We start from the raw sequence: 115,343 nt of genomic DNA, 5'->3' as shown, positions 1-115,343 counted from the left end.
TAATCGGTGAGGGCTTTTACGAGATCTGGATGACCTAATAGCGCTAAAGATAGGTTACTCACTGCCGTATGCCTAAAACCATGAAAGGTATGCTCTGCTACATTATCATCTACCGATATGTCTTTTAAAACTCGTTTGAGTAACTGCAACGGAACATGGTCATCAATAGGGCGCTGATCCGATGATAAGGTAAAGATAAATTTGTTTGAACTGTCGCCAATATTACTCTGCACAAAGTTAATAAAAAAATTCAGTTCATTAGGTTTGAGGAGGGCAAATAAGGGAACGCGGCGAATACTACTTTGAGTCTTGGTTGGACGATAGCTATTGGGCCTGATTACCACTGATGGTACAGCTGTTTTTAAGCCTTCGATGTCATTATACTTAAGTCCCAACAGCTCTTTTTTGCGCATGCCAGTACGATAGACTAAGATAAATAGAAGCGCGAACATCTCCTGCTCCAATATATCTACAGAATCCAATATCTGCGTAATAATGGAGTGATATGCTTGCGGTGATATCAGCTCGGCACGTACACGTCGACCATTTTTGGACTGTTGGAAGTTCACGGAGGGAAGGTTGTATTTGCTCTTGGCAAAGTTGTGCATACTCTTCAATAAATTGGCAGAGTATCCAGTGTCAGTATTGTTACGTACGACAGCTTTGTACTCTAAAATATCTTCATAAAGTTCCTCAAACTCTTCTTCTGACCAAATATCAAGCGGCTGCGCCGTTGTGAAATATAACCATTCATAGCCTATAGTTCTGATATATTTCAAAATAGATTCATTACTAGGCGACTTTGACTCCTTTCGATTTAGTAAACTTAGTACCCAATCTAATAAAATTTTTTCACTTAAGTCATCATATTGCTCATAGCGTTTTTGTACTCTTTCGATGAGGGTGTAAGTCGTTTGAACGATTTTTTTCTTATTCTGTTTTTCATTTATTTTGAAGTCTTTAGTAAGATTCATAATTAAATCTGACTTTCTAACCTCTATCTTTTTGCTAGAACTGCTAGGCGCCTCTTTTTGATTAATAGAGTTTTGGTTGATAGACAGTGTCAAGATATGTTCTAGATCATACGGCTCATCTTTATACTGATATTTTTGGTTTAAAAAATGCTTAAAGTCCTGTGTACTCAATCCAACAGTGTTATGTACACCTCGCAGCACCCCAACTGAAGCATGGTCAATATCAGCGCCATCGAGCCACTCCCAGTGATAACTGGCGTAATATAAAAACCTTGAAAAAGGAGGTGGCTTAATACCTAAAGGCCTGATCACGTCAGACAATGCCACGGTCAAGTATTGTTTTATCTTATTTTCTGACAGCTTGGCAATGATAGGTTCAATTTCTGCTTGAGTGCTGTTTTTATGGTAACGCATTAGCCAGCATTGACTGACTACATCTACGACGATTTGCTTAGTGTTATAAAGCGTGTCACTACCTTCTATGCGTTCGTTACCATAGCGTTTTTGCACAAAGCGTGGCGATACCACTATTCTTTCATTGATAAACGGCTGATACTCCTTAGTAAGTAGAGAATCAAGCCACCCTTGAAGCATCTGCACCTCATTAATGCCGCCATATACAATACCTGAGAATACCAACCAACTTAAGATTTGATCTTGGTTGTAATCACTTGTTTTATTCCAGTGATGTTGTACTGCGCGAATAGTTTTGACCAGTAACTTGCCATTTTTTACCCAATCTGCATTTATAATCAGTGGATTGGTTTTAATAGGTTGCGGCGCTGTTATCTTAGGGTAGTGATGCTCAGCAAGCATATAGTGCTGATTTTGATAGTCAATAAACTTACTGACAGTTTGCCATGTTTGTTTTAGTATTTTGGTTGACTCATTAGCTTTTGTAATCTTATCTTGAATGATAGCTTGAAACTCATCGAACCCTTGGTTAGATAAAGGTCGTAGCTGCTCATAAAAGTCACGGTGAAATCGACTTGACACTTGGCTTGGAGGTAACCATAACTCATCATAAAAGCTCGTTAGTGCAGGTACAGCAAAAAAGATAAGATCATCGGGCCAAAGCACTTGTTTGTAATGTTTATCAAAACACTTAATAAAATTAATATTACCAGGATAAGCCTTTTGCAAGGAATTCCACTCAGTCTGTAAGTCAGCTAGCAGGTGTAGTTCACGTACTCTAGCAGGGCTACTGTCTTTAACTACTGAAGAATAAGGCACGTAGCAATTTTTTCTGCCATTAAACTTTGCTAAATCATCGATGATTTTTGGTAAGCATAATTTATCTATTAGCATGGCCTACCTCTGTGGAGTTTATGCCAACATGATTTAGAAGAGGATAATTGTCGATTTTTATGTCGGTTAGTCCTAGCTGTTCAGCGATCTGCTCAAATATAGATGCAACACGCTTAATATCCGCTTTACTAGTTGATGAGAAGCGCCCCAATACTTCTTGACGGGCTTTTTCATGACCGATAACCGTGTTGATTAACGAGAGCTGAACGCCATGCCTTTCAAGTTGAGTACGCACAAAATGGCGTGTCCAATAGGGGTTGGCGTCAATGATTTCTTTAGTCATATGGTAGGCATCGCCGCGCTTTATATCTTTCAATATAAAGGTGCTCTCTGACAAAAGCTTTAATAATGCTTCATCGTTACCTAAGCGGATATCATCAATAGTTGCGCTAATATCATGTTTTGTTTGATGCTTAATCTGGTAGTCAATTAAATAATCTCTATAGTCTATTAGATGATGTATAAGAGTAGGACATAGTGGTATCAAACGGTCACTTTTTACTTTTTTAACTGGCTTATCGTTGATTTCCAGCCAACCCATATCAAGATCGATATTGTACACTTTACCAAGACCGTTATTCGGCCGTACTCCAGTTAAGAGGCAGAATACAAACCATACAAAAATACTGGTTCGATTGAAATGCTCATCATCATTTATACTTTGATCTGCCCAGATTTTCATCTCATTTATGATTGTATGAACAGTTTCGAGCTTAAGCGCGAACCCTGAGCCTACGGTATATTTATGCCAAGGGGTGATATAAGTTAAATCAAAACTACTTAAGCTGCTAAATACGCTTAGCGCTGATTTATAGTGAGCAATGATCATTTCACTGATGTGGCTGCTGTAGTACATGGCTGGAGCATGTGGCGCTGGCGTGCGGCAAATGATATCGGCAATGTGCTCATGACAATTAGGCGTATAACGAGAGAGTACGACATGTAGTGCGGTTTCTATGCGATTGATTGACAAGTACGGCAGTCCAAGACTGCTACGTAAGGTAGCAAGATAAGTCGTAATATCCTTCTTTTCCGGTAATTCACAAGCAAGCAAATTATCTATCAGCCACAACGGCAGTGGGATTTTGATAGTATCAGAATGATTTTCATAATCTTTCTTTGTTAAAGTTTGACTATTGGATCGCGTAGTAATGCCAAGGCTGTGTTTAATATAATACCTTTTACCCTCAAGATTAAAAATGCCAGGATGACCGATATATCCGGTTATCAGTAAAGACTTAACTGGCAGTCCGGTAATCATAGATAACAGTAAAATACCAGCGCAGTTTTTATGAGTCTCTGATTCTGTTAACGCGCTTGCATCTTGGTTGAGCGCCGCAAATAGCGCTTGGTAACCAGCAACACAGAGCAATCGCGTGTTAGAGTTGAGCGCGAGATTGCGCTGAGACATGTAGCTTTGCTGTAGCGATAAATCTATAGTTTGTAGCGGTATAGAGTTTTTGATTAATGGGTTTGGATATTCGCCATAGCTGACATAGGGGGCCTCATAGTGGTCAATACGCTCTTCAAAGCTCGTCCTTAACCCTTCATAGCTTTCAGTATTAGCTTCTAAAAATGCGAGATCTACGGTGGTAGCACTGTTTTCTATATCATCATGTGTGCTACCCCATGCATCATTATCGGGCATAGTATTCCAGTTATGGCTCGTTGCAGTAGAGTCTAAGGGAGATGTAGATGTATCATCTGCTAAGTTGATAGCTTTGATTTTAATGTTTTTAGGTGGCTTCTTACGTTGAGCTCTTGGTTTCTGTAATACATGCGCATTTTGATAGGCGGTTGCTATTTTTTCTATTTGGCTGAGTTTTGCTTTTGCATCAGATTTAGCCTTTTTTATTTTATCTTTATGCTTGGCTTTTTCATCAGAATTATCTTTTGTTACTTTTTTTTTCTTCAATATGAATAGATTGTTTATTATTTAACAAATCAAGTGCGCTTTTTTGTTGCTTCAATATACCATCGAATACTGATAATACAGGCTCTATATTTATCTCAGTTTGGGCGATACCAGGGAGTGTGTCCCATATCCAGGTGCGCCTAGGAGATGCTGAGAACTGTGCCATCTTAAATTGCATGAGTATAGTATCGGTATCGGTTTTTCTACCTTGAACTATAAGTAAAGCTGCGGTATGCATCGCTATGGACAACCAAACTAGCTGTTGCACTGATTGACCTAAATAATGCTGTTTGATGACGATATCCTGCATTAGGATAAGCAGCTGCATTATCAGTGGCTTTTGTGCCAAATCCGTCCGATTGATCTGCATGTACTGATCGGAAACTGGTCTATCTTGTAGTGTTTGCACAATATTTTCTAATAAATACTTAATCGCATTATCATTGCGCTCATAACTGTTATGTACTGCGATAACGATAGTAGAGATAGCCTCTACAACAGATTCGGGGTAAACAAACGCTTTATCACTCTTTAAGTAATCAATGGTCTTTGCAGACAGCCATTGTTCCTCAGTAGGTAAAATGTCACTATTTTGAGTCATAAAGATACTCCAGAGTAACGAGCATAATAGGTCGGCACAGTAATATTAATAAGCTCACAAAATTTAGTGACAGCAAAGATGTTTTTGCCAAATAACTGCTGATTCATCTGTTTATCTAAGATAGTTTTAAGTTGTCTATAAATGAGTTTGATATCTAGCTTCTTATTATGCTGAGCAATCGATGCAATAAGCTCATAAAAACAGAGATCAAAATTAAAATCATCCTTTAGGATATATCTCACAGATACTTCTTGTCTTAGTACATTAAAATCAACATGAGGGCTTTTGATTAGGTGAAAAAGCTCAAAATTGTTGACTATAAACTGTTTTTTGTTTTCTTCGATAAATAATGTAGGTCTAGTCAAAGCAGCGCTATACTCAACCGTCAAGGCTTCAGTAATAAGCGGTCTGATATGACAGGTATAAATATTAAACAGACCAAGGACGCCTTGGAAGACTAGCACCGTGTTTTTCTGTAGCTTGCCTATTGATAGTGACTTCATACTACACACCCCACTAAGATAATGATTTGATGACTTGGTCGTTATGCTCTGTATATTGACCTTCACTCCCACCTTACGATGAGTGGCTAATAATTAAAACCCACTTCGCTTAGGTTTATAGGAAAGTTAGAAAATACACGACAGTAGGTGACGCTTGTAAGTTTCTAAGTCACCTATGCGGTGATGAAGTGGATTTACCTTACTGTTAAGCGTTCCTGTTTTTTCTAAGTCACCTATGCGGTGATGAAGATTTTTTCATCGAGCATCACGGATGCCGTAACTTTCTAAGTCACCTATGCGGTGATGAAGAGCTTGGTATATCGTTGAAACTATCGTGATATTTTCTAAGTCACCTATGCGGTGATGAAGTGACCGCATGAATCAGCAAGACGACTGGCAGTTTTCTAAGTCACCTATGCGGTGATGAAGTACGTCAAATAAGGGCTAAAGACCGACATTTCTTTCTAAGTCACCTATGCGGTGATGAAGATAGCAACCAAGTACGGCTTGTTGTCTGAAATTTTCTAAGTCACCTATGCGGTGATGAAGTCGACAGCTTAAATACTTACGATTTCACTATTTTTCTAAGTCACCTATGCGGTGATGAAGAGACGCCTCTCTAAATCAAGAGACTTCAAATATTTCTAAGTCACCTATGCGGTGATGAAGAAGATAACGAGCACGTTTTTGTGTCGTCGCATTTTCTAAGTCACCTATGCGGTGATGAAGATAGAATGGTTATATATTTTCTAAATTTATACTTTCTAAGTCACCTATGCGGTGATGAAGCTAAGATATCGGTCTGCCATGCAGGGGCGTTATTTCTAAGTCACCTATGCGGTGATGAAGAATGGCATTAAGTCCGAGGTAATCGGTATTTTTTTCTAAGTCACCTATGCGGTGATGAAGAAGCAAAGCCATCTTCATAGCGGATTGCCAGTTTTCTAAGTCACCTATGCGGTGATGAAGCGCTATTGTTGCATGACCGCGCCCAACGTGCATTTCTAAGTCACCTATGCGGTGATGAAGTACGCATTACATATCCCAGTACGTAGGTGTAGTTTCTAAGTCACCTATGCGGTGATGAAGTGACGAGCAGATGTTTGAGGTGCTGCTGATTTTTTCTAAGTCACCTATGCGGTGATGAAGGATGAGACGCTGACGGTGACGACTGGCTGGATTTTCTAAGTCACCTATGCGGTGATGAAGATTTGTGATCCTTTGAGCTGCTTTTAAAATAATTTCTAAGTCACCTATGCGGTGATGAAGGGGCTAATTTTGCAGGGGCTGGCGTAATACAATTTCTAAGTCACCTATGCGGTGATGAAGTGCTGAAATGGGCATCGATGAGCTACGTGAGTTTTCTAAGTCACCTATGCGGTGATGAAGCATACTAGCAAAGTATCTATAAGCGGTGTTGTTTTCTAAGTCACCTATGCGGTGATGAAGTGACAGTATTAGGAAACTCACAATCTGACTACTTTCTAAGTCACCTATGCGGTGATGAAGCTAAATCACCCTGCCCCATGCCTTCTTTGGTTTTTCTAAGTCACCTATGCGGTGATGAAGGTTATATCTCTCATCATCGCTTTTATGTATGATTTCTAAGTCACCTATGCGGTGATGAAGATCCAGGGGGCATAACCACTGTTCACTCTAATTTTCTAAGTCACCTATGCGGTGATGAAGCAGGTGATTATCTGCCAGTAGCGCCTTACTACTTTCTAAGTCACCTATGCGGTGATGAAGATTAGTGGTGGCATTGGTGCAATCATGCTTAATTTCTAAGTCACCTATGCGGTGATGAAGATGAGGATGACTTGACAGGTTGGCTCATGACATTTCTAAGTCACCTATGCGGTGATGAAGGTTGAGGGTTCTTGTTGGGCTGGATAACTTGGTTTTCTAAGTCACCTATGCGGTGATGAAGTTAGCTCGTAAGTCGTCGCTGCGACCACAGTTTTTCTAAGTCACCTATGCGGTGATGAAGCCGCTGGTGTTGGTGGTACGATGACGGGTTACTTTCTAAGTCACCTATGCGGTGATGAAGCTCAAAGATAGGCTCAAAGCGAATGCGTTGTTTTTCTAAGTCACCTATGCGGTGATGAAGGTCACACTTATAAGGAAATAATCAATCTATTATTTCTAAGTCACCTATGCGGTGATGAAGAGGACAAGTACGGTAAAGACGTATCATCTTTTTTTCTAAGTCACCTATGCGGTGATGAAGTTTTGGTGAGCTGGACAATATCGGTTTTGATTTTTCTAAGTCACCTATGCGGTGATGAAGTGTTTCTTACAATGCCTGACGATATTGTTACGTTTCTAAGTCACCTATGCGGTGATGAAGGCAGATTTTGAGTTATTGCATCTACTTCAGTATTTCTAAGTCACCTATGCGGTGATGAAGCAGCAGGAACAGAAAACACCTGAGCAGTGGGATTTCTAAGTCACCTATGCGGTGATGAAGCTCAAACTTATTTTGCTGAGTCGCGTCATTAGTTTCTAAGTCACCTATGCGGTGATGAAGCTACTACATTGAGGATGTTGAACGTGGTCAGTTTTCTAAGTCACCTATGCGGTGATGAAGTACAATGAATGGGCTAAGAACCGCTTTACAGTTTTCTAAGTCACCTATGCGGTGATGAAGTTATAGGTTCAGCCATAGCATCAGCAGGTACATTTCTAAGTCACCTATGCGGTGATGAAGACACTTTCGTTTATCTTTCTCGGCATTATGGCTTTCTAAGTCACCTATGCGGTGATGAAGACAAAAGTGTTGAAGCTATGACTAACCTGAAATTTCTAAGTCACCTATGCGGTGATGAAGGGTTTTGTTGTGACTTCATACCGTGTTGATCATTTCTAAGTCACCTATGCGGTGATGAAGAGAGCGTGTAGAGATAGGGGGGGGATGAATAATTTTCTAAGTCACCTATGCGGTGATGAAGCTTGTGCTGGCATGAGTGGGTCTAACGGTACTTTTCTAAGTCACCTATGCGGTGATGAAGATTACACAGCAGGCGTTAAGATCTGGGAAGGTTTTCTAAGTCACCTATGCGGTGATGAAGGAGGCTAATCATGTTAAGCAATTTATCATGGATTTCTAAGTCACCTATGCGGTGATGAAGTTCCGCTAAACACAAATGCAGTGTAAGTATTTTTTCTAAGTCACCTATGCGGTGATGAAGGAGCTGAGAGCTGGTGACGAGACATTGAAAGTTTTCTAAGTCACCTATGCGGTGATGAAGTCGGTATCGTAAAGTATGGATAGCCAGTCATTTTTCTAAGTCACCTATGCGGTGATGAAGTTGTTGATGAGGTGATTGCTACTGCATTGGCTTTTCTAAGTCACCTATGCGGTGATGAAGGACTTACTGCAAGCGTCACGTGTGTTGATTACTTTCTAAGTCACCTATGCGGTGATGAAGCGCAAATTGCGCCTTCATACAAACGGGCTTGCGTTTCTAAGTCACCTATGCGGTGATGAAGATGGCTATTCAGCAGGCTGTTGCTAAAGCTATTTTCTAAGTCACCTATGCGGTGATGAAGGCTATCGCAGCACTTGCTGTCGAGACAGCGAATTTCTAAGTCACCTATGCGGTGATGAAGGTGCCTCGTATCAACTGGACTATCTGCTGATTTTTCTAAGTCACCTATGCGGTGATGAAGTAAATTGGATTAAGCCAGTGGCGGATGATGTTTTTCTAAGTCACCTATGCGGTGATGAAGCATTTAAAGCAACAATGTCATCAGGCTCGGTTTTTCTAAGTCACCTATGCGGTGATGAAGACCAATCTAAAATCATACATATAACTGAGACATTTCTAAGTCACCTATGCGGTGATGAAGACCATCACGTACTGGATGTAGACGGGAAACATTTTCTAAGTCACCTATGCGGTGATGAAGGCTATCAAGCGTCGGCTGCATCATCCGCTTTGTTTCTAAGTCACCTATGCGGTGATGAAGAGGACACAGAGCCGACCAGCCTTGAAATAGTTTTTCTAAGTCACCTATGCGGTGATGAAGTCTTCCGATACCGCATCACCGCTAATCACCACTTTCTAAGTCACCTATGCGGTGATGAAGTGCGTGACATAACGCCAATGCAACCGTAAGCTTTTCTAAGTCACCTATGCGGTGATGAAGGTAGGCTGCCTTGTCGTGTATCGCTTCGTCTATTTCTAAGTCACCTATGCGGTGATGAAGCATGACCGCGACCTCCGAAGCCGAGGGTCGTGTTTCTAAGTCACCTATGCGGTGATGAAGTTGAAATCAGTGAGGCTAATCCGATTTGTTCGTTTCTAAGTCACCTATGCGGTGATGAAGAAGACCACTTTCACCGCTATTTAAAGTAGCAATTTCTAAGTCACCTATGCGGTGATGAAGGATATTATTATGAGTACCGATAAGTTAATCAAATTTCTAAGTCACCTATGCGGTGATGAAGTCAATGATTAATAATTCGACCGTCTGTTAAACTTTCTAAGTCACCTATGCGGTGATGAAGTCATGAGACTTTCACGGCATTCAACAGTTAAATTTCTAAGTCACCTATGCGGTGATGAAGTGGCACCACTCGCAATAACCCTTACCGCGATGTTTCTAAGTCACCTATGCGGTGATGAAGGACAGCACCGGGGCGACCGGGCATATCGCTATTTCTAAGTCACCTATGCGGTGATGAAGCCCGACATAGTGCGCTAACACCATGACAGGGCTTTCTAAGTCACCTATGCGGTGATGAAGGTCAACTGCACTAACTAAGTGCGAATAATCAATTTCTAAGTCACCTATGCGGTGATGAAGTAGGCTTAGGAGCATAGATAGGATCTGGCTCATTTCTAAGTCACCTATGCGGTGATGAAGAAAGCGTCAGGGCAATCTAGTGATAAGAAATGTTTCTAAGTCACCTATGCGGTGATGAAGTGGAGCGTATTGGACGCGCAATGGTTCGGATTTTTCTAAGTCACCTATGCGGTGATGAAGACTGAATCAAGATCGCTGGTTAATTCTAAGCATTTCTAAGTCACCTATGCGGTGATGAAGAGAAATTATACCTCAAAAAATTCAGTTACGACAAGGCGTAGAGGGCAAAATACCCTATTTTACCCTCCATTTTTCACCTTATCGTAACTGATTGATTTCATTGTAAGTTTTTAAATAGTAAAAAAAAGGGTTTTTATGCTTAATTTTTGGGTAATTCGTCATTACCATTTAATTAGCTTACCAATGTGGAACGGTAACCGTGTCTTGCATACCATTTAAGCCATAAGTATTAAAGCTACCAGCTTGAGAGTTATCACAAGGCGACTGTAAAATGCTTAAACGGTAATTACTATTGTTGGTATGACTACGCATCTGAATGAATGGCAATGCCATCTCTTTTTTGCGTTTGGCGACAGTGACCATCGCCTCCTCATAACTGACTTTTAACTTATCTGCCAATGTCTGTGCTTGTATATCAATTGGTTTAAATCGGTAACGCTGCACACTGACATAACCAGTCGCTTTATCACCGACTTCTTTAATACCTTTAACATGCACATAATCTGACAGTCGTGACAGCCATTTATCCAGGTTTAGGGTGTCTAAGTTTTTTTGGTTTGGCGCAAAAAGGCGTAGTTTTAATCCCAACTTAGATGATTTCTCATTTTTATTATCGTAATGATAATCAGGGAAGCTGACACCTATGGAGTCGATACCGTGTTCATTTTTCAATGCCGCTAGAGCAATATGCAGCTGATTAAAGAGCTTACTCCAAATAAAGTAAGGCGCAATCTCGGGATCAGGGATGATAGTTATTTCTTGGTAATGGGTAAGGTTTAAAGTTGAATTACTCATACCTTACTCCTTGCCACTGGCACCAAACACACCGCCACGGATCAGCACACCCATTACATAATGTTGCTGCTCAACATCTGGTGCGTCACCTTTTAAAACCCAATTATCAAATAAGCTATAAAAATCCATCTTAGCTTTAGGCTGGCGGAATGCCGTGCCTAATGTCGTCACAGCACCGTAAGGCTCGATAGCAATAGGGAACTGGGCATCAGGATACCAAGTATCAATAGTACGAATTGCGTTGCTGACTTTCTGAGAGTGCATACCCGCATTGTCCTCAGAGCCTTTCTTATCACTAACGCGGTAAAGCACCTTACTCTTTTTACTGCCGGTATCGAGTATCAGTTCTTGTGAGGGGTAAACCTCTTGACCATAACCGATGATGGCTTGTGCTTCTACGTATAAAATAATGAACTCATCACCGTTTAGACCCGCTTTAATCCAATCAGCCACTTGTTTGATATGAGCATCATCACTATTAAAGTCTTTGAGACCATAAGCTTTTGCATCATCAATGGTAATAGTTTGTCCATTGCACTTAATGGTGACTTTAATACTTTCAGTGCCCACACGGTTGCGCCATAACCAACGCGCATTTAGCACGTTAATCGCATAGCGTCGTGCCAACTCATCGACACCCTGAGTGCTAATATAGTCAGTAACGACTTGCTCTAAAGCTTGTTGATAGTCTTGGTCGTTACAGACGTTAGGTTTGCCAGTAAAAGGCAGAACTTTGAGACTGAAGCGTGCGACTAAAGTATCGTTATTTTCATCTAATGATGCTGAATCTACTTTTTGTAAGTTGGCTTTTTCAGTCTCAGCATCTAATTTGGCAGGGTCATTGGTAATAGCGTTTTTTAAGCGATTACTAATCGTACCACGAACGGATTTTTCTTTAATAACCACAGGGGAGGGCGAAGCTGCTGCTTGACTATCGGTCTGCCACAGATAGGCGTCTGATACGTCTAAGTTACGCTCAAAAGCGAGTACGGATGCAGTTTTTAGGGCTGATTTTGACATAATGTTCTCCATGAGAATAAAAAATTAAATTGCATTTGTTATAAAACTGGATAGTTTTAAAAATTAAAAATAAGTTTAAAGATCTTGCTGCTGAGTGACTAGATAAACAGAGTCATCGGCATCGTAGCGATAACGCCAAAACGCATTGGCAATATCATGCTCACCACCGATGCGATTTAAACGCTGCGGATAAACCCATTTTCCAAGGCTATAAATGGCTTCGACATACTGGCTAGAATATTCAGGGTTACGCACGTTTTGCATGATGCCTGCTTCATAACAGTCGGACATACCTTGGTAACCTATAGGCATGGGCACAAGCCAACCGTGACCACTTTTACGCGACATAGTTGACCATTTGGTCTCGCCATTAGGCTTAGTTTCAGGAATTTGATACAGCGCACAAACGTCTATCAAGGCATCTAAAGGCGTTGCATCTGGATTGTCTTTTTGTACCTCATTTATAATTTGAGCAAACTCATCTTGTGCGTCCATCAGTACAAAAGCAGGCAACAGCTGTGGTATGACGGCACTAATGTCACTACTATCAAAAAACTGTACTGGCTCAAATCGAGCTAGTCCATGCACACTGCCACCAGCCATACGTTGTTGCTGAATCCACTGCTTTGTTTTTTGTATGGCAGACGCTTGCTGCTCAGCCGTTAAGTTAGTGTCTGCCAGTACTTCAACTACAAAGCTCATGACTAAGCGGCATTTGCCTTCCTCAATAATAGATGCTGTTTTGCCGTCCTTTTTGATAGGGTTGCGTGTTTGATTAAAAGTGTAATTGTTATAAGTGTTAGGGCGATACATTTGCGGCTGACAGTCATGGCAAGCTAGCAACACACCGCCTAGTGAAACACTTGATAATTGCTCATCATCCGCCATCTTGCGTGACATCGCATGAAAGCTACCTAAGAATCCAGTAATAGCTGGGAAACCATAAGTCAGTGGACTTGAGATAGTATTTGCCCCATCAATAATGACCTTCTTAAATAGCAAATAGCCAACTACGCCAATATCGTTATCATCGTCTATACGGCTCATAAAAATACTCCTTTGCCTGCGCGCTCATAGCGTTTTTGCATATCTTCAATCTCACGCTCCCAGTCTAAATGTTCCCCGTCGCCAAAGTCACTGGCAATTTCCTTAAACTCGGCTTGCATCAAAGTATTAAGCCAACGGGCAAAACGATGAACGATTTGACTATGCCAAGCATCATCTTGTTCACGCTCTGCTTTAAATTCTTCTTCACCCTCTAAATCAGCACGTTTTGGATCAAGCCAAAGCTTTTCTGTGCGATCAAGATCATAGTCTTTTGACCAGCCTGCTGGCATGGAGCTGCGGATATCTTCTGCGGCTGCAAATATCTGATAAAGCACTTCATCGATAGCAAGTTTACGCGCATCTCTAACATCGACGATATTACGAGTGTCTTTGATAGATTTAAAAATACTTTGAATCTCTTTACGCGCGTTATATTCCATACTGGTGCCAAAAATACTATTGGCAAATTTGGATAGTTTAAACGCACGCTCTTGCTTGATGATGGGTGGAAGCGAAGACAAAAGGTAGTTGCGACCACCTTGTTTACTCATGAGTAAGCTGACATTTTGAGGTTTTGTGCCGCCAAGCTGAAGCGTTGCTAAATTGTTTAAAGTGACATAAGGCCGCTGTTCAGCGGTTTTTTTAAAACGGTTATCGCGAGCAGCTTTATTTTCTTCAGAAAATTTAAGGTTATTAATGCGTTGATAAACTTCATGAGTAAGCACAGAGGGATAAAGTGGAATCACATTTATATAATCAAGCGCTTCAATATCCGTGCTTTCATAAGCGTTAGTCACCCATAGCGTTTGCTTATTACGCTCATGAGTTATAGGAGTGGTAATAATATTTTGTAGCGCCTTTTTAAAAGCCTGTTGATAAGTCTTTGCCAAAGCTTGGTCGCCTGCAAGCGTAGCAATAAAGTCAGCATTATCCGCTAGAATAAGGTCGCGTATTTTAGTCGTCTCATCCACCTCAAAATCAAAAAAGGCTGCAAGGGGCAGTGCAGCGGCATTTCCATTAGCATCGATATAGCTGCTGTCTATCGAATGCGTACCTACGATAGTCTGCGGTAAGTGAGTATCTAAGTTAAAGCTAACATTATCGCCTTTGGCATCAGGATGCACGCCTTTTGATATATGCGTGCCGAAGTTCAATTGGGTTGCCATACGCGTTGCAGCATCTGGAATCCAAGTGGCGACACTATATTTTTCTTGGGCGTCAGCTAAAGTAGCTTTCAATTCTGTAATTTTGTCAAAATCATTACTTTCTATTGCTTTAGCGAGCTGTTTTTGCTCAGTATCCGTTTTTTTATCGTACTGGCTAATAAGGAATGCTTTGACAACACTGCTTGCTAGCTCTGGGGATATATCAGTCAAGATTAGCTCCTTTTATAATGCACAAAAGTTTTTTATTTACAATAGTAAAGCATATAATGATTAACAAGTAAACCATGTTATAACTAGTATTATAAAATTAAATATATTGGTTATATTTATAAAAGACGCTCTGTTATAATTTGATTGCACCGCTTAGGTGGCTTAGAAAATGTTATAACTGGTATTACCTTTCACCACCGCTTAGGTGGCTTCTATCAGAAGCACGGTTAACGCCGTGCTTTTTTATGCCAATGATTTTAATAAGCTCAAGCCTATCCACGCACAAATCCAAAAAACTCATGAAACGTCCAGCCGCTACTATTGCTAGACTTGATGCTATCAAGCGATACCGATGAATAAGTAATCGCTAATGAGCGCATGCTTTTATCAGAATGTGAGAGTTGTAAATCTTGTAAGACATCATTTAGTGAAGTAATCAACCAAGGCTTTATTTGTACATGCTCAAAACTAAAGGCTAGTGGTTGAATGGTTTTATTCTGAGGGGTAGATTTGGCTAAGCCTTTTTCGAAGACATCCTCGCTATAGTACGCATCAAAGCCAGTGGTTGGTTGATCGATATCTTCGTCATCGCTGACCATTCGCGGAATTAATAACCAATCATCTTGCGGCGTTCCTGCCCGAAAAGGACTGATTTGCTGCAAATGTGTATGGGTGCGATTAGCCGTAGCCTTGCTATCCCAATAGGCATTAACGTAGTTAAGCTTGGGGCTATTTAATAAATGCTGCATAACGTGATGTTCAAGGTCGCTTAACGTCTCTATTGTTTTACTTTCAGAAGATAAAATTCTAGGTCTGGCATCAACGTGCGCTAACTGCTCTTGAGTCATTAATTCATTCAAATCGTAGCTTGGCGGCTTGAATAACGCGGTCTCAAATCCTGGATAAGTGAAAATAGGTCGCTGACCATTTGGATGTTTGAAGTAACGGATATTGTATTGCAACAATAAAATATTAGGTGTGTTAGCAACCTTATTAGGCCGATGACGCCAAACACGCCCAGCCAGCTGAATAATAGAGCGCATAGAAGAAGGTTCGACTATCGCCCAATCATAATCATGATCGCGTCCGACCTCGGCGACAGGAGTAGCGAGTACTATAAAAATATGATTTTTAGTAGGATAATTGGTAATGGCTTGTTTAATTTCAGGATGATTAAGCACGCTAACTTTATTGTCGCTACGATCTAGGATTCTATCGAGCTTATTTTCTAAAGCATTACGTAGTAGTAATAGCTGCTTAGCGTGATAGCACACCACATGTATTACCGTATCATCTGGCACAGTGATGCTATCTGCTTTAAAAAGCTGCATGGCAATATTAGTAATGTTGTTAATGTTAGCAACGCGTACCAGTCCGATACTCACTTGTGCGTTTACAACAGAGTTTTTCTTATCCGAATTAGTCAGCACTTCATGATGCTTATCATGCAAATTGACAGCCGCATCGACTATCGTTTGTGCTAAAGCGCTATAAAACTGTGTGGCTTTATCCTGAGTATATAATACTGAAAACGGCAGTATTTCTACTTGACGTCTAACAGGCTGCTTGGCTAAATAGCTGGCACGTTTATCGCAAAATTGTTTATGCTTGTCTTGGAATTCATCCATATCAGCACATTGCTCAGACATCATCGCTTTAGGTTGTTCATCGAACCATGCACAGACCACTCTAGGCATTGATTTGTTTTGGCTTTGGTTAAACAGTTTCCGACCTTCCATGTAAGCTTCAAATAACCCTGTTACTAAATCAGGGGTCAAAGTGGCAGAAGATAGCAGTACTCGTGTGCCAAATAGTCCAGCAAGATGCACGAGTCGAGAAAGCGCAGGCAAGTCCGCTTGGTCAAAATCGTCAGGCTCATCAAGTATCAAGTCACTACTAAGTAATCGCAGAATTGGTGCTATATATTTACCGCCACGTTTGCATTCGCTGGCTTGAATAATATGGTCAACAGTACAGGTCACAATAGGCGCAAAGATAAGATCGCGCGCTTTTGAGCTGGCAATAACGGTATCAAGATTAAGCGCTTCATAATCTTGATAATCAATATCGCTATCGACTATTTCATCTATTAAATCCTCACTAGATTCACTGCCGAATGTCTGTGATTCATTATCAGGCTCTTTATCATTTGCATGCTCACCGATGATCTCGGTAATGTCATTAGTCTTATTATCGTAGGCCAGCTCAAACAGTTTTTTATTGGCGCTGCCACCGACAAGTATTGCTAATTGATCACCCTTTAATTTCAAGTCCTTACGAAAGCTAAGTCCTGTCTGTAAAGTTAGAATCCGCAGACCTAAGGCAATAGTAAAACGTGCGCCCTTTTTTGGGTCAGCTAAAGCGTACATAATGCGAGCATTACCAATCGTTTTGCCTGCACCTGTTGATGCCATATTTACCCCAAAAAATCCATGTTCGCGTGTGGATTCTTGCAAGCCGTAGCACATCTTAAACGCTTGATTCTGCCATTTGAAACGCTCTATGCCAGTAGGTTTGGCTAGAGGATCATGATTACGTAGCGTCGGCATTTCATTAGCAATAATAGGTAGCGCTCGGCAGAAATGAGCTGTGAAAGTAGCTACACCTAGTAAATGCTCTTCAAGTGATTGTTTAACTGTGGGTATGTTAGCAGTACGATCCGTATTAGCCGCTAGTTTTTTAAATTGGCTGTTGACGGTTATACAGCGCGAGTCGTTTTCTTTGAGACTAGAATAATTGTGATCGCCTACCATTAAGCATAGACGTGATAAGTGTAGTAAAAATGGATCGCTGATAGATTTGTGAGATTCAACAGCTTGTTGGCTAATCTGAAGGAGGGTAGAATCGTTCAGCGCTTTTTTAGACCAGCGTCTAATATTTTTTTGCCAAGCAGAACTATTAATAACTAAGTGCTCGAATTGCCAAAAGCTTTTAAGTTGAGCTTGGGTCATCTCATCTAGCGATTTAGGATTTTTTACCCAATAATCAAAAGGTATTAAGTGACCATAAAACTGCTGTAAGTTTCGCTTATAAAGCGAGGTTTCTTTAGGCTGCTGCATACGCTGAATGGCAGTAGAGGAATGAAATACTTTATCAGCTGGTGGCAGGCGGTGATGAGTGACAATCAGCCAGGCGACCCATTGAGCTAGCGGTGGCATTGGTTCTATATCTACAGTGTTTTGATTAGCTATAGAGATCAGTTTCTCTATATCATTGACCTCTAACCATTTGTCCAGATGCATTAATCGATCAAGCCATGCCTCATCTGTGTTGCAATCTTTAATGATTAGCTCAAAAAGCTTTAGTGATATCCACTCATGACGATAAGAGTCACCTTGTTTACTGCCTTTTATAAGTTTATTTTGAAAGCCAATGGTTGATTTACCGATATCATGAAGTAGCGCAGCAATCGTAGCGATAATTTGAATACTACTGGCGTAACTCCAGTCATTTTCCCATTCGCTATGTAGAATGTTTCGTTTGGTTCGATTAACTGGCACCACGCCAATCTCATTAAACTTACGCTTATTACCCACAACCCATACCAGCTCCGTCAGCTGGCGCGTCTTATTACGATGACAGCTTACTGCCGTTGACTTGGTCGCTGATTTGCGCAGCAGTTTCTTGACAGTCGTAAGACCATCTTCGGTAATTGCCGTTTGCCAAACATTATCCCCGATACGATTGGCGAACGCGTCTAGAATACGCCGCGTGCGACTGAGCGACTTTTTTTCACATTGCGAAACAAAGGTGACAATCATCTACACGCTCCAGTCTTTAGTCATAGCAATCTGCTTAACCACTTCAAACTGATAGTCGAGTGCTTTGTGTTTAGTGAACATATTCAGGCACTCTTGCCGAAACTCTTGCTCGCTTAGGTTCTCGCTTGCACAGATAAAGGCAAGAGGTAGCACCAGTGCATCTTTAATAATATCAGCGATATCAAATACCAATGCCCCGCGCCGAGTCTTGCCATGCATTACTGCAAAGCCATGCGGAATGCCGAGCGTCCATGCCGTCGTTGCGCCAAGTCCGTATGCGAGATAATTGCCGTGATTCAAGAAGCCATTGGCCTTATCGATACCTTCATGCTCACGGGTAAAGCCGTCATAGCCGGTATTCTTGGCAGCTAGTTTATAGAGGTTTTTGGTTAACCTTGCTTCAAGCTGCAATAAATGCATGACCTCCATTTGCTGGTTTATCTGACGGACATTGTTTTCGATTAAGTCTCTAATCTCATCACGGCTGCTATCAAAGCCATGGCGTTTCAGTTCACTATCTTTGCTCCAAATGGTTTGTAGATAGGCAAGGCGAGCATGTTGTAACAGTTTGGCTGCCGCTAAGCGTTTATCATCATCCCACCACCAACTCATCCAACCTTGAATATATTCCGTTGGGCGGTATTCACTTTGCGGGGTCATCCATTCAATGAAGATTTCACGCTCTGCGCCCATAAATAGTGGTGATCCGCCACCGCCACAGAAGCCAACTAACACCCCAGCCTGTGACAATAACCGCATTGCCGCTTGAGTGATCGAAGTCCCTGTACCGAGTAGTAAGGATGTGGTATTAGCAATAGGAATGTTATAGAACAGATTGGCCTTGTCTTCTTCAGTGAGATAGAGGATGCGACCGTCTTTTTGCATGACACGGCAGTGTGATAAGTAGTAAATATTTGCACGTTTGGAATGTAGAATGGTTTTTAGGTCGGATGAATCAAAGCTGTTGTTAGTATAGGGGTTGGTTGATTTGGCCATAATAATTCCAGTAATATAAAACCATATTTAAGATAAGGTTTACTTTACTGGAATTATGTTTGCAAAACAATGGATAGCGTTTTCTCTGCGACATTGAATGTCGTCATAATTCAAAGATCAATAAAAAACCAGACAACCTAAATTATCTGGTGATTAGTAAAACACTTTATCTTGTTAAGTGCTTTAGTTGTCACGCCATAAGGCATGCTCACACACCTCACAACACCAACGCTCTTTTGAGCGCATAAAAGGAATGTCTGCAGGTGTTTCTAGAGGACAAACGTAACCACAGTACTCGCATCGCACATCATCTAAATAAGCAAAACACTCACCTATTGTTTGAAACAAGATATGAGAACTGATGTCGTACTTCTGACAAACTGATATTACGTGTGCAATATAATTACCTTGATTGTTGTATGCCCAGTAATCGCCACAGATATTTAAATCTCGTGTATTCTGCGTCATGCTAGGCTGAAGCTTAACACTCATAGTATTCTCCTCAGTACGCATAGCCAGGCTGCGGTAATAGCTCATAAAGCTCACCCTGAAGCTGCTGACACATATCATTAACCACATACCCAATATTCACGTCCAAGCGTTTCTGTACCCACACACGCATCGCCATATGATTATCAAAGTACGTTTTTACTTCTAAAAAGCGTGCTAGATTAGAACCAGGCTGAATACATAGATCATAAATCAATATGTTGGCGATAGTATTGGCATCCTTACTGACATAGCCGCTAGGTTTAAATGCCGCATACAATTTATCGTAATTAATGGATTTCATTGTGACGTCTCCTTGTCGGTAGATACTTGAGCAATCTGACTGCGATTGACCAGAGCCTCAAATGCACTGCCATCTTGGCGGGTCATATTTGGCACATAGCGGCTATAAGTATTGAATAGCATCTTGGTCGTAGAGTGTCCCATTTGACTGGCAATCCATTCAGGACTTTCGCCAGCAGCTAACCATAGTGTTGCTGCAGTATGACGAGTCTGATAAGCATTACGCTTCTTCAGACCCAGAATCTTAAGAGTAGGGTGCCAAACACGCTTATTCACGTTGTTATAGTCAAGTGGCTCACCGGTATGTGCACAAAATACATAATCAGAGCGTCCATAAGTAATAGTTTGCTGTTCTTTTAGAGCATCGTAGACCCAAGGTGACATTTGAATCGCACGGTAAGACTCTTGAGTTTTAGGAGGAACAATTTTGCCTTTAACATAAGCTTGTTTGATCACAATTTCACGTCGATTAAAGTCAATGTTCTCCCACGTCAACCCATCAATCTCACTCGTACGCATCCCTGTGAAAAAACGTACCAGATAATAATTGCGATAGTCTGCTCTCACACCATTGATAAACGTCCAAACCTCATTCAGTGTGAATGGTTGAATATCTGTTTTAGGCTCTTTGAGCGCATTGATATCGTAGTAGGGATTATCAAATTGATAGCGTTTAGCTGCTTCTTTTAGTATCATACCTAAAGGTACCATTATCGAATTGATGCGTGCCGCTGACAGATGTTTGTTAGCTTTTCCGTACGTTACTTTGGCGAGCGATGAACGGAAGGCTAATACATCTGTCTTTTTTATAAGATGAATGGGTTTAGTCCCAAACTTAGCAATCAAGTACATATCAATAATCTCCTTTATTTTGCGCTTATAAGTATCACGCCATTCAATTTCTTTTTCAGAAAACCATAATTTTGCAAACTGCTCAAAGGAAGGTGTATTAGTGTTGATACATTCCTTGCGATCGTTCAACGCTACCATTTCTGCCGCTTTATCACTTTTTGGAAAGTACTTAGCGTAGTTGAACAGTCCTAGAATGATTTCTGCTTCCATTTTCTCAATCACCTTATCAAGCTTCTTGCAATTCGCCGGCGTGTCTGTAAGGTTTGTCGTCTCCCGACAGCGTATACCCATATAATAAAAATCGACAAATAGCATATTGCTCCCTTTGCGCCTTCTGATACTAGCCATCCTATTTCTCCTTATTGTAGTGCCATGGCGTTGATGCTACCGGCAATGCCAGTGCGCATATCTTTTTCAATCTCTTCCCAAATGTACAAAATCTTACGACCACCGAACGGGCGTATATAATGAATGCCTTCGATAAGCACACTATCCTTGAGCTCATTACGGATAGTACGAGGGTTATATTTGATGAGCTCAGAAAGCTCTTGGGTAGTTAGGTAGGTATGTGACATAATAAATTCCTTGTAAGCCAATTAAATAACTAGGTTGTTTTATCGAGATAACAAATAATTCTATAAAAGTAATTTGTTATTCGATAGAAGTACTTTACTAGCTATCGTTAGTCGATGCAAGTACTTTTTTAGTCTATTAAGGAATTATTAATGATTTTATGTAATTTACCAGTGCTACTAGCTGAACGTCGTATGAAGGTGGCAGATCTAATAAGAATGACAGGAATTAGCAAGTCGACAGTGCACAAGATCTATAACGAACAGACTTCAAGAATAGATTTTGACACTATGGATAAAATTTGTGAGGCACTAGATATTGAAGTAGGTGATTTATTTACTTATGTACCTAACGACTCGCTAGATAAAGAGAAGTAAATTAATTTTAAAGTGGTTTTAGATAATCTAGGGTAGAGGTCGAAAGTGCTACTCTGAAAGAAAGGCAAAATAGAGAGCAGGCGCAACTTAGGCACAATTTAGGCACACACGTTTTTTGATGACGTTTGCGGAAAGTGAGAAAAGAGGGAATTTGCATCGACGTATAGTTTCCTTTTTCGCTACAGCCCATATATTACAGACAAAAAAAGCCCCAATCGTGAGATTGGGGCTTTCTAAATATTTGGTAGGCATAAGCAGACTCGAACTGCTGACCTCTACCATGTCAAGGTAGCGCTCTAACCAACTGAGCTATACGCCTATTTAGGTTGAGCATTTTAGCAAGTTTCTCAGACTTTGCAAGTGTTTTTTATCGTAATTCTAATTTATTATCATAATATTTGGTATTGAGGCTTATATTAAGAGTTTTAGAAGAATTTTTGTGTATATTTTCTAAATATTTAATTTAATTGGTGTAGTTTTTATTGTTAATAAGAGGGCGAACCTTAATGGATAAGGGCCTATAACTGGTATGATATCTCTCTAACTGAAGTGAGAGTCATAATAGTAATGACTCAAAGTAAGTCATGCTTAATAGCGTTGAATAGAAACGAGACATAGTCGGAGAATAACATGGGCTTATTGGTCGATGGACAGTGGCAGGACAAATGGTATGACACAGAAGCCAATGGTGGCCGCTTTCAACGTGAGAATGCCGGTTTTAGGAACTGGGTGACCGTGGATGGCAATGCAGGACCAACAGGTATTGAGGGTTTTAAAGCCGAAGCTGACCGTTATCATCTATATGTGTCGCTCGCGTGTCCTTGGGCGCATCGTGCTTTGATTTATCGTAAGCTCAAAGGTTTGGAGGATATGATTGCACTGTCTGTCGTTCATCCCTTCATGGGAGAGAATGGTTGGACGTTTGCAGCGGGAGAGGAGGTTATTGGCGATCCGAATATCCATGCAGACTATGCCTATGAACTCTATATCAAGGCCAAGCCAGATTATACAGGTCGCGTCACGGTACCTATTTTATGGGATAAGAAGACCAATACCATCGTTAGTAATGAGTCGTCAGAAATCATCCGTATGTTTAATTCAGCCTTTGATGATGTGGGCGCAGTAGCAGGTAACTTTGTGCCAGCCGAGTTATTAACAGAAATCGACGATATCAATACCTTTGTCTATTCTACGATAAATAATGGCGTGTATAAAACTGGATTTTCGACCACACAAGAGGCCTACGAAGAGGCAGTGGTTGAGTTGTTTGCAGCACTAGATACGCTTGAAGGGCGCTTAGCAACTCAGCGTTATTTGGTAGGCAGTACGATCACTGAGGCCGATTGGCGACTGTTTACCACTTTGGTACGTTTCGACGCCGTTTATGTTGGGCATTTTAAATGTAATCTGCGTCGTATTGTTGATTATCCAAACCTTTGGAGCTATCTGCGTGATTTGTATCAAGTCGAAGGTATCGCAGAGACGGTGAATATGGTTCACATCAAGCAGCATTACTACACCAGTCACGCCAGTATTAATCCCACTCGTATCGTCCCTGTCGGTCCTGTGATTGATTTTATGACAGCGCATGATCGTGAGCAGCTGTAGATACTCATAGTTAGTACACGCAATAAATCTTTTTGTTTTAATAGAATGTCAGCACAAAAAAAGCCCCAGCTACTCATAAGCGGTTGGGGCTTTTTTACGATATGAAAAGTAGCTAAATACTAAGCGTTGTTTAGCTGACGGGCTGCTTCTAGAGCAAAGTAAGTCAAGATACCATCAGCACCTGCACGGCGGAAACCAATCAAAGATTCCAAAATCACTGCATCACTGAGCCAGCCGTTTTGAATAGCAGCCATATGCATGGCATATTCGCCAGATACTTGATAGGCAAAGGTTGGCACGCCAAAAGTGTCTTTAACTTCACGAATCAAATCAAGATACGGCTGGCCAGGTTTAATCATGACCATATCAGCGCCTTCATTGATGTCCATGGCCACTTCATGCAAGGCTTCAGCACGATTGCCAAAGTCCATTTGATATTGCTTTTTGTGTCCACCCTTTAAGTTGCCAGCACTACCGACAGCATCACGGAACGGGCCGTAGTAAGCAGACGCATATTTGGCAGAGTAGGCCATGATAGCCGTATTGACAAAACCTTCGGCTTCGAACGCATCGCGCATGGCTTTGATACGTCCATCCATCATGTCACTAGGGGAAATGATATCAGCGCCAGCACGAGCATGTACGAGTGCCTGCTTGACCAATACTTCGATAGTCGCATCATTGATGACGTAACCGCTGTCATCGAGTAGACCATCTTGACCGTGTGAGGTATAAGGGTCTAGCGCCACATCAGTCATCACAACCATTTCTGGTACAGCGTCTTTGACCGCTTTTATCGTACGTGCAGTCAGGGCGTTTTCGTCATAAGCAGCTCTGCCGTCCGGTGTCTTTAGTGAGTTATCAATGACAGGGAAAATGTCGATGGTCGTGACACCCTCTGCTAATAATTCTTTGGCATGTTTAATCAGTAGGTCAATTGATAGACGCTCGACACCTGGCATACTAGCGATAGTTTCGCGTTGATTTTCACCTTCTAAAACAAAGACGGGTGCGATGAAATGCTTAGGATGTAGCTCCACTTCACGAATCATGGCACGTACATTATCGTTATAACGTAGGCGACGCAGGCGAGTGGCAGGGTATTGGCGATTAAAGGTATAAGTCATGATTTGTCCTCATTAGATTTTAGTCATTGTTATTTATCAGCTTGATTAAATAAGCTGTTTTGAAGCATATGTTTTTTTATATCACGGACATTAATAAGTGGATAAAAGTATGTGTAAGCTAATTTGTCTACTATAACTAAAAGCGCCTTACAAAAGCAAAAAGCCCTACCAAGTCGGTAGGGCTTTTTGTACTTATCGACTATCAATGTGAAGGAAATTACCTCACACTATTTATGAGTGTTTAAGGCTCAACGATCTGCGTGACCGGTACTTGCTCAACGCTGGTTTCGTTATACGTCGTCTGTTTGGTAACGACTCCTACGGCAGCATCTTTTTTGCCATCATTATTGACGTCAACGACAGCGGTCGGCTCAAAGGTAGCCGTTTCCGATGGTTGCGCTTGTTTAATGGCGTTTGCTTCTTGTGCAGAAGCAACTCGCGCTGAGCTAGCCGCATCGATAGCATTTGTCGCTTTTGCTTTATTGCTATTGGCAGGTAGATTCACTAGTTGCACTAAGTTTTTATGCGGTACAGGAATCGCCGTTGGTACATCCAGATTGGCACCGCCACCCAGCACTTGGTATAGCTCGACTTGGCTCACAATTTTTTGTAGCTCTAAATCCAAAATACCTTGCTGCGTTGAGAACAATGAACGCTGTGCATCTAACACATCTAGATAGTTGGCAATACCTGCTTTAAAGCGTGCATCTGCTATCTGGAATGTTTGTTCAAAGTTATCTTGTAGACGGTATTGTGCTTCGAGCTGCTCACCAAGTGTGGCTCGTGTCGCGAGTACGTCTGACACTTCACGGAATGCGGTTTGGATAGATTTCTCGTAGCCTGCGAGCGTTTGTTCACGCTCAATTTTAGCCACATCATAATTGGCGTCTAAGCGACCAGCGTCAAAGATAGGCACGCTAATGCTTGGACCAAACGACCAACCGACAGCGCCGCTTTTGAATAAGTCATCTAAACTGCCGCTACTAACCCCAATGCTACTGGCTAAGCTGATAGACGGGAAATAAGACGCGCGTGCCACTTCGATATTGGCACCAGCGGCTTTTAGGTTGTATTCTGCTTGCAGTACATCTGGGCGATAACGTAGCAACTCACTTGGTAAGCCTGCACTAAATATCTGCTGGCTAGTGATGTTGCTGACTGCTGGTGTTGGAATTAGATTGGTTGGAATCGGTCCACCCACCAAGAACTGCAAGGCGTTACGTGATTTTAAAATGCTACTTTGTGCCCGTAGGACAGCAAGTTTGGCATTTTCTAATGACGCACTGGCTTGCAAAGATGGCAGCTTCGGATCAATGCCTGCTTCAAAGCGTTTATCAGCGATAAACAGAGACTTTTCACGACTTTCAACCGTGGCTTCTGCCAGCTTTAACTGCGCCAAGCTATAGCTCAAGTTGGCATAGCTCTGAGCGATGTTACTAATCAAGCTGATTTGGGTCGAGTCTTTGGCCGCTGTAGTGGCTAAGAAATTCTGTAGCGCTTGATCTTTTAAGCTAGCAATTTTGCCCCAAAAGTCCAACTCGTAATTAGCCAACCCTAGGTTGACGTTATAACTACTATTGGGGTTTTTGTCGGTTCTATTTTGTGCTTGACGCGTGTATCCACCATTACCATTAATCGCTGGTAGATCATTAAGATCGGTAATTTGATACTGTGCGCGTGCTTTCTCGATTGCTAAACGAGCACTCTCAAAGTCTTTGTTGTTCTCTAGCCCTAAAGCAATCAAGCCCTTTAAACGTTCGTCACTATAAAAATTCTGCCAGCGTTGACCCGCAATACTTGCTTGATCAGCGCTACTAACTGTTTCTTTATCGAATGCCCCGTAGGTTTGTTCGATAGGGATATTTGGCTCAGCAAGCACAGGGCGCATATCTGCTTTTGGAATCGTGTTACAAGCAGCCATGCTCATCGCTAAAACGGTCAAGCCGATTAGGCGACCAGCATTTCTGCGCATATGTGAGCCCGCTGGTTGCGCAGTGATAGCAATATTTGCTACCGCTGCTGAGTTGGTGTTATATATTTTCTGAACACTCATTGTGTATTGTCTCCAAAGCTTGCAGGCTGATAATTCTCAGAAGGCGTTGGGTCTTGTGGGTCAGGCGTACCATGACCATCATCTTTATCATTTGGTTTATTATTCTCGTATTTGTACGGGAACATACTACGTACCCAAATATAAAACATGGGAATAAAGAAGATACCTAACAATGTCGCGGTCACGACGCCACCTAGTACACTAGTACCAATGGCATTTTGACTGCCTGAACCAGGACCTGTGGCGATAAATAATGGCACAACACCCAGTCCAAAGGCAAGCGAGGTCATGATAATCGGGCGCAAACGTTGACGCGCGGCTGTCATAACGGCTTCTCTCAGACTATAGCCTTCCTCTTGGTGCTCTTTTGCAAACTCAATAATTAAGATAGCATTTTTAGCGGATAGACCAACGACTGTGAGTAGACCTACCTGCAAATAAATATCGTTATTAAAGCCACGTAGCCAAGTAAAGATGACTGCACCTAATACCCCAAGTGGAATGACCAATAGCACAGAGAAGGGGATAGACCAGCTTTCATACAAGGCTGCTAGACATAAGAATACCACCAAGATTGAAAGCGCGTATAGCATTGGCGCTTGTGCACCTGACTTTTGCTCTTCAAGTGACATACCCGTCCACTCATAGCCCACACCTTCAGGCAGATTCTCCATCATTGCTTCCATCGAACTCATCGCTTCACCCGTACTTAGACCGGGTGCAGCACTACCTTGAATATTCATCGATGGTAAGCTGTTATAACGGGTCAGACGCGGTGAGCCAGATTGCCATTCGCTGCTAGAGAACGCATCAAATGAAATCATTTCACCTACATCGTTGCGTACATACCATTTAGCAATATCTTCAGGGTTAGTGCGGCTGCTTGGTTCACCTTGAACAAAGACGCGTTTAATACGCCCGCGATCGACGAAGTCATTAATATAACTTGAGCCCCAAGCGGTAGAAATAACGCTATTAATACTAGCAAGTGACAAGCCATAAGCAGCGGCCTGCTCTTGATTAATATTCACTTTTAACTGCGGTGCATCTTCTTGACCATTTGGACGAACGCCCGCGACTTTGTCGTTTTGCGCAGCCATGCCAAGCAGCATATTACGTGCTTCGAGTAGACCCTCATGTCCAAGGTTACCCGTGTCTTGAATCATTAAGTCAAAACCACTGGCGTTACCAAGTTCGGTTATGGCTGGCGGTACAATCGCAAATACTTGTGCTTCATTTAATTGGGTAAAGAAGTAACCCATGGCGCGATCAGCGACAGCCTGTGCAGTGTTTTCTTCACCAGGACGATCAGCCCAATCCGATAAACGTACAAAGGCCAGTCCCATATTCTGCCCTTGTCCTGCAAAACTAAAACCTGCGATAGTAAAGACTGAAGCGATATTATCGCCTTCTTGGGTACTGTAATAATCACTGACTTTATCGAGCACTTCTTGCGTTTCATCAAGCGTCGCACCAGCAGGTAACTGAACCAAGGTAAACATAATACCTTGATCTTCTTCTGGTAAGAACGAGCCGGGAATACGTAAGAATACCACTGCCATAATACCGATAATGGCAGCATAAAGAATTAAGTATAGCCACTTCAAGCGGAAACTTTTGCCAACTAAATTCTCGTAACTACGACTGACTTTATAAAACGAGCGGTTAAACCAACCAAAGAAGCCTTTTTGCTCTTCTGTATTGCCTTTGTCATGGCTCTTGCTACGCTTGAGTAAGGTCACACAAAGGGCAGGGGTAAAAATAAGCGCCACTAAGGCCGATAGCACCATACTGGTAATCAAGGTGATAGAGAACTGACGATAAATCACACCTGTTGAGCCACCGAAGAATGCCATCGGTACGAATACGGCAGATAGAATCAGCGCAATACCAATAACGATTTTACTAATCTCGCCCATTGATTGTACGGTAGCATCCTTAATAGAGATATCAGGATCTTCTTCCAAGATACGCTCAACGTTTTCGACGACGACGATCGCATCATCGACCAACAGACCGATGGATAGTACCATGGCAAACATGGTCAAGACGTTAATACTAAAACCAGCGATGTAAAGTACAGCGAAGGTGCCAAGTAGTACGACAGGTACGGCAAGAGTAGGAATGATAGTCGCACGCCAGTTCTGTAAGAAAACGAACATAACGATAAATACGAGAACAATTGCCTCAAGCAGTGTCATAACCACTTGTTCGATAGACAAGCGCACAAATGGTGTGGTGTCATAAGGGATAACGGATGTTAGACCTGCTGGGAAGTTTGCTTCCAGCTCTGCCATACGAGCACCAACGGCTTCACGAGTTTCCAGTGCGTTTGCACCACCCGCCAATGAAATACCAAGACCAGCTGCTTCTTTACCATTGTATAGCGACACTACGCCGTAGTCTGCACTACCAATCTCAACCTCTGCCACATCACCTAAACGCACTTTTGCGCCAGCGGTATCGGTTTTTAATAGAATGTTTTTAAATTCATCAGGCGTTTGTAGGTAGCTTTGAACCGTGACAGTCGCATTGATAACCTGTTGACTGGTATCAGCAGGTGCTTGACCTAGCTGACCGGCAGATACTTGGGCGTTTTGTGCACGTACTGCCTCAACCACATCCGCTGGTACCATGTTATAGCTACGTAAGCGCGCCGGATCTAACCAAATGCGCATGGCATAAGCAGAACCGAAAACTTGTACTTCACCAACACCTTCCACACGGCTTAACTGGTCAACAACGTTTGAGTTGACATAATCGGCGATATCCGCACGATCCATACTGCCATCTTCAGAGATAAAACCTTGCACCATTAAAAAGCTGCTAGAGGATTTATTAACGTTGACGCCTTGACGCTGTACCGACTCGGGTAGTGAGCTCATGGCGGCTTGGAGTTTGTTCTGTACCTGTACCTGTGCAGTATCAGAATCTGTACCATTTTCGAAAGTGAGCGTAATGGATGCAGCACCATTCGAGGAGCTCGATGACGACATATACATCAGACCATCAAGACCCTTCATGCGTTGCTCAATAATCTGAACGACTGAATCTTCAACCGTCTGAGCATTAGCACCAGGATAGCTTGCGCTGACTGAAATCGTCGGTGGTGCAATACGTGGATACTGCTCAATCGGTAAGTTAATGACCGATATCACCCCGATGAGCATGACTAAAATAGCCATAACCCATGCAAAAATAGGGCGATTAATAAAAAAACGTGACATAGTATATTCCTAGTCTTCCTATCTTTGAATGGAATTAGTTAGCGGTAGACTCTGCTGGTTTCTGAGCAGTGGCATCTTTGCTAGCTGGCTTATCCATCGCTTTAGCAGCTTGCGGCGGCGTCTGGGCATTAGGGGCACCTTCTTTAGCTGGTGCTGGGTTTGGATTCTCTAATGGCTTAACGACCACCTCTTGTTCAGGCTTAACTTTTGAGCCGCCGATAACAACTATCTTGTCCCCTGCTTGTAAGCCGTCAGTGACAACCCACTGGCCTTTATAAGTGCCATTAATAGTGACAGGACGTACTTGGATTTTATTATTTTCATCAACGATGTAAACTTGCGTCTCACTTTTTGGTGTACGCATTACGGCGCTTTGCGGTACCAATGCAGCATTGGTAATCACGCTTTGTGTCAAACGTGCCGTCACATACATACCAGGCAGCAAGATGTTATTGCTGTTTGGAAAAATAGCACGCAAGGTCACAGCGCCTGTTGATTCATCAACTTTTGCTTCAGATAAAGCAAGCTTGCCGCGTGCTGGGTAGACTGAGCCATCTTCTAATACCAACTCAACCGAATTCATACCCGGCTGTGCTTTGCCTTCAGCGATTTGCTGACGCAGTTTTAATAGCTCAGAGGAAGATTGACTGATATCAACATAGATAGGATCCAAGCGTGAGATAGTCACCAGCGGATCAGCCTGACCTGCGCTGACCAAAGTACCAGCGGTGACACTAGAGCGGTCAGTACGACCTGACAGCGGGGCACGTACGATGGTACGGTTAAGATCTAGGTTACTAGCATCTAAACCCGCTTGAGCAGTTTGAATGCCTGCTTTTGCACTTTCGATGCCTGCTTGTGTCTGTCCAACAGCGGCGGCCGCACTTTGTACCGCTGCTTGTGCAGTACGTACTTGTGTTTGTGCCTGCTCATACTGCTGCTTTGAGATGGCGTCGATACTGACCAAGCCTTGTAAGCGCTGTAAATCATTTTGCGCTTGTGCCAATGATGCCTGACGGCTGGCTAGCTCGGCTTTTGCATTGGCATTATTTGCTTGTGCTGTCTGGTAATTTGCTTGTGCTTGTTGCACTGCTGCCTGACCACTGGTGACAGAAGAAGCGTAGTTATCAGTATTGATACGATAAAGTGGCTGGCCTTTTTTGACGTTGCCGCCTTCACGGAACAATACTTCGTCAATAACGCCATTAACTTGTGGGCGGACGTCGGCAGTCTGATAAGCCGTAGTACGTCCAGAAAAAGTCTGTACTTGGGGTACAGTATCGAGCGTGACAGTCTGGACGTTAACAACCGCAGGCGGCATCTGCTGCTGTGCGGCATCTGCGCCAGCGGCGTCCTCGTTTTTGTCACAGCCAATCAGTACAGCTCCAGATAGTACAGATGCTATTACAAGCGCAAGAGTAGAGTGCTTCATCAATGTCCTCGGCAATAGGTATAAAATAAGTAATGACAGTATAAAAAGTTTATCAATAAATCTAAGCGTATTGAATATAAAAATGAGTGTTGATTCTAATGATCTTTACTTTCTCGGCTAAGTTTGTTCTTAATAATATGAATTTAGCCAAACATCACTATTAGAACCTCTAATAGCGATATAAGTATCAAATATCGGTTTAAGAATCTTAAGCATCAAAGCTGTAGCCAAACCACAACCTTGATTAGTAAAGTTAACGAGTAATTATAAACTATCGGGATAACCCCACAGTCAAGTAGTTGAGCGCAGGATTTATGGTTAGAAATCGTAATATCAGCTTTTGTGAATGCATTAAATGCTGTCATGGCAAGCGCCATCTTCATTAACAGCTAATGTACAGTCATACAACGGTCAATGAGAAATAATTGTAAACTTTTGTGAAAATAGCATATCCATATAGGCTGTAAGGTCTTTAACCAACGATAAATAAGGTTTGTCAACAAAACAAAAACTTTAGCAACTATTAACTGTGACCATTAACACAATTACTCATTAATGGTCTTTACCAACAGCTAATGGCTGCTAGCCGCAAGTATTGACAGCTGTTATGACGATACTGACTACAGCAAGCGTGCGCTAGCCAATTCAGTCAATTGATATAAGCCTGTGCGATAACGATTGTCAGGTAACGTACTCAGTGCTTGTTGCGCCAGCTTGGTTTCTTCCCAAGCCCGCTGCTTACAGTAATCTAATGATCCTGAGCGGCGCACTAACTCAATAAGTTGTTCAGCGTTCGGTGTCTTTCCAGTTTGTACAGCGACACGCAACTGCTCATAGCCTTCGGCATCGTTGTCTTTTAGCAGCTCAAGCGCTTTGATGGTCGGTAGGGTTGGCTTGCCTTCAGCAAGGTCGTCTCCTAGGTTTTTGCCCATTACCTCACTATCACCACTATAGTCGAGTACATCATCGATAATTTGAAAAGCATTGCCAAAGTGCTGACCAAAATCGCCTAAAGCCTGCATATGCTCTATTCTGTCTTGTAAAATTGCAGCGCCTTGAGTCGCCATCATAAACAGCCGCGAGGTTTTACCGTCAATAATGCGCAAGTAATCCTCTTCTGTCGCGGCAGGGTTGTGCTGATGCTGGAGCTGCAATACTTCGCCTTCAGCGATATCGCAGGTGCCATCTGAGAATACTTGCAACAGTGGCAGGCTTTGGAAGCCAACTAATAAATTAAAGGCGCGAGCAATCAGATAGTCACCGACTAGTACCGCGGTGGCATTATCCCAAGTGGCATTAGCAGTTGGCTTACCACGGCGCTGTCCTGACTCATCAATCACATCGTCATGAACCAAGGTCGCTGTATGCAGCATTTCAGTAATAGCGGCTAGATGCATGGCTTTTTCTGAGGGCTTGTCCTCAAACATGCGTGCACATAACAAGGTAATCAGCGGGCGCATTCGCTTACCACCAGCATTAATTACATGCTGTGAGACGCTCATTACCAGCTGAACTTTGGAATTAAGACTACCAAATACTTGCTTGTCCATAATCTCAAAATCATCCGCCACGATACTTTGGATATCAGCATAATTAGGCGTTGATTGAGTCATTGAATCTGTTTTATGTGAAGGGATGCTGGTCATAATAAATAGTCATATTAATAAGAATAAAGAGAATTTTTTATAGCCTTAGTTTTATAGATAGGTAAGGCATTATTTTCTATAATAGCATAGCTATGCCTTTAGATTGTGGGTTAAAACGTGCCTAAAACATCGCGCCTATCTTTCATATAAGATTTACTATATATAGAAATTGATATAAAAACTGTAAAAATTGGCTGAAACTTCATTAGAATTAATGGTCATTTATCGGCGATATCTAAGGTCCTTTAAGAGATGTATAAAAGGCTGTAAGTCGCTGATTATATAAGTTATAATAGCCGCTATTATTATATAGTGTTTTTTTGTTGGAGTAGCATCTTAGATGTGCTCCTAATCAGCAGTAGATATAATAAAAAGTGAGGTGGTTATTCGTGTAACTGCCTTACAAAAACCAGTCAAACAAGTGAGATAGACGGCTTGCTTTTATGAGCAAAAAGCCGTAAAATCTTGCCTTTAATTTTTCCCTGTCGTGTTCGTCGTAAAAGCGTTGGTATAACATCAGCCACGGCACACGGGTTAAACGGAGTCATACAATGTACGCAGTAATCAAAACTGGTGGTAAACAGCACCGTGTAGTTGTCGATGAGTTGCTTAAAGTTGAACTACTAAAAGCAGAAACTGGCGCAACAATTAAATTCGAAGATGTATTGATGATTGTTGACGGCGAAACTGTCAAAATCGGTCAGCCTATCGTTGAAGGTGCTAGCGTTGAAGTTGAAGTGGTTGAACATGGTCGCGGCGAAAAAATCCGTATCGTTAAGCACAACCGTCGTAAGCATTATCACAAAGAGCAAGGTCACCGCCAATGGTATACCTTGTTAAAAATCAAAGCTATTAATGCCTAATTATCCACTTAGCAATTACTGCTAAATAGTGCACTAAATGCTTAAGAGTTATCGCATCAGCGATAAGTCAAATTAACAAGGAGATTTTCCCATGGCACATAAGAAAGCTGCCGGTTCAAGCCGTAATGGTCGTGATTCAAACCCAAAAATGCTAGGCGTTAAAATCTTTGGTGGCCAAGCTATCACAGCTGGTAACATCATCGTTCGTCAACGTGGTACAGAATTCCACGCAGGCGAAGGCGTTGGCATGGGTCGTGATCATACTTTATTTGCACTGAATGACGGTGTGGTAAAGTTTGCGACCAAAGGTAAGTTCAACCGTCGTTATGTAATGGTTGAAAGCGCATAATTGCCCATCTAGGTTGTTTTAGTCAAAGACTAAAATAATCCGATGACTAAAAAGCCTCTATTACCGTTTGGTAGTAGGGGCTTTTTTTAGTTATTTTCGTAGTGGTTATGGATACTAAATTGGCTTTATGCTGATAAACAATATTAGTAAATAACGTTAGAAAATAATGAATAGTCAAAAAAATCACCATCCATGCGGTTTATTATTGTGTAGCCACTTATGATCACAATAATGGTCAAAAGAGTAGTTACAAGCGTGTATGGCAGCGGTAGTAAAGATTGCAAATCATGACTAGGCGTGTAATAAAAAAACTGGCACACTGTCGTCATGGTTTATTAGCAGCTATTTTATGGTGGCTAGATAAATATTTATGGAAAACAAAAATTTTAATAAGATGTCTTATTTTAAAGCGACAATTTTTAAGCGATTATGCATTTTTAGAGAGGATTTATGATGACTTTATTAACCAACAAAACAACTTTAAAACAAAAAATGATGAGCGGTGCTTTAGCTGGTGTATTAATGACATCGCTTGGTGTCGCAGCCCCGATGATGGTATTGACACAATCAGCTACTGCTGCACCAGCTGATAATTTGACCGCTGCCAAACGTTTAAACAAGCTGCTGACAAATACCAAAAGCATGACGGCTAACTTTAGCCAAACGACCAAAGGTGCCAACAGTGGTACTTTTACGGGTACGATGAGTGTACAACGCCCAAATAATTTCCGCTGGGAAACAAAGTCGCCATCACAGCAACTGATCGTCGCTAATGGTAACTCCATGTGGGTTTATGACAAGGATTTAGAACAAGCGACCAAGCAAAACGTTGACAGCCAAGTTGGTAATACACCAGCACTGCTGTTATCAGGCGACCCAAGCCAAATTGACAAGAATTTCAAAATTACCCAGCCATATGATAATAAAAATTACTATGTGCTGTACCCAAAATCAGACAGTGCCAGCTTTAAGAGTTTATCAATGAGTTTTAGCGGTGGTAAGCCAGTAATGATGGTACTAAATGATAGCCTTGGTCAAACTACTTCCATCAAATTCAGTAGTATCAAACTAAACCCAAGCATCAGTAGCAGTCAGTTTAAGTTTACGCCACCAAAAGGCGTTGATGTTATCAATCAATAATAGGCCGTTAGCAAGAGCCAATTATTAAAGATCAATTAAAGACTTTATTGATTAAATAAAAAAGACAGATCCTATGCGGTCTGTCTTTTTTTTGAATAAAGATTCTCTGGAGAATAATGCTAAATCTCTTCTATACTACGTTTTAATTGCTTAATGATTTTTAAAGGCTTCACGCTCTAAAGGCTTAAGACATCGCTTTGATGGCGCTGATATCTGGCATCGGTGGCAACTCGCTCAACTCACTCAGTCCAAATGCATCTAAAAATTGTGGCGTGGTCTGTAGCAATGCTGGGCGACCCAAGGTTTCTTTGTAACCTTTCTCTTCAATCCAGCCTTTATCAAATAGTTGACGCAGTATATTGCTTGATAGCGTCACACCGCGCACGTGCTCTATGTCGCTACGAGTCACTGGCTGCTTGTAAGCAATCACACTAAGCGTCTCAAGTAAGGCTTGGCTCAGGCGTTCTTGGCGCTGCGGGAAGACGCGTTGAATTAAAGCACTATAGTTATTCGCGACTTGCAGTCGATAACCGCTGGCAGTTTCGTGCAAGCTTAGCACGCCCATATCTAAGCGCTGTCTTAGTAGCGCCAAAACCTGTGTTAGCTCTTTAGCCGTTAAAGACAGGTGTTTTCTTAAGACAGTGGCGGTTAGGGGCGCTTCTGACGCATGTAATAGCACTTCGATATGCTTGCTTAAGTCTTCTAGATGCTGTCGCTGCTCGTCGGTCAATGACAGTAAAGCGGTAGATAATGAGGATGGTTTGTCATGATCTTGCTTGGTATTGTCAGTATCTGTCATTAGAAAGCGACTCTTTTTAAATGATGATGTGTATCGATATTTATAGGAATAGACAGGTGGATAATAACTATGCCAACCACTGTAACGTTAAGGGTTTAGTATGACGGTCTTCAGCATCATTATTGTCAGTAGTAGGATGACTTTTTAAATCAGTATTTACGATACCAACCAACTGTCGTTTTATCAGCTCTAGTATGGCGACGAAGCTGACAACCACACCTATTTTACCTTGTGTTTTATCTAGTAGCTCATAAAAAGAGTGCTCGCCATCCGTACTGAGCTGTCGGCTAATACTGGCAATACGATCAGCAAGAGGAACAGCATCGACTTTGATGGTATGCATTTGATAATCGGGCTGCAGTTGCATTTTAAATAGGCTGTCAATCAAAAGGTTTGGCGAATAGCTAGGTAATTCCGCATTCATGACGTCTTGACCGGGCATACTGACCATGGCCAAAAACACATCGCGCTCAAGACGCACCAGATTATCTAAGCGTTGACTTGCTACTTTGATTTGCGCATATTCTTCAAGGCGCTCAATCAGTTCTGCTTTTGGATCACGCTCATCGCTGGGAGTTTCAGGCTTGGGCAGCAACAGCTCGGTTTTAATGGCAATCAACGTGGACGCCATCAACAGATAATCGCCTGCCAATTCAAAATGCTCGGTATCTAATTCGCTGATGTAAGCCAAATACTGCTCCGTTATGGGTAGTATCGGCATTTGGGTCAGATCAACATTATTTTTTTTGACCAAATATAGCAAGAAATCTAATGGTCCGGCAAACTGCTCAAGCCAAATGGCAAAGGCTTGCGGCGGCACATAGAGATCTTCTGGTAGATGTTGTACGGATGTCTGGTAAATGCGCAAAGACATATCATTAATAAATGAGCCGTCTTGTGCGCGCTTAGTATCTAAAGAATCAGAGGCTTGAGGTAGAGTTAGAAGAAGAGCGGCTTTTGGTAAAGCCGCTTGTTCATTTTTTAGCTTAGTCTGCACGCTTAATATCCATCTTGGCTAACATAATCAAATGATTATTTAATTTTGGCAAGTGGACGGATACCAATCGCACGACGAGTCTTATCTAATTGCTTACGGCTATGACGACGGGCTTTTTCTGCACCCATTTGTAAGATTTCTTCTAGCTCTTTTGGGTTAGCCATAAGATGCTCATAACGCGCGCGGAAGGGTGCTATTTCCGTATTTATTTTCTCAAACAGGGCTTGCTTGGCATCGCCCCAGCCGATACCAGCGGCAAACTGCGCGCGCATATCAGCAATTTCTGTAGGAGTAGCAAAGGCTTTATAAATCTCAAAAATAGCCGAATCGTCAGGGTCTTTTGGCTCGGAAGGCAGTTGTGAGTTGGTCACAATTTTCATGATGGCTTTATGCATCTGTTTTTCGGCACTGACTTGCGGATTAGAATCACCAAATAGCGGAATGGTATTGCCATAGCTCTTGCTCATTTTGCGACCATCCAAACCCGTTAGTAATGGGATATCGTCATCTACAACGGCAGATGGTAAGGTAAAGAGCGTTTTATAGCGATGGTTAAAGGTACCAGCAATATCACGTGCCATTTCGACATGCTGAATTTGGTCGCGACCGACAGGTACATGTGTGGCATTAAACATCAAGATGTCTGCTGCCATGAGTACAGGGTAGCCAAACAACCCCATATTAATACCTTGATCAGGATCGACGTCTTCTTTTTTCATATTAATATCGACAGCTGCTTTGTAAGCATGAGCACGATTCATTAAACCTTTGGCACATGAGCAGTTCAAAATCCAAGCAAGCTCTGGTATTTCCGGCACATCTGATTGACGGTAAAAAGTGACGCGCTCAGGATCCAGACCACAGGCAAGCCAAGTCGCTGCAATGGCTTTGGTCGATTCATGAATAATAGCAGGATCATAACAGCCGATAATGCCATGGTAATCTGCTAAAAAAAAGAATGCTTCGTCATCACTGTTTTGGATAGACTGAATGGCTGGGCGAATCGCGCCAACGTAATTTCCTAAATGTAAGGTACCCGTCGGTTTGATGCCCGTCAAAATGCGCTTGGCTTGCGTTGAGTGATCAGGAGCTTGGTTGTCAGAACTTTGGTTATCAGAAATATGAGTGTTATTCATGGTAAATCCATTATTTGGTTCATCAAGGTTTTATTTATAAAAGTTTCGTTTTTCAATTTATTATAAATTCATTGTTATTTATATGTAGGTAATATAAAAAATATAAGCTGCAAAGTATAGCAAATTTTTTGGCGCTTTTTCGTAGCAATACACGCTTACTTATAGATGTCAGTACGACCATCAGGACCATTTTTGAAACGACGATGGAACCACATCCACTGAGTGGGATCAATACGAATCAATCCCTCTAGCAACTCATTGACTCGCGTCGCATCAGCCAATTCATCGTTACTTGGATAGTTTTGAATTTCTGGGGTAATCGTTAAATGATAGTGCGGGCGTTTGCCTTTGGGTAAACTATCTGGTGTCTGCCGGTAAGTATGCAGCGCCATTAATGCGGGTGGATGTGCCTTGTCACCCAATTTTGCCATGCGCCGTGATGCTGTAATAGTCGCTGCTGGCACACCAAAGAATGGTGCCATGACGCCTTGTTTTAGACCATAATCTTGGTCAGGTGAGTACCAAATCACGTGACCGGCTTTAATTGACTCAATAAAACTGCGCATGTCACGACTGGCTATTTGCTTGCTGAGAATACTGGCACGACCATTATAAACAAACCAATCAAGTAGCGCGTTATTCTGCGGACGATACATCCCATCCATCGGAAAAAATTGCGTACAGAGCATGCCGCCCAGATCAAGCATAGTATAATGAGCGCCCAGTAAAATGACAGGACGACCCTCATTCTGTGCATTGACAACGTGCTGTAATCCCGAAATTGAAACGGTACGAGTAAAAACATTTGGACGATACCAAGCACATAAAGTTTCAAACACACCAATGCATTGATTGACAAAGACTTGTTTTGCCATCAATTCGCGCTCGACGTCTGGCTTTTCTGGAAAAGCCAGTTTCAAATTGATAAGCGTATCACGCCGACGTGAGCCTACTATTTTATAGATAAATATGCCCAGCTGACGTCCCAGCCAAAACTGCCAACGTAGTGGCAAATATATGATGGGTAAGATCATTGCTGCCAATAGCCAAATGCCCCAATATTTAGGCAACAAAAACTGCCATTGAAAAGGCTTTTTTTCTATGGGTGCTGTGCGCTTATGATTTTGGGTAATCGTTGGCATGCCAGCAGGTATCGCTGGGGACTTAGCAGGCTGCTGCGTACTTGGCGGTGGCAGGCTGCTTTTGGTAGGTGGTTTGCTGGGGTCGTATTGTTCAGGCGCTTTCATAAAATTGTTACTAATAATGAAAAGTTATCATCATGATGGGGTAGTCAGCATTGCTTTGCAAGGTGAGTTACGCACAAAATCATGAGCAAATGCAAAAGTCATCAGCCATAAAAAAACCTTATAAGCTGCGGACAGCTTATAAGGTTTTGCAAATCTACTCTTTTCTTTAATATTATGACTGTCGCTCTGAGATAAAGACAACAGCCGTAAAAAGATAAGAGATAGCTTTGATTAACGTTTCGAGAATTGTGGACGTTTACGTGCTTTACGTAGACCCAATTTCTTACGTTCAACTTGACGTGAGTCACGAGTAACAAAGCCAGCTGCTTTTAGTGCAGGTTTGTTGGCTTCGTTTAGCTCAATCAATGCACGCGTGATGCCGTGACGGATTGCGCCAGCTTGACCACTAATACCGCCACCTTTTACAGTGATGTATAGGTCATAAGCAGTAGGTGAGTCAAGTAATTCTAGAGGCTGACGAACAACCATACGTGAAGTTTCACGGCTAAAATACTCATCAAGTGGCTTACCGTTAACAACGATGCTACCAGTACCTTTAGCTAAAAAGACACGAGCAGTAGACGTCTTGCGGCGACCAGTTCCGTAATTGCGTTCCATAAGTATATCCTTAGATGTCTAGTTCTTTAGGTTGCTGTGCAGTATGTGGATGTTCAGTACCCGCATATAGCTTCAGCTTCTTGATCATCGCATAGCCAAGAGGGCCCTTTGGAAGCATACCCTTAACTGCTTTGTGTAGAACATCTTCAGGCTTATGTGCAAGCAACTTACTGAAGTTGGTTTCCTTGATACCACCTGGGTAGCCACTGTGACGATAGTATTTTTTATCTTGCGCTTTTTTACCCGTTACCGTGATTTTATCAGCATTGATGACAACAATGAAGTCACCAGTGTCAACGTGCGGCGTAAAAGAAGGCTTATGCTTGCCACGTAAGCGACTAGCGATTTGAGTGGCTAAGCGACCAAGGGTTTTGCCGTCAGCATCTACGACATACCAGTCATGGGTCACTTCAGCTGGTTTTGCACTAAGTGTTTTCATGATAAAACCTTAAAATTAGAATTCGTTGAGAGTTTAGCTGGGAACGGGGCTCTCAAAAAACAGACTGCACATTATAAGCAGTAGTGCCTACGCTTGCAAGCTGCATTGGGGTTTATTTTCGCCTTATATACATTAAACTGCAGCGTTGGCCAGTTTTTAGCGGTTCTAAACATTTGTAAAATTTGTTAATGGCAGGCATTAACCCGACAATTATGACGATGATAAACGATAAAGTCCAGCAACAACTTGTCCAACCTTGGTCTGTTTCACACATTCAAAGCGGATTATTTGCTGAATAGTACCTGATTGGATATCTGGATTTTTATTAAGCGTCTCTTCCAGTTGTTTCAATTGGCTTTCTAAATCTTTATCTGCTTCTAGATAAATCAGTGTTGCACTATCAATTAACGACTGGGTAATCAGTGCTATTAAAATAGGTTGCCACAGATCTTGAGCATACGGTGGATCGATAAATACAATATTAAAAGGGCGCGGAACAATCTGCTCTTGCATCAATACTCTTTCTGCAGTGCCTTGGATAATTTGATGGGTATCAGTGCTCAGATGCAACTGTTCAGCACTTTGACGCAGCATATTACTTTGCGCAGGATTTATTTCGATAAAGGTTGCGTGCGCGGCACCACGAGACAGTGCTTCAAAACCTAAGACACCACTACCAGCACAGCTATCAAGCACATAAGCGCCATAAATATCAGCAAGTAGCCAGCTAAACAGCGTCTCTCGCAAGCGATCTGGGGTCGGACGTAGACCCTCTGCGTCAATAAAACGTACAACACGGCGTTTAAACTGACCACCAATGATCCGCACGTCGCCCGCAGCTATATTTTTGCTCTTATGATTGTTCCTATGCTCGCGGCTGCTTATAGATTTTTTCATAATATTTATATTTACCGTATCTCGTTTAGCGTACTTTTACTCAGAGGTCGTGGTGGCTGTGGCTGCTTCCACCTCTGCCTTTTCTTCTAGCGCTTTTTCTTCTTTTTCACGCTGGGCATCACGCATCAATTTTTCAAAAGCTTTTTGGCGCTTGATGACTTTTAGTTGATCAGCCGTTGGTGGCAAGATAGGGTCGTTTTTGCGCTGTAATATCCAGTAGTCAAATAGTGCGCGACCTATCGGTGCAGCGACTTTACTACCGCCACCGCCATTTTCGACCAATACGGCAAGCGCAATCTCAGGATTTTCTACGGGTGCAAAACCATTGAACCAAGCATGATCCCAATGGCGTTTGTCTATGGCAGATTTATCATAACGTTTGCCTTGCGCAATGGACTTGACTTGCGCAGTACCTGTTTTGCCCGCAATACGATAGCGCGGCGTATAAATCCCACGTCCGGTACCTGCCTTGACTGTATCTTCCATCGCATCATGCATACGTAACCAGTCAGAGGGTTTGCCATTGTAGTCAATTTTACCATCTGGTTTAGTGATTACGTTAACTTGTGCTGCACCATCGCTACTTTTTAGTAGATGCGGAGTAATGTGATAGCCTTTATTCGCTGTCATGGCGGTTGCATTGGCAATCTGTAATGGTGTGGCTAAGAAATAACCCTGCCCGATACTGACTGAGATGGTTTCACCCGGCAACCAGCCTTTACCATAGGTGTCTTTTTTCCATTTTGGTGATGGCATAATTCCTGATTTTTCATTGGGCAAATCAATGCCTGTCGGCTCACCAAATCCAAAGCGTGTCATCCAATCGTGTAGGCGCTGGATGCCCATCTCATAGGCCAATTTATAATAATAGGTATCCACCGACATCATAATTGATTTTTTAAGATCTACTGACCCGTGACCACCGCGCTTCCAGTCACGGAATCGATGTGAGTCTCCCGGTAAGCTAAAATAACCGGGATCATAGATAGTGGTTTCCCAATTACGCAGCCCATAATGAATGCCGCCTAAGCCTTCAAAAGGCTTAATAGTGGAGGCAGGAGGATACATTCCTTGTAGCGCACGATTATAGAGCGGCTGATCGAGATCTTCACGCAGATTGCCATAATCCTTAAAGGAGATGCCTGAGATAAAAGGGTTGGGGTCATAGCTTGGATTACTGACAAACGCCAATACATCACCATTTTTTGGATCGATTGCCACGATAGCGCCGCGACGACCGTCTAGCTGCTGCTGGGCGACTTGCTGTAAGCCATAATCTAAGCTCAGCGTAATGTCATTACCAGCTACGGGTGGTTTAGTGTCTAATTGACGCAAAATATTGCCAAGAGCATCGGTTTCTACCGACTGATAACCCGGTTGCCCTAGCAATATGTCCTCGTAATAATCTTCGATACCGATTTTACCGATAAGGTCAGTGCCAGCGTAGCGATCTTTGTCAATGCGTTTGGTTTCTTTATCATTGATACGCCCAACATAGCCGATGACGTGTGCAAATAGCTCGTCATAAGGATATGAACGTGTCAGCTTGCTTTGGATGGTTACACCGCGAAAAAAGGGTTTACGCTCACTAAACTGCGCCAATTGGGCATCGGTTAAGTCAATTTTAATGGTCACAGGATCGTTTTTGCTTTTACTCAGTCGCGCTAAAATATCGGTAATATTTTCATCTGTTAGCTCAAAAATAGGCGCAAGCAAATTTAGCGTACGCTCTGGATTTTCAACTTCATCAGGGCTTAACATGGCCGTAAATACGGGCTGGTTGTCTGCCAATATGATCCCATTGCGATCATAAATATAGCCGCGGCTGGGCGGTGCAGAGATCAGCTTAATACGGTTATTGTCTGCTTGCGTCGTATACTTATCGTGCGCATAGACTTGTAGGTAACCATAACGCACGATCAAGCCACTCAATCCAATGAATATCAGAATTCCAAGGATAATAATACGACTGGTGAAAACACGATTGACCTGTTCAGTATTGGGAGTTAGCGGTTTATTCATAGAAAGTAAGAGCCCAAACGGTCAGTGAGTCAATAAAAGAGAGTAAAAGGGCAGGGTCGTTCACCAAAGTGCGGCGAGCATAAAGGATAATAATAAGAATTTCAATTACATGGACTGAGATGAGTTGAAATAATAATCCCTCAATCTATATACAGCGATGTGCGGTCATACAATCACAAATTATAACAGAACAAATGAGCCGCCGCAGTACACCACCATTTATTTTGTGGCCGTTATTATCTAAAGCGCCTGTAGATGATATTAATATTATTGCTATCGAAAGTAATAGTAAAACGTGTCATCCCTAGTCACAACTTACCTAGGCTCGACGTGTGCTAATGAATGGCAAGTATGCTAAAATCAGGCGATTTATTTGATAATAATTATCATGGGCAGAGCGGCTTTTTGTTAAGCGTTCTAATTTGCTAATCCTCTTTAATTAGCGACGACAATTAACCTGTCAGGGGCAAGATAAGTCATGGATGCAACTTCATTGTGGCAGACAATAGCTGAACACCCAGAGTTTTTTGCCATGCTGACTATTCCGCCTGTGACTGCATTTGTCACATGGATACACGTGTGGATGGCGCTTAAAATGCTGTTCTATCCGATTAAGTTTCGGGGTATTCGTATTCCAAACTTCCCGTTTTTTGGGTTGCCGGGTATTGGCTGGCAAGGTATCGTCCCACGAAAGGCTGGCAAGATATCAGGCGTTATCGTGGATCAAACGCTGTCAAAGCTTGGCTCGCTTGATGAGTTTTTTCAGGCGATGGAGCCTGAGCAGATGGCGGTATTTATCACGGATACCGTGGACAAAAACCTTGAAGCATTGATTGATGAAATTATGCTGGACCATTCGCCAGCGCTGTGGGGTAATCTGCCTTATGCGTTGAAGCGCCGTATCTACGCTCAAGCGCATCAAGAGCTGCCCAATATCATGCAGTCTTTGGTGACTGACTTGACCCATAACGTCGAAGACTTGGTTGATATGCGCAAAATGATTGTTAACACGATGGAAAGTGATCGTCGTTTAATGGTCAATATGTTTTTGAAGGTTGGTCAAAAAGAGATCGATTTTATTTGGCATATCAGTGCTTTGATTGGTTTGGTCTTCGGTATTATCCAAATGTTTATATTTTTGGTGGTGCCGCAGCATTGGACAGTGCCGTTTTTTGCCGCGATTTGGGGTTTTCTTACCAATTGGATTGCTATTTGGATGGTGTTTAATCCTGTAGAGCCGCGATTTATTCCTTATGTGAAGTTTTTTGCTGTCCAGAGTCGCTTTCCCTTTATTAGACCGCAATTACCACATATCGCCCAGTATCGTTTGCAAGGCGGTTTTATGAAACGCCAAGAGGAAGTTTCTGAGGTTTTTGCTGAGATTGTCGTAAAAGATTTGGTGACGCTTGAGAACATCATGAATGAGATGATGTATGGTGACCGTGCTGCGCAAACGCGTGAGTTGATGAAGTCGCATTTATATAAAGTGCTAGAGTCGCCAGTGATTAGTACGACACTGCGCCTAGGCTTGGGTCGCCGCGAATATGGACAGCTAAAAAACACCATCATTGATAAGTCAATTGTTGCGACAATGGTGCCATTGCGAGATCCTGAGCTCAATGAAAGCCGTGCCAGTAAAATATTTGGGCTGTTTCGTGACCGTATTCGCGCGCTGACGCCAGATGAGTTTCAGAACTTATTACGTCCCGCTTTTCGTGAAGATGAAATGACATTAATCGTGTTGGGTGGTTTGACAGGGTTTTTAGCAGGCTGGTTGCATCTGGTCTTAGTGTTTTTTCCTGCGATTCAGTAATGACGCATTTTTTATGTCCTTTATACACATCGCATACAGAGTGGATACAGAAACGTGACAAGTTGACGCTAATGTACCTTGCTGTAAGCGCCCTCAGCTGCAATGGCTAATGGCGCTTTTATAATAAATGATACTAATAAAGACCAGCAGTATAAATACTCGTAGTAACGATTACTGGATACTTTCGAATATCCTAAAAAACCAATCCCTAAAATAAACAATGACCGTATTAAGGTAAACAAGGTTAGACCGTATGTTAATCACAGAATTGGGTTATTTTGCCTTGCTAGCCGCCTTTATATTGGCGATTTTGCAGGTGGTATTACCAACCGTCGGTATTATGCGTGACCACGTTGCGTGGCAGCGTTTGGCACCAAGTCTGGCGTGGGCACAATTTGCTGCCATGATCACATCATTTGCCGCGCTGATGGCAGGCTTTTATTACAATGACTTCAGCCTCGTCTATGTCACTCAGCATTCTAATACGCTGTTGCCTTGGTATTATAAGCTGTCGGCAACTTGGGGTGGTCATGAGGGTTCATTGCTGCTTTGGATGACCATCATGGCTACTTGGTGTGCGCTGGTCTCTTACTTTAGCCGTGGTTTGCCACTGTCTATGCGTGCGCGAGTGTTGGTAATTTTGGCCGGCGTGCAGATGATGATGCTAGCGATGCTGATTTTTACCTCGTCGCCATTTGATCGTACATTGCCAAACTTACCTGTTGATGGTGCGGATCTAAATCCTGTGCTACAAGATTTCGGTTTGATTATTCATCCACCGATGCTGTATATGGGCTATGTGGGTTTGGTCGTGCCGTTTGCCTTTTGTATGGCGGCATTGTGGGAAGGTCGTTTAGATGCAGTGTGGACACGCTGGTCGCGTCCGTGGGCATTGGCGGCTTGGGGCTTTTTGACCGTTGGTATCGCGCTTGGCTCATGGTGGGCCTATTACGAGCTTGGCTGGGGTGGTTGGTGGTTCTGGGATCCAGTAGAGAACGCTTCGTTGATGCCATGGCTGGCTGGTACAGCGCTGCTACATTCGCTTGCCGTCACAGAAAAACGTGGTGTCTTTAAAGCATGGACGATTATGCTGGCGATTTTTGCTTTTGCACTCAGTCTATTGGGCACCTTTCTCGTGCGTTCTGGCGTTATTACCTCGGTGCATTCATTTGCCGCTGACCCAACGCGTGGTCTGGTCATTCTAGTCATTCTCGGTGTGATCATCGGCGGTGGCTTGTTGATGTTTGCGGTACGTGGTTGGCGTTTAACGGTCGAAAGTCAGTATCAACTGATTTCGCGTGAGTCATTTTTAGTCATTAATAACGTTATTATTTTGATTTCGACTTTGGTTGTACTACTTGGCACGCTCTATCCTATCATTGCCGACTCCTTTAATTTAGGTCAGGTGTCTGTCGGCCCTCCTTACTTTAATGCACTGTTTGTACCGCTAACGTGGCTGATATTAGTGGCAATGGGTATGGGCTCGAACATTCGCTGGAAAAAAGACAGCCGTCCGCTATTGGGCGCTGGTATGGTCATTGCCGCCAGTAGTTTAGTGCTTGCCGCAGTTATCGCGTATTTTGTGAGCCCGTCTGCGATGCTTAATATTGGCGTTACCTTGGCGGTCAGTTTTTGGGTACTGCTATGGATGGTGGTTGATTTTAAAGACAAAACCAAAAACGCACCCAATTTTGTTAAAGGGTTACGCCAGTTACGTCTGAGCTATTGGGGTCAACAGACCGCTCATATCGGTGTCATTATTGCCGTCATCGGCGTCGCATTTACCAGTACGTTAAGTATTGAACGTGATGTCGCGCTTGGACCAAACGATAGTGTTCATGTTCAAGGCTATGACTTTACCGTTAAAGGCTTTCGTGAAGTCAAAGGCAGTAACTTTGATGCCACCCAAGCTGAGGTTGAAATCAGCAAAGATGGCCGTGCTGTGACTACGCTGTATCCTGAAAAACGTAATTACATCATTAGTATGATGCCAGTCACAGAAGCTGCGATTGATGCTAGCCTCATGCGTGATGTTTACGTGGCACTGGGCGAACCTATCGCCGAAGATAGCAACGAATGGGCAGTACGTATTTATGTGAAACCGCTTATCCGCTGGATATGGCTAGGCGCTCTGATTATGGCGTTTGGTGCAGTATTGAGTATTCTTGATCATCGCTATCGTATTAAGAAAACCAAGACACCTGCACAAATTGCGGCAAATAAAGCAGGCTTTACCACCGTCGCCGATTTGGATGCGTCAGCATTAAAGACAGGGGATAATTAATATGAGCACATCAAAGCAATCCCCTGAGCAAAATGCAAAGCAAGATAAGGTAGCTGGCACGAAAACCATGAATAAAAAGCAACTTAAGCTATGGTTTTTGATTCCACTGATCGTTTTCATTGGCTTAATCATCATGCTATATCTGCGTTTGGGTAAGCCGACGGATATCGTTACCAATACGGCACTTGAGCGCCCAGTGCCCGCTTTTGAGCTGCCTTTATTATCAGATACCAGTCGTATCATGACCAATGAGAATCTGCCTGATAAGCCCTTTTTGATGAACATTTGGGGCTCTTGGTGCCCAACTTGTATTATTGAGCATCCTTTTCTTATGCAATTAGAGGAGCGCGGTGTCAATCTGGTCGGGGTCAACTATAAAGATGATATTGGCGATGCACTAGGCTACTTAAACCGAGGTGGCGATCCGTTCTCGATGTCTATTCAGGATTTATCTGGTCAGTTTGCTTTGGACTTAGGCTTGACGGGTGCGCCTGAGACTTTCGTAGTCGATGGTAATGGTATTATTCGTCAGCACATCATTGGTGAGATCAATGAAAGCAACTGGCAAAGTCGTATTACGCCTTGCTTGATGGTGCTCAATGAAGCCAATAATAACAACGTCAGTCCAGATCCGACTCAGGTTGCGGAGGCGTGTAAATGATAGCCAATAAAATAACAGCCGTTACGTTAAAAGTCTCGAGCTTATTAATAGCTTGTCTAATAAGTATGGCAAGCTATGCTGCTATTGAGGTCTATGACTTTGATTCTGTGCAGCAAGAAGCCCAATATCGTGGTCTCATCGAAGAGCTGCGTTGCCCAAAATGTCAAAACCAAAATCTTGCAGGATCGGATGCGCCCATTGCTCAAGATCTAAAGCAAAAAACCTATGATTTGATAAAAGACGGTCGTAGTGATGGCGAGATTCGTGCTTATATGCAGGAACGTTATGGCGATTTCATCACTTATAAGCCGCCTGTCCGTCCATCAACGTGGATTTTGTGGTTTTTTCCACCACTATTACTCATCAGTTTACTCATAGGCTGGTTCTGGCAAAGCAAACGACGTCAGCTTGTCGCTAGTGGTGAAAGCGGGGTAACGGTCAATAGTACGGCTGCTGCTCTGTCTGCTGCTGAAAAAGCCGAGATTGATCGTCTGTTATCACGTGCTTCGAGCGATGACAAAAACGACCATGATATTACAAGCCTCAAGGACAAAAAATGACCATATTCTCTACTGTGGGCTTATTTATTGCTCTAAGCTTACTCATCGCCTTAATACTCGCTGTTATTACTATCATGCCTTGGCTGCGAGCATCACGCTCGCCAGAAAAGCCTATGGACAATCAGCTGTTGGATATCAACGTTGCTGTGTTCCGTGAGCGTCTAACAGAACTGAAAACAGATAAAGATAATGGCACTATCGATGACAGCCATTACCAGAACCAAAAACTGGAGCTTGAACGCCAGTTATTGGATGCTCAGCGTGAAGTCACACCGATGGTCGCGCCTGGTATCAAAAGTCGATTGATCATTACTGTCTGGGTGCCTGTCTTGGCAGCGATGGCCTATTTGATGGTCGGCGATCGTACGCCTGTGTTCGAGCTTTGGGCAGCTGAAGACAAAGTGGGTCAAGTGGCTGATGACTTATTAACGGGTAAGATTGATCAGCCGCCTGCTTGGGCGATTGAAGATGGTCAACAGCTGATTAGTGCCATGCAGACCAATGTCTATCGTCACGCTGATGATCCAGATCGCTGGATGCGTTTATCAGAATTATTCTTATCATTAGAAGCGACGGATTCCGCAATTGAAGCCTTGTCGCGTGCTTATCGTTTGTCACCAGACAATGAAGAGATTGCAACCACTTATGCACAGATTAGTTTCTTTGCCAATAAAGGCCAATTAGACGCTAATAGTCGCCGAGTGCTACAAGACGTGTTGGCTAAAAATCCAGAGCATGAGGGCGCGCAAATGCTTATGGCAATGGGTGAGGCACGGAGTAGTAATTTTGATCAAGCACAAGGCTGGATTAAGCGTCTACGTGACAGTATTGCAGCTAAACCTGGTGATCATACCAAAGCATTGGCGAGTCTAGATGAGCTAAGTGCTAATGTCACCGCTCAGCAACAGCAAGCCTCTGAAGGTGTTGAAGTGACTGTTACGATTAATGCTAGCCTGCTGCCGTTAGTTAAAGCCGACGATGTGTTGTTTGTCGCCATACGTGATGTCAATGGTGGACCACCATTTGCTGCCAAACGTTTGCCGATCAGTGTTATCAAGCAAGGTGAAGCCAGCATTAGCCTAAGCGATTTGGATGCCATGATGCCTGAACGTACTTTGAAATCGGCGAGAGCGGATAAAGTTCAGTTGGCTGTCATCGCTCGTATCAGCCATAGTGGTACTGCCAGTGCAGAGTCAGGGGATTTGTCAGGTAATCCAGTGGTGATTAGTGCGGAACAAAATCAGGTCAATGTTGAAATTAATCAACAAATTCCATAGTATTTATATCTGTTGTTGTCAGCACCTCTGATGTAAGCGCTGTTGTCCGATACAGCAGCGCGCAACAGCATTATATGAACAGATAAGTCATGACAACTTATCACTGCAAATAATGAAAATACTTGAGCTTTGCCAAGCCACAAGGTAAGGTAGCTTGGCAAACAACCAATCCCTGAGTTTTATTAGTCCCAAAATCCTATCTATTAAGGAGAATCGTGTAATGATGCGTATTATTTTGCTAGGTCCACCAGGCGCCGGTAAAGGTACCCAAGCCCAGTTTATTTCTAAAGAATATGATATCCCGCAGATCTCAACTGGCGATATGCTGCGTGCAGCGATCAAAGAAGGCAGCGAGCTTGGCAAAAAAGCCAAAGACATCATGAATGCTGGTGGTTTGGTTTCTGATGACCTCATTATTAACCTAGTGAAAGAACGTATCGCTAAGCCTGATTGTGCCAATGGTTGTATTTTGGATGGTTTTCCGCGTACGATTCCACAGGCTCAAGCACTTGCAGATGCTGACGTTGCTATCGATCATGTAATCGAAATCAGCGTGCCGGATGACGAGATTGTCAAGCGCTTATCTGGTCGTCGCCAACATCCTGGTTCAGGTCGCGTTTATCACGTTGATCACAATCCACCCAAGGTTGAGGGTATCGACGATGTGACAGGCGAAGCGCTAATCCAGCGTGAAGATGATAAAGAATCTACCATTCGTGATCGTCTAGCGACTTATCATGAGCAAACATCAGCGCTTGTTGGTTTTTATCAAGACAAGGCCAAAGAAGGTGCCGATGCCCCTAATTATGATAAGTTTGATGGCACGCAAGGCATCGATGAGGTTAAGCAACAAATTTTATCAGCGTTAAAAGGTTGATCATCGATTTCGAATAATTGATGACGCGATTGAAGACCCTGTTTATTAGCAGGGTTTTTTTATGTCTAATGGTTTTAACTGTATGTCTCACAATATTACTAAGCAGAACTCTCATTGCTCAACGATTCTATTGAGTAAGCGCTTAAACAGCATCCACAAAAAAGCCGCTCACTCCTAATGAGTAAACGGCTTTTTTATTAAAATATACTGTGAATAAAGCTAGCACATTTTTGCTTAAAACTTATGCATTACCTTCAGCATCAACTTGTGCTTGTTGCTGGCTTTGCGCGTAAGCTTGGTCAAAGTTGACAGGGGCTAGCAATAACTGCGGGAAGCTACCACGCGTTACGATGTCGCTGATGACTTCACGAGCATATGGGAACAAAACGTTCGGGCAGTATGCACCTAAGATTTGACCAATTTGGTCTTCTGGGATGTCTTTTAATAAGAAGATACCTGCTTGATGCACTTCAGCGATAAATGCCGCTTCTTCCGCATTTTTTGCTGTAACGCTCACCGTTAAGATGACTTGATAATGATCGTCATCGAGTTTTTCAGCATTGCTAGACAAATTGATATCAAGCTCTGGGTTCCACTCTTTGGTGAACACACTAGCGCCTGGGACTTCAAGTGACATGTCTTTTACGTAGATACGCTCTAGTGCTAATTGTGGTTGTGCTTGTTCTTCAGCCATGATAAATCCTCTAAAAGTTAATCAAATAGTTGGACAAACTGTCATTTTAATAAAAGTTCATTGTAATATAAATCGAGACAAAATCTGGATGTTTTTATTACTCTCTTTTATCTTTGCCGCTGTCTATCATTGCACAGGCAAAGACAGACAGCAACGAAAAGTAGCAGATTAACCTGCTAATAGCTCGTCAAGTTTGCCTTGTTGGTTCATTTGATTGAGCTCATCAAAACCACCGACAAAGGTCTCACCGACGAAAATTTGCGGTACAGTGCGATAGTTATTGGTTTTTTTCATTAATTCTTGACGCTCTTCGCGGCTCATATCGTGCATGCCAATTTCTTCGTAGTCAACGCCTTTAGTTTTTAAGAGTTGTTTGGCGTTTGAGCAATATGGGCAGATAGGCGTCGTATAAACTTTAACAGCGACAGTCATGGTAAATCCTTATTTATAAGTTTAGAAGGTAATCGTTTTATTATAAAAAGTATTATAAATAATTATTTAATAAAAATTCTTATAATCCGTTACCAGCAAGTAAATTGAAGATAGATTAGGTAATGCTCGTTATTAAAGTGGGGATGAGCAGAGCAAATTCAAGATGTTTGAGTATAAAAGCTCTGACGGTAGCATAAATGCCACAAACAAAAAAACACCTATCAATAAGGTGTCTTTTTTATTTGTGAATATTCAACGCGCCTCAATCATATATCAATTGATACGGGCTGAATATTTTTTAAACAGCAGTATAGCGGACTACTTATGTAAACTTGGTTTGGCTTTGCCTTTATTTTTAGGCTTTGCATCTTTTAACCCAACCAATGGCATGCCCGCTGCTTGCCAGCCGCCGATACCACCTTCTAAGCGATAAACACTGTCCTTGCCGATCATCTGAATCGCCGCGCCTGCTTGCACACCCATATCACAAATGATAATCACTGGCTGCTCAATTGCACGGATTTCTTCTAAGCGGTCTTTAAGCTCGGTGAACGGTATGTTACGGCTGCCTTGAATGTAACCAGTCTCAAACTTCTTTTTGGCACGAATATCGATTAGCTGCGCGTTTTGCGAGTTAACCATCATGCCTAAGGTATTGGGCGATATTTTTCTGCCACTACGTTTGTTTTCAATCGTAAAAAATAGCACGGCAAGTACGGCTAATATACCAAATAAAAACGGGTGGTTGCCCACAAATTCCAGCGCACGATCCAAACCATACCTCCAAAAAAATAAGTGTTCGGTTAAGCTGAGAAGACAGCCTAACGATACTGAACAAGGCGCTATTATACCGATTAGACCATCCATAGTAAACGGGCGATGGTCAACCGAGCGATTAACGATCTATAAGGCAGCGATTAATAAGGCGGATACCAATAATGCCAATATTAATAGGGCTTAGTATCTGCCTCTTCCCTTAGAGTAACGAGGTTTTCCACACGGCGCTGTAATACCACGCCGTCAGTAACCGCTTGCCATAATGCGCAGCCTTTGCTTTTGTGAGTATGACGACAATCACGGAACTGACAGTTGCCAGATAACGGTGCAAGCTCCACAAATCCTGAAATGATATCATCGGGTGTGAGATGCCAAATGCCGTACTCGCGGATACCTGGCGTATCGACGATACCGCCTTGGGTTAAGTCGGCTGGATTAAATGGTAATAAGCGACTGGTTGTGGTGGTGTGTTGACCAAGTTTTGAGTTATCAGAGATGATATTGACGCTTTGTGCCGACTCAGGTAGTAGGGCATTGATTAAGCTGCTTTTACCGACACCAGATTGCCCCGCAAAAATAACCAGTTTTTTATCGATATAACGTTTTAATTCATCCAGCCCTTCTTGCTCATCACTATCCGCGACGTTTTCAGGGCAATCGACTGAGGTGAGAACGCTCTCATAACCGAGAGAAGCATATTGTGCGAGTAACTCTTTGGTATCGACGCCGTTTTCTTCTGCCAATAGATCGGCTTTATTAAGCACCAACAGCGGCTTTACGCCAGCATGATGACAGACGACCAAATAACGATCGATGAGGGTTGGCGCGGCAGCAGGTAGCGGCGCAAATACAATCGCCAAAATATCGACATTGGCGGCGACAGGTTTAAGTTTATGGTAACGATCAGGACGCGAGACCAGAGAGGTACGCGGCTTGACCGATTCAATACGTCCAAAGCCAGTATTAGGATCAGCACTCCAGCGTACTTGGTCGCCAGCGGCTAGCATCGGTAAGTTAGTACGCACATGACAACGCCAAATATCGCCTAATGCCAGCTCTTGCCAAAACGGCTCAGGATCATCGGGTGCAATCTCTGGCTGCACGGGTATCACCGCAGGCAAGCTGGTCACTTGTACTTCCAACTGCTTGCCATAATGCGCCATGACCACGCCATCCATCAAACTGTCATCGATGCTGTCTTGACTTGCCAGCTGTTGTTTGTCGATGCGACGAATCTGTTGCTTAGTCAGTTTGCGTTGCCGAATTAATGCCATGGGTTTTGAACCTATTAAAAAAATATTGCTAAGTGTAGCGTGAAAGTTTGATAACATACAGCCTAAAGCGCCTGCTGCAGACAGAGATTTTGTAACGTTTTAAGGGTTATAAATCAGTAGATGCAACGTTTTGCTACAGTTTGCTACTTAGGCATGAACATTAACAGGCGATTTATCTAATTAATATTGCTCCAAAGTTGTTTTAAACTTTATTGACCATAGGATATTTTATGAGTACCGGTGACCACCCCAACAAGATTAAAATCAGAAACCAAGGCAAAAAAGGGCTGGTATGGATTGACCTAGAAATGACCGGGCTGGATACCTTGAATGACGAGATTATCGAGATTGCTACCGTTGTCACTGATGAAGATTTGAATGTCCTTGCCGAAGGGCCAGTGTTCGCTATAAAAGTATCGGATCAAACGTTAAATAAAATGGATGATTGGAATACCAAGCAGCATGGTCAGTCAGGATTGGTCGACCGTGTCCGCCGTAGTACCGTGACATTGGCAGAGGCCGAAGCTGAAACCATTAAGTTTCTCAATAAATGGGTCGATAGTGGTAAGTCGCCAATGTGTGGCAATTCCATCTGTCAAGATCGCCGCTTTATGGCGCGTCAAATGCCGGAATTAGAAAAATTCTTCCATTATCGCAATCTGGATGTGTCGTCAATTAAAGAGCTTTGTTTCCGCTGGCGTCCTGATATTCTCAGAAACTTTGAAAAAGGTGGCAGTCACTTAGCGTTAGATGACATTCGTGACTCTATTCGTGAGCTAAAGCATTATCGCCAACATTTCTTTAAACTAATACCGTAAAGTAAGGCTAATACTGTAATTTAAGAACTGAGCTATCAATAGTTTGACACTTAAATTCGCATCAATCATGCAGTATCATTTATATAAAAAAAGGTCTGTTGAATTATCAACAGACCTTTTTTATTGTTCAGAGGCGCTCAAAAAAACGACATTAAATGAGCGATTTAAACTCAACCAATCTAAATTCAGCATCATTATTACTAAAACTGTCATTTGAATGCTCGTCGCCTGTCACTGCGCCGACCACCGCACTGACTTTTGGCTGGCGAGTATCTTTATCTAACAATCGCCAATCACCTAAGACATAACGTTTTTTATCATGAGTCGCGTGATGAATAGCCGGACGATGGGTATGTCCGTGCAGTAAAGCATCGCTATTTGCTATGGCTTGCAGCACAGCATTATCATTGACATCCATGATACGTGCTGCTTTATTGGCATTATTCTGCTGGCTTTTTTGCCGCATTTTATCGGCGATAGCCAAGCGTTTTTCTAGTGATTTATTGAGCAAATACCACTGGGTTAACCGATTACGCATGATTTTGCGAAAAAACTGATATTTTTTATCATCAGTACACAAGGCATCACCGTGCTCTAGACGATAATTTTGCTGACCGACAGTCAAAGTATACGGCTCATAAATAAGCTCGCCACCAAATAGATTGCAGAATGGCTGACCTAACAAAAAATCGCGGTTGCCATGCATGACCAAAATCTCGCAGCCAGCTATGCGCAGTTTTTTTAATTTAACGATAAGCGGAGTGAGCCAATGACCTTGTCGTTCCTCGTCGGATAAAGACAAATAAAAATCATCACCGAGCCAAACTTCAAACCAATCACCTAAGATAAACAAGCGTTTGAGCGCAGGAAGAGCAAGGCAATCATCAAGCAGCGCCAAAAAAGCCTGCACTAAGGCAGGCTCTTCAGGCGATAAATGCAAATCGCTAATCAATACTTGCCGCACTTCATGAGGGCTGGTGGTAATTAGGTGGTCAAAACTTTGCATTTATCCTTATCCTCGTAATTTTAAACAGTAACGATTCATAAGCTTTTACAGACTCATCGCTACTGAGTAATAACTATTGAAGAATGATTACTGAGAGACAGTTATTTAGTAGCAGTTACTTAGTAATAATAGTCGCTGAATTGATAACAACTGGCTCTTTTGGTACATCAGCATGCATGCCGAAACGACCAGTTGGGACGCCACGCATTTTTTCGATGACGTCCATTCCGCTTGTTACTTTACCAAATACGGTATAACCCCAACCTTGCATGTTTTTGCCAGAATGGTTTAAGAAATCGTTGTCTTTTACGTTGACAAAAAATTGGCTAGTCGCTGAATGTGGATCTTGCGTACGCGCCATAGCAATCGTGCCAGCGTCGTTCTTTAGACCGTTGTCTGCTTCGTTTTCTACTGGCTTGTTGGTGGCTTTTTCATTCATGTCAGCGTCCATTCCACCGCCTTGAATCATAAAGCCGTCAATGATGCGATGGAAAATCGTGCCATCATAATGACCAGATTTTACATAGTTTAAAAAGTTTTCAACGGTTTTTGGTGCTTTTTCTTCATTGAGTTCGATAACGATCGCACCCATACTGGTGTCAAGTTCTACTACTGGTGGCATGTCTACCATAGGATATTCCTCTTTATTGCAGCGCCTAAAATGACGCTGTTAAGTGGTGGATGAAAAGTTGGTGGATAAAAAGTTATGGCTAGTCTAACGGCTTTTTTATCCCGTGTCATGTATCAGGCTGTTAATGCGTTTGCAAAAGCTGATAGAATAACGCAACTTTACCCATTTCTAAACGATTTTGATAAAAAGTCATCATAGCTTGGTGTTTATAACACACTGTTTTTATAACCCAAATTTTTGTAAATTGGCTTAAATTTAATGGCTGAGGCTTGTTTTACGATATCGTTTTACTTTATCAAATATTTTGAATTTTCCGTGAGGCGTGATGGCACGTCGCATGAATTGACCATTTGCGTTAGGAGCAATGCCCGATGAGTGAGCACTCAAGCAATAATGCACAAAAAGACGAACACAAAAACGACTTTATTCGTAATATTATTCGTGATGATGTTAATGCGCAAAGATACCAACAGATTGTCACTCGTTTCCCACCTGAGCCCAATGGTTACTTGCATTTAGGTCATGTTAAATCCATCTGTCTAAACTTTGGTGTGGCTGAGGAGTTTGGCGGTATCTGCAACCTGCGCTTTGATGACACCAATCCAACCGCAGAAAAGCAAGACTTCATTGATAACATCGAGAATGATGTAAAATGGCTGGGCTTTGAGTGGGCAGGAGAGGCGTACCATGCTTCAGGATATTTCGACCAACTTCATGCTTGGGCGATTCAGCTGATCAAGCAAGGCGATGCTTATGTAGATTTGCAATCGCCTGAGCAAATCAAAGAAAATCGTGGCTCATTTAATGAAGCAGGCACAGCGTCGCCACATCGTAATGCCAGTGTTGAAGAAAGTTTGCAACTCTTTGATGATATGAAAGAGGGCAAATATGCCGAAGGTAAAGCAGTGCTGCGCGCCAAGATTGATATGGCAAGCCCAAACATGAATATGCGTGACCCTGTCATCTATCGCGTCATGCATCAAGCGCATCACCAAACGGGTGATAAATGGTGCATTTATCCGATGTATGATTTTGCCCATCCGCTCTCTGATGCACTCGAAGGCATTACCCATTCATTGTGTACGCTGGAGTTTGAAGATCATCGTCCATTTTATGATTGGGTCATTGACAAAATTGGCTTTGATGTACCACCGCACCAGTATGAATTTAGCCGCTTAAATGTAGATCATACCTTGACTAGCAAGCGCAAACTTAAGCAGTTGGTTGACGAAAATATCGTTAGTGGTTGGGATGATCCGCGTATGCCGACGATCGCTGGCATGCGTCGCCGTGGTTATACACCAGAGGGTTTACGTGATTTCTGTGAGCGTGTTGGTGTAACTAAAGTAGACAGCGTCGTTGACTTTCGCTTATTAGAATTTAGTATTCGCCAATCATTAGAGACGACCACAGGTCGTGGTATGGCGGTACTTAAGCCATTAAAATTGACCATTACCAACTTTGCCGAAGCGGTCAGCAGTTGGGAGTCGCAAAAAGCGGACAGCGTCAATGCTCGCTTTGATGATGCTTCGCAAACCTTATGGCTGACGCAGCCAAATCATCCTAATGTCGATATGGGCGAGCGTGAGATTCCTTTCACTGAGACCATCTATATCGATCAAGGCGATTACGAAATTGAGCCGCCAGCAGGTTATAAGCGTCTATCACCAGAAAAGCCAGAAATTCGTCTGCGTAATACCTATGTATTGGCAGTGACTGAGCACATTACAGATGAAGCGGGCAATGTGGTCGAACTAAAAGCGACGATTGATCCGACGACATTGGGTCAAAATCCTGAAGGTCGTAAGGTTAAAGGCGTGATTCATTGGGTATCAGCTAGCCAAGGCATCCCAGCAACGGTGCGCATGTATGAGCAGTTATTTAGTGTCGAAGACCCAAGTGGCGTCGCTGACGTCCATCAAGCATTAAATCCTAACTCGTTGACTGAACTCAATGCCGTGGTGGAACCGTCATTGGTGAATGCGGACGCTGGTACACGCTTCCAGTTTGAGCGTGAAGGTTACTTTATCTCTGATAGCGAAGACCATAGCACTGACAAACCAGTCTTTAACCAAATCGTCAGCTTGCGTGACAGCTATAAGCCAGCTTAATTTATCACTATTAGCGGCATTAGCGCTTATTTGAAAAACTACTGAACAATAGTAGTTTGCAAGCTTGCCCATTTCTAGTACGCTAGGGATGGGCTTTTTTGTGCATGATTATAAAGTGATTGATCGTAAGACTTGAGGAAATAATAATGGCAAAATTTTTAAACAGCAGTGGCACGACTTACCATTTAGAAGAATTGATTAAAAGTGCATCTGATAGGTTGATTATCATCAGTCCCTATCTAAAGCTGAATGAGCGTATTAAAGAGTTGCTAGAAGATCGTAATCGTCTCAAAATTGATATTAGAATCGTTTATGGCAAGAATGATTTGCACCCTGAAGAAATAAACTGGCTCAAAAATCTGACTTTTATTCGTACCAGCTTTTGCAAAAACTTGCATGCAAAGTGTTATCTGAATGAAAACGAATGCATTATTACCAGTTTGAACCTTTATGAATTTAGCCAAGTCAATAATAATGAAATGGGCGTGCTGATTTATCGTAATGAAGATAGTAAGCTTTATGCCGATACTTATGAGGAGGCACAGCGCATTATTCGTATCAGCGATGAAGTGCGCATGTCGCTTGAAAAAGTGACCGAATCTGATGGTAGGACTGATAATACTGCTACTGCCAGTCATACAATACCCAGCAATAATGCTAATACAACGGTCGCACCTACTGCTACAGAAGCGGCAACGCCTAATTACTCTAAGTTAACGACGGCGAAGCTTGCCAAAGAGCTGGGTTTTAAGACACAAGAGTTAAATGATAAGTTGCTTGCAGCGGGATATTTACAAGAGCAAGAAGGTGAGCTTACATTAACAGATGCTGGGCGTGCAGCAGGTGGTACCAGTAAAAAAGGTAAATTCGGTGATTTTTGTTTGTGGGATTCTGGAATGGTGATTTGATTCATTCGTTAAGTCTATGCTAAGTTACCTAGTAATAAACAGAATAACCGCATTACAATCCTTCACAAGACAGTCATAACCAGTTTGCTAAGATAAAATAGAATTTTTGCTGACGTGCTTTGAGTTATTGTGTAATATCTGATAGGGCACGTTGATAATAATAGAGCACGCAAATATCTTTGGATATTAGTGCTCATCACTAACATAGCTAAGGAATTAAGCATGGCACATTTACGTTTAGGCGATACCGCACCGAATTTTGACGCTGCAACCACAGAGGGTAATATCAATTTCCACGATTGGGCAGGCGATAATTGGGTCGTTTTTTTCTCCCATCCAGCTGATTTTACGCCAGTATGTACTACTGAGCTTGGTCGTGCTGCGGCACTGAATGGCGAATTTCAAAAGCGTGGTGTTAAGCCAATCTGTATCTCTGTTGATGGTATCGATGACCATCATGCATGGGCAAAAGACATTGGTGAGACTCAAGGTACTGAGCTAAATTTTCCAATCATTGCTGATCCGAACAAAGAAGTCGCTGAGCTATACGACATGATGCATCCAAATGCAGATAGCACACATACGGTACGCAGTGTCTTCATTATTGATCCAAATAAAAAAATCCGCTTAACGCTGACTTATCCTGCGAGCTGTGGTCGTAATTTTGACGAGATTATCCGTGTCATTGATGCTCTGCAACTGTCTGATGAATATAATATTGCGACGCCAGTTGACTGGAAAGACGGTGATGATGTCATCATTCCACCAAGTGTCAAAAACGAAGATATCGCGGCTAAATACCCTAAAGGTTATACAGAAATTAAGCCTTATTTACGTACCACGCCTGCACCCAATAAATAAGTAGCATGATTGGATGAATGAAATGAAGCCTCATGACGTAACGTTGTGGGGCTTTTTGTTGTTTAGTCTCTGATCAAAAAAGCAAGCCTAATAAGGCTTTGCTATGATGAGCAGAGTAGGATATAACTGTTGTATAAAGGATGGTAAGTCTTTATCTATCATCAACAGCGTAACAACCATAATAAAACCAGATAGCGTTGAGTCGCTTTTGTCCAATCTTACAAGGAGTTTGCTATGAAAAAACTATACGTCACACGTACTGCACCCAATCCACGTAAAGCCCTTATTTTGTTAGCATCAAAAGGTATCGATGTCGATGATATGGATGATGTGGACGTGATTGACATTGATTTTGCTGCCAATGAGCAAATGTCAGACAAGTTCACCAAAATAAATCCAATGCAGACCGTGCCAGTTCTAACACTAGGGGATGGCACGGTACTCAATGATTCACAGGCTGTATGTGAGTATCTCGACCGTGTCTATGGTGAGCGCTCGGTGATGGGGAATGATGTAATACAACGTGCGCAAGTGTGCGCTATGCGCCGCATTGCTGAGTTTGAGGTATTATATAATTTTATGCTGGCTTTTCAACACAGCCATCCGTCCAAAGCCCAACGCGTTGAGCAAGTCCCAGAGTTTGTCGCGCCATCTGTTGCACGGGCTGTTAAAGCCCTTGCTTATTTTGAAAATATTTTAGAAGGTCGTGAGTATTTGGTCGGTGAACAATTAAGCTTTGCTGATATCGTCCTATATCTCGGTTTGGATTTTGGGAAAGTCCTTAACGTAAATCCGAATGAGCAGGGCGAAAATCTTGCGCGTTTTTATCAAATGATGAATGAGCGTTTCAGTATTAAAAATATGGCAAAAGCCAAAATTGCTCATACAAACGAGTAAGACTAGCGCGAAAAATTAAAAAGGTGACATCATTGATGGTCTTGAATAATTGATGAAATTTCCAATTATCTGAGACCATTGATTTTTTATGGTACTTTTAAATATTAAAATAGCAGTTACGATGAATCCATAAAAATAAACACTTTGTTACAACCATGGTAATCAACGGCGCTATAGTGGTGAATTGTGACGCTTTAATAAAGTGGATATCATCAGCCCCTTATTGTTAAATATTTAACCTGATTTTTTAAATACTTTGACTTAAAAAAGGGATAACCACAAGGTATGACTGCTATGACCTCATCTGTTAAAAAACGGCCAATTCGATTCACTTTACTACCAAGTTTGTTGGCACTAAGCTTGGTAATAAGTGCTTGCCAAGATGCTTCTTTACCCAATGAAAGTGACGTACAAGAAGGCAATCAGACAAGCGCTGATGCAACACACGATGATGGCATAGATATGAACGCTGATGCAGTAACGGATGAAACTCAGATGGATAAGATGAGCGATGAAGAGAAAATGATTGCCAATCTTTCACGTTATCGTTGGACATTGATGTCTGTAACGGATAAAGGCGCACAGCCATTAAATATGCTGACGGATATTAAAGACCAAGTGCGTTTGTCTTTTAATCAATACCAAGGTGAGAATACGTTAAGTTATAGCGTTGGCTGTAATACTATGAGCGCTGGCTACCAATTGCAAGGTCACACTTTGACTATTGAAGAGGGTATGAGTACGAAAATGTCTTGTGGCGAGCTTGATAAGGCTGAAAATAGTTTAAATCAGCTGATGCAAGGTGAAAGCCAGTTAACATTAGTGAAAGCTAACAGTGCCAAAGATGGCGACGCTAAAGACAACAATTCTCAGGATGATAGTCTCAAGAGTGATAAGCCAATATTAACCCAAGTGACCAGTGTCGGAGCAACGTTGATTTGGGAAGGCAGGCTTACCTCACAAGCCAAGTATAATAGTAAAGGTGAGACCGTATTCTGGGCAGTAAGCTCGAAAATGATACCTTGCACCGATAATGGCTCAGAGATGTGTCTACAAGTGAAACCCATTACCTATGATGAACAAGGTATTAAAACGAGCGAAGGCAAGTGGGCAGTCTTTACGGGTGAAATCGATGGCTATCAGCATGATGGCATGCACGATGAAGTATTACGTTTACAGCGTTACCCATTAGACAGTGACGATAGCAATAGTATAGAAGGCGAAGAATATGCTTATGTGTTGGATGCAGTGATTGAAAGTGCCGTCGCAGAGTAGTCGATTTAAGCCGTTGCATTTTTATAGTAAAGCGATTTTACAGTAAAACTATAGTATAAATAACTTAGACAGTTTGAAAAACACGCGGCATTTGAACGCGTGTTTTTTTATGCTTGTTTTATAAGCGTTCTTAACGCAAGTTCCCTAGATCTTCTTCTGTCAAACGCCAGCGACCTTTTTTCTTAGACGCACTGCGCCCACGCATGGCGCTGTTTAATATTAATTTATTCATGGAGTGGCTTGAATGCGCATGACAGATGGCGCAGGCAAGACCATCGGCGGCATCTTGCTGTGGCACGACATCCAAAGATAGTATGCGGCAGACCATCTCTTGCACTTGCTCTTTTGCCGCTGCACCATAACCGCAAACGGCTTGCTTAATCTGGCGAGCGGTATATTCCGATACTTCTAAATCTAGAGCAACCATGGCGGCAATAGCAGCACCTCGCGCTTGCCCAAGTTTCAACGCTGAGTCTGGATTTTCAGCCATAAACACTTGCTCAATAGCCGTATAGATAGGCTCATTAGCATATTTCAAATGATGCTGGGTAATACGGGTCAAGCCATTAAAAATTCGCTTTAGACGTTCAGGCATCTCTTTGGTGTCTGTACGAATAGTGCCTGCGTCTATATAGGTGAGCTTATCGCCTGTCTGTTGGACGATGCCATAACCGGTCATGCGCGAACCAGGATCAATTCCAATAATAATTGCCATAATATTCCATCTTGCTTACATTTTATTTTCAATCCTATATAAGTTGGATACGGTGTCAGACTCGCTCAGCCTACTACTCGTAGTGCTTTTGCTCATCTTCCTTGTATCCAAATTATATTGTACCGACTATATGGCTTAAAAATCAGCCTTAAGTTTGATAGTATAGCAATCAATCCCCATATACATCATATGTTAGCCATCTTAATTTGCATGGCGCTCAATTTATTGGTTTTTATTTTATAGGACGACACTTTATGGGTCAGATAGTTGGTATTGCCATTGTTTGGTTTATTATCGAAATGCTACTTTGGTATTTGCTTGCTCAGTTTATGAGTGGTTGGTGGGTATTTATGTGGTTTATTATCGCCGCAGTCATCGGTATCTCCCTCTTGCGTAAAGGGATGGCTGCCCTCAATCCAATGGCACAGCAGATGAAAGCAGGTGGCATGATGAACCCATCAATGCGTCCGCAAGAATCAACCATGATGAAAAGTGTGGCCATGGCAGCGGCTGGTATTTTGCTACTCATTCCAGGTGTGCTGAGCGATTTACTCGCATTATTGGTGATATTGCCACCCGTGCAAAAGAAGCTCAAAGACTTTGCTAATAATTATGTCATGAATAATCAGCAAAAAATGATGGAAATGATGGCCAAGCAAATGGGTGGACAGATGGGCGGCGGACAAAATCCGTTTGGTGGCATGGGCGGTCAAAACCCATTCGGCGGCGCAGGTGGTATGAATAATCAAAATCCATTCGGTCAACAACAAAACCCGTTTGGTGATGGGTTTAAACAGCATACAACGATTGATGGGACAGCAAAAACCATTCCCAAGGATGTGAAAAAAATCACCAAATCTGCTAATGATGAATAGTTAAATTAATAGGCAAGCATAAGAAAAGCCCCTTTCATCAATGATAAAAGGGGCTTTTTAATGGTTATTACTAAGTCTTTATGAAATGGTAGATTATAAGTAAACCTATCAAATATTATTAGAATAATAATTAACCGAATAGAACAACCGAAGTGCCGCTGTAAGATGGTGACCCATGAACCGTGAAGTTCAGGGCGGATGCGTCACTGCCTCTGCAGGTTTCCTGATACACCGCAAGCGGTGCAGGCATACACAATGAAGCAGTAGGTACCACATCCTGGTAAAGCATTATCGGCTCAGGGAATAAACATCTACTAGCCAACACTTCAGAATATAATTATCTTAACGAATGGTTTGAATGATTGCAAGTATGATTTACAGATTGATACGTAGATTTAGAGAGTGGCATTATTGCTATTAAGTTTTAACCGCCTTTTCTACTGTATAAATGTGCTTTAAATAAGTATGCTTTAACGCTTAAGGGTGGGCGTAAAATGACGATTTTTCAGCTATTTTAAGATGTGTGTTAATATAGAGGGCTTTAAACATCCTAATATAGCATTATAGGCGTTCATTCACTTGAGGAGCGGTAATCCATGACCAATACCCAGCAACAATCAGCATTTATCGATGATAATCAGGCTCAGCTCAATAGTAAGCAGGATGGCGATCAAAATAAAAAAGTGCCGCATGTCTTAATGATATTAGATGGTTTTGGGCATCGTGAAGACGATAATGATAATGCGATTGCTGCCGCCAATATGCCAAATTTGGATAGGATTTATCAGCAATATCCGCATGGATTGATATCTGCTTCTGGAGAAGATGTTGGTTTGCCAGATGGGCAGTTTGGCAATTCAGAAGTTGGGCACATGAACTTAGGTGCGGGTCGCGTTCTGTATCAAGATTCGACTCGTATCTCAAGTGAAGTAGCCAATCGTGAGTTTTATAAAAACGAAGCCTTAGTCAAGGCGGTAAAAGCCGCGAACGAGTTGGGTGGTAACGTCCATATCATGGGTTTGCTGTCAGATGGTGGTGTGCATTCGCATCAAGATCACATCGAAGCGATGTGCCACTCGGCGTTAGTGCACGGCGCCAAAAATGTCTTTGTTCATTGTTTTTTAGACGGACGCGACACCCCACCTAAATCGGCGGATAAGTATATTAATCGTCTGCGGGACCATATCAATAAGCTTAATGCTCATTATGAAGGCGGCCGCGTACAGATTGCCAGTATCATTGGGCGCTATTATGCAATGGATCGTGATAATCGCTGGGATCGCGTCCAAAAAGCCTATGAGCTTATCACTGAAGGTAAAGCCGATCGTCTGTCTACGCGTGCAGATGGCGCAGTGCAAGCTGCTTATAAGGCACGCGAGACCGATGAGTTTATCAATCCAACGGTAGTCATTGGCCGTGATGAAGTGCCATATACCGTTGATGACAATGACGCGCTTATCTTTATGAACTTCCGTGCTGACCGTGCCCGTGAGCTGGCGCAAGCTTTTGTCTTGCCAGATCATGAGTTTTCAGGGTTTGCCCGCAATAAGCAGCCAAAACTTGCGGCATTTGTGATGCTGACCAAATATTCTGACGTTTTAGCAGACAATCCCAAAACTAGCGTTGCTTATTATCCCACGTCGTTGACCAATACACTTGGCGAATATTTGCAAGACAATGGTAAAACTCAGCTGCGTATCGCTGAAACTGAAAAATACGCGCATGTGACGTTTTTCTTTAGCGGTGGTCGTGAAGAAGAGTATGAGGGCGAGACACGTATTCTCGTACCCTCTCCAGATGTGGCGACTTATGATCTGAAACCAGAGATGAGTGCGCCTGAAGTGACCGATAAATTAGTGGCTGCCATTGAATCAGGCAAATATGACGTGTTAATTGTCAACTATGCCAATGGTGATATGGTCGGGCATACAGGGATTTTTGATGCGGCCGTAAAAGCAGTAGAGGCACTAGATGTCTGTGTTGGCCGTATTGAGTCAGCAGTACGCGCTGCTGGCGGTGATATGCTTATCACAGCAGATCATGGCAACTGTGAGCAGATGCAAGATTACGAAAGCGGTCAAGTACATACTCAACATACCACTGAACATGTGCCACTCATTTACGTGGGTGAGAAAAACTTACAAGTACGTAGTCGTGGTAAGTTGAGCGATGTCGCACCGACTATTTTGGCGCTGATGGATATTGAGCAGCCTGCTGAAATGACGGGCGAAAGCTTACTGGTTCCAGCGGTGTAAGTCAGGCATTTAATACTATTATATTGACAACTTACTAGCGTTGTTAGAAGTAATAGAAAGGGGAGAGATATTTATTGTCTCTCTTTTTTTTGATCTGTTTTTTAAGAGATATTTGATTGACTTTATTTGTCTTTAAATGTTTGGATAGTGAGAAAAATAAGGGCAAGCATGATATTTCGCCTGCTAAAAAAAATTGACACCGCTACTCATCATTTGATGAAATCATATCAGTTATCGTGAATGTTACTTGCAATACTCTCCTAGTCTTAGACTGGCTCTTGATGCTATCTTATGAGATAAATATTCATCCATATATCTATAAAAATAATTCTATTATTAAACGAGTTCTCTTATGCGTTCTATTTATTTTATGCGCTTACCAGTGACGAAGCGATTGGGCAAACAAGCAATGAAGGTATTCACTGCGCCGACTATTTTTAAACCTGCATTGATGATAGGTCTGCTTGGGCTCAGCACTACCAGTATGTACGCACAAGCAGCGAGGTCACCAGCTAATGCGACCATCAATAATCCCACCGCCAGTCTACAACTGATTAGCTTAAATGCTGATGAGATAGCCACAGAAGATGACACTAATAATTTATCAGATGTCGCTGATATGCTTGAGTCGGCCGACCAAGTTGACGATTCGATAGACAGTGTCGCAGATGAGAGTGCCTTGACCGACGATACGAACGAGATCGATGTCAGTATTCCACCTGAGGTTGCGCAAGTATCATTGAATGCCATTTCTCCAGAAACGCTCAAGACGTTTGTTGCGGTAGTGGATTTGGTACGCCGTGAATATGTGGATGCGGTCAATGATGAAGAGCTGTTCAATAATGCGTTGAGTGGTATGTTGACTAAGCTAGATAGTCATGCTGAATTTTTAGATGCTGAGGCTTATGAAAATCTGCGTGCTTTTACCGAAGGTGATGTGGGTGACGTCGGTATTAAAGTCAATTATCAGCCTACAGATGGCTATTGGGTGATTACAGAGGTTATTGATGCATCGCCTGCAGATAAAAAGGGCATTGCGGTTGGCGATTATTTACATCAAGTCGGTGATTTCAAGCTTGATGAAGATAAAGAAAGTAACGATATCGAGCAACTTTTGACAGGGATTGCGGGTACGCAAGTAGATGTTGTCACCTCAAAAGCTGGTCGCCGCAAACATACCACGAACTTGCAGCGTAATAACAGCCACCCTCAAACGGTCGAGGCAAGTCTCATTGACGGTATCGCTGTTATTAAGTTGCCTGCCTTTCAAAATAATAGTCGTGAAAAACTCTTGGAAGGCTTGATAGATCTAGACGCACCTATCACAGGTATCTTGCTAGATATGCGTGATAATCCAGGCGGGGTGCTAACGTCGGCGGTGAGCGTAGCCAGTTTGTTTATGAGCGACACTGATGTGGTACAAGTAAAGGGTCGTCAAAGTGATACGCGTACGCTATCCACTCAAGGGCTGGCGATACTTGAATCATTGCCAGTGGTGGTGTTGCAAAATCGCTATTCGGCGTCAGCGGCAGAGGTGCTGGCCAGTAGCTTACAAGCACAAAAACGTGCCACAATCGTTGGTGAAGTCAGCTATGGTAAAGGGTCGGTACAGTCGGTCATCCCACTGAATGATGAGCAGGCTGTTAAACTAACCGTCGCCAACTACATGACAGCGTCAGGCAATAAAATCGATGGAGTCGGGGTAGAGCCTGATATGACCTTGTCAGGAAGTGAAAGTACATGGGAGCAGCAAGCGCTTGCTTTACTAAAAACAAAAGCACTTGATTCGGGCATTCGTTTTGTCCGAAAACCTACCAAAGTCGATCAAGCAGTGGCAGGCAATAGGGTTCAGTAAGGCTCGCTTAAAGATAGGCTATCGCGATATATCAACGTTAAAATATCATCATTTATCGTTATTCAAAAATGGCGAATGCTATGGCTCAAATTGATCCTCAGCTATCTCTAGTTTTTTCATGCGATAGCGTAACGAGCGAAAAGTGGTGCCTAGTAGTTCAGCTGCTTGCGTTTTATTCCAAGCCGTTTGTTTTAGCGCGGTAATAATCAACTGTTTTTCTTGTTCTTGTAAATAGTGTTCTAACCCTTGAGAGGGTAACTGACCATCCTTTAATTTGCTTAGAATTGCTTTTTCATCACTTTCTTGCAGAATAGATCGATTGGTGACAGATTCTTCGTGATTGTGACGGGCTGTATGGTTTGAGCTTTTTGTATGGTTGCTTTCTGAACGCTGTATCATAGAAGGGTAGTGCTGAGCGTTAGTACGATAAGGGTGCAAGTTGGTCGTCACTTGCTTGACCTGTGGCGCTATTGTCTCATCCATAGATTGAATGACTTTTTCTCTATTTTCTATCGATTGAGCGACCATTTGATGGTTTGTTTGACGCTCAGAATATTGAGTATTATTGACAACCGCTGGCTCACTCTTCTGATCTTGAGAGACTGCGCGGTGATGGGTTATATCAATATCAGGCAAACCTAAGTGGCTGATGTCAATGTGCGGTGTCTCTGCTAGGGTTACTGCACGTTCAAGGACGTTACGCAGTTCACGAACATTGCCCGCAAAGTTATGATCTTGCAAACGTTCGCATGCCTCAACAGTGAGTATCGGTGGGTTCTCTAACTGCCATTCATCAGCAATTAATGCTAAAAAGTGCTTGGCTAATACAGGGATGTCATCACGACGTGCATTGAGCGTCGGTAGTTTTAACTCAATCACATTGATACGGTAGTACAAATCTTGTCGAAACGCACCGTCTTGCACCAATTGGTCTAAGTTTTTGTGGGTGGCGGACAAGATACGAATATCTACGGGAACCTCTGTGGTATCACCAATGGCTCTCACTGTTTTTTCTTGAATGGCGCGCAGTAGTTTTACCTGCATGGCTAAAGGCAAATCAGCCACTTCGTCTAAAAATAACGTGCCGCCATTAGCTTGCTGAAACAGCCCTTGCTTGTCAGCGACAGCTCCTGTAAAGCTGCCTTTTTTATGACCAAAGAACTCTGACTCCATCAGCTCTGATGGTATCGCCCCACAGTTTACTGGTACAAAGCTACCATCACGGCGTGGGCTTAAATCATGAATCAATCGGGCAACCACTTCTTTACCAGTACCCGAAGCGCCTGACAAAAATACAGGTGCTTGTGAGCGTGCCAATTTTAAAATAGTGTTTTTCAGTGGGTGCATCACTGCAGAATCACCAATGAGTCTACTGTCCAGCAGTTTTTGTTCAGGTGAGCATTCGGCTGTGGCTTTTGCTTCATTGTCTTGATGAATAACTTTTAAAGCATTTTCCACCAGTTGACGTAGGCGCGGTAACTCAAGAGGTTTATTCACAAAGTCAAAAGCACCAAGCTTCAATGCTTCAATGGCAAGATCCATACTGCCGTGAGCAGTAATCACGGCAATGGGCGTACTAGAGCTATTACTGATTTCTTTTACCAACTCTAGTCCTGACCCATCAGGCAGCTTTAAATCAGTCAGGCAAAAATCGTAATCATTGTCTTGCCAGTATGATCTTGCTTGCGACAGAGTATATGCTACATCACTTTTAATGCCCATTTTGGTCAAAGTAATTTGCATCAATCGGCACAGATCCACTTCGTCATCAACGACTAGCGCGGTTGTTGTCATACATCATCTCATCGTATTCAATAGCTATAAAATGGTAAAAACCAAGAGGCCTTAATGGCAAAGTATTCTATGTAATGTTAATACTTGGTAACGTTAATATTTATAAAATAGTGGTATTAACATTATGTTCAGTTTTATTTACATAAGTATCAGCGCCAATAGCAGGTGCTATCAAGCGAAAACAGGTTTTCTCATGTTCAGGAATATAAAGCAAACGAGTTTGGTTGGCCTCACAAAAAGCTTGTGATAGATACAGTCCCAAGCCTGTCCCTGCTTGATCTGTCGTAAAAAATGGATTAAACAAATGTTCTAAGTCTTTGGTGCTAACCCCGCGACCAGCATCCAAGATATCAATTATAACATCGTTATCCGCACAATAAATCTCGATTTCCACATAGGCATGAGGGTGGGCGTAGCTACTGTAGCGCAAACCATTGTTAATTAAATTGATTAAGACTTGCTCTAGTTGATGCGTGTCGAATGATATGGTCGGTTGTGTTTTTACATGTAGAAAAACATCGTGTCCTTGAAAGTAGTTCTCTAAAAATGTTGGCATCCAGTCTGCCAATATAATCGCCTGCTGGTTTGCGGTTTGCTGGCGCGACAGTTTTAGTACATCTTCGATAATACGATTCACACGTTTTGTTTGTGAAAATATTATTTGATAAAGCTCATGATTCGCTACCATATCATCACTTGAGATAGGCGGCGTTATCGTATTATCTGCCGTATCGACTTCTAGATTGGCTTCTATAACATCTTCCATTAATAATTGGCTGGCTTGTGATATCGCTGCCAAAGGATTCCTTATTTCATGGGCGATGCTCGCCGTCAATTGCCCTAAAGAAGCCAGTTTCAATTGTTGGGCGCTGGCTTGCTCGCGGCGTAAATCCTCTAACATTATCAATTTACTGTCATCTTTCAATGGAATGATTTGTACGCGCAGTTTACCGAATATGGAAGCGTTTGCGACTGCAGGCAAATCATAAATAAAGGTGCGTGATTGGCCTGCCGCTACTGACAAACAGGCTTTAAATAGCTGCGTGTGTTGTTGACCAAGCTGCTGCTGAAAGTTAGATAAGAGTGCACTGCGAGTATTGTTCCGAGTATCTTTTGTATCAATAGAGGTGTTGTGCAATGATGCGGAAGGGGTGTGCGAAAGGCTAAGTAATTGGTGAGCGGCAAGGTTTGCTAAAACGATATGCTGTTTATCGATGACGATGACACCATTAACCATTTGCGTGATGACTTCTTGGTTGATGACGTTTAATCGTTCAACTTCTTTAGCGTGACTCGCTGCTACTTTCTCAAGTTGTACCAAACGCTGTGAGATGGACCAGCTCAAACCACCAACCGCCAAAAAGCTGGCTGACATGAGCAATGCGTCCCCTAAATTTGCTAAGCTCATGCTATTGGCAATGGCATAAAAGAATTGCTGATAAATGACAAAAATAATAGCGAGTAGGGTAATAATTAAGGCTTGTGAGCCGTGTAGCAACATAAAACTCGCTGCGACGACCACCATATATAGCATGGTCAACTGTAAATCAGGCGCACCCGCTGTATATAGTAATAAGCTTAATATAATGACGTCTAATACTAAACCAAAGGCCAACTGCCGCCGCATTTGCTGATTAACGACATAAAACAAGCCAAGTAAAATAAGGCTAAGCAGGAAATAAAAGCTGAGCGTTGTTTGTTGTAAAAAGCTTGGTAGAGAGAGGCTGTTGTCAGAGTGAGCGGTGATATACACCATCAGTAGAGAAAACAGACTAACAGCAAAGCGGTAACTGCTATAAATAAGCCCCAACCTGCGCAATTGAGGTGGAGATAGCGTGTCATCACGATGCAAATAGTGAGTAACAGCAGAGACGATATTAGTAGCAGGCTTCATAGGTTGACCGCAATAAGGGAACAGTTGCTAGGGTGTATCTTCATTTTAAAATAGAGATAAAATGAGATAAATTACAATCAAACAAGGAAGATATCGCCATTAATATCAGGATATTTGAAGATACTTGATAAAATTTAGCCATTTTCAGCCCATGTAGATGTCCATCAATTGAATTAAGGACACGCCCTAATGAGTTATGGCTGAATTAGACCATGACGAATGGCCAAATGTGTTAACTTCACATCGCTATCAACCCCAACTTTTTCATAAATACGATAGCGGTAAGTGTTGATGGTTTTGACACTCACAAATAGTTGGTCAGCGATTTGCTGCGGGCTTTGACAGTTAACGACCATCATTGCCACCTGTTTTTCGCGATCACTCAGTAAGTCAAAAGGTGAGTTGGCATTATCTGACAGCAAAACATCAGCCAGTTGCTCAGCGACATCTTGGCTAAAATAACGACCACCTTGATAGATTTTTTTGACAGCGCGAATCATCTCATCGAGCGGCGTGCCTTTAGTGATGTAACCGTTGACCCCCGCTTTGATAAGCATCGAAGGGTAAGGCTGCGCTGACATACTGCTGACGGCCAATATTTTGATACCCATATCCAGCTGAATTAAGCGTTTGGTTGCTTCAAGCCCACCAATATTAGGCATATTAACATCAAGCAAAACCACATCAGGGCGCAATTGTTTGGCCAATTTGATGGCCATGTCACCGCTGTCCGCTTCACCGATTACTTCGATATCGATACTATCTGACAACATGCGGCTAATACCCATTCTCACCAAATCATGATCATCTACTACCAGTACTTTAATCATAACGATACTCTTTGTTGTTTGTCAGAATGAAGGTTTTTATTGACGCTAAATGACAAAAAATAAAATCATTAGAGTCGTTTTTTTAGTTTTTGAAAAAAATAAAATATTGCTAATCTTTTAGATAGATACCATTGTTTAATATAACAAAAAACGAATAATTACAGTGTTCAAAGTTAAGATATATTGCTGCAATGTGAGTCAATGTTTCTGTAATATAAAGTGGTTGTAGTAAAATTTGAATTACACCAAAATAAATTATTAAATCAGCTTGATACATTAAACTTAAATGCAAACCATGATACACTAAAAATACAAAAACTCTATACGAGTACTTATAAACCCATTCATAAACGCTACGTACGTTGTTGCTATTGGTTAGTATGTAACTGATTCTCTAATTAACAGCATCGTGACAGCAGGAGGCATAATGAAGCAACTACCATTAACCAAACAGCAATTAATCGCTGCTATGATTTCATTGAGTTTGGGCAGTGTTGCACAAGCGGCACTTACTATTAATGGTAGCGCCGACACTAGCTCTAGTGCTCGCATGAGTTGGGGCGGTGCCGATAGTTTGTCTGAAGCACGCAATATCATGTACAAATCCAAAGGTTCAGCTATCAAGAAAGTTGATAGTGGCAATGGTACGACCAGTATCACCAACGCCAATAGCTTCGGTAGTAATAACAGTTACAATAGCAGTAACAGTTATAATACAACGTATCGTGGCTCATTTGGCAGCAGTAACATGATACCAATCAGCACTGATTCGCGTAGTGTTGCGGTCATCGATGCTGAAACGGGCGAATCTATTTATGAAAAAGATGCTGACATTGCGCGCCCAATGGCCAGTATCTCTAAAGTGATGACGGCCATGGTCGTATTGGACGCCGGTCTCGATATGCGTGAAGAGCTCACACTCGATCCAGAAGATTTCGTCGGCCCTAAGCGTGCCAGCTCTAACCTTAAATCAGGCGATCGTTTGAATCGTGCTGAGATGTTGCTGATGGCATTGATGAAATCAGAAAATCCAGCAGCAAAGAGCTTAGCGCGTAATTATCCAGGTGGCTATACTGCCTTTATACGTGCCATGAATCGTAAGGCTCAAGATCTGGGTATGACCACGGCTTTCTTTGGTGATCCAACGGGTCTTGATAAGCGCAACGTCGCTTCATCAAACGACTTGGTTAAAATGGTTCGTGCGGCGGGTAACTATGACGTGATTCGCCGTTTCTCGACCACTAAGAGCTATGACTTTTATGTGTCTAACTACTCAAGTGGTAACCGTACTTATAAAGCCAATAACACCAGTAGCTTGGTTCGTGCCGGTGATTATCCAATTGGTATCTCGAAAACAGGTTTCATCAATGAAGCTGGTCGTTGTGTAGTCATGGAAACGCGTGTAAATAACCGCCCAGCAATTATCGTTATCTTAGGAGCGAACAGCTCAGCCACACGTTGGGGTGATGCCAAAAATATTCTAAACAGTCTAGCGACACGCCGCACGGTATAACTTTACTGTTTTAGCATTTATAAAAAAGGCTGTTATTCGATATAACAGCCTTTTTATTGTGTTGAATTTAAAGTGTGTCTTTAATTTAATCAATGGACTTCTACATGGGCTAAAAATTTATCTCATTTTTATCTCCATTTTTAAAATGAGGACACACTCTAGGAAAAATAACATGACTCAAATATCGACTGTTATATCAGCGCCAAAGCTATATTTACTGACCAATGACGATGAGTTTGCGCTGCTGTATCGCAAATTAGAAGCAGCACTAGCAACAGGATTCATCGCGCTGTTACAAATTCGTCGCAAGCAGATATTGGCGCTACCTGATGGTGAGTCTCGTCTATACGAAGAGGCTAGACAAATAGTTGAGTTGGCGAAAGCGTACAACGTACCAGTCGTCATCAATGACAATATTAAATTGGCTGCCAAGCTCGGCGTTGGTGTGCATTTGGGTCAACAAGATGGCGAAGTTGCCGATGCTAAGCACGAACTACATGCCAACCAAATGATCGGACGCACTTGTCATGGCAAGATAGAACTGGTTGAAGCAGCAAAAAATGAGGGCGTAAGCTATGCCGCTATGGGTGCGATTTTTACCTCAAGTACAAAACCTAACGCCAATGTTATCTCGCGCCAGCAGCTTGTAGATGGCTGTCAGCAAAATATAGCGATATGTGTCATAGGTGGCTTGACGGCAGAAAATGTCACCGAACTCGCAGGTTTGCCCATTACTTACGTGGCGGTCGTTGGGGATATTATGGATTTACCTGTGGATCAAATCGCGATGCGCTGTAAACAATGGCAGCAGGCATTCTCTCAATGGAAAATGCCTACTTGATCACTAGAACTTTGATTTGGAATGGCTGTCTTAGAGTAAAATGAGTCGTTATTCAGCGTGTTCCATACATAGGGTAGCGTAAGGCAGTGCTTGTAAGCGCTGTTCTTCAATTTGCTTACCACAGACTTCACATTTACCATAAGTCCCATTTTCAATACGACTTAGCGCATTTTCGACATAGATCAAACTTTGACGGGCTTCAACCATCAAATTTGTACGCATGTCATTTTGACGATAAGAGATGGCTTGGTCTTCCCAATGCTCATTGAGGTCGTCTTGCGGGTTTTGGATATGATCTTCGATTCTATCGATACGAGTCTCATATTCTTCTTTAAGTGTTAGTAGGTTTTGTTTGGCAGCTTGAAGGTCGATACTCATTGGGTTCTCCTAATGGGTTATTTTTATTGTGGGTATTATTTATTATCAGTGCTAATAGCATCTTAAACAGCCTTATTACTAAGTGCCACCACGAAATGTTACTGATTTTTATTAAAATTTAGCCATTTGTTTTATTTTTATCCCCATTTTTAAAATAAGGACACGCCTGAGTAAAATTTAATAGTGCGTTCTTTATGAGCACTTGCTAGAAAACTGCTAGAATACACCGCCTCAAATTCTTGCTTGGTTACTTTTATAAAGCCACAGACAAGAGCAGCCGATTTAATAAATATTTTTAGCAATGAGTAAAAAGACAACCGATAGATTAACAAGAGATGATGCATAGGAGCAGGTAATGAATTTTTTGCGTATGAGTGAGCTGAGCTTAACGGATAAAGTGGTGTTGATTCGTGAAGATCTCAATGTGCCTATTAAAAACGGTAAAGTCGCCAGTGATGCACGCCTGCAAGCAAGTTTGCCTACGATTAAGATGGCGTTAGAAAAAGGCGCGGCCGTTATAGTTTGTTCACACTTAGGTCGTCCAACTGAAGGCAGTCCTGAATCGATATATTCGCTAGTACCAGTTGCTGAGTATTTAAGTGATAAATTAGCCACAGAGTTATCAAAGCCCGTTAGCTTAAACAATGACTACCTTACTAAAGGCGTGGCAATTAAAGCAGGCGAGGTCGTGCTATTAGAAAACGTACGCTTTAATCAGGGCGAAAAGAAAAACGATGCGAATTTAGCACAGAAATACGCTGATTTATGCGATGTATTCGTGATGGATGCATTTGGCACCGCACATCGTGCGCAGGCCTCAACAGAAGGCGTTACTCAAGCTATGCATCGAGCAGGAAAAAAAGCTTGTGCAGGACCTTTATTGGCGGCTGAGCTTGATGCGTTAAGCTTGGCACTTGAGACCCCAGCGCAGCCAATGTTGGCAATCGTTGGTGGTTCCAAGGTATCGACAAAGCTAGAAGTGCTGCACAGTTTGTCTGAATTATGCTTGCAGATAATCGTTGGTGGCGGTATTGCGAATACCTTCCTAGCCGCGCAAGGTCATAGCGTTGGTGCATCACTTTATGAAGCGAACTTGGTTGAGACAGCTCGTGACATTATGACTAAGACTGAGATTTTATTACCTGAATATGTTGTCGTTGCTGATAAAAATGAGATTGATTTTGCTGACTTCACGGGCTCATTACAACAAGCCACTGCGACCATCAAATCTGTCGATGCGATTGGCGAAAATGACATGATATTGGATATCGCTCCAGAAAGTGCTAAGCAATTAGCGGATGCTATTATCAACGCAAAAACCATTTTATGGAATGGTCCGGTCGGTGTCTTTGAAGTCGATGCTTTTGGTCAGGGCACACAAATCATAGCAAATGCCGTTAAAAACAGCGAAGGGTTTTCGATCGCTGGTGGTGGTGATACGCTTGCTGCAATTGATAAATATCAAGTGGCAGATGGCGTTAGCTACATGTCAACAGGTGGTGGCGCATTTTTAGAGTTTGTAGAAGGCAAAGTATTGCCTGCGGTTGCTGCTTTACAGATTGATGCGTAACGCTTTAACGATATTTAGCAGATGAGTAACATTAGCCGTACAATTTGGCCTCATCATCTCATGTACGCTGTATCAATAATATTTTGGCTACTATTCTTATCTTATTGTTTTAAGATAAATAAGAGTCAGTGGCCACTCATTATTATTAAGTAGTAATTATTTGTTTCTATACTGAAAATTATGATTGCATGTCTAATTTGCACTCTATAAAATAGCGCAAATCATGTATTTGACATGCTTTATTTATGAGGGATTTATTATGTTAAAACGCCATTTATTACTTGCTAGCGTACTTGCTGGTACTTTTGCAATCACTGCATGTAGCCAACAAACAGAAGAGAACGCCGAAGCTGCTGTTGAGTCTGCTGGTGATGATGTTGCTGCTAACGCTGATACTGCCGCTGCTGAAACAGAAGCCGCTGCTGCTGAAGCTGAAGTTGCTGCACAAAATGCTGGTACTGAAGTTGCCGAAGGCGCTGAAACTGCCGGTGTTGCTGCTACAGATGCACTAAAAAACACTGGTGAAGCAGTTGTGGTAGGCGCAAATGAAGCCGTTGCCAAAACTGCTGAAGTGGTTGCCGATGGCGCATCTGCTGTTGAGAATAAAGCCAGTGAAAACGCAGTAGAAGCAGAACAACAGTATTAATCATCAATACATAAGCAACTGAACCTAAGCCATTGAGCTACTAATTTATCGATTGATGAATAGCTTATTAAGCTGTTGGTTGCAGATATTGATTGCTGTATAAGCCCTCAAAATATTTAAAAAGCTTTGGTGATAGCCAAGGCTTTTTTGTATTTAAAATCACAATCTAGAGGTTAGGGTGTGTCCTCATTTTTAGCCCATTTAAATATCCATTGATTGAATTGAGGGTATGCCTTAGTCAGTCAAAAATATGGTGCACAAGGTTTATCCGTTTTTTCAATTAGCTGCGTATCATATGGAACTTATCAAGTTCCTTTATAAAACTCGCTAGCATGCTGTTTTATGAATCAAGCAAAGAAAGAAATAGTCGGTTAACCGCTACGAAGCGCTGGCAATTTTTGCTATAATCACGGCGTAATAATTACGATCAAAAAACACAAGTTTTTTGCTGGTCTGGCTATTATCAGGCTAGGGTTTTAGGGCAATTGTTGCAACATCGTATTTTTAAGAATGATTTCTTAATATCATATTCAAAATTTAATCAGAGAGCGTCTTATGGCTTTAATATCGTTACGTCAACTTCTAGATCATGCCGCCGAAAATAACTACGGTGTCCCTGCTTACAATGTCAATAATTTAGAGCAGATGCGTGCAATCATGATGGCCGCCGACGCCTGTGATTCTCCTGTTATCGTACAGGCTAGTGCTGGTGCACGCAGTTATGCGGGCTCTGCGTTTTTGCGTCATCTGATTATTGCTGCTATCGAAGAGTGGCCACATATTCCAGTCGTTATGCATCAAGATCATGGTATGTCACCAGCGATTTGCCAACGCTCAATTCAGCTTGGCTTCTCATCAGTAATGATGGACGGCTCGCTCGGTGAAGATGGTAAAACGCCAATGGATTATGATTACAATGCCAACGTGACTCGCGAAGTTGTCAAGATGGCACATGCGTGCGGTGTTTCAGTAGAAGGTGAAATTGGTTGCTTAGGTAGCCTTGAGACTGGTATGGCTGGTGAAGAAGACGGCTCTGGCGCAGAAGGCGTATTAGATCACGAGCAGCTATTGACCAGTGCTGATGAAGCAGAGCAGTTCGTTAAAGACACCAACGTCGATGCGTTAGCCATTGCTATCGGTACCAGTCATGGTGCGTATAAATTCACCCGTCCACCGACAGGCGACATTCTATCGATTGAACGCGTAAAAGAGATTCATGCCCGTATTCCTAACACGCATTTGGTCATGCATGGCTCGTCATCAGTGCCGCAAGAGTGGCTAAAAGTCATCAATGAAAATGGTGGCAACATCGGTGAGACTTATGGTGTACCGGTTGAGCAAATCGTTGAAGCAATTAAGCATGGTGTGCGTAAAGTAAATATCGATACCGATTTACGTTTGGCATCAACGGGCGCTATTCGTAAATTCCTTGCAGAAAACCCTAGCGAATTTGACCCACGTAAATACTTTAAAGCGTCTATGGTTGCGATGTCAGATATCTGTACCAATCGTTTCGAAGCCTTTGGTTCTGCGGGTCAGGCACATAAAATTCGTCCAATTAGCCTTGAAGGTATGGTCGATTTTTATAAATAAGCGTGTCGGTGAGATATGCTTATTTAATAGCATTTATCATTAAATAGCAGCTCAGTTCATTTTTTATAATAGCTCTAATAGAGGTAGTGGATTATGATTGGATTGATTAGTGGTAAAGTGCAGTATTTGATGGCACCGACTGCCTGTGTCATGACTACCTCTGGTGTCGGCTACGATATAGAGCTGCCGCTACCGTCATTTTGCCAGTTGCGTCTCAATGAGCAGGCGAGCATTTGGACGCACTTTCATGTGCGCGAAGATGCGCAGCTGCTTTATGGCTTTATCGATCGCAAAGAGCGTGACGTCTTTCGTCAATTGATCAAGATCAATGGCGTTGGCGCAAAAATGGCGTTAGCAATGCTATCTGCGATGTCAGCTGCTGAGCTAAAGATGCATGTCGAGCAAGAGTCAGAGACGGCATTAACCCGTATTCCCGGTATCGGTAAAAAAACAGCGCAGCGCTTATTGATTGAGCTAAAAGATAAGCTGAAAAATATCGAAGTCGATAGCAGTCATTTAGAGTTTGCCATGCAACCTGCTGAGGTATCTCACGAGGGCAGCATCATCGCTGAGGTAGAAGGCGCGTTGATTAGCTTGGGCTATAAAGAAAGAGAGGCACAGCAAGCGATTAAAGCCGCTAAGAGTAATGGTAATACCTTTGCCGATACGCAAGGTTTACTAAAAGCCACATTGCAACAGTTGTCAGGATTTTGATTCATTCAGCTCACTACCATCAATAAGTATCAATAACTCTTAAACAGATAAGCGACATTCATTGTCGCTTATTTTCGTTTTAGGCTGTGCTTTATTTAGTAGCTGCTTTATGATGTTTTGCATGACTTATACGTAGCGTTTGGTTATGCTATTTATACCTATTCTTTAAAAATAATGATTTAATATAATGATAAAACCTATGATGCAAGATCGTTTGATTAATCCATTTGAAGGGGCAGGCGATGCGCCTGATTCTAATATTCGACCGGCATTACTGGCTGAATATATTGGTCAGCCAGTGGTGCGTGAGCAGATGGAGGTATTTATTGGCGCAGCGCGTGGTCGAGGTGAGGCATTAGATCATACTTTGATTTTTGGTCCGCCTGGTCTTGGAAAAACAACGCTTGCCAATATTATTGCTCGTGAAATGGGTGGTAACTTGCGTTCTACCTCAGGACCTGTGCTTGAACGCCCCGGTGATTTGGCAGCCATGTTGACCAATCTAGAAGAGGGTGATGTGCTCTTTATCGATGAAATTCATCGATTGAGTTCCGTTATTGAAGAAATACTTTATCCCGCCATGGAAGACTTTCAGCTGGATATTATGATTGGTGAAGGGCCTGCGGCACGCTCTATCAAGCTGGATTTACCGCCGTTTACCTTGGTTGCGGCAACCACGCGAGCAGGATTATTGACCTCACCACTGCGTGATCGTTTCGGCATCGTGCAGCGGCTCGAATTTTATAATATTGCTGACCTGACCACGATTGTGAGTCGTGCCGCCCGCTTGATGCGTGTACCGATGAGTGAAGATGGCGCGGTGGAGATTGCTCGTCGCGCGCGTGGTACTCCAAGGATTGCCAATCGTTTATTACGCCGTGTACGTGATTATGCTGAAGTGAGAGGCGACGGTAGCATCAATGGCGCGATTGCGGGCAGTGCGCTCGATATGCTGGCAGTTGATAGACGTGGTCTTGATCATTTGGACAGACGTTATATTGAGATATTGCACGAACGTTTTGATGGTGGTCCAGCTGGCGTTGAAGCGGTAGCAGCAGCAATGGCTGAAGATCGCGGTACGCTTGAGGATGTAATTGAGCCATATCTTATTCAGCAGGGCTACGTATTACGTACTGCACGTGGACGTGTACTGACCCAGATGGCGATTGACCAGATGTTATGAAATTAGCCTAAAAAATGCGCCTACGTTTAATACTCTAGTTAAACGTAGGCGTATTTTTTAGGCTTTGATCTCTTATAAGCACCATTCGACAGTTAAACAGCGGGTAAAGGTTCAGGCCATATTTTACCCGGATTTAAGATGTTTTTAGGGTCAAGGGCTGATTTAATCGCTTGCATCAGCACTAAGGCATTACCGTGCTCTTGCTGCATATATTTTTGTTTGCCTTGCCCGATGCCATGCTCACCTGTACAAGTACCATCCATCTCAATAGCGCGGGTAGCTAAGCGGCTGATAATGCCGTCAGCGGTAGCGATTTCTTCAGGATTTTCGGTATCGACCAATAATAAGACATGAAAATTACCATCGCCAACGTGACCGACGATAGGCCCAATCATACCCGATGCTTCGATATCTTTTGCTGTTGCACTGACGCATTCTGCTAATCGTGAAATAGGCACACAAGCATCCGTCGATAAGGCGCTGGCTTCAGGACGTAGAGCAGAGCTGGCATGATAAGCGTTATGCCGTGCTTGCCACAGACGTTTGCGCTCGGCTTCATTGGTATCCCAAGCAAAGTCACGACCGCCGAATTCTTCGATAATATCCGTAAACAGTTGAGCTTGTTCAGCGACGCTGGCATCTGTGCCGTGAAACTCTACAAATAGGGTAGGCGTCTCATCTAGATCAAGATTGGCATATTGATTACAGGCTTTAATTTGCATGGCATCAAGTAGCTCAATGCGCGCAATCGGCAAGCGCATTTGAATGGTCAGCATCACTGCCTGACAGGCATCCTCAATCGTTGGGAAATGGCAAATACCGCTACCAATACACTCGCTGATGCCGAATAGTTTAAGCGTCACCTCAGTAATAATACCAAGTGTCCCTTCTGAGCCGATCATTAATCTTGTCAAGTCATAACCCGCCGCAGATTTTTTGGCACGGGTACCAGTGCGGACAATCTCTCCACTAGCGGTGACTATCTCAAGCGCCAGTACCACATCTTTCATCGTGCCATAGCGTACCGCATTGGTGCCTGAAGCGCGAGTGGCGACCATACCGCCGATACTGGCATTGGCACCCGGATCTATTGGAAAAAATAGTCCTGTATCACGTAAGTAGTGATTGAGCTGCTCACGTGTGACGCCTGGTTGTACGGTCACTGTCAGATCTTCATTATGTACCTGCAATATTGCATCCATCGCATGCATATCGATGCATAATCCACCATATGGGGCATTTAATTGACCTTCTAAAGATGAGCCAATACCAAATGCAATCACTGGCATTTGATACTGATTGCAAATCTCCATCGCAGCTGCTACCTCGTGCTTATCTTTTACTGTCAAGACGGCATCGGGTGGCTGATTGGCAAGCCACGTCATCGTATGCCCATGCTGCTCACGTACCGTTATATTGGTAGTAAGTTGTTTACCGAAACGGGTTTGTAAGGCAGCAATAGCCTCGCTGTGGTCTTTTTTAGCACTTGATATTTTAGCGGTAGACATGGGTGACTCCTATACATGGTGTCTTTTTTACCGAGCCAATGAGAAATGAGGCAATGTAAAAGCTAAGCTCTCACTCACTTTAAATGTCGCTAGAAAGCAATGAAAGTGAGTGGGAGTTTATTGAATAAATACTAGGGCGTGTCCCTAATCTGTAAAAGTAAGTATAAAGGCTTTAAAATAAAGAGACTATTTCAAACAGGGCTCTCTAAATTATGGCAAGAACAGTGCTCACCGATAATACATGGGAACAACTCCAAAGTACCATGAAGGCTCATGGCTGTCATACTTGGAAAAACGACAAACAAGTCATGGAAGCCATATTGTGGAAACTTCGTACAGGCGCGCCATGGCGTGATATACCGAGTGAGCTATGTCCATGGAAAACGGCCTACAACCGTTTTAATAGGTTGTCAAAAAAGGGGTTGTGGGAACAATTTTTTTTGACCTACGAGCAAGTATTGATGAAGAATGGGTATTCGCAGACGGAAGCTATATCCGCTGTCATCAGCATTCAAGCGGCGCAAGACGAGGAGAGCTTCGAGCCACTGGAAAGTCACGAGGTGGAACCACTACCAAGATTCATCTCGCCGTCGATTCGCATGGAAACCCGATTGATTTTAGAATCACTGGGGGTGACGTCCACGACAGCCAAGCGGTAGATGATATTATAGAGATGCTAACGGATGCGACCTACTTTATTGCTGATAAAGCTTATGATTCTGAAACCATTAGAACTAGGCTAAAGCAAGATAACATAAGCCCTGTCATCCCTAAAAGAAAAAACGCTAAACAACCAGATGTAGCGTTTGATCACTATTTATATAAGCTACGACACTTAGTTGAAAACACGTTTGCAAGGCTAAAGCACTTCCGTAGTATTGCGACTAGATACGAAAAATTGGCTCGTAATTATAAGTCTATGCTGTATCTAGCTTGTATTATGATTCATTGCAAACTGAATTAGGGACACGCCCTAGATAGTACTGGCTATTAACCAATACTTATTTTTATTAAAAATAACAAAGTGTTAGGCTAAAATACGCCAAACAACAACCAAAATAGCCAATATATAAAAGATAGGCGAGAGCCAGCCAACAACCTGTGTTGCAATGGCAATGAAAATGGCAAAACCTGACAGTGCTAGCCAATCTCGGCGTCGATCATTAAGCATATCCGCACGAATTTGTTGTATTTCTCGCAGTTGACTGTCTTGGCGTGATCCTTGTGAGGCAAGGCTTTGTAAGCCTTGATCCAATAGCTTTGGAATATCAGTCGTAGATAATAAAATCTCTGGTAACTGCTGACGCAGCTGTTGCAAATTACGCATCGGATCGAGCTGCTCTTTAATCCAACTGCTTAAGATCGGCTTGGCAAGTGACCAGATATCAAGGTCAGGATACAAGTCGCGACCAAGTCCTTCGACATGAACCAAGGTTTTTAGTAGTAGCATGAGTTGCGGCGGGATACTCATATGGTGACGACGGGCGATATCTAAAATTTGCATTAAGACACCGGCAAAGTCGATATCATTGATAGACTTTTGTAGCATTGGACCAACCGTGCGTTTCATATCTCGCATCAGGGCATGCTTATCTGTATTAGGCGGTATCCATCCAGCACGGCTGACGATATCAACCATCGCCGTAAAGTTGTTATTCATCACCGCCAATAGCATGCGTGCCACAATGAGCTGATCGTCTTTTGATAGCGTACCCATGATGGCGCAATCAAGTCCGATATAGCGTGGTTCATGCCCTAAGTCAACCGCTGCCATATCGGCAGTGAGTGTTTTAACCGGCGGCGTCTCTACAAACACATTACCTGGATGCATATCGGCATGGAAGAAGTTATCGCGGAATACTTGGGTAAAAAATATCGTTAAGCCTTTTTCTGCTAGTGCTGCTCGGTCATAACCAAGTTGATCAAACACTGCAACTTGCGAGATAGGAACGCCTTGGATACGCTCCATGACCATCACATTTTTGGCAGAATCATAGACTTCTGGTACATACATCAATGCGGAACCCAAGAAGTTGTTGCGCATCTGAGTGGTATTGTCTGCCTCTAAGGTCAAATCCAGCTCGTTTAACATCACTTGGCGATAGTCTTCGACAATATCTATAATATGAATGGCACGTGCCGCTTCAATACGCGCTGATGCCCAATTCGACAGCTCACGTAGTAGCTCAAAATCAGCAATGATGGTGGTACGAATATCAGGACGCACCACTTTTACCACCACTTCACGACCATCATGCAGCGCAGCAGTATGTACTTGGGCAATAGAAGCCGCCGCTAGAGGTTTGATATCAAAGCGTGCGAACAAGGTGCCAATCGATTGACCAAGACCGTGTTTAGGGTCTTGGATTTGGGTAATGGCCACATCAGAATTGAAAGGTTTGACTTTGTCTTGTAGCTGAACCAATTGTTCGATAATCTCAGGCGGCACTAAATCGCGACGCGTTGACAGCAGTTGGCCAAGCTTTAAAAACAGCGTGCCCATGTCTTCAAGCGCATATTTAATCGCATTGGGTTGGTGTTTTTTACCCCACGCCGCTGGATGTAGGCGAATCAAACGCGCCAAAGGTTGCAGCTGTGGCGCGTCTTCGATAGAAAGATGAGTATCGATGCGATAAGTGGCGGCGATACGCCAAAGCTCAAGTAAACGGGCGCGATGAGATAATAGCATGAGGTATGGGTACTCTAAAAAAAGTCGAAAATAGGGTGGGCACTGCACTTATTTATAAACTGTGCTTGTCCATAAATTGCACTTATCTATAAAAAGCGCTATCGATAATAGAATTTAGCGATCATCGACGATAACAGTTATTGATGAAATGAGTTATTGAGAAAACGTGCCTGTTCATCTTTGATAGCAGCAAGTTTGGCCTCTTCACGTTCGACATCAGCCCGCAGCTTTAACAGTTGCTGCTTAAGGTCGTTTACTTCTGCTGCCTCGGTAGGATCAGGAGCACTATTACCTGCCACCTCATTAGCCCAGTCGCTGACATCGTCAAAAGCGCGTTTGGCACTATGACGCCAGCTACCTTTTAGCTGTGATATAAGTAGATGTAACTGACTGGCCATCGGCTTACCAATAAATGGCTCAAGCTGTCCTGCGACATCTGGGTCGAAACCTGCGACCAGTTGTTTGAGCTGCATGAGCACCTTATAATCACCCGCGATAGGTAAATTGCCTTCGGCACCACGCATCAGATTCAGCAGTTGCGCTGGGTTATCTACAGTAATGGTACAGTCTGGACGACTATGACCAATCCGTGCGCGCTCCATACTGGCTTGTTGGTGCTCGTTCATCGCGCCACTTTGCTCAAACACACTCTCGGTTGTCACCGGCTCAAAACGTAAACGCTCATGAGTGAATAAAATATCCAAACGAATCTCAGGCATTGCCATATTGAGTCGCAACACTTTGCCAGCAAGCGGTGCCAATCCTGATTTGGTAATCTCATCACTAGCAATAGCAAGGTTAATCAGCTTTTCGGCACCCGCCAAAAGTAGAACAGTCAGCATAAGGCTCTCGCATAGTCAGTTGAGCGCCTTAAAAGAGCGCATCATTTGTAAAGGTCAGTTGCCACCACTTTACGTGATGGCATGTCTATTACGATGGTTTTTAACTTAATCTTACGCTTTAAAGCCGCGATGGACAGCGACAATACCAGCCGTCAAGTTATGATAATCACAATTTTCAAAGCCCGCTTGCTGCATCATCTGTTTCAGCGTCTGTTGATCAGGATGCATACGAATCGATTCGGCCAAGTATTGATAACTCTCAGAATCATTGACAATCAGCTTGCCCATAAGAGGTAAGGCAGTAAATGAGTATAAATCATAGGCTTTAGACAATGGCTCAAATACAGGTTTTGAGAATTCTAAAATTAATAAACGACCACCTGGCTTCAGCACACGGTACATCGATTTGAGCGCTGCGTCTTGGTCTGTGACATTACGCAGACCAAAGCTAATAGTGATTAAGTCAAAGCTATTGTCATCAAATGGCGCGAGTGTTTCTGCATTGGCAAGTACAAAATCGACGTTGTTGCAGCCAGCATTGATTAAGCGTTCACGACCGACTTCGAGCATGGCGGCATTGATATCTGATAACACCACATGACCGTTTCTGCCGACTTCACGGCTAAATACTTTGGCTAAATCACCCGTACCACCAGCGATATCAAGCACATGTTGACCCGCACGCACGCCTGACAAGCTAATCGCATAACGCTTCCATAAGCGATGAATACCGAAGGACATTAAGTCGTTCATGATGTCATATTTTTTGGCGACTGAGGTAAATACGTCCGCCACGCGCGCTTGTTTTTCAGCCTTATTGACGGTCTTGTAGCCAAAATGCGTTTCTTCATTACCATCAACATCAGGTGTATGCGGATTATTGATGTCATCACGCTGGTTAAAAAGCGTTTGTTTGGCGGTTTGTGTTTGTGCAGATGCATTGTCTACAGTGTTGCTGCTGGTATTGTTATTTGGCATAGTGGTTTGTTGGCCTTGTGGCGTTCCCGTTGGTAGGTCTTGGACTTGTGTAAAGTCATTTTTCTTGCTGTTTTCTACGCCAGCATTAATACTCGTATTAAGCGTGCTATTAGTTTCATAGCTTTGACGTGCTTGCACCTGTGCTGTGATATTTTGATTGTGGGTGATGCTATCTCTGACCAATTTATCTTGTAAATGACCATTGATGGTAGGTTTTTGATCGAGATGCGCATTGTTATTATGGGTATTATCGGTCATAGCATTATCCTGTTATTCACTTTTATGATTATTGGTTTGCAAGGTATAAAATAGCAGCTAACCAAGCAAATGATGCGTCTATCATACACCAAACGTCATTGGCTTACCGCCATTATCCGTCTCATGAACACGGTCAATAATCTCAAGCTCACGCTCACAAAACGGTTCAATAAAGCCGCTGACACTTTTTAGTGGTTTCATCGCTTTAAAGCCTGAATCGATAAATTCATACAAAGGCTGATAGTTGTAACGGTAGGCGGTGCCTTTTGCTAAGGCAAAGGCTTTTTGCAACATAAAAGAGTTTATATATTTATCAGTACGATAGCACACCTCTTTTAAGTGACCAATTTGGATACGTCTGGTGTCGGCTTCATTGACCGCACGATAGGCGTTCAGCATGCTGTCTTCGTTAACGGCTAAATCTTGGGCCAATAGCCATTCTGCTAAATGTAAATCTAGCTCTATCGCTAAGATAGCTGCTTGTATTGCCATGCTGCCAGTCTCTAAAGCCGCTGCTGGCGCAAAACGTTCAACTTTTTGCGCTTTAGGCACAATACGTTCTAACTGTCTGGCCAGCAATTTAAACTCATCGCCGCCATACAATTGTGTCAAAAAATAATCTGCCATCAGCTGATTTTGAGGTTGTTCAAATAAGGTTTTATGAGTGTTCTGAATACGATCTCGTTGCCAAGCTTGCACCTCGCTAAGTTTATCGTTTAATGCCAAATCTTCATGATAAGGCAGTGCCCAAAAACGGTTCAAATGTTGTTGTAAGTCGGCTAAAGAGGCCATGGTCAGTAAACCTGCATAAAAGTAAAGAGGATTAAAAGGTTGCGAATAAAAAGCTCAGGATAAACCGTGTTTTGTATTTTTGGTTTTTGTATTTATAGAGCGTGATTACAGCATGTGTCTGAGATTGTGTTCACCTTAAAAGAAAATAAAGCAGAATACAAATGTCAAACTGTTACATAGCAGCGTTATTTACCGAATTGCTGCAATGCTATGATGACGCTAATACGCTTTCAATCATAGGATGATGACAGTTATGAGCAAAAATAATAAGACGACTGAATCCACCGCACCACAAGCGCTAAGTACACAATTTAGTGAGCAAATTGTCGATGAGCGCCTAACCCCCAATCCCCTGAGCCAGTTTTCTATGGACAAAGATGCACTGAGATTGGCACTGGTCACGGCCCAATATGCTCTACGAGCAACGCGGCAACAGACGCCGCCAATCCTCAATAAACCAACAGGGCTATTAGTATTGGTCAATGGTATGGAGCAGGCAGGCAAGGGCACTGCTGTTAAGCAATTGCGCCAATGGGTAGATCCTCGACTACTTAAAGTTGAGGCAACCGTTGGTGATTGTCCCTTAGCGTATCAGCCGATTTGGCAGGCACATACCAAGGCATTACCCCGTCATGGCGATGTGATGGTTTATTTTGGCAACTGGTATGCGGACTTGCTTTATAACGTCATGCGTATGGCAACGTCAGACAATGACAAGTCTGCCAAAGACAAAGCGTTACCGATTGCGCAATGGCAAGCATATTTACAGCAGCAGCTTATTAAGCTACAAGCGTTCGAACAAGACCTAGCTGCCAATCAAACCCGACTGCTTAAATGCTGGTTCCATGTCGATATCGAAACGTTGCAAGCGCGATTGAATGACGATGAAGCCGATCCGCAGTTTTTATACCAAATTGACTGGAATAGTAAAAAAGTTATCGAAACCTTTAATCAAGTGGCTACCGTTCTGCTACGCCAGCAAGATGATTGGATCATCATTGATGGTGATAACAAGTCAGATGCGGCTGACCATTTTTGCCATGAAGTGCTACAAGCGATGCAAACCGCGCTAATGAGTAGTAAAATAAATACAGTACAAACCTCTGATAAGTCAAAGGCTAAGAAGCAAGTTCAGCAAGCACTCAAATCAGCAAAGTTTGAACCTGTAAAAATTCCTAAATGTTTAAAAGATATCGATGATGCAGAGATTGATAAGTCGGACTACCGTGATGCGTTAGTAGAAAAACAAGTTCGCCTTGCCCAGTTGCTGCGTGCGCGCAAAGGGCGTCATATCGTTTTTGCCTTTGAAGGAATGGACGCTGCTGGCAAAGGTGGCGCGATCAAAAGATTGGTTGCACCGCTCGACCCACGCGAGTATCAAATTTATAATATCAGTGCGCCAATGCTGTATGAGCTGCAACATCCTTATCTATGGCGTTTTTGGACCAAATTACCGAACGAGCAAACCGACCGTATTAGCCGTATTGCCATTTTTGATCGGACTTGGTATGGGCGCGTTTTGGTTGAGCGCATTGAGGGTTTTGCCACTGATGAAGAATGGCAGCGTGCTTACGATGAAATCAATCGCTTTGAGGCGGATTTAGCCGCGGCGGGGACAATCGTTATCAAATACTGGTTGGCTATCGATAAAAAAGAACAGCTTAAACGTTTTGAGGCACGTCAGGAGACACCGCACAAGCAGTTTAAGCTGACGGACGATGATTGGCGCAACCGTGATAAATGGTCGGATTATGTGCAGTCTGCGGCGGATATGCTGGCACGTACCGATACAGAGTACGCACCGTGGTGCGTCATCGCGATCAATGAGAAGCGTCAAGCACGTTTGGATGTTTTAGACCATGCAATTAAGCAACTATCAGCGGTGTGTGGCAGCTGATATGTGATTGGTCATTCAATTAGGTAGCTGGTTACAAAGCGCCATAATTATATATTTAACGTTAAATAAATTCAGGGAAAGAGAGTATAATGCGGCGTTACAGCAGGATGTTTTCTAACACATCTGCTGGCAGTTACAAATCTTGCAATATCATCATGCATTATGCGCTTATATTTAATATAATAGGCGCGTAATAGCTCCTGCTGTGTACGAAACTCACTGAGTGAGTAGCGTGTTTTTACCCTTTGACACAGACATTTTAATCACTCTGGTTAATAAGTTTGGCAAAGGTTCTTACAATAGCAGTTATTAGAATCAAAATTATTACTATGACATCTCTAAGCCGCAAGCTGCTGTAATCAGACGATTTGGCAATATTCCTTGCGGCTTTGTGACATATTGAGTGATGTGTTTTACCTTATTTACTGCCTTTACGTAAAATAAAATACGAGTAAGTAAAAGGTAAGCGCTAGGGTAGAGCACCAAAATAGCAGTAAGAAAAACCGTTTTTTAGCAAGCATATTGCGCGTTTCATATACGTTATATTAATGTTAGAAGTCATCACGAGCATTATTAATAGCCGCGCAATGTCATCAACCGCCTATAATTTCAATCAGCTTACGCAGGACGTATCAACGTATGGGTATTAGCAACAGTTCTACAGAGCCAGCCAAATCAGTCGGTTCTATGAGAATAAATCTATTTTTTGCCATTTTACTGATTGCGATGACCTCCTACTTTTTGTGGTGGGGTCTAGATTACACGATGCGTCAACAGACGACGCTATTTATTGTGGCCACCGCTTTTGGTGTCTTTATGGCATTCAATATTGGTGGTAACGATGTCGCCAACTCCTTTGGTACCTCAGTGGGTGCAGGGACGTTGACTATCCCGCAAGCGCTGGGTATCGCAGCGATATTTGAAGTGTCCGGAGCCGTACTGGCAGGTGGTGAAGTCACCGATACCATTCGAAGCGGCATTGTCGATTTAGATGGTCTTTCAGTAACGCCCAACCAATTCATTTATGTCATGCTGTCAGCGCTCATCGCTGCCGCATTTTGGCTGTTATTTGCCACTAAAAAAGGTCTGCCTGTTTCGACCACGCACGCTATTATTGGCGGCGTTGTTGGTAGCTCTGTTGTATTAGGTATCACGTTAGGTGGTACTGAAATGGCATTATCAACGGTGAATTGGAGTACGATTGGCACCATCGCGATTTCTTGGGTATTGTCACCGCTATTGGGCGGCGTTTTGTCCTATGTATTATATGGACAGATTAAGAAAAACATCATTGAATATAATGATAGAACAGAGGCGCACATTGCGACTTTGAAAGGCGACAAAAAAACCTTAAAACAAAACCACAAAGAATTTTTGGACGGTTTAACAGAATCAGAGCAGCTGGCCTATACGTCAGCGATGTTACGTGATCAAGAAATCTACAAAGATGATGATTGCGATGTTGAAGATTTAGAGACTGATTATTATAAACAGCTTTATGAGATTGAAAATGAACGCAGCAACCTTGATACGCTAAAAGCGTTGAAGCAATGGGTGCCTATCATTGCGGCTGCAGGCGGCGCGGTCATGGCCTCTTTGGTCATCTTTAAGGGTCTAAAGAATGTCAATAATGGCATGACGACGCTGCAAGGCTTTTTAATCATGGGTATGATCGCAGCGCTGGTGTGGCTTGCGACCTTTATCTATACCAAGAGTATCCGCGGTAAACATAAAGAGGATTTGACCAAAGCGACGTTTATTATGTTTAGCTGGATGCAAGTCTTTACCGCCTCTGCTTTTGCCTTTAGCCATGGCTCAAACGATATTGCCAATGCAGTCGGCCCTTTTGCCGCGATTATGGATGTTATCCGTACCAATAGCATTGCGACTGAAGCCGCTGTACCGCCTGCGGTTATGCTGACCTTTGGTGTTGCGCTTATCGTTGGTCTTTGGTTCATTGGTAAAGAAGTCATTCAAACGGTTGGTACCAACTTGGCAAAAATGCATCCCGCTTCTGGTTTTTCAGCTGAATTGGCTGCGGCTGCAGTGGTTATGGGCGCATCAACTATGGGGCTGCCTGTCTCAAGTACGCATACGCTAGTAGGCGCGGTACTTGGTATCGGTATTGTCAATAGAGACACTAATTGGGCGTTGATGAAACCTATCGGTTTGGCATGGATCATTACGCTTCCTGCAGCAGCGGCAATGTCTGCCATCAGTTATATTATTTTGGTCAATATTTTTTAACACGTACGCTTATTAAGGCTTTCGTTTAAGTCTTATTTAAGGTTATTTATAAGCACGTTTCAAATAAAAAACGCTTATCAGCATCATGCCGATAAGCGTTTTTTTATGTCAAATTAAGGTCTATTCGGTACCAAATTGTTTGCGCTTTTTGGCAAAGAAGCGATCCAAGCGATCCATGGCATCTTCTAAATCATGTAGGTTTGGCAAAAATACCAAGCGGAAATGATCGGGCTTATCCCAGTTAAAGCCTGTTCCTTGCACCATTAAGACATTTTCTTCAACAAGCAAATCCATCATAAATGCCATATCATCTTCGATAGGGTAAATATCAGGATCCATCTTTGGAAAGCAATAAAACGCGCCTTGTGGCATGGTACAAGAGATACCTTTGATCGCATTAAGTCGTGACACAGCCATTTCACGCTGCTTATATAAGCGCCCACGCTCTGACGTGAGCTCTTTCATGCTTTGATAGCCACCCATCGCCGTTTGAATGGCATACTGACCTTGGACGTTGGAACACAAGCGCATAGACGCTAACATGTCCAAGCCTTCGATAAAGTCAGTGGCATGGTGTTTTTTGCCAGACACCATCATCCAACCTGCCCGGAATCCCGCGATACGATGAGATTTAGATAATCCATTGTATGAGAGCACCAGCACATCATCAGTCAAGGTGCTCATTGGGGTGTGTACCATATCATCATAAAGAATACGATCATAAATTTCATCAGCCATGATGATTAAATCATGCGCTTTAGCGACCTCAATAATTTGTTTGAGTAATTCATCACTATAAAGTGAACCCGTTGGATTATTAGGGTTAATCACCACGATACCTTTGGTTTTAGAGGTGATTTTAGATTTAATGTCTTCGATATCAGGATGCCAATTGTCGTCTTCATTACAGCGATAATGTACCGCTGTGCCGCCAGCTAGGTTCGCCGCTGCCGTCCAAAGCGGGTAGTCTGGCATTGGGATAAGCACTTCGTCACCATCATTCATCAAAGCCTGCATGGTCATTACAATCAGCTCAGAAACTCCGTTGCCCAAATAGACGTCACGAACATCAACTGCCGATAGCAACCCCTTTGATTGATAGTACTGTAGGACAGCTTTACGCGCTGAAAAAATCCCTTGCGAGTCGGAATAGCCAGTCGCGTCTGGTAGGTTCATTGCCACATCGCGCAAAATCTCATGCGGTGCTTCTAAACCAAAGGGGGCTGGGTTACCGACGTTCAGCTTTAATATACGTTTGCCTTCGGCTTCCATCTTATTGGCTGTTTGTAGTAGCGGGCCGCGAATGTCGTAGCAAACATTTTGTAATTTATCCGATTTTTTTATTGTGTTCATAGTGTGACCACTCATAGGGTTATTTTGTGAGTTTGTATCTATAGTAGGAGTTGTAGTCGTTTGATTGGCTTGGGAGTCATATATCTTGTCAGTTTGAGCAAATGACATGTTTTGACTATTTTTGTTATGAGAATGAGCGCTTTTACTCACCTCTTTATTATTATCACTGTCGTTTTTTAGTTCGCCGCGTAACAGATAGCCTTCGCTGCAGCCTAAAATGTGTGCTAGCGTTGGTAGCTTAGATGACACAATACCATTGGTGCCACGCTCCCAATTCGAGATAGCACCGCGACTGACTTTTGCGCCTGCTGCGGTCATGGCTTGCGCTAATTGCTCAGCAGTTAGCCCTTTATCACGACGTAGCTGTACCAGTCTTTCGGCTTGTGTGCTTTTATTTTTGTCATCAGCCATAATCATTCAAGCCTTTATTCATTAGTTGGTAATGGAGAGAAGGAAAGCAGGCATTTGTTTTAATTAAGCCTTAATGCAAGATATTATTGCATTATCAGTATCAATGCAAGCTGTTTTTAAGGAAGGTATATTTATCAATGCAAGAATAACTTGCATTGATAGTATTATCGTTGCCTCATTGCTTCTCTACTAGATATTAAACTTCTTTCTGAGAATCATTGTCGTGGCTAAATCTATATTCATTGATATGTTAAGGAAATTTGCTGTATTTTATTTATCATAGCTTTTTCAATACCTTACACTATCGCTTGTTTATGATAGTTTTCTTGTAATGTATACCTTGAATATTGAGTGGATAAACAATAGATAAGGCCCATCGTTTTTATAAAAATATGGCGATAAAGTGTTAGTTAATAGCAGATAAAAGCTAATGCTAATGGACGAGATAATACATACCCAAATTAAGGATACATTATGCAAGACAATCAACTTAGCCAAGAAGAAATTAGCCAATTAACAGAAGCTGATTGGAAAGAGCGTTTGAGTGCTGATGAATATCACGTGATGCGTGAAAAGGGTACAGAACGCCCATTTACGGGCGTCTATAACGATGCGACTGATGATGGTATTTATCGCTGCAAAGGCTGCGGTGCGAGCTTATTTGACTCAAGCAATAAATTTGATGCCAGCTGTGGTTGGCCAAGTTTTGACCAAGGAGTTGATAACAGCGCTATCGAGGAGCATGTGGATAATTCGCTGGGCATGACGCGGACAGAAGTCACCTGTAGTAACTGCGGCGCACATTTAGGTCATGTCTTCCCTGACGGCCCAAGCGAGACGACGGGGATGCGCTATTGCATCAATTCTGTGTCTATTGATTTAGATAAATCTGAAAAGTAATTGTTAAAAAAAATTGCTTAGAGTATTTTAGAGTCATGGCAGGGAAGCGCGAGATGCTGCCTTGCCAGTGATTAGCATTATGAATGTTTTCACTGTTATTGAAAAATGAGCACGGCTTAAAAGAATATCAAAATAATAAATTAATCGACTTAAGGATAAATGATGAGCACGATTTACGATTTTACTGCTGAGCACATGGACGGTACTGCACAAGCGTTCTCTGATTATCAAGGTAAGGTGTTATTAATCGTCAATACCGCCAGCAAATGTGGGTTTACGCCGCAATTTGGAGGCCTAGAGGCAATATATCAGCAATATAAAGATCAAGGATTGGTTGTTATTGGTTTCCCTTGTAATCAATTTGGCGGGCAAGATCCAGGCAGTAATGATGAGATTGGCGCATTTTGTCAAAAGAACTATGGTGTCAGTTTTCCAATGATGGCGAAGGTTGATGTCAATGGCAAAGATGCTCATCCTATTTTTGATTGGCTTAAAGAGCAAAAGGGTGGTGTATTGACAGATGGTATCAAATGGAATTTTACTAAGTTTTTAATTGGTAAAGATGGACAGGTCATTGACCGCTACGCGCCAACCACCAAACCAGATGCCATAAAAATGGATATCGAACAAGCATTAGCCAGTAAATAGGGTCATGCTTGAAAATTTATTGGTTTTTTATAAAAATATAAATCTAATAAAAACATAGGCTTGTCAGATTAATAAATAAAAACCTATAAAATACGTTAAAAAACTGAAAATACTGTTTGACAGCTATGTGTAAATCTATATAATACACACCCACAGCAAGGGGACTTAATTAAGTTCAATGTTGTTAGAATTTTTACTGACTTAAAGCGTGACAACTTTAAAGATTAAACTTTCTATAAAATTCCCTTTAAGGAATTTTAACTTGCGAAGTTAAAATTGCAGTGCAATTTTTTAACGCTTCTCAGGGTGATTAGCTCAGTTGGTAGAGCGTCTGCCTTACACGCAGAATGTCGGCGGTTCGAATCCGTCATCACCCACCACTCTTTTTAGCGAGTGTCTCTGTAATAAGAGAAGATGCTAAGACGACCTAAGCAGCGGTAGTTCAGTTGGTTAGAATACCGGCCTGTCACGCCGGGGGTCGCGGGTTCGAGTCCCGTCCGCTGCGCCATATTTAGTAAAAAGCTAAAACAAATTTAAACTCTCGAGTTTAAGCAAGTTTCGCCTCAAACATAATTTTGTTTGGGGTTTTTTTGTGTCTAAAATTCTTCTTACAGCCTTTATCTATAAAGGTTGGCTTTTTTTCCCTTATCAACTCTTAGGGACTAGTCTATCTTCGATAAAGTATTCTCTATAAGTTTGTTTGCATACATTCTAACTTTTGAAAATCGCTGATCACCTCCTTGCTGACCACCTGCTCGGTGACCAAAAGGTGACCATTTCTCGATTAAACACGCCCTATGATTCTTTTAATAACTGTACGTTAACTTGAAAGTAATACTCATCCTTAATGGTAATACTGACTTTGCCGTTATGGGCATTGACGATCGCTTGTACGATGGCCAATCCCAGCCCTGTGCCCGAATGCTGATTATTGGATTTGTGATGACGATAAAAGCGTTCAAACAGTCTATCTGCTTCCGCTTGAGTTAGAGGCGTCTGCAAGCGATTAGTGATGGTGATGTTTAGCGATGGCTGCTGAGCCGTTTCTCTAAGGGCGTGAGCGTTATGTTTTATGAGGCTAGCAGTCTTAGAAACGGCGGTAATAGTAATGATACTGTCGCTGGCGGCGTAGTAAATCGCATTAGATATCAAGTTGGCAAACAGCCTTTGTAACAAGCTCTCATCCCCTAATACCACATCAAATGCCCCTTTTTTCTCAAAAGAGATACCGCGCTCTTCGGCTATCAGCTCAAAATAATCGATGAGCTTAATTATCAGTGAGTCGGTATCGACAAGATGACGTTGTGAGTCGTATAGGCCTTTTTGAGTTTTTGCCAGCAAGAGCATATTGTTAATTAGCAGGGATAGTTGCTTGAGCGTGTCGTGTTGATGATGTAGCTGCTCGACATATTCTTGATGGTCTCTAGGTTTACTGAGCATCACTTGAGTTTGAGTGCTTAACGTTGCCAGTGGTGTGCGCAGTTCGTGAGCAATGTCATCTGAAAACTGTGATAATGAGGCAAAGTTGTGTTCAAGTTTATCCATCATGGCATTATAAGCGTCAGCCAAGGGTCGCAGCTCGCTTGGCATTTCAGAGACGATGATTCTATCGTCTAACTGCTCGGCGTTAATACGTGCCATTTTTTGACTGATGGTCGCTAAGGGGGCGAATCCTAGATAGACACTAAAAGCTGCGACTGATACCAAGATAAAAGTGATCGCAATAAGTATCAGGATAAGATGGTGGTTAAACTGGGCAAGGTATTGATGATGCACATCAATCGGTAGCGCGATTAATGCCAAGCGATTAGAGTGCTCAATGACCAGCGCGCGATAATGACGATGATTAAGCTGCAAGTCAAAGGGTTGATCGCGGTGCTGCTGCCATAGTTTTTCGACCAATTGGGAGTCATTGAGTTTATCAATAAAATCCTTTGGCTGACTATTAATGACATGTCCATTATGGTCAGTGATAATTGTTTTGACTTCATAATCGGGTCGAAAGATATCTATCACGGATGATGCTGTATTGGCGAGATGAGCAGGGTCGGCAAGGTTGTTAGAGCGCTGATCATCCGATGTCACCTCTGTCATATACTGTCGTAAATTAAACGCAGCATGAGTCAGGATCTCTGAGTCCATTTGTTCAAAATGATCATTAACCGAACGCTGTATCCATATGTACAAAAAAGCTTGAGATATCAGCACACATACCGTTAATACTAGGGTAGTGCGCCACAGTAATGACAAGCGTCGATGCTCTGATTTATATGCCATGCTATTTTACTTCAACATGATTGAGTTTAGAAACCGTATTAGCCTCATTACTCATATCAATGTTGGTTTCATTATTAACTGTAACGGCGGTATTGTCCGCTTCTAGTTTATAGCCCATACCGCGTACGGTATGAATGAGCTTACTTTCAAAGCCATCGTCGATTTTACTTCGTAAGCGTCTTATCGCCACATCAATCACATTGGTATCGCTATCAAAATTCATATCCCATACTTGTGAAGCGATGACAGAGCGGGGTAATACTTCGCCTTGATGCTCAAGTAAAAACTGCAATAGCGCAAATTCTTTGGCCGTTAATTTGATAGAACCCTTATCTCGATGCACGCTACGTTTAGCGATATCCAGTTTTAAATCAGCCATTTGAAGCACTGTGCTGGCGTAATCTGCTTGATTGGCACGGCGTAGTAAGCTTTTGATTCTGACCAGCAGCTCAGCGAAGGCAAAAGGTTTGGTGAGATAGTCGTCACCGCCAATCTCGAAGCCTTTTATGCGGTCGCTAAGGTCATCTTTTGCGGTCAAAAATAATACAGGGGTGGTGTTACCAGCAGCGCGATAGTTACTGACCAGCTCAAAACCACTGACATCAGGCAGCATCACATCCATCACCACGATAGTGAAGTCCTCAGTCATCAATGCATGATACCCATCTAAACCTGTGGTTTTATGCTCAACGATAAAACCTGCCTCGCTTAAACCTTTTTTAATGTAGTCGCCAAGCGATAATTCATCTTCGACTAACAATACTTTCATAGCATACTCGCACCAATTATTTAGGATGAGATCAATATAAAATGTCTCTATTGTTATCAATCATAGAGGAATACTGGTAATAAACCTATGCTCAGTCTAGAAGATGACAAAATTGTCATCTTGGCGTCATCTGACTGTCAGAGTGGCTATGCTAGTTTGGCTTCAATACATCCTAATTTTAATATTCAACACTATGAAATATTCAACACTATGAGAAGCCTCTATGAAGCCTTTTACCGTTAAGTTTGTTCGAGGGTCAGCGGTCTTATTAACCGCTGCCATATTATCAGCGTGCGGGCAATCTGACAGCAATGCTTCTAATGCTAGCCTCTCTACTGCCAATGCCTCTAACGCCAGCAGTGGTGAGGCAAACGCTATACAGAGTAAGCAAACAGTGACAGAGACACCAGCCAACAACCCAGACCTGCTCAAGAACGTGTCAGCCACTGTCTATAAAGATGCCAATTGTGGCTGTTGTAAAGAATGGATAGGGCACGCAGAAGATAATGGGTTAACGACAACTGCACATGATGTTGCAGACTTGTCATTATTTAAAGAGCGTTACGGTGTACCTGCTGAGATGCGTTCTTGCCATACCGCCGTTACCAGTGATGGTTATGTCATCGAAGGTCATGTTCCTGCTAAGTATGTGGCTGAGTTTTTGCAAAACCCACCAAAGCACGCCATTGGTTTGTCGGTACCGGGTATGCCCGTCGGTAGCCCTGGTATGGAATATCAAGATAAGTTTATGCCATACCAAATTATGCAAATCAATAAAGATGGCACAAACCAAGTATACGCTGAGATTGAGTCCGCAGAGCAGCAGCTATAAGTTAATACTTTAGATAGTTTTTTAAATTTCAGCTACTTATTGTAGTACTGATAGCAGCATTGATGGAGACTGACTGATGAATCATGCAGAGCAAAAACAGATGAACCCTTACGTAAAGTTCACCCTCATGATTCTGACGTCTACCGTGGTGATGTATATCATGATGTACTAAAATACTTATGAGTGGGATCATATTTATTTTAGTGAGACCAGAGCCTATATGGCGCTATATATGGGCGCAGGCATGGCAGTGATTATGCTCGCCTTTATGAGCAATATGTACAAGAAAACTAAGGTCAACTTAATGATTTATGGTCTTAGTGTGCTGATGTTTGCCGTGGGTATCTGGGGCGTCAGATCTCAAGCAACCGTCGATCAAGTGGATTGGATGCAGGCTATGATACCGCATCATTCAATTGCGATCTTAACCAGCTCAAGAGCCGATATAGAAGACCCTAGAGTACAGCAACTTGCTGACGACATCATCGAAGCACAAAAACGTGAAATCCAAGAGATGCAGGCACTGATCGAAGCATTAGAATAAATAGCCTTAAAACACACTCCTCTTAGTACATAAATTAAATGATTTTTCCAACTGGTGGATCTTAGCTGATTTGCCAGTTTTTATATGAACCATAACTACCAAACGATCGTAATTAAGGACCTACTATGAAAATGATAAGAAACTCACGTCTTGCCATGCTTGCAGTTAGTGTTAGTGCCATGATGATGCTTAGCGCTTGTCAGCCGACGAATGACGTAACAGAGGCTACAGTCAAAGACAAAGCGGCTCCCGTTAATAATGCTACAACCGACACTAGCGCGATGGATGCTCATGTAGGTCATGATATGTCAGGTGATGCGATGACGGGCATGCATGGAGAGTATAACGACTCTATGACTAAGATGCATGATGAGATGATGGCAGGCATGGCATACAACGATCCCGATGCTGCCTTTGCCCAAGGAATGCTCGGTCATCATATGGGTGCTGTTGATATGGCAGAGATTCAGCTAAAGTATGGTAAGGATGCAGAAATGCGTCAGTTGGCACAAGAGATTATTGACGCTCAGAAAGCTGAAATTGAGCAAATGCAGAACTGGCTTGCCAACCATCCTGATGCTGCTGAGCCAACGTCTGATACTGAAGCCATGCAGACAGCTTATGCTAAAGGTATGGATACGATGCATAGTGAAATGATGGCAGGTATCGCTGACCCTAACCCAGATATGGCATTTGCTCGCGGTATGTTGCCGCATCATATTGGCGCAGTAGATATGGCAAAGATACAGCTAAAGTATGGCAAAAATGAAGAAATGCGTCAATTGGCACAACAAGTAATTAACGCGCAGCAGCCTGAAATTGAGCAAATGCAAAACTGGATAGCCAAGCACAATAGTTAAATAATGAGTGCTTAAGAGTGGAGGTATTTTAGATAAAAAGCAGTGTCTTAGATTTCTTAAGGTACTGCTTCTTCTGCTCTATATTTTTTAATCTTTTCTAAAATTTTGCTATTGCCTGTATCAATATTTGCGTTGCCACCTTTGTCTACCATAAGCCTTAAAAGGTTGAGTCTCTTAGGTACGCCATTGATATGAGTAAGACTTGCTGAGATAGTGTATCTGTATTTAAACCACCCGAAGGTGGCTAAGTCGTAATTAATCACTTTAAACTATCTAAATCAGGCAAGTTTGATGAATCTTCAACACCAAAAGCCATTTGTCCTAAGCGTTCGAAGTCAATATGTTGAATTTCAATCAAGTCGGGTAAAAGATTGAGATGGACAAAGATATTCATCTTATCAACATTCTTGATAGATGCATTGTCACTAATCGCAAGGGCGGGAACGAAGCCAAACATTTCATCATAATCAAGTGCACCAAACTTCTTGATACAGCGTTTGAATAGTGGTTTGTCGTTGTTGTCATATATATCTGTATGATCTAGCTTACTAAAACCAAAAAATAGCTCTAACTTTTTATCTGCGTACCCTTCTGCAATATCTTTTTTGTCTCCTTCTTCTTGATATACCCAACCACGAGTCGGAGTGATTGTATAGGCATGACCTGTTTTTTCTCCCCAAACGTAGAGCTTGCCAAAGCCACTACGAGCGATCACATAATAGTTATCTTTCCGCGTGATTTCTTCATCTAGCCAGATAGCTAATTCATCTTCATAATCAGCAGGATTAACCATCCAAAACAGCCCTTGTTTAAAGCGACAAAAACCAAAATGCTGCCAATAAAAAAGAAGTTTACTAGGTAACTTTCCACGATAATAATCTAAGGTAGCTTGATCAACCGGTTGTTGCCAATCAGGTTGACCGAATTTTTCTAAAAAATAATCAAATCCTTCATCAATAATAAAGTGACTCATTTTGTAATCCTTTAGATGTTTATTTGTACATATTAATCAGTGTCAATGATATTTGTTAGTAGGTATTGGCTTGCTATTTATTATTACTGTTTAATAATGCCTTATTAATTGCCCTGTGGTCATTTACTTCTCTATCAAGCCCTAGTTGCATCAAAGTAGCAGGATGATACTGGTAGTTGTCCTGTTTGCTATTGGAGTTCGAGCTTGATTTGAGAGTCATAAATATAAAAACCACCCGAAGGTGGCTTAAGTAAAATAATAACAAACTATCCTTCTTCACTGTCAAACTGTCAAACTGTCAAACTGTCAAACTGTCAAACTGTCAAACTGTCAAACTGTCAAACTGTCAAACTGTCAAACTGTCAAACTGTCAAACTGTCAAACTGTCAAACTGTCAAACTGTCAAACTGTCAAACTGCCAAATCACTTCACCCCAGTTATTATTGGGATAGTCTGGCATGATGTCGTCTTGCTTAAAGTAGGCACGACTGTTCGCTTTTGCTTGAGTGAACCAGTAGCCTGACTTAGGGCAAGGCTGATTTGCTGGACAACGCCCTTTGGCTTGACTAGTAATTTCAGGTTTAGCGGTAGGCTGGTTCTCATAATAAGGCGTCATGTCTTCACCCGCCTCAGAACGCTGCATAAACTCTTCATAAGTTATTTTGTAAGGGTCAATAGAGATAAACTTACTGGTGTCGATGCCTGTTTTCTCTAATATCAGAGGGAGGGTGTAGTCGGGTTGATCTTGTTGAACGTCTAAGCCTATCTCTAAAGCTTGAGTTTCAGCGTATAGTCTAGCTTGCGGTAAGTCTGGATAAGCTTCTATAAAAACTGATTCCATAGTATCGTTTGGGTTGTCATAACTGAGATAGCTGTTGATATGAATCTCTTCGGAGCTAAAATCTAAACTGATCATATAGACGTAATTGTTAATCTCTTCTTCAAAGTGGTATTGCATAGTAATATCTAAAAAAACATCAGTACCATTTCGTAGATCCCAAAATTGTAAGCTTGGTAGCTGTTTAAACTGATCAAAGGTTAGAGGGTATTGATAGTTTAGAAAGCTAGATGATACATTCTCATCAGTGACATAAGCATAACTATCTTGGACAGATATACGAGCACTAGTGACACGACGATCGTTCTGCCAACCTTGCTCTTCTAGCTGTTTAAACAGTTTTTGCACAGCGACATAGGCATCTTTTTTCGTAACAGCATAGCTACCTTGAGAGTTAGGGACGAAAAAATCAATTCGAACCGACTGTATACCTCGTTTAGGTTTATCATGAATATAGAAGCCTGAGGTCATACCAACATTATCAACAGTAAGTGATGGAATGTTAGGATAGTTGAAAGTCGCAGTCCCATTGTTAGACGGAAAGTTAATTTCGTAAAAAGTAACGCCTAAGCTGCCAATATTGAGCGGATTATCATCAAAACTCCAATACTGTTTAATGTCCTCATTATTTTTTTTAAAGGTTTCAGGGCTTTCTTCTACTGAAACATAAGCATGAGGCGGCATAGTATTTCCTGTTGTATCGTTTTTGCTGCAAGCTATTGTAGATAGTGATAATGAAACTGCTAGTAATACTGTTTTAAAAAGCCTATATCTAAACATAGTTGTTCCTAAGTCTTATTAATCCAACCTGCTATTTTAACCATCTCCCTCTCAACTTTTGCTCTTGTACTATCATTGTTCATAAGCTTGATATATTGGTCAGCAACACTGGTAATCCACTTCATTCTCTTAGTAATATCAGCCAATTCAATATCTGGTGGTGCAACATTCTTGAAGTCTAAATCGTCAGTATCTGCTTTAGAAGTATAGACCATTTGGATTTCGGGAATAGATGCCTTTCCTCTTCCAACTTCAGCTAGCCATAATCCTGCTTTAAAACCACTTTTCTGATAGATTATCTTTTGTAGCACTTCACGCTGCTCGTGATTAGCAAGCTTCATAAGATTTATTTTTTGTTCTACTTTTCTTTGTTCTCTATCTGTAGATGGTAACCTTTCAAATTCTTTGGTCGCATCAAAAGCAGGTTTGATGTATTGGCTTGCACTGAGGTTGCGAATTTTTGGTAGTACATCATATGCCCCATGTGAGTCATAGACCATTTTTTTAACTTCTGGGATATAGTGGTTAGTATTGCGTTGGTTGATACATGTACTAAAGTTAGTACTACATTGATTATATTCAAAATGCCATCCAGCGATATCTTGGTATAGCCAAAAGTTACCGAGCTTAAAGTTATATACAACACCTAAAGCTCCGCCATCTGCAGCACTTGACCAATGCCCTAATGCATCAGCAACAGTCTTACTGGCAAACGCCCCAAGACCCATCCAAAAATGACGCCCTTTAAACTGTCTATCACCATTGACATCGCTATGTTCCAAATAAAATTTAGCATACACCGCTGCTATTCGCCGCGCTCTTGCTTCGCCATCCTGTACTACTTTTAAATGAATAGTAGAAGATTTCTTATCCGAGTTTGTCGTAAGTTTCTCGAAACACTGATATTGAGCTATTGACCATGTGTAGCTACACGGCATTGTTTTAGTGGTACAGCTATTTTTTACTGTATTAGTATCGAATTTAAGTGTTGCCATTTCATACTCGCTATAAGTCTTTTAAACCCTCGATAGATTTAAATAATATTTTAGTTTCTAGCTTTTCTGATTTGGTATCCGTATCTGCTCTAACGGTTTTACCTTCGTCGTTTACCTTAGCTTTCATATTTAGATTCTTACCCAGTAAATGGTAATCAATGTTTTTTATAGGTAGTCCTGCCGTGTTTAGAAACTGCACCTGCTCATCAAAAAACTCTTTTTCTAGCAGCTTATCAAAAGGTAGCCGCGATAAATAACTACTATCAACCCCCCCACCAGCCCTCGTATGCTTACCACCTTTCTCCGTAAACTGCTTTGCCGCTATCGTAATATTTGCGCCATCCAAAGTGATACTCGCACCACCAGCCGTCAGCGTAATTTTATTCGTCGCTACTATCTCAACCTCTTTGGTCGAAGACGCCACGTTCACATCCTGCTTTGCAGTGGCTTCAAGCTTACCCGTATGGGCAGAGAGGGTGATATTCTCTTTGGCATTGGTCATACTAAACTCACCATCGGCTATGATATTTAGAGACTCGCTACTGACCTGGTTATGACTCTCTCCACTACTGATCACCATATCTTGCTGCGTGGTGGAGGCCATCTCACCCATGCTTCTGTGAATCAGTGTATCGTCACTGACATAGCTGCTGTCTGCTGCGCTATCGATTAACGCGAATGGCATTGTTTGATGGGTTTTGGTTTGCTGTTCCTCTGCGATAGTTTCAAGTTGCGTCTTAATCGCTTTATGGTCATTGACATGACGTCCAAGCCCTGTCGCCAATTGCGTTAAGCGTTCCGCTAAGTGCTGACCACCAAGACCAGTTTGGGTGAGAGTGGGAGTATGGTGCTGGTAGTTGTGCTGTCCAGATTGTGCGTGGGTTTGTGCTTGAGTGGAGAAGACGAGGGCTTCGCCTGATTTTATGTTGATTTGAGCGTTAGTAGCCGCATTGATGCCTTGACGCTTGGCGGTGTCTTTTGCTGGATTGATGATCCCCATCTTTAGGCTAGCAGCGATTTGTCCATCAACGACGTTAAGTTGCGAGTAGGCTTGTTCTATACGGTGATCAGTGACCCATTCTGCTAGGGTAGCGTCCCCTTTATGTCGATAGCCGCTTTCAATGGCTTGTGCGTTATCCGTGGCAAATAGGCTAGGGCGAGTCGATGACAATAAACTGCCAGTGTTAATTAGATGCTCGCTATCGCCGATAGATTGCATGAGGGTTTGGTCATCCGCTCTATGGGTGAAGTGTGTGCCGTAGTTCGCGCCAGCCTGAGCCTCAAGGCGACTGATAGGCTGGGCAGGGCTATCCAGTAAATAGCTGCGCGTGGGCGTCATATGGTTACGGCTATCCATCTCATTTTGCATTTCGGTGATACCCGTCATCGGCGGTAGGGCATGTCTGCTATATAGATGACCGACCCATGAGGTATCAGCGGTAATGAGGCGCAGCTGAGTCAAATGAATGCCAGCTGCTAATGTTGACGCATGACGCTGTTGGTGGCGTGAGCTTTGGGTTAGCCCTGTGACATGCGCTAGACTATTGCGAGCCAGATGCACGATATGGGTAGCACGGTAGTGCTGATTGAGCGCACTGTGATCGACAAGTATAAAGGTATCAGCAACACTCAAATCCGTAGCATGGGCTAGAGCATGATAGACGCTATATTGACTTTGATGACTGTTTGCCACGATGGTTGCTTCGTCTATGGTTTCAGTATCTGTTACTGGCGCAAAAGCAGCAGGCGTGTCTAATGTGAGTGTGTAGTTATTCGAATGGCTTATGTCATCAAGGTTACGGCTCATCGCAACGTCAGCGGACTGCGTTGGGTGTGCAACACTGCTGCTATTAAAACGCTGCATCGTTACTGAGTTTGGTTGGGTGATGACCTGCTCACTCAATGCCAATACTGGTGCATCGACACGGTCATGTAACACTTGCTGGTAACGCAGCGCGCCAATATTCAAGCTGATGCCATCGCTATCACTTGGACTATGCGATGTAATAACGAGCTTTGGTGGACTATGCTCGTCCGTTTGCTCATGGCGTAGATAGGCTGTCAGCCCTTGACGCGCGAGCCGCTTGCAAATATGTGTCCAGTCGCTTATTTGCCACTGGGTCATGCGTGCTGGTGACCAGTTAGAATCTTCACCATTGTTACTGTCATCGATGATTTCTATATCCAGCGTAGCCGTGCGCTCTGCTACCATCGCTTGTACGGTCAAATGAGTATCAATATGACCGCGTATATGCTGATGCAGGCGATAAGTGATGGGCTGGGCGAGCAAGCGATAATAGCCGTAGCTGCCATCATGATCTAGCTGATGCACAGCCGTTATATACAGATGACGAAAGCTTAGGCCACTTGGAATATCAAAGCTCAAGGTCAGAGGGCTACCGATGAGATTGGTTAATGGCGTAAAGGGAGGGTGATGCCGCTCATGGATATAAACATGTAGCACATAAGTGTCGATACCATGCTGCTGGTATTGGCAATTACCATTGGGGTTGAGTTGAGCAATGATATCGGCTTCATCAGCGCTATGCATGAGCTTATCTTGCCACGCACGATGAGCATTGACTTCTTGGCGAGCGCTCGGATAGGGCGCTTGAGTGCTGCCTTCACTGGCATAGAGCCGATCAGGGTGCATAGGCAGCACGGTATTGGTCAAGCGTAGCATAGTTATGTCCCTATTTTTTTAGCAGTGGCTCTCTTTTAGCATTGGTGTTTTTTGTAGCATCGATATCTCTAGTAGCAATGACAGTATGTTTTTCAGCATTATCAAACCAGCTATCAGTACTTAACCGTCATTGCTTAGTTGCCGTTATCGTCATGCGTTCTACATAGCGATGTTATTCATTAAGGGTAAATTCGATACGGCGATTGCGAGTGCGACCTTCTTCGTTGTCGTTACTAGCGATAGGATCTGAGTCCCCTTTACCAGTAGTACTGAGACGAGTCGCATTGATATTTCGACCGATCAAGTATTGTTTGACGGCTTCTGCACGCTTATTTGATAGGGCAAGATTGGCAGTAGAATTGCCGACATTATCGGTATGACCGGTGATAAGAACAGGCTTATCACCTACTCGCTGTAACACCCCTGCCATATCGTCTAAGATACCAAGGCCCATCGGCGTTAGATTGGTGCTACCAGACTCGAACTCGACAATACGGTTGCCTAGAGTCTCGTCTATGAGGCGTTGTTCACCTTCTACCACGACCAGCTGATTTTCTAATTGATAGAGATCAGTTAGGCGCGAGTGAATACGGTTTTGGATGGCTTGCTTTTGTTCAAGGCTGCTTACCTTGCCATGTAAGCTAATGGTCGTCCCATGAATGTCGATACGCCCTTGACGAATGTTAGAGATGTCGCTATCAATGATAGTCGTGGCTATCTGTTGCCAGTTGGTTGGTATACTGATGTTCGAACGTACTTCGATTTCATCTCTGACGGGTTTATCAGGATACTGTGCTTTTAGCTTGTCGAGCAATTGCTGCTTGTCTGAGCTGGTAGCGACCACACCTTTGATGACCACTGGCACGTTTTGTGAGTTATTTGTCACATGAGTGTCGTTATGTTCTGCAAATACAACGGCGCTCATAGGCAGGGTGATAGCAGCGGCTAATAGCAGGTTTTTCGTGTGATTTGTTAAGTTGGGTTTTGTTATTCTAGAGAGGACTTTCATTCAAGTACCTTTTTAATCTGTCTATGATTGAGCAGTGACTAATTGCAGGGGTATGATGCATGACGGCTACTACTAGCTGTTACGAATCAGCAGTTATCGTGAGCTATTATTTATTGTGCTAAAAAAGTTTTTTTAAACAATTGCCTAGTATCATACAGATATAAATTGTCTTGTAACAATACTTTATTGAAACGGGTCAACCCAATGTCTTCATCGATATAGCCTTGAGTCCAGTCGCTATGAGCGATGACCACCCAATCTTCAGGATAGTTTTTTTCACTTTCTGATATTTGCTTGAGTATGCGTCCATCGGGTTTAGTAAAACTCATGAGCAGGCGATAGCAATTAGCGACACGATATAAGTAGGTATTCAAGTAGAGCTGGTGTGGCTGATAAAAACCATTGATGAGATCGTGCCAAAAAGTGGCCATGTGTATCGAGTTTTCTCTATCAGAGGTAAGTGACCAGCAGATGGCTTTATTCAAGCCATGGAAACCCTTAGTAAAGGTCGGTAAAAACAACAGGCCAGTGGCAATGATTTGCTGTATCAGTTGCGCTTTATCGATGTTCATTAAGATCGCTATATCATGCAACGTAGTGGTATTGATAAAATCATAGTAGTAAGTACTGGCATTATTATCGATGCTGAGTTGGCTATGATTGAGATGCTCCATCAGATCGGTATTGTCAGTTTTGGATTTGGCCATACTTAAAACTTCATAAGTGTCATTCCAAAGCGCTGATGACTTGACGGGCAGATAGTTCATCCAGTTTTTCGGTTTATCGAGATGAAGCACGCCAAAACCTATCAATGGGTAATTTCTATAGCTACTATCGTGACTAGGGATCAAAACACCGGTAATAATCTCATTAGCTCTAGTATCGATATGACTGAAGTTTAAAAAGGCAAAGTTATGATTACTGACATTGTCTATCGGAATTCCGCTAAATACACTTTCCGACACGGCTAGCGCTTCGCTGACCCATTCATCAATGGCATTAGTCTCAGAGATATGAGCACGCGCCCGGACAAAGTCCCCGCGAGCAGGCAATTTTCCAAAATATACTAAAGGCAAGGAGTCTGGAGTCATGGCGTTTGCTCCTGCTGTTCAGTCACGGCTGAACGATCATCAGTAGCCGTCGTGGTATCAGTAGGCGGTTGCACTGGTGGACTATTTTCACTATTGGTATTAGGGACTACAGTAGATACGCGGGCTGGCGGCGTGACATTGCTTGTATTTTGCTCGCCAGTCGGTACTGGCTGATTGGTGCCAGAACCCGCATTGGGAGTATCGCCATCAACAGCATTATTATCAGAAATTGGCCTTGCTGTACGTGTGACACCAAGGGCAATAACCTCCTCTGGTAGTTTCATGCCGGTAAAGGGATTGGTAGAACGACCTTGACCGGTAGTGGTACTACTGCCGCTGCCGCTGATGATTCTAAAGCGTACAGAGATAGTGATACCGTCACCAGACCATGCCATCTCAAAGATATCATTGCCAAGTTCAGTACGGCGTGCACTGTTAATGAGCCTTTCTACCCCAAAGCTGCCTGCTTCTTCAAAGACAGTAAAGTCTCTGCCATCATAGTCCTTGGCTCGAATACTGGCACCAGGTTGGCTACTTGGATTTGGCCATACAAACGTTGTCCACGCTTGGGTTCCCATGCGATAACGCAACTGTTGACCATCGACTACAATGGTATATTCAGTCAAACCGCTGACGGGTAATGGCATAATTTGAAAAGTGGTTTGATTGGCAGCGCCACCAGCATTATTCGCACCAGCAGCGCCTGTGCTATTGCTGCCCATATAATTGGTAAAGTAACGGCCAAAATCAGCGACAAACTGCGGGTTGAGACCCAGACCTGCACCATTCCAGATTTTACTGGAGATTTGATCGCCGCGGCGAATGATAAAGGGCGATAACGTTTCGTTGACGAATCGCGCCACATAGCCATCTTCGCCGAAGAATTGACCGATCTCTGCAGGCGTCGCTTCTAAGTTTGCATTGGCGGTAAAGGGATACTTACTGCCTAAATTATCGAGGAAAGGCTTATAGACCTGCGCTTTCCAAACTTTATTAATCTCTGCTTTAGTGGGCGTCAGCAGCATGTTAAATGAACGAGTCAGTGGCTCACTCAACAACGGACGAACCAGTTGTTTTATTTCAGAGTTGGCTTGACTCAGGATCTGCTCATCTAATATTTGTAGAGATTTGGTTAACTCTGAGCCTTCGGGGCTAAGGGTTTGTGAGGCAAACAACAAGGCATCAGGGCCGATGTCGTCACTACGAGCGATATTGTTAAAGCGGGTTCTGATATCACCTAAACTGACTAAATAGCTGTCTAATAATGACAGATCCTGATTTTCTTCTCTCGGCGTTACTAGCGCGTGTATAGAGGAGAATTCTTGAGCAATCACACCTGAGCTTGCTTGTGCTACAGGCGCGGCGTTACTAGAGCTACCACCATTATTCATCGCAGCTTCTGCTTGTCGTAGCTCAGCAGGGCTTTGACGCAGGATGGTTTGCTTAAACCAATTGACAAATGAGCGACGAGATTCGCCACCATTGCCAGCTGCTTGATTGGCCGCTTTATTGTCCCATTGAGTTTGGCGATCTACTGTCTCAAACAGGGTTTTTAACGGTGACTCTGCGGCATTGGACAGCTGATTTAATAAGACCGCATGATCATCGAAGCCTGTGCTATCCCGAACATACACTTGAGATAAAAAACGTTTCCATTCACTGGTATATTCTTGCTTATAGCGATTGACCAGATATTGTCGTATCTGTTCAGGACTACCCGTCAAGGTAAGGTCATCTTGGCTGCTGGTGGCCAATACCCAGTCATCGGCGACCACTCTCGTAGTGGCAGCTTTATCAATCTCATCACTGACGAAAGCTTCCCATGCCTCTTTAGTAAAAGTGCCTGAAATGACATAACTACCAAGCAGTGCTTCATTAGCATTGTTTTGCGTAATCTGCGCAACCGTGACCGATGGGAAGCGGGCAGATGCGCGCATTTTAATCTCAGAGTAAACACGCTCACGAGCAGGTTGACCTTTGCTAACTTTGGATAAATTGCTGCGGGCTTTGTCTATCAGCCCTAAGTCATTTTGGATCAATGGAAAGGCGGGGTCGTCGACATGAGCCAAGGTAAAACTCAAGATACGCTCAGCTTGGCGAATCATCTTGTCACGCGGCATGTCAGCGCGATTGGCTTCGAGCCAGTTGCGCCAAAAACGGGTCATCTGATCACTCAAATGACTGGCCTCTAAATTGTCATGATTGCCAAGCATGAGATAAGCTTTGAGCGCGTTATAAGCATCTTCAACGTCTGTGGGGTCGGACTGGATATAGGCATCATTAACGGCAGCATCAGAGGTGTCATCAGTGCTTGAGTCTTCTGTACGGACTTCTAATTGATCGGCATTGGTATTTACTTCGGTCAAAAACGTTTCGATATTTTGTTTGGTTGGCGCTAAGACGATGATGCTGATGCCGTTATAATATTCTGCTAGCAATTTTTGCTTAAGTTTATCGCCTTGATAGAGGCCAAAACTCAAAGACAGCGGCTTGTCGTCTTCATAGCCTTCAAGCTGCTCGATTCGACTTTGTAGAATATTGAGCGACTCAAGCTGGGATTGTAGATCACCGTTAGAATTTTTTTGTAGCGCTGCGACTTGCTGTAAGTCAGCCACGACACGCTCAGTGAGCTGTTTATTATTGGCATAAGACCATGTCCACAGACCGACAGCCGCACATAAAGTCACGACAGCAGCTAGCGTCGCAAGCGCACGATGACTGCGCTTGTGTCGGTTTTTATGCTGCTTGACCAAATGCTTGTCTTTTAAAATGACTTTAGAAAATAGATCTTGTAAAAAATAGGGCTTGTCTGCGGTTTCTTGCTGCGCATTGAGCGGTATCGCAGGTGGGTGCAAATCGTAATTTTGTACCATTTGCAACGTCATTTGGCTGCTAACTTGTCCGTCCTGTAAGGCGCTGGTAAAGTAAAAGCCACGCAATATAGGCTTGAATTGGAAAGGGTTGTCCTCAAACAACGCATGCATCAGCGTCCGTATCATGGGACGTAATGACTGAAATTCCATTGGGAAAGTCATTAGACTGGGAGATACCGTGCGCTGATGACGTAAGGATAGCTTAGTGGTGCTCAAATCTTTTAGACCATTGACCAAGACACCAAAATGCTCTTCGAATACGTCAGTGATATTGATATTTTCTGGGTCTTCAGGGTAGGGGATGGTCGCGCCCCATACTTGACTGCGCTCTTCTTGCTCATAGTCATTAAAGAAGTCACGGAAGCCTGAAATCAAATCCATTTTAGTAAAGACCACATAGACAGGCGCATAGACTTCTAACTGTTCAGTTAAGTCTTGCACACGGCTGCGCAGATTCTTGGCCAAATCCAACGCATAGTTTGGGTCATTTTTGGTGAGTTCGGCGATACTGACCGCGATGATGATGCCATTGATCGGTGCTTTAGGTCGATTCTTTTTGAGTAGGCTTAAAAATGACAACCATTCTGAGCGATCTTCTTCATAAACGGAGTAACGTCCTGCAGTGTCGAGCAAAATACCTTCAGTCGAAAAAAACCAATCGCAGTTACGTGTACCGCCGACGCCTTTAACGGATAGCTTGTTACCTTGCTCCATAAAGGGGAATTTTAAGCCAGAGTGTAGCACTGCAGAGCTTTTGCCTGCCGCGGGATTACCAATGACCATATACCACGGCAGCTCATATAACGCCGCTTTGCCTGTTTGATCGCCTATCTTTGATTTGCGAATGGTTTTAATGGCATCTTGCATTTGCTGACGTAGCGCCTGCACTTCTTGAGCGTTTTCATCTTTGGCCACATGAGGGCTATCGTCACCTTGGCTCTCGTTGCCATTATCCTCCACTAAGTTTGCCAGCTCATCGGAGGCAAGCTTACGTTTTTTCCACAGGTAATAGCCAAGCGCCCCCAGCACCGTACATGTGATTAGGACACCAATGATGATGACAAAGGTTTTAATAGTCACATAATCATAAAGTAAGACTAGGGCGACTATGAGCCCCAGCGCCAATAATACTCTTGGGTTATAGATAAGATGAAAAAACCTTGAAAACATGCGTGCTACCTAGTGTGAACTTAAGATAATAAAACGAGTATTTACCACGACAAAGCACCATTAAAACTACGACTCAGATGCTTGAGAAGAGTCTAGCAACCAAAGCATATTGCAGTGCTTATGTTGAGTAATTAAAAATGATCTGTCTGACTCTTGTTGGTCTTCTTTGGCTAAGTCAATGAATAACGATAAGCTGATAAATGGCTTCAACCAATTATTCAATGGCATATAATGCCCTAAATGATGTTCATTTACCAGAGCGCCTTGTGCTATAAATGCTTCAAGAAAGCTCATATACGTTGATAAGTCATAGGGCTGCTTTAATGGATTAATGTCAGACATAGCGGTAATGGTCATGTCTGTTATAGCAACATTAGTCTTGTATTTTTCTTTGCTATTGATGTCAGACGATTTTTTTGCGGGCTTTACTGTCTGTTTATCAGGGGTTTTTAGCGTGGTCGTATCGGTCGGTGACAGTGAAAGAATATTGTCTATTAATAGGTTTTTGATAGTCGTTAAATGATTCAAATAGCGACGATTATCACTCAAAAGCTCAGTGCGATGAGCTGTACCTATCTCCGTTAATAAAATACGGGTACTAGCGTCAATATTGAGTAGCTCTTGAGCCGCTTGATTCGAAAATAGCAACAGCGCACCCGCCTCAGTTGGAACGACATTGGTCATTTGCTCAGCATACAAATGAGTGTCTAGCCATTCTTCACTTATCTGTGAATCTGCAATGATAATTAAGCAAAGATCAGGCGCAGTTGATTTAGATAAAGGCAGTAGATGTCTATTGATGAATTCTGTAGGTGTGGCAATGGTGCTATTGTTAGCGCCATTATTTGCTACGGTGTTTGCGACGTCAGTGCTGTCAGTTATGATGGTCGTAATAGCAATCCGTGTATCAGGAATACCGTAAGTTGCTAACTGTTCTTTTATGGTCGCGATCAAAAATGCTGAATCGGCGCTGGCAGGTAAGCATAGATAGATAGGAAGATTGGCTAAATGACCGGCAGAGGCTGCTGTCATTTTGTCATCACCGTTCTCTTTACGGCTGTTATTTTCACTACTTACTTCGTTGGCGCTCACCAAATAATGTTGCTGCCATTCGGGATGAATATGAATGGCTGCGTTGGACTGAGTCGTATCTTGTTGGTGATGTTGGTAAAAGTGTTCGGCAAGGCTAGACAGCATCTCCTCGCTCAAGACTAGCTGCTCATAAATTAATGCCTGTAAACGCAAGGTAGTATCATTTAACGCAGCTTTACGTTCAGTAAATCTCTCATCATCGAGATGGCTGTCTAAACTACTGTCTAAACTACTGTCTAAACTACTGTCTAAACTACTGTCTAAACTACTGTCTAAACTACTGTCTAAACTACTGTCTAAATTACTGTTCGAATCTAAATAATGGTCTGAATAGCTGTCGTCAAACTCTGAATCTGCTGAATAGGCATCAGACAGACTAGGATATGGTAGGGCAGCTGCATCAGGGAGTCTTGCAATCGGTTTGACCAACATTGGCATACCATCAATATCTGTCATATCCTCGCTCAATACGGTTAGGTCTGCATCATTGTCCACCACCTCAGACCAACAGTCTCCTTCTGGTAGGCAGACACGGCTATAGATGAATAACTGATAAGTATTGGGCGGCTTAATAGCGTCTGTTTTATCTGCTGTTCCATCAAGTATCTCTGGTGAATCGGTTGTTTGTTTATCCAGTTTTTTTTGCCACCATGAGAGCGCCATGATAGAGCCAAGAAACA

General features: G+C 42.7%; 88 protein-coding genes, 3 tRNA genes, 1 other RNA gene, 1 pseudogene and 1 CRISPR repeat array (2 of these 94 cut by a window edge). Of the genes and pseudogenes, 37 read left to right on the top strand and 56 right to left on the bottom strand.

Features of this window, described 5'->3' with window-relative positions; all coding sequences use genetic code 11:
* From AK822_RS10225 to AK822_RS10160, 14 genes are all read right to left on the bottom strand, one after another.
* A protein-coding gene (locus AK822_RS10225) for a tyrosine-type recombinase/integrase (RefSeq protein WP_060491562.1) crosses the window boundary here: on the bottom strand, window positions 1-2,282 show its 5' portion. The gene continues 1,072 nt to the left of window position 1, outside the view; only the first 2,282 of its 3,354 coding nucleotides appear in the window; its start codon is at window positions 2,280-2,282; its stop codon lies off the left edge, out of view.
* The gene (locus tag AK822_RS10220) at window positions 2,269-4,197 is read right to left on the bottom strand and encodes a site-specific integrase (RefSeq protein ID WP_060491561.1); all 1,929 of its coding nucleotides are present in this window, start codon (window positions 4,195-4,197) and stop codon (window positions 2,269-2,271) included. Before AK822_RS10220 ends, AK822_RS10225 begins: the two co-directional genes overlap by 14 nt.
* A complete protein-coding gene (locus tag AK822_RS10215; RefSeq protein WP_060491560.1) occupies window positions 4,169-4,798 on the bottom strand; it encodes a hypothetical protein in 630 nt (209 codons plus the stop codon). Before AK822_RS10215 ends, AK822_RS10220 begins: the two co-directional genes overlap by 29 nt.
* Window positions 4,795-5,301, bottom strand: coding sequence for a hypothetical protein (locus AK822_RS10210; RefSeq protein ID WP_060491559.1), 507 nt, complete (start codon window positions 5,299-5,301; stop codon window positions 4,795-4,797). The genes AK822_RS10215 and AK822_RS10210 overlap by 4 nt, the downstream gene beginning before the upstream one ends.
* A gap of 161 nt (window positions 5,302-5,462) precedes the next feature.
* Window positions 5,463-10,353: direct repeats of the CRISPR family, unit length 28 nt; unit sequence TTTCTAAGTCACCTATGCGGTGATGAAG.
* Between the two features lie 177 nt (window positions 10,354-10,530).
* Window positions 10,531-11,148: a type I-F CRISPR-associated endoribonuclease Cas6/Csy4 gene (cas6f, locus tag AK822_RS10205; RefSeq protein ID WP_060491558.1), complete on the bottom strand. Its 618-nt coding sequence runs from the start codon at window positions 11,146-11,148 to the stop codon at window positions 10,531-10,533.
* Window positions 11,149-11,151: 3 nt separating this feature from the next.
* A complete protein-coding gene (gene csy3 / locus AK822_RS10200) occupies window positions 11,152-12,168 on the bottom strand; it encodes a type I-F CRISPR-associated protein Csy3 (protein WP_060491557.1) in 1,017 nt (338 codons plus the stop codon).
* A gap of 75 nt (window positions 12,169-12,243) precedes the next feature.
* A complete protein-coding gene (gene csy2 / locus AK822_RS10195) occupies window positions 12,244-13,215 on the bottom strand; it encodes a type I-F CRISPR-associated protein Csy2 (protein WP_060491556.1) in 972 nt (323 codons plus the stop codon).
* Complete coding sequence (csy1, locus tag AK822_RS10190) at window positions 13,212-14,591, bottom strand: type I-F CRISPR-associated protein Csy1 (RefSeq protein WP_060491555.1); 1,380 nt, start codon at window positions 14,589-14,591, stop codon at window positions 13,212-13,214. The genes csy2 and csy1 overlap by 4 nt, the downstream gene beginning before the upstream one ends.
* Window positions 14,592-14,863: 272 nt before the next feature.
* Window positions 14,864-18,352 carry a type I-F CRISPR-associated helicase Cas3f gene (gene cas3f, locus AK822_RS10185; protein ID WP_060491554.1) on the bottom strand — a complete coding sequence of 1,163 codons (3,489 nt, stop codon included), beginning with the start codon at window positions 18,350-18,352 and terminating at the stop codon, window positions 14,864-14,866.
* A complete protein-coding gene (cas1f, locus tag AK822_RS10180) occupies window positions 18,353-19,348 on the bottom strand; it encodes a type I-F CRISPR-associated endonuclease Cas1f (RefSeq protein WP_060491553.1) in 996 nt (331 codons plus the stop codon).
* Window positions 19,349-19,531: 183 nt separating this feature from the next.
* Window positions 19,532-19,840 carry a hypothetical protein gene (locus AK822_RS10175; RefSeq protein WP_060491552.1) on the bottom strand — a complete coding sequence of 103 codons (309 nt, stop codon included), beginning with the start codon at window positions 19,838-19,840 and terminating at the stop codon, window positions 19,532-19,534.
* Window positions 19,841-19,850: 10 nt separating this feature from the next.
* The gene (locus AK822_RS10170; RefSeq protein ID WP_060491551.1) at window positions 19,851-20,141 is read right to left on the bottom strand and encodes a hypothetical protein; all 291 of its coding nucleotides are present in this window, start codon (window positions 20,139-20,141) and stop codon (window positions 19,851-19,853) included.
* On the bottom strand, window positions 20,138-21,340 hold the full coding sequence (locus tag AK822_RS10165; protein WP_060491550.1) for an Arm DNA-binding domain-containing protein: 1,203 nt from the start codon (window positions 21,338-21,340) through the stop codon (window positions 20,138-20,140). The genes AK822_RS10170 and AK822_RS10165 overlap by 4 nt, the downstream gene beginning before the upstream one ends.
* 11 nt (window positions 21,341-21,351) lie before the next feature.
* Window positions 21,352-21,567: a hypothetical protein gene (locus AK822_RS10160; protein WP_045447035.1), complete on the bottom strand. Its 216-nt coding sequence runs from the start codon at window positions 21,565-21,567 to the stop codon at window positions 21,352-21,354.
* A gap of 150 nt (window positions 21,568-21,717) precedes the next feature.
* Between AK822_RS10160 and AK822_RS10155 the strand changes: the two genes are divergently transcribed.
* Window positions 21,718-21,942 carry a helix-turn-helix domain-containing protein gene (locus tag AK822_RS10155; RefSeq protein WP_060491549.1) on the top strand — a complete coding sequence of 75 codons (225 nt, stop codon included), beginning with the start codon at window positions 21,718-21,720 and terminating at the stop codon, window positions 21,940-21,942.
* Between the two features lie 242 nt (window positions 21,943-22,184).
* On the opposite strand, the gene AK822_RS10150 is transcribed toward AK822_RS10155, so the two are convergent.
* Window positions 22,185-22,261 (bottom strand) — tRNA-Val (locus tag AK822_RS10150).
* Window positions 22,262-22,572: 311 nt separating this feature from the next.
* Here AK822_RS10150 and AK822_RS10145 point away from each other — a divergent pair.
* Window positions 22,573-23,550: a glutathione S-transferase family protein gene (locus AK822_RS10145; RefSeq protein WP_060491548.1), complete on the top strand. Its 978-nt coding sequence runs from the start codon at window positions 22,573-22,575 to the stop codon at window positions 23,548-23,550.
* Window positions 23,551-23,669: 119 nt separating this feature from the next.
* On the opposite strand, the gene hemB is transcribed toward AK822_RS10145, so the two are convergent.
* The 5 genes from hemB to AK822_RS10120 all read right to left on the bottom strand — a co-directional run bounded on the left by hemB (window position 23,670) and on the right by AK822_RS10120 (window position 33,035).
* The gene (gene hemB, locus AK822_RS10140; RefSeq protein WP_060491547.1) at window positions 23,670-24,677 is read right to left on the bottom strand and encodes a porphobilinogen synthase; all 1,008 of its coding nucleotides are present in this window, start codon (window positions 24,675-24,677) and stop codon (window positions 23,670-23,672) included.
* Between the two features lie 241 nt (window positions 24,678-24,918).
* Complete coding sequence (locus AK822_RS10135) at window positions 24,919-26,730, bottom strand: efflux transporter outer membrane subunit (protein WP_060491546.1); 1,812 nt, start codon at window positions 26,728-26,730, stop codon at window positions 24,919-24,921.
* Entirely contained in the window at window positions 26,727-29,957 is a 3,231-nt protein-coding gene (locus AK822_RS10130) for an efflux RND transporter permease subunit (protein WP_060491545.1), read from the bottom strand. Before AK822_RS10130 ends, AK822_RS10135 begins: the two co-directional genes overlap by 4 nt.
* A 34-nt stretch (window positions 29,958-29,991) precedes the next feature.
* On the bottom strand, window positions 29,992-31,389 hold the full coding sequence (locus AK822_RS10125) for an efflux RND transporter periplasmic adaptor subunit (RefSeq protein WP_060491544.1): 1,398 nt from the start codon (window positions 31,387-31,389) through the stop codon (window positions 29,992-29,994).
* Window positions 31,390-32,009: 620 nt separating this feature from the next.
* Window positions 32,010-33,035, bottom strand: a complete 1,026-nt coding sequence (locus AK822_RS10120; protein ID WP_060491543.1) for a polyprenyl synthetase family protein — start codon at window positions 33,033-33,035, stop codon at window positions 32,010-32,012.
* A gap of 551 nt (window positions 33,036-33,586) precedes the next feature.
* Between AK822_RS10120 and rplU the strand changes: the two genes are divergently transcribed.
* From rplU to lolA, 3 genes are all read left to right on the top strand, one after another.
* A complete protein-coding gene (gene rplU / locus AK822_RS10115; RefSeq protein WP_010199185.1) occupies window positions 33,587-33,898 on the top strand; it encodes a 50S ribosomal protein L21 in 312 nt (103 codons plus the stop codon).
* Between the two features lie 91 nt (window positions 33,899-33,989).
* A complete protein-coding gene (rpmA, locus tag AK822_RS10110) occupies window positions 33,990-34,247 on the top strand; it encodes a 50S ribosomal protein L27 (RefSeq protein ID WP_055123782.1) in 258 nt (85 codons plus the stop codon).
* 453 nt (window positions 34,248-34,700) lie between these two features.
* Window positions 34,701-35,387: an outer membrane lipoprotein periplasmic chaperone LolA gene (gene lolA, locus AK822_RS10105; RefSeq protein ID WP_045451149.1), complete on the top strand. Its 687-nt coding sequence runs from the start codon at window positions 34,701-34,703 to the stop codon at window positions 35,385-35,387.
* Between the two features lie 184 nt (window positions 35,388-35,571).
* Here the strand turns inward: lolA and scpB are convergent, their stop codons facing one another.
* The 8 genes from scpB to mrdA form a co-directional block, all read right to left on the bottom strand.
* Window positions 35,572-36,117 carry an SMC-Scp complex subunit ScpB gene (scpB, locus tag AK822_RS10100; RefSeq protein ID WP_372887210.1) on the bottom strand — a complete coding sequence of 182 codons (546 nt, stop codon included), beginning with the start codon at window positions 36,115-36,117 and terminating at the stop codon, window positions 35,572-35,574.
* Window positions 36,118-36,253: 136 nt separating this feature from the next.
* Window positions 36,254-37,060, bottom strand: a complete 807-nt coding sequence (locus AK822_RS10095) for a segregation and condensation protein A (RefSeq protein ID WP_060492268.1) — start codon at window positions 37,058-37,060, stop codon at window positions 36,254-36,256.
* A 158-nt stretch (window positions 37,061-37,218) separates the two neighbouring features.
* The gene (locus tag AK822_RS10090) at window positions 37,219-38,319 is read right to left on the bottom strand and encodes a tryptophan--tRNA ligase (protein ID WP_060491542.1); all 1,101 of its coding nucleotides are present in this window, start codon (window positions 38,317-38,319) and stop codon (window positions 37,219-37,221) included.
* Window positions 38,320-38,474: 155 nt separating this feature from the next.
* On the bottom strand, window positions 38,475-39,566 hold the full coding sequence (locus AK822_RS10085) for an LpxL/LpxP family acyltransferase (protein WP_060491541.1): 1,092 nt from the start codon (window positions 39,564-39,566) through the stop codon (window positions 38,475-38,477).
* Between the two features lie 231 nt (window positions 39,567-39,797).
* Window positions 39,798-40,184 (bottom strand): 30S ribosomal protein S9, encoded by a 387-nt coding sequence (gene rpsI / locus AK822_RS10080; RefSeq protein ID WP_045451158.1) that lies wholly within the window; start codon window positions 40,182-40,184, stop codon window positions 39,798-39,800.
* A 10-nt stretch (window positions 40,185-40,194) separates the two neighbouring features.
* The gene (gene rplM, locus AK822_RS10075) at window positions 40,195-40,623 is read right to left on the bottom strand and encodes a 50S ribosomal protein L13 (protein ID WP_045447009.1); all 429 of its coding nucleotides are present in this window, start codon (window positions 40,621-40,623) and stop codon (window positions 40,195-40,197) included.
* Between the two features lie 210 nt (window positions 40,624-40,833).
* Complete coding sequence (gene rsmD, locus AK822_RS10070) at window positions 40,834-41,520, bottom strand: 16S rRNA (guanine(966)-N(2))-methyltransferase RsmD (RefSeq protein WP_060491540.1); 687 nt, start codon at window positions 41,518-41,520, stop codon at window positions 40,834-40,836.
* Window positions 41,521-41,556: 36 nt separating this feature from the next.
* A complete protein-coding gene (gene mrdA / locus AK822_RS10065) occupies window positions 41,557-43,542 on the bottom strand; it encodes a penicillin-binding protein 2 (RefSeq protein WP_060491539.1) in 1,986 nt (661 codons plus the stop codon).
* A 478-nt stretch (window positions 43,543-44,020) separates the two neighbouring features.
* On the opposite strand from mrdA, the gene AK822_RS10060 reads away from it, so the two are divergent.
* The 6 genes from AK822_RS10060 to adk all read left to right on the top strand — a co-directional run bounded on the left by AK822_RS10060 (window position 44,021) and on the right by adk (window position 51,014).
* Window positions 44,021-45,355, top strand: coding sequence for a DUF445 domain-containing protein (locus tag AK822_RS10060; RefSeq protein WP_060491538.1), 1,335 nt, complete (start codon window positions 44,021-44,023; stop codon window positions 45,353-45,355).
* A 253-nt stretch (window positions 45,356-45,608) separates the two neighbouring features.
* Entirely contained in the window at window positions 45,609-47,639 is a 2,031-nt protein-coding gene (locus AK822_RS10055) for a heme lyase CcmF/NrfE family subunit (protein WP_060491537.1), read from the top strand.
* Window position 47,640: 1 nt separating this feature from the next.
* Window positions 47,641-48,300: a DsbE family thiol:disulfide interchange protein gene (locus AK822_RS10050; protein ID WP_060491536.1), complete on the top strand. Its 660-nt coding sequence runs from the start codon at window positions 47,641-47,643 to the stop codon at window positions 48,298-48,300.
* A gap of 65 nt (window positions 48,301-48,365) precedes the next feature.
* Entirely contained in the window at window positions 48,366-48,860 is a 495-nt protein-coding gene (locus AK822_RS10045; RefSeq protein ID WP_372862127.1) for a cytochrome c-type biogenesis protein, read from the top strand.
* The gene (gene ccmI / locus AK822_RS10040; protein ID WP_060491534.1) at window positions 48,857-50,137 is read left to right on the top strand and encodes a c-type cytochrome biogenesis protein CcmI; all 1,281 of its coding nucleotides are present in this window, start codon (window positions 48,857-48,859) and stop codon (window positions 50,135-50,137) included. The genes AK822_RS10045 and ccmI overlap by 4 nt, the downstream gene beginning before the upstream one ends.
* Before the next feature lie 220 nt (window positions 50,138-50,357).
* Window positions 50,358-51,014 (top strand): adenylate kinase, encoded by a 657-nt coding sequence (gene adk, locus AK822_RS10035; protein WP_045447000.1) that lies wholly within the window; start codon window positions 50,358-50,360, stop codon window positions 51,012-51,014.
* A gap of 241 nt (window positions 51,015-51,255) precedes the next feature.
* Here the strand turns inward: adk and secB are convergent, their stop codons facing one another.
* From secB to rsgA, 4 genes are all read right to left on the bottom strand, one after another.
* Entirely contained in the window at window positions 51,256-51,708 is a 453-nt protein-coding gene (secB, locus tag AK822_RS10030) for a protein-export chaperone SecB (RefSeq protein ID WP_045446997.1), read from the bottom strand.
* Between the two features lie 168 nt (window positions 51,709-51,876).
* Complete coding sequence (grxC, locus tag AK822_RS10025; RefSeq protein ID WP_045446994.1) at window positions 51,877-52,140, bottom strand: glutaredoxin 3; 264 nt, start codon at window positions 52,138-52,140, stop codon at window positions 51,877-51,879.
* Between the two features lie 318 nt (window positions 52,141-52,458).
* Complete coding sequence (locus tag AK822_RS10020) at window positions 52,459-52,914, bottom strand: rhodanese-like domain-containing protein (RefSeq protein ID WP_045446990.1); 456 nt, start codon at window positions 52,912-52,914, stop codon at window positions 52,459-52,461.
* Between the two features lie 173 nt (window positions 52,915-53,087).
* Window positions 53,088-54,191: a ribosome small subunit-dependent GTPase A gene (gene rsgA, locus AK822_RS10015; RefSeq protein ID WP_060491533.1), complete on the bottom strand. Its 1,104-nt coding sequence runs from the start codon at window positions 54,189-54,191 to the stop codon at window positions 53,088-53,090.
* Window positions 54,192-54,421: 230 nt separating this feature from the next.
* Here rsgA and orn point away from each other — a divergent pair, with 230 nt between their 5' ends.
* On the top strand, window positions 54,422-55,009 hold the full coding sequence (gene orn, locus AK822_RS10010) for an oligoribonuclease (protein WP_045446983.1): 588 nt from the start codon (window positions 54,422-54,424) through the stop codon (window positions 55,007-55,009).
* A gap of 151 nt (window positions 55,010-55,160) precedes the next feature.
* On the opposite strand, the gene AK822_RS10005 is transcribed toward orn, so the two are convergent.
* Entirely contained in the window at window positions 55,161-56,015 is an 855-nt protein-coding gene (locus tag AK822_RS10005; protein WP_060491532.1) for a UDP-2,3-diacylglucosamine diphosphatase, read from the bottom strand.
* Window positions 56,016-56,130: 115 nt separating this feature from the next.
* A complete protein-coding gene (locus AK822_RS10000) occupies window positions 56,131-56,646 on the bottom strand; it encodes a peptidylprolyl isomerase (RefSeq protein WP_060491531.1) in 516 nt (171 codons plus the stop codon).
* 371 nt (window positions 56,647-57,017) lie between these two features.
* On the opposite strand from AK822_RS10000, the gene AK822_RS09995 reads away from it, so the two are divergent.
* The 5 genes from AK822_RS09995 to AK822_RS09975 all read left to right on the top strand — a co-directional run bounded on the left by AK822_RS09995 (window position 57,018) and on the right by AK822_RS09975 (window position 62,698).
* The gene (locus AK822_RS09995; RefSeq protein ID WP_060491530.1) at window positions 57,018-58,757 is read left to right on the top strand and encodes a glutamine--tRNA ligase/YqeY domain fusion protein; all 1,740 of its coding nucleotides are present in this window, start codon (window positions 57,018-57,020) and stop codon (window positions 58,755-58,757) included.
* 146 nt (window positions 58,758-58,903) lie between these two features.
* The gene (locus AK822_RS09990; RefSeq protein WP_060491529.1) at window positions 58,904-59,665 is read left to right on the top strand and encodes a phospholipase D family protein; all 762 of its coding nucleotides are present in this window, start codon (window positions 58,904-58,906) and stop codon (window positions 59,663-59,665) included.
* Between the two features lie 222 nt (window positions 59,666-59,887).
* Window positions 59,888-60,526, top strand: a complete 639-nt coding sequence (locus tag AK822_RS09985) for a peroxiredoxin (RefSeq protein WP_060491528.1) — start codon at window positions 59,888-59,890, stop codon at window positions 60,524-60,526.
* A gap of 234 nt (window positions 60,527-60,760) precedes the next feature.
* Window positions 60,761-61,423, top strand: a complete 663-nt coding sequence (locus tag AK822_RS09980) for a glutathione S-transferase family protein (protein ID WP_060491527.1) — start codon at window positions 60,761-60,763, stop codon at window positions 61,421-61,423.
* A 294-nt stretch (window positions 61,424-61,717) separates the two neighbouring features.
* A complete protein-coding gene (locus tag AK822_RS09975; protein ID WP_060492267.1) occupies window positions 61,718-62,698 on the top strand; it encodes an META domain-containing protein in 981 nt (326 codons plus the stop codon).
* Between the two features lie 130 nt (window positions 62,699-62,828).
* Here the strand turns inward: AK822_RS09975 and ruvC are convergent, their stop codons facing one another.
* A complete protein-coding gene (ruvC, locus tag AK822_RS09970; RefSeq protein ID WP_060491526.1) occupies window positions 62,829-63,413 on the bottom strand; it encodes a crossover junction endodeoxyribonuclease RuvC in 585 nt (194 codons plus the stop codon).
* Between the two features lie 254 nt (window positions 63,414-63,667).
* Between ruvC and AK822_RS09965 the strand changes: the two genes are divergently transcribed.
* Window positions 63,668-64,288, top strand: coding sequence for an FxsA family protein (locus tag AK822_RS09965; RefSeq protein WP_055123798.1), 621 nt, complete (start codon window positions 63,668-63,670; stop codon window positions 64,286-64,288).
* A 140-nt stretch (window positions 64,289-64,428) separates the two neighbouring features.
* On the opposite strand, the gene ssrS is transcribed toward AK822_RS09965, so the two are convergent.
* Window positions 64,429-64,624, bottom strand: a non-coding RNA gene (gene ssrS, locus AK822_RS09960) — 6S RNA.
* Between the two features lie 260 nt (window positions 64,625-64,884).
* Here ssrS and gpmI point away from each other — a divergent pair.
* Both gpmI and AK822_RS09950 read left to right on the top strand, forming a co-directional pair.
* A complete protein-coding gene (gene gpmI / locus AK822_RS09955) occupies window positions 64,885-66,543 on the top strand; it encodes a 2,3-bisphosphoglycerate-independent phosphoglycerate mutase (protein WP_060491525.1) in 1,659 nt (552 codons plus the stop codon).
* Between the two features lie 352 nt (window positions 66,544-66,895).
* A complete protein-coding gene (locus AK822_RS09950; protein WP_087945624.1) occupies window positions 66,896-68,398 on the top strand; it encodes a S41 family peptidase in 1,503 nt (500 codons plus the stop codon).
* 78 nt (window positions 68,399-68,476) lie between these two features.
* On the opposite strand, the gene AK822_RS09945 is transcribed toward AK822_RS09950, so the two are convergent.
* From AK822_RS09945 to AK822_RS09935, 3 genes are all read right to left on the bottom strand, one after another.
* A complete protein-coding gene (locus tag AK822_RS09945; protein ID WP_060491524.1) occupies window positions 68,477-70,192 on the bottom strand; it encodes a sigma-54-dependent transcriptional regulator in 1,716 nt (571 codons plus the stop codon).
* A 100-nt stretch (window positions 70,193-70,292) separates the two neighbouring features.
* Window positions 70,293-72,086, bottom strand: coding sequence for a sensor histidine kinase (locus tag AK822_RS09940; protein WP_060491523.1), 1,794 nt, complete (start codon window positions 72,084-72,086; stop codon window positions 70,293-70,295).
* Between the two features lie 194 nt (window positions 72,087-72,280).
* Window positions 72,281-72,916: a response regulator gene (locus tag AK822_RS09935; RefSeq protein WP_055123802.1), complete on the bottom strand. Its 636-nt coding sequence runs from the start codon at window positions 72,914-72,916 to the stop codon at window positions 72,281-72,283.
* A gap of 427 nt (window positions 72,917-73,343) precedes the next feature.
* Between AK822_RS09935 and AK822_RS09930 the strand changes: the two genes are divergently transcribed.
* Window positions 73,344-74,429: a serine hydrolase gene (locus AK822_RS09930; RefSeq protein ID WP_060491522.1), complete on the top strand. Its 1,086-nt coding sequence runs from the start codon at window positions 73,344-73,346 to the stop codon at window positions 74,427-74,429.
* Window positions 74,430-74,601: 172 nt separating this feature from the next.
* Entirely contained in the window at window positions 74,602-75,270 is a 669-nt protein-coding gene (locus tag AK822_RS09925; RefSeq protein WP_060491521.1) for a thiamine phosphate synthase, read from the top strand.
* A 48-nt stretch (window positions 75,271-75,318) separates the two neighbouring features.
* On the opposite strand, the gene AK822_RS09920 is transcribed toward AK822_RS09925, so the two are convergent.
* Window positions 75,319-75,648 carry a TraR/DksA family transcriptional regulator gene (locus tag AK822_RS09920; protein WP_060491520.1) on the bottom strand — a complete coding sequence of 110 codons (330 nt, stop codon included), beginning with the start codon at window positions 75,646-75,648 and terminating at the stop codon, window positions 75,319-75,321.
* Between the two features lie 355 nt (window positions 75,649-76,003).
* Here AK822_RS09920 and AK822_RS09915 point away from each other — a divergent pair, with 355 nt between their 5' ends.
* The 5 genes from AK822_RS09915 (at window position 76,004) to ruvB (ending at window position 81,354) form a co-directional block, all read left to right on the top strand.
* Window positions 76,004-77,218 (top strand): phosphoglycerate kinase, encoded by a 1,215-nt coding sequence (locus AK822_RS09915; protein ID WP_060491519.1) that lies wholly within the window; start codon window positions 76,004-76,006, stop codon window positions 77,216-77,218.
* A 259-nt stretch (window positions 77,219-77,477) separates the two neighbouring features.
* Window positions 77,478-77,864: a hypothetical protein gene (locus AK822_RS09910; protein WP_045446952.1), complete on the top strand. Its 387-nt coding sequence runs from the start codon at window positions 77,478-77,480 to the stop codon at window positions 77,862-77,864.
* Between the two features lie 555 nt (window positions 77,865-78,419).
* On the top strand, window positions 78,420-79,457 hold the full coding sequence (gene fba / locus AK822_RS09905; RefSeq protein ID WP_060491518.1) for a class II fructose-bisphosphate aldolase: 1,038 nt from the start codon (window positions 78,420-78,422) through the stop codon (window positions 79,455-79,457).
* Window positions 79,458-79,550: 93 nt separating this feature from the next.
* A complete protein-coding gene (ruvA, locus tag AK822_RS09900; protein WP_060491517.1) occupies window positions 79,551-80,171 on the top strand; it encodes a Holliday junction branch migration protein RuvA in 621 nt (206 codons plus the stop codon).
* A gap of 202 nt (window positions 80,172-80,373) precedes the next feature.
* Window positions 80,374-81,354 carry a Holliday junction branch migration DNA helicase RuvB gene (gene ruvB / locus AK822_RS09895; RefSeq protein WP_045447074.1) on the top strand — a complete coding sequence of 327 codons (981 nt, stop codon included), beginning with the start codon at window positions 80,374-80,376 and terminating at the stop codon, window positions 81,352-81,354.
* A 92-nt stretch (window positions 81,355-81,446) separates the two neighbouring features.
* Here the strand turns inward: ruvB and AK822_RS09890 are convergent, their stop codons facing one another.
* Window positions 81,447-82,862 (bottom strand): FAD-binding oxidoreductase, encoded by a 1,416-nt coding sequence (locus tag AK822_RS09890; RefSeq protein WP_060491516.1) that lies wholly within the window; start codon window positions 82,860-82,862, stop codon window positions 81,447-81,449.
* Window positions 82,863-83,074: 212 nt separating this feature from the next.
* Here AK822_RS09890 and AK822_RS14700 point away from each other — a divergent pair.
* A protein-coding gene (locus tag AK822_RS14700; RefSeq protein WP_157292394.1) for an IS5 family transposase occupies window positions 83,075-83,826 on the top strand; the annotation gives its coding sequence in 2 pieces (ribosomal slippage) (window positions 83,075-83,303 and window positions 83,303-83,826; 753 coding nt in all).
* A gap of 63 nt (window positions 83,827-83,889) precedes the next feature.
* Here AK822_RS14700 and AK822_RS09875 read toward each other — a convergent pair.
* The 4 genes from AK822_RS09875 to AK822_RS09860 form a co-directional block, all read right to left on the bottom strand.
* Window positions 83,890-85,551 carry an ABC1 kinase family protein gene (locus AK822_RS09875; RefSeq protein ID WP_060491515.1) on the bottom strand — a complete coding sequence of 554 codons (1,662 nt, stop codon included), beginning with the start codon at window positions 85,549-85,551 and terminating at the stop codon, window positions 83,890-83,892.
* Window positions 85,552-85,688: 137 nt separating this feature from the next.
* Window positions 85,689-86,393, bottom strand: a complete 705-nt coding sequence (locus tag AK822_RS09870; protein ID WP_060491514.1) for a ubiquinone biosynthesis accessory factor UbiJ — start codon at window positions 86,391-86,393, stop codon at window positions 85,689-85,691.
* Between the two features lie 111 nt (window positions 86,394-86,504).
* Complete coding sequence (ubiE, locus tag AK822_RS09865) at window positions 86,505-87,629, bottom strand: bifunctional demethylmenaquinone methyltransferase/2-methoxy-6-polyprenyl-1,4-benzoquinol methylase UbiE (RefSeq protein WP_060491513.1); 1,125 nt, start codon at window positions 87,627-87,629, stop codon at window positions 86,505-86,507.
* 81 nt (window positions 87,630-87,710) lie between these two features.
* Complete coding sequence (locus tag AK822_RS09860) at window positions 87,711-88,421, bottom strand: FFLEELY motif protein (RefSeq protein WP_060491512.1); 711 nt, start codon at window positions 88,419-88,421, stop codon at window positions 87,711-87,713.
* Window positions 88,422-88,674: 253 nt separating this feature from the next.
* On the opposite strand from AK822_RS09860, the gene AK822_RS09855 reads away from it, so the two are divergent.
* The gene (locus tag AK822_RS09855; protein ID WP_060491511.1) at window positions 88,675-90,318 is read left to right on the top strand and encodes an ATPase; all 1,644 of its coding nucleotides are present in this window, start codon (window positions 88,675-88,677) and stop codon (window positions 90,316-90,318) included.
* A 639-nt stretch (window positions 90,319-90,957) separates the two neighbouring features.
* The gene (locus tag AK822_RS09850) at window positions 90,958-92,565 is read left to right on the top strand and encodes an inorganic phosphate transporter (protein WP_060491510.1); all 1,608 of its coding nucleotides are present in this window, start codon (window positions 90,958-90,960) and stop codon (window positions 92,563-92,565) included.
* 120 nt (window positions 92,566-92,685) lie between these two features.
* Here AK822_RS09850 and AK822_RS09845 read toward each other — a convergent pair whose 3' ends face one another.
* A complete protein-coding gene (locus AK822_RS09845; protein WP_416202326.1) occupies window positions 92,686-94,329 on the bottom strand; it encodes an aminotransferase class I/II-fold pyridoxal phosphate-dependent enzyme in 1,644 nt (547 codons plus the stop codon).
* Window positions 94,330-94,803: 474 nt separating this feature from the next.
* Between AK822_RS09845 and msrB the strand changes: the two genes are divergently transcribed.
* From msrB to AK822_RS09825, 4 genes are all read left to right on the top strand, one after another.
* Entirely contained in the window at window positions 94,804-95,229 is a 426-nt protein-coding gene (gene msrB / locus AK822_RS09840; RefSeq protein WP_045448234.1) for a peptide-methionine (R)-S-oxide reductase MsrB, read from the top strand.
* Window positions 95,230-95,391: 162 nt separating this feature from the next.
* On the top strand, window positions 95,392-95,877 hold the full coding sequence (locus AK822_RS09835; RefSeq protein ID WP_060491509.1) for a glutathione peroxidase: 486 nt from the start codon (window positions 95,392-95,394) through the stop codon (window positions 95,875-95,877).
* A 304-nt stretch (window positions 95,878-96,181) separates the two neighbouring features.
* Window positions 96,182-96,257, top strand: a tRNA-Val gene (locus AK822_RS09830).
* A gap of 51 nt (window positions 96,258-96,308) precedes the next feature.
* A tRNA-Asp gene (locus tag AK822_RS09825) sits at window positions 96,309-96,385 on the top strand.
* A 287-nt stretch (window positions 96,386-96,672) separates the two neighbouring features.
* Here AK822_RS09825 and AK822_RS09820 read toward each other — a convergent pair.
* Window positions 96,673-98,154, bottom strand: a complete 1,482-nt coding sequence (locus AK822_RS09820; RefSeq protein ID WP_060491508.1) for an ATP-binding protein — start codon at window positions 98,152-98,154, stop codon at window positions 96,673-96,675.
* 1 nt (window position 98,155) lies between these two features.
* Entirely contained in the window at window positions 98,156-98,923 is a 768-nt protein-coding gene (locus tag AK822_RS09815) for a heavy metal response regulator transcription factor (protein ID WP_060491507.1), read from the bottom strand.
* A gap of 223 nt (window positions 98,924-99,146) precedes the next feature.
* Between AK822_RS09815 and AK822_RS09810 the strand changes: the two genes are divergently transcribed.
* From AK822_RS09810 to AK822_RS09800, 3 genes and pseudogenes are all read left to right on the top strand, one after another.
* Window positions 99,147-99,755, top strand: coding sequence for a DUF411 domain-containing protein (locus AK822_RS09810; RefSeq protein ID WP_060491506.1), 609 nt, complete (start codon window positions 99,147-99,149; stop codon window positions 99,753-99,755).
* Between the two features lie 76 nt (window positions 99,756-99,831).
* Window positions 99,832-100,299: pseudogene (locus AK822_RS09805) on the top strand (DUF305 domain-containing protein).
* Between the two features lie 125 nt (window positions 100,300-100,424).
* Window positions 100,425-101,159: a CopM family metallochaperone gene (locus AK822_RS09800; protein ID WP_228139010.1), complete on the top strand. Its 735-nt coding sequence runs from the start codon at window positions 100,425-100,427 to the stop codon at window positions 101,157-101,159.
* 259 nt (window positions 101,160-101,418) lie between these two features.
* Here the strand turns inward: AK822_RS09800 and AK822_RS09795 are convergent, their stop codons facing one another.
* The 8 genes from AK822_RS09795 to AK822_RS09760 all read right to left on the bottom strand — a co-directional run.
* Window positions 101,419-102,132: a GAD-like domain-containing protein gene (locus AK822_RS09795; RefSeq protein ID WP_060491505.1), complete on the bottom strand. Its 714-nt coding sequence runs from the start codon at window positions 102,130-102,132 to the stop codon at window positions 101,419-101,421.
* Between the two features lie 394 nt (window positions 102,133-102,526).
* Window positions 102,527-103,654, bottom strand: coding sequence for a hypothetical protein (locus AK822_RS09790; RefSeq protein WP_060491504.1), 1,128 nt, complete (start codon window positions 103,652-103,654; stop codon window positions 102,527-102,529).
* A gap of 104 nt (window positions 103,655-103,758) precedes the next feature.
* Window positions 103,759-104,745 (bottom strand): DUF2515 family protein, encoded by a 987-nt coding sequence (locus AK822_RS09785; protein WP_060491503.1) that lies wholly within the window; start codon window positions 104,743-104,745, stop codon window positions 103,759-103,761.
* Window positions 104,746-104,755: 10 nt separating this feature from the next.
* Window positions 104,756-107,428 (bottom strand): DUF2345 domain-containing protein, encoded by a 2,673-nt coding sequence (locus AK822_RS09780; protein ID WP_060491502.1) that lies wholly within the window; start codon window positions 107,426-107,428, stop codon window positions 104,756-104,758.
* A 172-nt stretch (window positions 107,429-107,600) separates the two neighbouring features.
* Entirely contained in the window at window positions 107,601-108,437 is an 837-nt protein-coding gene (locus AK822_RS09775) for an OmpA family protein (RefSeq protein ID WP_060491501.1), read from the bottom strand.
* A gap of 110 nt (window positions 108,438-108,547) precedes the next feature.
* The gene (gene tagF / locus AK822_RS09770) at window positions 108,548-109,528 is read right to left on the bottom strand and encodes a type VI secretion system-associated protein TagF (protein WP_060491500.1); all 981 of its coding nucleotides are present in this window, start codon (window positions 109,526-109,528) and stop codon (window positions 108,548-108,550) included.
* Complete coding sequence (tssM, locus tag AK822_RS09765) at window positions 109,525-113,571, bottom strand: type VI secretion system membrane subunit TssM (protein WP_060491499.1); 4,047 nt, start codon at window positions 113,569-113,571, stop codon at window positions 109,525-109,527. The genes tagF and tssM overlap by 4 nt, the downstream gene beginning before the upstream one ends.
* A 66-nt stretch (window positions 113,572-113,637) precedes the next feature.
* Window positions 113,638-115,343, bottom strand: partial view of a hypothetical protein gene (locus tag AK822_RS09760; RefSeq protein ID WP_060491498.1) — the 3' portion only. It continues 151 nt past the right edge of the window; the window shows 1,706 of its 1,857 coding nt (coding positions 152-1,857); its start codon lies off the right edge, out of view — the gene reads right to left on this strand; its stop codon occupies window positions 113,638-113,640.

Source organism: Psychrobacter sp. P11F6 (genome assembly GCF_001435295.1).
Lineage (GTDB): Bacteria > Pseudomonadota > Gammaproteobacteria > Pseudomonadales > Moraxellaceae > Psychrobacter.
The sequence above is the reverse complement of the archived record's forward strand: the minus strand, read 5'-3'. Positions and strand labels throughout refer to the sequence as shown.

Coding starts and splice junctions, on each gene's coding strand:
- AK822_RS10135 (WP_060491546.1), bottom strand. CDS start 26,730: ATGAGTGTTCAGAAAATATATAACACCAACTCAGCAGCGGTAGCAAAT.
- AK822_RS09890 (WP_060491516.1), bottom strand. CDS start 82,862: ATGTCTACCGCTAAAATATCAAGTGCTAAAAAAGACCACAGCGAGGCT.
- AK822_RS09815 (WP_060491507.1), bottom strand. CDS start 98,923: ATGAAAGTATTGTTAGTCGAAGATGAATTATCGCTTGGCGACTACATT.
- cas6f (WP_060491558.1), bottom strand. CDS start 11,148: ATGAGTAATTCAACTTTAAACCTTACCCATTACCAAGAAATAACTATC.
- AK822_RS09925 (WP_060491521.1), top strand. CDS start 74,602: ATGACTCAAATATCGACTGTTATATCAGCGCCAAAGCTATATTTACTG.
- ruvA (WP_060491517.1), top strand. CDS start 79,551: ATGATTGGATTGATTAGTGGTAAAGTGCAGTATTTGATGGCACCGACT.
- tagF (WP_060491500.1), bottom strand. CDS start 109,528: ATGACTCCAGACTCCTTGCCTTTAGTATATTTTGGAAAATTGCCTGCT.
- msrB (WP_045448234.1), top strand. CDS start 94,804: ATGCAAGACAATCAACTTAGCCAAGAAGAAATTAGCCAATTAACAGAA.
- AK822_RS09950 (WP_087945624.1), top strand. CDS start 66,896: ATGCGTTCTATTTATTTTATGCGCTTACCAGTGACGAAGCGATTGGGC.
- AK822_RS09860 (WP_060491512.1), bottom strand. CDS start 88,421: ATGGCCTCTTTAGCCGACTTACAACAACATTTGAACCGTTTTTGGGCA.
- AK822_RS09935 (WP_055123802.1), bottom strand. CDS start 72,916: ATGATTAAAGTACTGGTAGTAGATGATCATGATTTGGTGAGAATGGGT.
- AK822_RS09990 (WP_060491529.1), top strand. CDS start 58,904: ATGGCAAAATTTTTAAACAGCAGTGGCACGACTTACCATTTAGAAGAA.
- ruvC (WP_060491526.1), bottom strand. CDS start 63,413: ATGGCAATTATTATTGGAATTGATCCTGGTTCGCGCATGACCGGTTAT.
- AK822_RS10055 (WP_060491537.1), top strand. CDS start 45,609: ATGTTAATCACAGAATTGGGTTATTTTGCCTTGCTAGCCGCCTTTATA.
- rpsI (WP_045451158.1), bottom strand. CDS start 40,184: ATGGAACGCAATTACGGAACTGGTCGCCGCAAGACGTCTACTGCTCGT.
- AK822_RS09930 (WP_060491522.1), top strand. CDS start 73,344: ATGAAGCAACTACCATTAACCAAACAGCAATTAATCGCTGCTATGATT.
- lolA (WP_045451149.1), top strand. CDS start 34,701: ATGACTTTATTAACCAACAAAACAACTTTAAAACAAAAAATGATGAGC.
- cas3f (WP_060491554.1), bottom strand. CDS start 18,352: ATGATTGTCACCTTTGTTTCGCAATGTGAAAAAAAGTCGCTCAGTCGC.
- ruvB (WP_045447074.1), top strand. CDS start 80,374: ATGCAAGATCGTTTGATTAATCCATTTGAAGGGGCAGGCGATGCGCCT.
- AK822_RS10050 (WP_060491536.1), top strand. CDS start 47,641: ATGAGCACATCAAAGCAATCCCCTGAGCAAAATGCAAAGCAAGATAAG.
- AK822_RS10160 (WP_045447035.1), bottom strand. CDS start 21,567: ATGTCACATACCTACCTAACTACCCAAGAGCTTTCTGAGCTCATCAAA.
- AK822_RS09945 (WP_060491524.1), bottom strand. CDS start 70,192: ATGACAACAACCGCGCTAGTCGTTGATGACGAAGTGGATCTGTGCCGA.
- AK822_RS09965 (WP_055123798.1), top strand. CDS start 63,668: ATGGGTCAGATAGTTGGTATTGCCATTGTTTGGTTTATTATCGAAATG.
- AK822_RS10120 (WP_060491543.1), bottom strand. CDS start 33,035: ATGACCAGCATCCCTTCACATAAAACAGATTCAATGACTCAATCAACG.
- orn (WP_045446983.1), top strand. CDS start 54,422: ATGAGTACCGGTGACCACCCCAACAAGATTAAAATCAGAAACCAAGGC.
- AK822_RS09790 (WP_060491504.1), bottom strand. CDS start 103,654: ATGCCGCCTCATGCTTATGTTTCAGTAGAAGAAAGCCCTGAAACCTTT.
- hemB (WP_060491547.1), bottom strand. CDS start 24,677: ATGACTTATACCTTTAATCGCCAATACCCTGCCACTCGCCTGCGTCGC.
- secB (WP_045446997.1), bottom strand. CDS start 51,708: ATGGCTGAAGAACAAGCACAACCACAATTAGCACTAGAGCGTATCTAC.
- mrdA (WP_060491539.1), bottom strand. CDS start 43,542: ATGAATAAACCGCTAACTCCCAATACTGAACAGGTCAATCGTGTTTTC.
- AK822_RS09995 (WP_060491530.1), top strand. CDS start 57,018: ATGAGTGAGCACTCAAGCAATAATGCACAAAAAGACGAACACAAAAAC.
- AK822_RS10005 (WP_060491532.1), bottom strand. CDS start 56,015: ATGCAAAGTTTTGACCACCTAATTACCACCAGCCCTCATGAAGTGCGG.
- AK822_RS10000 (WP_060491531.1), bottom strand. CDS start 56,646: ATGGTAGACATGCCACCAGTAGTAGAACTTGACACCAGTATGGGTGCG.
- AK822_RS10060 (WP_060491538.1), top strand. CDS start 44,021: ATGGATGCAACTTCATTGTGGCAGACAATAGCTGAACACCCAGAGTTT.
- grxC (WP_045446994.1), bottom strand. CDS start 52,140: ATGACTGTCGCTGTTAAAGTTTATACGACGCCTATCTGCCCATATTGC.
- AK822_RS09870 (WP_060491514.1), bottom strand. CDS start 86,393: ATGCTGACTGTTCTACTTTTGGCGGGTGCCGAAAAGCTGATTAACCTT.
- ccmI (WP_060491534.1), top strand. CDS start 48,857: ATGACCATATTCTCTACTGTGGGCTTATTTATTGCTCTAAGCTTACTC.
- AK822_RS09985 (WP_060491528.1), top strand. CDS start 59,888: ATGGCACATTTACGTTTAGGCGATACCGCACCGAATTTTGACGCTGCA.
- AK822_RS09845 (WP_416202326.1), bottom strand. CDS start 94,329: ATGGCTGATGACAAAAATAAAAGCACACAAGCCGAAAGACTGGTACAG.
- AK822_RS10125 (WP_060491544.1), bottom strand. CDS start 31,389: ATGAAGCACTCTACTCTTGCGCTTGTAATAGCATCTGTACTATCTGGA.
- rplU (WP_010199185.1), top strand. CDS start 33,587: ATGTACGCAGTAATCAAAACTGGTGGTAAACAGCACCGTGTAGTTGTC.
- AK822_RS09800 (WP_228139010.1), top strand. CDS start 100,425: ATGAAAATGATAAGAAACTCACGTCTTGCCATGCTTGCAGTTAGTGTT.
- cas1f (WP_060491553.1), bottom strand. CDS start 19,348: ATGGCCAAATCAACCAACCCCTATACTAACAACAGCTTTGATTCATCC.
- rplM (WP_045447009.1), bottom strand. CDS start 40,623: ATGAAAACACTTAGTGCAAAACCAGCTGAAGTGACCCATGACTGGTAT.
- AK822_RS10215 (WP_060491560.1), bottom strand. CDS start 4,798: ATGACTCAAAATAGTGACATTTTACCTACTGAGGAACAATGGCTGTCT.
- AK822_RS10170 (WP_060491551.1), bottom strand. CDS start 20,141: ATGAAATCCATTAATTACGATAAATTGTATGCGGCATTTAAACCTAGC.
- ubiE (WP_060491513.1), bottom strand. CDS start 87,629: ATGACCGATAATACCCATAATAACAATGCGCATCTCGATCAAAAACCT.
- AK822_RS10165 (WP_060491550.1), bottom strand. CDS start 21,340: ATGGCTAGTATCAGAAGGCGCAAAGGGAGCAATATGCTATTTGTCGAT.
- AK822_RS10085 (WP_060491541.1), bottom strand. CDS start 39,566: ATGAAAGCGCCTGAACAATACGACCCCAGCAAACCACCTACCAAAAGC.
- AK822_RS09795 (WP_060491505.1), bottom strand. CDS start 102,132: ATGAGTCACTTTATTATTGATGAAGGATTTGATTATTTTTTAGAAAAA.
- AK822_RS09850 (WP_060491510.1), top strand. CDS start 90,958: ATGGGTATTAGCAACAGTTCTACAGAGCCAGCCAAATCAGTCGGTTCT.
- gpmI (WP_060491525.1), top strand. CDS start 64,885: ATGACCAATACCCAGCAACAATCAGCATTTATCGATGATAATCAGGCT.
- AK822_RS09855 (WP_060491511.1), top strand. CDS start 88,675: ATGAGCAAAAATAATAAGACGACTGAATCCACCGCACCACAAGCGCTA.
- csy3 (WP_060491557.1), bottom strand. CDS start 12,168: ATGTCAAAATCAGCCCTAAAAACTGCATCCGTACTCGCTTTTGAGCGT.
- AK822_RS10045 (WP_372862127.1), top strand. CDS start 48,366: ATGGCAAGCTATGCTGCTATTGAGGTCTATGACTTTGATTCTGTGCAG.
- AK822_RS09810 (WP_060491506.1), top strand. CDS start 99,147: ATGAAGCCTTTTACCGTTAAGTTTGTTCGAGGGTCAGCGGTCTTATTA.
- rsmD (WP_060491540.1), bottom strand. CDS start 41,520: ATGAAAAAATCTATAAGCAGCCGCGAGCATAGGAACAATCATAAGAGC.
- AK822_RS09835 (WP_060491509.1), top strand. CDS start 95,392: ATGAGCACGATTTACGATTTTACTGCTGAGCACATGGACGGTACTGCA.
- AK822_RS09910 (WP_045446952.1), top strand. CDS start 77,478: ATGTTAAAACGCCATTTATTACTTGCTAGCGTACTTGCTGGTACTTTT.
- AK822_RS09920 (WP_060491520.1), bottom strand. CDS start 75,648: ATGAGTATCGACCTTCAAGCTGCCAAACAAAACCTACTAACACTTAAA.
- AK822_RS09875 (WP_060491515.1), bottom strand. CDS start 85,551: ATGCTATTATCTCATCGCGCCCGTTTACTTGAGCTTTGGCGTATCGCC.
- AK822_RS09980 (WP_060491527.1), top strand. CDS start 60,761: ATGAAAAAACTATACGTCACACGTACTGCACCCAATCCACGTAAAGCC.
- AK822_RS10155 (WP_060491549.1), top strand. CDS start 21,718: ATGATTTTATGTAATTTACCAGTGCTACTAGCTGAACGTCGTATGAAG.
- AK822_RS09775 (WP_060491501.1), bottom strand. CDS start 108,437: ATGAAAGTCCTCTCTAGAATAACAAAACCCAACTTAACAAATCACACG.
- AK822_RS09820 (WP_060491508.1), bottom strand. CDS start 98,154: ATGGCATATAAATCAGAGCATCGACGCTTGTCATTACTGTGGCGCACT.
- AK822_RS09915 (WP_060491519.1), top strand. CDS start 76,004: ATGAATTTTTTGCGTATGAGTGAGCTGAGCTTAACGGATAAAGTGGTG.
- AK822_RS09785 (WP_060491503.1), bottom strand. CDS start 104,745: ATGGCAACACTTAAATTCGATACTAATACAGTAAAAAATAGCTGTACC.
- rpmA (WP_055123782.1), top strand. CDS start 33,990: ATGGCACATAAGAAAGCTGCCGGTTCAAGCCGTAATGGTCGTGATTCA.
- AK822_RS10090 (WP_060491542.1), bottom strand. CDS start 38,319: ATGAATAACACTCATATTTCTGATAACCAAAGTTCTGACAACCAAGCT.
- AK822_RS10130 (WP_060491545.1), bottom strand. CDS start 29,957: ATGTCACGTTTTTTTATTAATCGCCCTATTTTTGCATGGGTTATGGCT.
- rsgA (WP_060491533.1), bottom strand. CDS start 54,191: ATGGCATTAATTCGGCAACGCAAACTGACTAAGCAACAGATTCGTCGC.
- csy2 (WP_060491556.1), bottom strand. CDS start 13,215: ATGAGCCGTATAGACGATGATAACGATATTGGCGTAGTTGGCTATTTG.
- tssM (WP_060491499.1), bottom strand. CDS start 113,571: ATGTTTTCAAGGTTTTTTCATCTTATCTATAACCCAAGAGTATTATTG.
- AK822_RS10175 (WP_060491552.1), bottom strand. CDS start 19,840: ATGAGTGTTAAGCTTCAGCCTAGCATGACGCAGAATACACGAGATTTA.
- AK822_RS09940 (WP_060491523.1), bottom strand. CDS start 72,086: ATGAAGCCTGCTACTAATATCGTCTCTGCTGTTACTCACTATTTGCAT.
- AK822_RS10095 (WP_060492268.1), bottom strand. CDS start 37,060: ATGTCTTTGCGCATTTACCAGACATCCGTACAACATCTACCAGAAGAT.
- AK822_RS09780 (WP_060491502.1), bottom strand. CDS start 107,428: ATGCTACGCTTGACCAATACCGTGCTGCCTATGCACCCTGATCGGCTC.
- AK822_RS10210 (WP_060491559.1), bottom strand. CDS start 5,301: ATGAAGTCACTATCAATAGGCAAGCTACAGAAAAACACGGTGCTAGTC.
- AK822_RS10145 (WP_060491548.1), top strand. CDS start 22,573: ATGGGCTTATTGGTCGATGGACAGTGGCAGGACAAATGGTATGACACA.
- AK822_RS09975 (WP_060492267.1), top strand. CDS start 61,718: ATGACCTCATCTGTTAAAAAACGGCCAATTCGATTCACTTTACTACCA.
- fba (WP_060491518.1), top strand. CDS start 78,420: ATGGCTTTAATATCGTTACGTCAACTTCTAGATCATGCCGCCGAAAAT.
- adk (WP_045447000.1), top strand. CDS start 50,358: ATGATGCGTATTATTTTGCTAGGTCCACCAGGCGCCGGTAAAGGTACC.